Source organism: Bartonella sp. W8167, assembly GCF_016100335.1.
GTDB classification, from domain to species: domain Bacteria; phylum Pseudomonadota; class Alphaproteobacteria; order Rhizobiales; family Rhizobiaceae; genus Bartonella; species Bartonella apis.
The window spans coordinates 115344-230686 of record NZ_JACFSQ010000003.1; the positions used below are offsets into that span (position 1 = coordinate 115344).

Consider the following 115343-nt stretch of genomic DNA (forward strand, 5'->3'; position numbering starts at 1 on the left):
ATCGTGGGAACTTTTTTACAAATTTGGTTCATGGCTCTCCCGCACTATCAAAGAGTTTTCAGGATTGAATGAGAAAATCAGGATCACAAAAAGAAGAAAACGCCTGATTTAAAAGTGTGCACTTTACAAGCGCAACGATATCTCGGTGGAGATAGCGCCAAAAACCTACGAAACCATTGAATCAACAGCACCTTTCCCGATGAACATGGTCTGGCAAGTCTGCCTTAAGATGCGGGCATTATAATATTGTTCATTCTCCCGATTACATGCATTTTCAACTTTAACTTTTCATTTCAAGAGAAGAATTCTTAAACAGGATGAGGGGCGGATTTCATCATTTTTGTGGTGTGGCGTTTTGTGGCGTTGTTTGAGTGTGCTGATGCTTTTCGCGCATGAAAGTTAACAGGCTTGAAGCCATGATAAGGATAATGCCAATGATCATAGGAAGATCAAGATGGTCGTTGAAAATGAAGTAGCCGAATAATATCGCCCAGATCATCTGGCTATATTGAGGGGTGGCAATAGCAATGGCGGGAACACGACGAGCCGCAGCCATAAGGAAAAGCGCGCCAAGAGCGGCAAATAATCCATAACCGGCAAGGTAAATCCATTCGAAGTTATGAGGTTCGATATAACCGGGGAGGCTCAATAAACCACAGATGACAATCGAACCGATAATTCCGCTGGAATAGAGAGTGATGCGTTTTTCACGTCCCCCCATATGGCGGACAATAATAATGGAAATAGCACCGCTCAAACCGGCAAAGACAGCTCCCACATGTCCGATAGTGAGTTCACGAAAGCCCGGTCGCAAAACGACAAGCACACCGATAAAGCCGATGATGATAGCCGACCAACGCCGCCACCCGATGGCTTCTTTTAAAAATATCATGGAAAGAATGCTGACGAAGAGGGGTTGCAAAAATATAAGTGTAAATGCCTCAGCCATTGATAAATGTGTAAAAGCTGTAACACTGCCAATAACGCCGAATGCACCCGAGATTGTTCGCAAAAACCACATTGGCCAGTTTTGTGAACGCACAATGTCTATCCATTTATTATCCCGATTTTTTAAAAATGGAATAACAATGATACCAATGAGCGCGCCATAAAAGGCTGTTTCATAGGGCGGAAGTGCACCATCAATAAATTTGACGCAGGCGTCGCTCATTGCATAGGCGGCATAAGATGCAAAGGAAAGAAAAACTCCATAAAACATGCTTGATCCTTCCTTCGGCTTTTACCTGTTTTGCCTGCTTGTTCGCATTCGCCTACTTCTACCCGTATCCGACTGAGTCTGACTTGATTTCCCTTAATCGAATTCACTTGTTAAAAAATGATTGGCACATCCAGATTATCAGAACCTATTTATGAGTTTTAATTCAGTGGTTTTCGCGAAGTTGCGGGTCTGTCGGTTCAAAAATATCAATATGATAAAAGATGAGAAAAAGAAAAGGGGCAGAAAAACAGTTTGTTCGTGAAATGTATTTATAAATCTTCAGGATAAAAGATTACGAATAGCGCCGGTATTTTATGTGCATTATTATTTTATTTATTTAAATCCGGAAGGCTTTCATCCGAAATGATTTTTTCGGAATATTTCTCCATCAAAAAATTATTTTCATTAAGTTTGATAGATCGAATCTTTATCAAATATGCAAGTCCCTTGAAGGACTATAAAATTTGATTCCGATGACAGGAAAATGTTTTTATCGAAAGAAGAATGATTGTGATTGATCACCGTTGTTTTCTATTCGGGGATTGATTGCAGTTTCGATTTGAAAATCAGATTCTTGGACGCAAGGACAGCGCCGCCGGTAATCAATAGACATGCCGCTAATAAACGCCATGATGGCTCTGCAAGTCCCGTCGCCACCATGATAAGTGTCGAAAGCAAAGGTGCGCTATAACTTGCGACGCCTAAAAGCTGGATATTGCCCTTTTTGACACCAAAATCCCAACAGTAAAAAGCAAGCCCGACAGGGAAGAGTCCTAACAACAAAACGGACAGCCATTGTCCGCCGGTTTCAGGCAGAATGAACGGTTCTGAAAAAATGAAGTGGCAAAAGAATGCCAAAATAGATGTTACAAGGCAAAAGGCTGCGACAACAGTTGTGGGAACTTTTGACAATCGACGGGAAAGAAGCGAATAGGCCGCCCATGCAAAAGCGCTTCCCAATGCAACGAGATAGCCAAAGATGTTTTTTTCATCAATAACAAACCCGCCTTTTCCGGCGATGACCAGTACCATTCCGGAAAACCCCAATAATGCACCGAGAACATGGAACCAGCGCAGTTTTTCCCCCGGCATAAGTGCAGAACCAAGCACAATCAACAACGGCCATAAATAATTGATCAATGCTGCGTCAACAGGTGGTGCATTTCTTAACGCTGTAAAATAAAGGAAGTGGTAGCCGAATAGGCCACCAATGCCCACGACCCAGACGATGAAGGGTTGTTTCAGATCTTTTAGTGTTTGAGGATGTTTGATCCAGATTACCACCCCCGGTATTGTGCCGATAAGAAATGTCATGGAAGTCAACAGGAGAGAAGGAAGCTTTCCGGAAAATGCCGTTAACGTCGCCAAAAGCGACCACATGAGGATTGCCAGAAAACCAATTCCTGTTGCTTTATTCATAAACGATACCGCGCCGACGCCGTTTTTCAGAAATAATTAAAAATATAGATGCTGCAAATACACCGGCAGCCAAAGTAAACCAAGTAATAGCGTAGCTCAAGTGATTATTAGGAAAGCTGACAATAGTTAAACCACCAATCGGCAAACCGCCTGTATTTGGTGTTTTATCGGCATCTATAAAATATGGGGCAACGTTATCCAAGCCGACTTCCTTTGCCATAGCAGGCAATTGCCTCGTATACCACAAATTACTGTCCGGATTATTTTTACGCGGGAAAAAACCGCTACCTTCGCTCATACGCAAAAGACCGGTAACTGTCGTTTTACCTTCGACAAGTCCGGCTGCCCGTGTTTTCTGGTCGCGCTTATCCATGGGGACAAATCCCCGATTGATGAATGTGATTGACCCATCTTCTGTTTCCATTGGTGTCAGCACCCAATAACCTGTGTCTTCATCGGCAACAGCCGTTACCAGAACTTCTTTGTCATTCAAAAAACGGCCGGTCAGCGTGACAGGGCGATACTCGTCACTATCATATGTTACCTTTCCCCATTCACTTCTTGTTGGTGCAGCAATTGGCGCAAGGTGGATGCGTTCGTTGGCATTTTTAATCAGATTTTCTTTCCAGCCAAGCCTTTCGACTTGCCAGACTCCCAATGCCGAAAAGGCACAAAAAAAGAAAAGACACAGGAAGCCGAAAATGCCCAAAAATATCGGGGAACGGCCGCGAGAACGGGGTGTATCTGTTTTCATATCACTCATCATGGCAATTCTTTTATCATATCCTTGTCAAAAAAACAGATTTGTTACGTTTTAACCTTCATCTATCACATGAAAACCCTTGACCTTTTCGTCTAGGCCCCCTATAGAAACGCAACTTACCAATTTTTGGGAAGCCAATCTATGCGCGTGTTCATTTGAAATTTAACATGCCTGTCGGTTGCTTCTATTAGAATTTAAAGGTGAAACCTATGTCCCGCGCCTGCGAATTGACTGGAAAAACAGTCCAATATGGCAACAATGTCAGCCACGCAAATAACAAATCGCGTCGCCGTTTTTTGCCAAATCTCTGCAATGTTACATTGATCTCGGATGCTCTCGAGCAAAGCTATCGTTTGCGCATTTCAGCAAATGCTTTGCGTTCGGTTGAACATCGCGGTGGTCTTGATGCTTTTCTTTTGAAGTCTGGTGACAAGGAATTGTCGCAACGGGCCCGCTTGTTGAAGCGTCAGATTGAAAAGAAGCTCGCTGAAGCAGCAGCCTGATTTTTTTCAATATACGATTCGTCTTGAGGGCCGATTTTCGGCCCTTTTTTCTGGTTCCATCACCCAGGTTAAAAAAATGAAACAGACCCGACATCTTATTTTTGCGGTTTTTGCAATGTGCGTCGCGGTGACGGCATCCAATGTTCTGGTGCAATATCCGTTTCACTGGTTCGGATTGGAACATCTTCTGACCTACGGTGCATTTACCTATCCGTTTGCTTTTCTCATCAACGATCTGACAAATCGTCGCTACGGCCCCCACGCTGCACGACGTATCGTTTATGCTGGTTTTATTGCCGGTCTTCTTGTTTCCTGGATTCTTGCAAGCCCCCGATTGGCAATTGCCTCGGGAACAGCTTTTCTTTTTGCGCAGTTGTTGGATATTCTGGTGTTCAATCCCTTGCGACGCAAAACCTGGTGGATCGCGCCGCTTGCGGCTGCAATTACCGGTTCGGCACTTGATACCGTGTGGTTTTTCGCTGTAGCCTTTTCCAGCCATTTTTCGTTTATCGACAAACTCACCGGTTATAGCGATAGCTCCATTCCTACCATGACAAATCTGATGGGGCTTGAGGTGCCGGTCTGGCTCTCATTATCTTGCGGCGATTTTGGCGTAAAACTATTCATGGGGCTATTTATGCTTTTGCCTTATGGAGCCATTCTGGCCATTTTCATGCCGGATATTTATCACGGAAAAATTCACGAAAATGGCGATCAAGCCATTTGACCAAGAATGGTTCGGGCAGCTTCGCGAATCATTGCTTTGTCGTTGCTTAATGTCATGAACTGGTAACCGAGTGACTGATAACGTTTGGCAAATGTGCTATTCGGGCAATAAACGCCGGCAATCAAATGCGCATCACGGGCTTTTTCGAATACCCGGCGCGCTCCAAATCTGTCAACGAGAAGTCTACGAGGTAATTGTAAAATCGCATATAAGCCTATAAAGACGCGGAAAGCAGCCATCTCATTTCGGTCAGTGACAAGCCGAGGTACTGTCGGATCAATGTGTTACTTATTGAAAGCGTCGAACGGTCGAAATAGTTGATGGTTCCGATCAAAACCAGCAATAGAAGCGTTGTATTTTAACTTTAGCGGGCTTTAGGTTGGCACGTAATTCCGTCAACGTTCTCCTCCTCCATCGTTCTTCTTCCCCTCGAAAAACTTCCCCGATAAAACCGGATTGATTGATAAATGAAAGACAGATATTCAAGATAGAAATTGGTCAGATATTGATATATCTGATGTAAAACCCAATAAAATTATTTGGCGGGAACGGGGCAGATAAGACGTTTTTTAGATCGTAAGAAAACTATCTGTTGAGAATTTTTTGAGTAATGGCGCAATTTGTGCCGAAAAACCGGTGATAACCATATTTCGGAAGGGTTTGATTTTCTGGGGCAGGACGTGCGTAAGTGCTGCGGCAAAATGCTGATAAAGCCTGTTGCCAAGGGATTGCGTAACCGCCTCCAGAAAGTCCGGCTGATAGTGAAACGTATGCGGCGTCAAAACAGGGTGACCTGATAAGACAACTTAATCCAGTATCGTGGGGTTGGGCAAATTATCATCGTCATATTGTTGCCAAAGGGACGTTTGGCTATATCGACTATCGCGTCAGGAAGTTGCTCTGGCGCTGGCCGTGCCGACGGCACGGTAATCGCAACAAATACTGGGTTGAGCATAAGTATTTTTACTCGATAGGTGGCGAGAACTGGGTATTCCAGAGTGTCAATGCGGAAAACGGCCTGCAAAGGTTGGTATCCTGCAAAGATATTCCTATCAAACATCACATTAAAATCAGGTCTGAGGCTAATTCATATGATCCGGTTGATGAGTTGTACTTCGAACAGCGGCAGGTTAAGCGCTGGAAAGAAGGTAAAATGCAGCGAGGAAAACTGAGATTAATTTGGGAGCCGCAGGTCTATCAATGTCCGATCTGCCACTAGGGTCTTCAGAGATAATGATGATTGGGATGTCCATCTCATTATCAGACGAGTAGAAAGAGGTGGTGATGAAATCGATAATTTATTGATACTGCATCCTAACTGCCATCGGTTGATCCATAACCATGAAATGGATAAGGTACGACATGTGGTGTTTATACATAAAATAAATATCAATATGTTGACATTAAAATGAATGTCATGGTAATTTATACAGTATATAAAAACCGGAAGGAGCTCACCCATGGCAGGTAAAAATCAGCACGTAGTTAAAAGAAATGACGGTTGGGCTGTGCTTGGTGAAAAGAACTCCAGAGATACTTCACATCATCGCACGCAGCAGGAAGCTTTCGAAGCTGCGCGTGATATAGCAAAGAATCAGAGAAGTGAGGTTTTTATTCATGGTGAAAATGGGAAAATCCGTGAGCGGAATAGTTACGGTAATGATCCTTGTCCACCAAAAGGCTAACCCAACAGTTAAAATGTTGCTGGCCCAAACAGTAGTGCTGGCTTATAAAGGCTTGAGCTGTACACGGGGAGACTTGCATGTACGGTTCTTAGGGGACGGCACAGTAATGTGCTGCTGTTAAGCGGCATAGAACGGATTTTCAGTTTTTAAAGAATGCCGATTTGATGATTGCATCACCGGTTAAGTATCGGAAAAGCTCACAGGCTAAAGCAATTTATCTGAAAAAGCATTGTCGAGTTTCACTGCGGGATCGGCACGCTAATGCGGTGGTTCGGGCGCAAAAAGAATCGTCAGGATAAAGCCTTCAGAATATTTCGTCGCTTAAGCCTGAGAAATGTCATGTCCGGATAGAGCGGCAGTGCAAATTCCGATGTTACTTTTGTTTCGATAAATTTTTGAGGTAATGAGCGGAAACAGGATTGAAAGTTTTCGGTCTTTCTGCGGTTAACCGATTGTTTTTCAAAAGCCAAAAAATAAAGAAAAATGAACCGGATCATTGGAACAAAGCAGTTTTGGAAAAAGTCGAATGAACGCAAATTTCCGAAAACGCATTAACGTTTAAACAAAGATATTGGAAAACGTTGTGATAGCGTGATTATTTGTCATGAAATTCTGATTGAAAAATGAAAATCGAAAAACTACAGCGTGTAAAAGATAGCACCTGTTAGCGAGTTTTACGGGATTCATCTTCGTCAAACAGACTTGCAAGTTGTTCCGTCATGGCGCCTGCAAGTTCTTCTGCATCGACAATTGTCACAGCGCGCTGATAATAGCGGGTGACATCGTGACCGATACCGATTGCTATGAGTTCAACCGGAGAATGTGTCTCGATTTCGTCAATGACAGCGCGCAGATGTTTTTCAAGATAATTACCGGGATTGACGGAAAGTGTGGAATCATCAACCGGAGCACCGTCAGAAATCATCATCAGAATGCGCCGGTATTCACGCCGGCCAAGTAACCGCTGATGAGCCCATATCAAAGCTTCTCCGTCGATATTTTCTTTAAGGAGCCCTTCGCGCATCATCAGTCCGAGATTGCGTTTTGCACGCCGCCAAGGCGTATCGGCACTTTTATAAATAATGTGGCGTAAATCGTTAAGCCGTCCGGGATTGGCCGGTTTGCCGTTGGCAAGCCATTTTTCGCGTGATTGGCCACCTTTCCATGCTTTTGTGGTAAAGCCCAGAATTTCAACCTTCACGCCGCAGCGTTCGAGCGTCCTTGCCAGAATATCGACGCAGGTTGCAGCAACAGTAATGGGGCGCCCTCTCATAGAGCCGGAATTATCAATAACCAGCGAGACGACGGTATCACGAAAATCGGTATCGCGTTCCTGTTTGAAAGAAAGTGGTTGCGTCGGGTCGATCACGACGCGCGGCAATCTTGCCGAATCGAGATAACCTTCTTCAAGGTCAAAATTCCATGATCTGTTCTGTTGAGCCATCAAGCGCCGTTGCAAGCGGTTGGCGAGCTTGCCAACAGCGCCTTGCAAATTGGTAAGCTGCTTATCAAGAAAGGCACGTAATTTCGTGAGTTCTTCAATGTCGCAAAGTTCGGAAGCTTCGACTTCCTCGTCAAATTCGCGCGTATAGACTTTATAATCGCCAAGCTCGTCCATATCGGAAAATGGTGGTTGCGGGCGCTTTGTTTGTCCGGGAGTCTCCTCGGTGTCTATCTCTTCTGAATCGCTACCATCTTCTTCCGAAGAATCGGACGCTTCCATATCGCCGTCTTCGGCATCTTCATCAACATCATCAGAAGGTTCGCTTTCCGTCTTGTCGGAGCCTTCCTGTTCTTTCGAATCGCCGTCCTCGTTTTCCTGAGGCTCGTTGTTTTCATCCTCGTTTTCGCCATCGCTATCAGTCTCGTTCTCTTCGAGACTTTCAGCAAGTTGCATGGATGCCAACATATTACGCACAATGCGGGCAAATTTGTCCTGATCATTGATATTTTTTGCCAGATTATCGAGGTCTTTTCCGGCTTTTTCTTCAATCCACTCACGCCATAGATCGACGACCGGCCCAGCTTCTTCGGGTGGTTTACGTCCGGTAATCTTCTCGCGCACCATCAGCGCAAGTGCTTCTTCAAGGGGAGCTTCTTCCTTTGTGGTGATTGCCTGATAGTTTGCCCTTTTATATTTGTCGGCAAGCATTGCATCAAGGTTTTCTGCCATGCCTTCCATAGCGAGTGTGCCGATTGCTTCAACACGTGCCTGCTCGACAGCATCATAAACAGCACGTGCTTCGGGGACCTGCGGAGCGAGATTGGAATGGATTTCACTATCATGCCATGCTTGACGCAAAGCCATTGAATCGGCAAGTCCGCGCGTAACAGCATAATCATTATATGTCGGGTGGCGGGGAATATCGGGAAGCCGTGCGTGTCCCGCCACTATAGCGGGGCGGTCTTCACCGAAAACTACATCAAGCTCATGATCGCCAGAGACCGCACGCATGCAAACAGTTGTCGCCCGTTTGAAAGGTTCACTGTCAATCAGTCCCGAAGGACGTTCTCGCGTGTTGTCTCCTGCTTGTGCGGTCATAAATGTTTTCCTTACGACAGAACCGCATGGGCCAGTGATTCAGGCAATTCCTTACCAAAAGCCCGTTGATAGAATTCAGCAACGGTCGGGCGTTCCAGTTCGTCGCACTTGTTTAAAAATGTAAGGCGGAATGCAAATCCCAGATCTTTGAAAATCTCGGTATTTTCAGCCCATGTAATGACAGTACGCGGGCTCATAACAGTTGATAGATCACCATTGATAAAAGCTTGTCTGGTCATGTCGGCAACATGAACCATTTGTGAAACAGTCTCGCGGCCTTCCTTGGTACGGAAACTCTTGGCTTTGGCAAGGACAATATTGACTTCGTTGTCATGCGGCAAATAGTTCAAAGTCGTCACAATCGACCAGCGGTCCATTTGCGCCTGATTGATCTGCTGTGTGCCATGATAAAGTCCGGTTGTATCACCAAGACCGATTGTGTTTGCCGTGGCAAACAGGCGAAAGGCAGGATGTGGCGCAATAACACGGCTCTGATCAAGCAAGGTCAAACGTCCGGATGATTCCAGTACGCGCTGGATGACAAACATCACATCAGGACGACCGGCATCATATTCGTCAAAAACCAGGGCAACATTTCTTTGATAAGCCCAAGGCAGGATGCCATCCTGAAATTCGGTCACCTGCATGCCGTCTTTAATAACAATCGCATCCTTTCCGACAAGGTCGATACGACTGACATGACTATCAAGATTGACGCGGATACAAGGCCAGTTCAAACGCGCCGCAATCTGCTCGATATGGGTGGATTTTCCGGTGCCATGATAGCCTGAAACCATCACACGGCGATTATAAGCAAAACCGGCAAGGATTGCCAAAGTCGTTTCCCGATCGAACAGATAATCCGGATCAAGCTCGGGCACATTGGGATCTGTTTCGCTGAACGCTGGAACCTGCATATCGGTATCAATACCGAAAAGTTCGCGTGCCGATACTGTTATGTCAGGCACATTATCAATACCCAGATCGTCCTTTGTCATCATGCCTCCATACGGATAAACCCGCTGTCCGAATTAACTGTGAACACACCATATAGCTATAATGTGTTTTAAATTGAAGAGCTACAAGCTCTCGAGCTGTTATCAAACTATCGGACAAGAATTTCAATGTTCCATCGAAAAGAATTGTCTTTTCTTCGTCTTCAGTCCTGTGTCAGCAAAAACCGGCATTTTTCAACAGGTTGTATGCCTGTAATACTTCACGCAAGCGATCTTCGGAAGACCTGTCACCACCATTTGCATCAGGATGGTGAAGTTTCACCAAAGCTTTGTATTTGGCTTTGATATCGCGGCTTGTGGCATTGGCTTCAAGCCCCAATGTCATGAAAGCCCGCGCTTCCAGTGTTTTCAATTTCCGCGGTGCGTTGGTTGAACGGCTTTGCTGGCTGAACATATGAAGAGGGTCATTCACCCTGTTTTGATAGGCAGCAGAACCGGAACGGATTCTGGAAAAATCGGCAGCAGGTTTGGCTGCGGCATTAACACCCGATTTCCACGTCGGGCGGTGACCTGTCAGGGCGTCTTTCTGGAATTTGGCGATTTCTTCGTCTTTCAGCCCTGAAAAATAATTGAAATTCTTGTTATATTCGCGCACATGCTCGAGGCAAAAATGAAGATATTCACCCTCATGATCGCGCCCGGCTGGTGCCCGATGTGTACCAGGTTTGGTGCATCCCTCCCATTGACATTGGGGAGCCTGTGGCTCCGCCTTCTTTTTTCTGTTGGAACTGATGCGGATTGAATCAAATAATTTCGATGTGGTCGTCATGTTTCCGGCTTAATGCAAAACATATGCGTTTGACAAGAATTGACTTTAGGGATTTTTGTTCCCACATGTCTGTCACCGATTTTTATCAAGCAAGAATCGGGTCAAACTTACCGCTCAGATATGGGGTTAAAAGAAGAAAATGTCCAGCACAGTTGCAGAAACTATCAAGAAAAAGCTACAAGCTGCCTTTTCTCCATCTGCTATTGAAATTATTGATGAAAGTCACCTTCACGCCGGTCACCAGCATGAGGATGGTCAAACCTTTGATGGCAAAGGTGAAACGCATTTTCGCGTCAAAATTACCGCGAAGGCTTTTAAAGGCATGAAACGGGTGGATATTCATCGCGCAATAAACCACGTGCTCAAGCATGAACTTGAAAGTGGTATCCATGCCTTGGCCATTGAAGCCAAGGCTGAATGACCGGAGATAAGATTATCCGGTTTTGTTTTACAAAATAATAAAACTCTTAAAATCATACCGGATCAATCTTTTTCCTCTGGATGATTGTTGAACAAAATCCGGAATTACAAATATTTCCGAATTTTAAATGATAAAGTCAATGACCGTTTATTAACGGTAATTCGGCAAGCATGCTTTTAAGATGGAGTGCATCCCACGGGAGATGTTCGGCAATTCCGACGCCAACGATAGTGGTTATTTCATTGACGTCTTTTATCAGCTTTACAACATTATCCATCGTCAGACGACCTTCGGCAATGCCCGCATATTTATCGGCACTGACACCGGGTTCGGCCATCAATAACGCGTGAAAGAGCTGAAAAATCAAGGACATCAAGGTCGATATGGATAGCCAGATATTTGATATTCTGATTTTTTATCCATTGTAAGACCGGTTGATCGGATGTTTTCAATTGTTCCGGTGAAATCATAGCAATATCATGATCTTTCAGGAACTTTTTTTCATAATCTGTCGGATGGTGAATACCTGCAATCATCACCTTTCTTGCGGGCACCCGTGTTTTGACATCTTTAAAAAGGTCAGGATCGCCATTTCCCATAAGTGCTCCCAAAAGTTGGGCGTGGGAATGGGCAAATTGTTTCGGCGTCATAACGTCGGGATGGGCATCAATCCACAATATACCGAACGATTGACCATAAACCGTGCTCAGATATGAAAATGGCGCCAGATCGACCAGACAATCGCCGCCGAACATAACAATCTTGTCAGGCTTTTCTCTGTTGATAATCGCATATGCACTTTGAAGCTGTTTGACGATTTCTCCTCTTCCTATGATGCCGTTTTCATTTTTGAGAGGCATGCCCGGTTTTGTAACAGGAACAGTAAAGGATGGTGTGTTTGTGCTTGGAGCAAGATAATCCAACAATTCTGCACCAAGGTGATAAAGCGGATTATCTCCACCTTGCCATTGCGGCATAACAAGACGGATCGTTTTTGATTGGGTCATACCATCCTCCAACATGGTTTGGAGCCCGATATTCGTTTTGAAGTCGGGTTTTCTTTTTATAATTTTATCTGGTGTTTTTATATCATTAAAAAGGCTGTATCAGTAATTGACCGGCCTGATGGTTTTTTAACAGTAGGAGGCGATTCTCAACGTGGATGGGCTTTTTTATAAACTTCCATTAAACGGTCCGTATCAACACCGGTATAGATTTGCGTGGTTGAAAGGCTTGCGTGACCGAGCAATTCCTGAATGGTGCGAAGATCCCCGCCACGCGATAAAAGATGCGTTGCAAAAGAATGCCTGAGCGCATGCGGTGTGACACTATCAGGAAGGCCGAGACTCGCTCGTAATTGTTGAACAGCGCGCTCGACGATTGCCCTTTGTAATTTTCCGCCACGCACACCGCGGAACAAAGGTTGATCGGGCGGAAGAATGAATGGGCAGCAGGACAGATAATCGTCTATTGCTTCATGGACAGCTGGAATAACGGGGACGAGACGGGTTTTCCCTCCCTTGCCGGTTACATAAATGCTGGTAGCGTTTTTGTCGCTAAAATCAGCAGGCGTTAGCGACAACGCTTCCGAAATTCTTAAGCCACATCCATAACAGAGAGTGAGAATGGCAGCGTTTCTGGAAGCAACCCAAGGCTCGTCGTCAAGTTGGGTTTTCTTGTCAACGATGTGTAAAGCGTCGGCAATATTAAGCGGTTTTGGTAACGATTTTGGTTGTTTCGGCGTGCGCACAATGCGTGCTGCCGGCACGTCAGCAAGTCCTGCACGTGTCAAAAAGTTGAAAAACGAACGTATGCCGGCAAGACCACGGCCGAGTGAACGCGAACCGACACCCATATTGCGTCTATAGGCAAGAAATGATCTCATATCGGCGACACGAAGTCCGGAAAGATCGGAAATGTCTGGAATATGGCCCAGATGTTGACAAAGAAAGCTCAGAAACTGTCGGCTATCTCTTTCATAGGCTTCGACAGTGAGTTTTGCGACGCGACGTGTTTTTTGAAGCTGCTCGAGCCAGTCTTTGCGCGCAGATAAAAGTTGAGGTGTTGCTTCCAGTAATGGAAGATCGGAGGGCAATATCTCTGTCATGGCATCAATCTACCATGACAGAGTTTAACAGCGGGTTTCTCTGTCAGCTCAACTTTAATTGTTTTTTGTCGAGACAGGTTCTTCGTTTTTTAAAGCCTCGCCGGTTTTATCCGACACCGCTTTCGGTGCATTCAATGCATTTTTTATATGGGCAAGATGGAGCCCCATGAGATTTGGAAGATTATTCATCGACATCAATTCTGCAAAGATCCAGCCAAGAAATCCTTGTTTATGGAGTTTTGCAAGTTGGTCGCTTGAAAGCTTGTTAAATTTCTCGGTGTCGATAATCCAGAAATTTTCGAGTCTTGCGGTTTGCCCGCTTTGCGAGCGTATGTCGATAGACTGTTTTTTGAACAGACCCATTTTGGCAACGGTTTCCAAAAATTTGCTTGTCTGTTCCATGCTGTTTTTGAATGCGTTCAGGAAGTTGATACGATCTTCCATGAAGGGTGAAACGCTGCCATCGCTGTTAAAAAGGTCAATACCTTCAACTTCATTGAACATGCCTGATTCGGAATCGAAGCAAACAGTCAGTTCTTTCTGGTCAGGCGCTCCTGCCAATACAAATGGATAACGGCGGACGAATGCCGGAATATATGTGTCGGGCCGCCACTTTTTATCTTTGTCGAGATAATCGTTTTCCTCATTTGCCAAACCGAGCATGGCAACGGCGGTATAGGTGATTTTACCTTCTTTATCTTCGGCACCCATAAACAATATAGGGTAACTTAATGCAGCCTGATAAAACTCTTCGCCAGCCAAGGGAACCCAATGGGTGTTTGCTGCAAAGTCGAGATTTTTCGGTGCATTGAATTTCAGCTTTTTGTGTGTTTCGCGTGAAATGGGGACAATATTTTTGTAAAAAAGCATAACTGTTGGCATAAGTACCCTCCTGAGTATTTTGTTTATATGGCTACGTTTTGCAAATTTTTGACCCCAAAGCCGCCATTTTCGCTTCTCAATCAGGATTCGACGGTTTGTTTTCTCTCGATCCCTATTGAATATGGTAGATGAACCATATTAAAGCGAACGGCTTGAATTTTGAGCGGGTATTATTAAAAAAGTCTCAAACTTGAAGTAAATTTTTAAGAAAAGCCGATTTTTAAGAGCCGAAAGCCGTAAATTGGAGCAAAAGCAGAATTATATGGAAAAAAGCAAAAATAATTTGGTGCGTCTTGCAACCATTGCGGCAGCCCACGGTATCAAAGGTGATGTAAAGCTTATGGTGTTTACCGCCGATCCTCTCGGACTTTCGTCTTATGGTACGGTATTCGACGAAAATGGCATGTCTTTCAAAATTGAACATATAAGAAAAGCGGGCAACGCCATTATTGTCCATTTTTCAGGCATTGACGATCGCAACAGTGCCGAAACGCTCAATGGAAAAGCCCTTTATGTCGATCGGCAACAATTGCCGGATGATCTCGAAGACGACGAATTTTATCAGACCGATCTTATCGGTTTGCGTGTCAGAGACGAGACCGGCCGAATGATCGGCAAGGTCAATGCATTCTTTGATTTTGGCGGTGGTGATATCCTTGAACTGAAAATTGAAGGTGAGGGGCTCAAACTCATTCCATTTTCAAAGGCTGCGGTTCCTGAAATCAATATCGGACAGGGTTTTATTGCCATTGATCGGCGGGCTGCAGGTCTCGTCGAGGATGATTCCAATCCGGAACGTGAGGAAGGATAATGAGTTTCAAGGCACAAGTACTTACCCTTTATCCGGAAATGTTTCCGGGGTTTCTCGGCCATTCTATGGCTGGTCGTGCACTGGAAAACGGCATTTGGTCGCTTGATAAAGTCCAGATAAGGGATTTTGCGGCTGACCGTCATCATAGTGTGGATGACACACCGGCAGGCGGTGGCGCCGGAATGGTTATGAAGCCCGATGTGCTTGCGAAAGCCATTGACAGTGTTGACAATCGTTATCCCCGTTTATTGATGAGCCCGCGCGGGTGCACTTTTGACCAGAAAATGGCACATGAATTGAAAGATGGCGGGGGTGTCACCCTTATTTGCGGCCGTTTTGAAGGTGTGGACGAAAGGGTGATCGAAGCCAGAAATCTAATTGAGGTTTCGATCGGCGATTACATTTTATCCGGTGGCGAGGGGGCAGCACTCGTTATACTTGATTCGATTGTGCGGCTTTTGCCCGGTGTGATGGGAAACAGTCAATCGGGTGAACAGGAAAGTTTCGAGACAGGGCTTCTTGAATATCCGCAATATACACGCCCGCAAATATTTGAAGGCAGATCAATTCCCGAAGTTTTGACATCAGGAAATCACAAAGCAATAGAAAATTGGCGTAAAACCCGTTCGGAAGAAATAACAAGGTTAAAACGACCGGATCTTTATTCGGTTTACGAGAAAAATAACAGGAAAGCTTGATTCAGTTTTAATGATAGTGTATGGGCAAACCACGTTTTCAGATGGTACGTCATCTGCATCCGGAAATTAATGGATGGTGAACCCGCTCCTGCCGCAAGGCATAGCCGAAGGAACAAGGTTTCGAGGGCAAGAGTCGAGCGCTCTGACTGTTCGAGAAGAACATGAAGGATTGATGAGATGAATATTATACAACAGCTCGACGCCGAGCAGCGCGCAAAAATTGAAGAAAAGCGCAAACTTCCTGCCTTTCAGGCCGGTGATACACTTCGCGTTTCGGTTCGCGTTACTGAAGGAACACGTACCCGTGTTCAAGCTTATGAAGGTGTTTGCATTGCCCGTTCGGGTGGTGGTCTTAACGAGACATTCACCGTTCGTAAAATTTCCTATGGCGAGGGTGTAGAGCGCGTGTTCCCCGTTTATTCACCACTTGTCGAGGGTGTCGAGGTTGTTCGTCGCGGTAATGTACGTCGTGCCAAGCTTTATTATTTGCGTGGCCTTACCGGTAAAGCTGCCCGCATTTCCGAGAAAAGAGACTACCGCAAGAAGTCGGTTGATGTTCCGAGCACTGGTGAAGCCGAAACTGTCACTGTTGAAACAGTTGCTGCACCGCTACCGGAATCTGGTGATAAGTCAGAATAAAAGCCGGTCTGGTTCGATATGAAATAAAAGCGGCTTTAAAGCCGCTTTTTTATTGCATCGGGTTCTTTATGGAATTCGATGCGGGCTTTGCAAAATCGTGTGATCGTTCTTATCTCATATCATGTTCATTGACTTTTGGAACAATCGCCGAATAATGGCCCGTTTGAAAGTTGGAAACGCTTAATTTTTAATATTCAAGGACAAAAAAATGAGTGCCCCGCGTACGCTTTATGACAAGATTTTCGAAGATCATATTGTAGACCGTCAGGAAGACGGAACATGCCTACTCTATATTGATCGCCATCTTGTCCATGAAGTCACCAGTCCTCAGGCTTTCGAGGGCTTGCGCATGGCTCATCGTGCCGTACGGCATCCGGAAAAGACATTGGCGGTTGTCGATCATAATATTCCGACATCTCCCGATCGTGCGAAAGGCATCAAGAACGAGCAAAGCCGCACGCAGGTCGAGGCTTTGGCAAAAAACACGTCCGAATTCGGGATAGAATATTTTAACCAGAACGACAAACGTCAGGGTATTGTCCATATCATAGGACCCGAGCAAGGCTTTACTCTGCCCGGCATGACGATTGTGTGCGGCGATAGCCATACTTCGACACATGGAGCTTTTGGTGCTCTTGCCCATGGCATCGGTACGTCCGAGGTCGAACACGTTCTGGCCACACAGACTTTGATCCAGAAAAAATCCAAAAATATGCTGATACAGGTGAACGGGACCCTCCCGAAAGGCGTAACTGCGAAGGATCTTGTTCTGGCTATTATCGGAAAAATCGGTACGGCAGGCGGCACGGGACATGTTATAGAATTTGCCGGTGAGGCAATACGTGGCCTTTCTATGGAAGGCCGGATGACCGTTTGCAATATGTCGATTGAAGCAGGTGCACGTGCCGGTATGATTGCACCGGATGAAACCACTTTTGATTATATCAAAAGTCGTCCGCGGGCACCGAAGGGTGAAATGCTGGAGAAAGCAATTGCCTATTGGAAAACACTGAAATCGGATGAAGGCGCCCATTACGACACTGTCGTCACACTTGACGCGAGCGAGCTTGTGCCATCGGTTACCTGGGGCTCGTCGCCGGAAGATGTTGTTCCGATTACCGGCGTTGTTCCCGATCCTGAAGAGATTGCCGACGAAACTAAACGTGCTTCCAAAATGCGTGCACTTGAATATATGGGGCTGAAGGCTGGCACGAAAATGACCGACATCAAGATTGATCGGGTCTTCATCGGTTCTTGCACCAATGGACGTATTGAAGATATGCGTGCGGCGGCCGCAATGGTTAAAGGGAAAAAGGTTTCTCCCACCGTTTCGGCAATGGTTGTTCCGGGGTCAGGTCTCGTTAAGGAACAGGCAGAAAAAGAAGGGCTTGATAAAATCTTCAAGGATGCCGGTTTTGACTGGCGGGAGCCCGGTTGTTCCATGTGCCTTGCGATGAATGATGACCGGTTGGAGCCGGGAGAGCGCTGTGCCTCCACGTCGAACCGTAATTTTGAAAGTAGACAAGGTTATAAAGGGCGTACGCATCTGGTTTCTCCAGCGATGGCGGCTGCGGCTGCAATTGCCGGCCATTTTGTCGATGTCAGAGACTGGAAATAGTATTGTAAGAGACCATAGGCTCAAACAACGACCCTTTACGTTTTAACCAAGTCACTTTAAACATAAATGAAGTTAAAACAAACATAAATGAAGTTAAAACGCCACCAAAGGGAGTTCGGGTGTTATGGCAGACAATAACGAAGACCGGCATGATGTCACAATTAACCTGTTACATTTGAATGACGCACGTTTACTTGCTCCTCTTCTTGCAAGTTATACCCAGGCATTGAAGCGTGGCGCACCACGTCGTCCTGATGAGTATTATGCCGAACAGTTATTACAAGACCGGACGGCAGAAGTACTCGGTGCACATGTTGATGGCGAGCTTGTCGGCTTTGTTATTTTTTATGACCATCCCGAGCCTGTTTCGGGCTTGCGGGCAGGACAAGTCGATCACATCCATGTCCATCATGCCTATCAGGGTAAGGGCATTGCCAAAGCCATGATTGATCTGCTTTGCGATAAGGCCGAAGAGCGAGGCTGGACAAAGTTGATTTTGAATGCTCCCCGCGTTCCCGACGATGGACGCAAGCTTTATGATCAGATTGCTGTCAAAGGGGATTGGACAGGCTATATCATCCGTTTCGACTGAGACAGCTAAAGCTCTTTTGCTTCGGTTGCTTTGATTAATCAAAACAAACTTAAGGAAACCGTTTTGTTTGAAAATGCAAAACGGTTTTCTGTTATTCGGGGAATGTTTGTGTAAATGGAACAACAAACGAGAATCAGTTCATGTTTTTAACGCCAAAGCGGGGCTTCCATAAGGTAAAATATGACTATATTTATCATATTTTTAAACGATTAAAACAGGTTTTAAGGTAAAAACTATTCCCAATCCCAATGATTTGATGACAAGAATGTGCTTTAGAGCTTTGACGTGGAGTAAAATCCGCATTAGAAGAGATAACGTTCTATAGTTTCGACTAAAGAACATTCGGTTGTTTTTGGGTGTGACCTTTAATCCGCTAACTGAAATGGCCGGCCTGTAGTATTGGAGGAAAACTATCATTCCAATGCATTGAGAGTTATTTCCAACCTGTTTGCAGTGTTAATGCAATACAGACGGGAGGAATGGCGGGGATGGTTATCCATTTTCGCAGTCAAAACCAGGTCAGGAAAGCCTATGACAGATACGACAACAACAAAAACGCGTCCTCTTTCACCGCATGTCAGCATTTATCGCTGGCCTATTACGATGGCAATGTCTATTGCGCACCGTATTACAGGAGGTGCTCTTTATGTTGGAACTTTGTTCCTTGCAGCATGGTTGATGGCAGCTGCTTCGGGTGAGGGGGCATTTGAAACAGTAAACGGCTTTTTTAACTCGTTTATCGGGCGCTGCATTCTGTTTCTTTACACATTGGCTCTTGTTCATCACCTTGTTGGAGGTGTGCGGCATTTTTTCTGGGATACGAGAACCTATCTTCTTGAAAAGCATTGCGCGACCAAAACAGCTTGGGCAACAGTCTTTATTTCCATTATCGCGACGCTTCTTATCTGGATCGTCGGTTATTGCGTCCGTTAATGGCAGGGAGATATTTATGAAAAAAGATTTCAGAACAGAGCTCGAAAAAGTTCGGGGCTGGGGAGCTGCACATACCGGAACAAGCCATTTTTGGGCACAGCGTATGACTGCTCTTGCCAACGTTCCGCTATTCATTTTTTTTATTGTGCTTGTTGTCTCTCTCGTTGGCAAGGATTACGCAACCGTACACGCAACACTGGAAAATCCGATTGTCGCTGTCGTGATGGCTTTGATGATTCTTTCCGGTATTTATCATATGAAACTGGGTATGCAGGTCATCTTGGAAGATTATCTTCCGAATGAAGCGACGCGTGTTTTGATGTTGGCACTCAATACGTTCTTTTGTTACGTGATTGGTGCCGGTCTGCTTCTTGCCCTTTTGAAAATTTCATTGGGAGGTTGATCTCTATGGTCACCACTTCTTCAAATAGTTCCACAACGAAAAGTGGAAAAGCCTACCATTATGTCGACCATAAATTCGACGTTGTCATTATTGGTGCCGGCGGCTCCGGATTACGTGCAACACTTGGAATGGCCGAGCAGGGGTTGAAAACCGCCTGCATTACCAAGGTTTTTCCGACACGTTCACATACTGTGGCAGCACAAGGCGGCATTGCTGCATCGCTATCCAATATGGGGCCGGATAATTGGCAGTGGCATATGTATGACACGATCAAGGGGTCCGACTGGTTGGGCGATATGGATGCCATGGAATATCTTGTGCGCAATGCACCAGCGGCTGTCTATGAACTTGAACATTATGGTGTGCCGTTCTCACGTACCGAAGATGGTAAAATCTATCAACGGCCGTTCGGCGGACATACAACAGATTTCGGAGCCGGTCCGCCCGTTCAGCGGACTTGCGCAGCTGCCGACCGCACGGGGCACGCTATTTTGCACACGCTTTATGGTCAAAGCTTGAAGCATAATGCGCAATTCTTTGTTGAATATTATGCAATCGACCTCATTATGACCGACGGCGTTTGCACAGGCGTTGTTGCCTGGAATCTTGATGACGGAACAATCCACCGTTTTTCGGCAAAAATGGTTGTTCTGGCAACAGGTGGCTATGGTCGTGCTTATTTCTCGGCAACCTCTGCTCACACTTGCACAGGCGATGGCGGCGGTATGATTGCCCGAGCCGGTCTACCGTTGCAGGATATGGAATTTGTTCAATTCCATCCGACCGGTATCTATGGTTCGGGGTGTCTGATTACCGAAGGTGCCCGCGGTGAAGGTGGCTACCTCATCAATTCGGAAGGCGAGCGTTTCATGGAACGCTATGCTCCTTCGTTCAAGGATCTTGCTTCGCGCGACGTCGTTTCGCGTTGTATGACGATTGAAATAAGGGAAGGACGTGGTGTTGGTCCTAAAAAAGATCACATCTATCTTGTCCTCAGCCACATTGATCCGGCCATTTTGCATGAGCGTCTGCCGGGTATTTCTGAATCAGCCCGCATTTTTGCCGGTGTTGATGTCACGAAAGATCCGATACCGGTCATTCCGACAGTTCACTACAATATGGGCGGCATACCGACCAATTATTTCGGCGAGGTCTTAAACCCGACGGATGATGAGCCGGATCGTGTCCAGCCCGGTTTGATGGCCGTTGGCGAAGCAGGATGTGCATCGGTACACGGTGCTAATCGTCTCGGCTCGAACTCGTTGATCGATCTTGTGGTGTTCGGCCGCGCAGCCGCCATTCGTGCCGGCGAGGTTATTGACCGTAAATCGGAAATTCCGCCGATCAATGAGCAGGCGGTTGAAAAGATCATGGATCGTTTCGATCGGATCCGTTATGCAAATGGAGCAAAACCGACAGCCAAGTTGCGTGAGAAAATGCAACACGCAATGCAGGAAGATGCTGCTGTTTTCCGTACGGAAGAATCGCTTCAGCAAGGTTGCCGACGCATTTCGGAAATCTGGAAAGAATTGCCGGATGTAAAAGTAACCGACCGTTCGCTTATCTGGAATTCCGATCTAATGGAAACATTGGAATTGGAAAACCTGATGGCCAATGCGATTTCGACGGTTTATTCTGCCGAAGCCCGTCATGAAAGCCGTGGTGCTCATGCACGTGAGGACTACCCAGAGCGTGATGACAAGAACTGGCGAAAGCACACGCTTTCGCGCTTGTCTGAAGACGGGAAAGTTACGCTTTCCTATCGCGGTGTCCACCTCAACCCGTTAACCAAAGAGGAAGACGGTGGCATTTCGCTCAAGAAAATTGCGCCTAAGAAGCGCGTTTACTAAGGGGAGATACTGATAATGGTTCATATGGCGCTTCCCAAGAATTCGCAAGTCAAGCCGGGTAAGGTCTGGCCAAAGCCGGCTGATACATCGAAACTGACCGAGTTTCACATTTATCGCTGGTCGCCGGATGACGACCAGAACCCGCGTCTCGACACTTATTATGTCGATCGCAATGCGTGCGGGCCGATGATTCTTGATGGGCTTCTATACATCAAGAACAATGTTGATCCGACATTGACATTGCGTCGCTCCTGCCGTGAAGGCATTTGCGGTTCATGTGCGATGAATATTGACGGGTCAAATACCCTTGCCTGTATTACAGGCATGGATGAGGTCAAGCATCCAATCAAGATTTATCCTTTGCCATCGATGCCGGTGGTAAAGGATCTTGTTCCGGATCTTAACCGTTTCTATGCCCAGCATCGGTCGATCGAGCCGTGGTTGCATACCGTTTCACCGGTGCCCGAGAAAGAATGGCTGCAAAGTCACGAAGACCGTCAGAAACTTGATGGCCTTTACGAATGTATTCTTTGTGCCTGCTGCCAGACATCTTGCCCGAGCTATTGGTGGAATGGTGACCGGTACCTTGGGCCGGCAGTGTTACTGCAAGCCTATCGTTGGATTGCCGATACGCGTGATGAAGCTAAGGGCGAACGTCTGGATAACCTTGAGGATCCGTTCCGGCTTTATCGTTGCCACACCATCATGAATTGCGCGCAAACATGCCCGAAGGGGTTGAACCCTGCCAAGGCTATTGCCGAAATCAAGAAATTGATGATTGAACGGCGCGTATAACGATCAAGCTGCAGAACTTTGTTTTTTTAAAAGCCGTGTAAAAATTTACACGGCTTTTTATTTTACCTCTATTTTCCACATTTTTGGAAAATGAGAATTTTTTAAAAAGCAGCGTCGGCTTAAAGCCAACCTGTGTGCAGGTTATAAAATTAAGGTTGTCACTCCCTTTCATGAAGGGCCGGAGTAACCGGTTACACATATAGATATATTTTTCGAAGTTGTGTCATTTTCCGTATTGCTATGAACATCCGTAACCTCATTTCAGGCATAGATTTAGTTGAGTAATACGCACTTTCACCTGTTGGTTTTGAAGGCCGCCCGGGTCAATTTCTTATGTCTTTAAACATACGCATTGTCTTGAAATGTAATGAATTGAACGGAGGCCTTCCTGAGAAAAGCGATAAGGCATCGGGGAAAATTATCCAACAAAATCGTTATAAACAGGGTCACAACGGAATTACGTTGAAGGGTGGAAAGTGAAAAAACACAATTCAGGAACCGTAAGACGCCGATTGAAAGCTCAACGGATCAGGCGAATCCGGATTCGCCAGCTATTCCGCTTGTAGATTTCGGTTTTGCAACCGGACCCGTTTTCGTAATCAGATCCGATTGTTGTGATGTTCAAACGGTTAAACGGGTCTCAATAACAAAGCCGATCGGCTTTTTACGGCATTTGATAAAAAGGGATGGGGCTCATCTCTAAAGTGCTTCACCTAAAAGAAGTTTGGGAGAACCGTCAGTAATTCCGGCCGCCTCCTGAATGAAATAATTTTTCATTTTCGGCATCCGTTCAACGAGACCAAGACCAACATCGCGCAACAAACGTATTGGCGAAATGTCGTTGGAAAACAGACGGTTCAATACATCCGTTGTTATTCCCATGCGAACTGTCTCGAATCTGCGCCATGCCTGATAACGCTCCAATCCGACACTTGAACCGATATCAAGGCCGAGGCGGGCAGTTTCGACAATAATCTGGGCAAGCGCTGCAACATCGCGAAAACCAAGATTCAATCCCTGCCCGGAAATCGGATGAATGCCATGGGCGGCGTCTCCGGCAAGTGCGAAACGCGGTTTGACGAAGCTTCTTGCCAAAGTGAGACCGAACGGAAAGGCGCGTCTGTCACCAATAAGTTTCAAAGCACCGAGATGATGCCCGAAACGGGCTTCAAGTTCAGCTTCAAAAACAATATCGTCGGCATCCATCAGGCGCTTGGCGTCTTTGTCGCGCTCGTTCCAGACAAGTGAAGAACGATTGCCTTTTAATGGCAGAATAGCAAAAGGTCCCGAGGGCAGAAAATGCTCCTCCGCGCGTCCATTATGTGGCCGCTCATGTTCGACTGTGCAAACAATCCCCATCTGGCCGTAAGGCCAATAGAGAGTTTTGATATCGGCAATGTCACGGAGTTTAGAGCGCACACCATCGGCAGCGACAAGAAGCCGGCTCTGCAACGAACTTCCATCGCTCAAATCAATAAGCATCTCGTTACCATTATTGCTAAAATTGCTGACGCTTACTTCTTCCAAAACCGGTATTTCCAGTTCATTCGCACGGCGATGAAGTGCAGCATTCAAATATTTGTTTTCAACCATATAGGCAAAAGGCTCGCCCGGAGCGACATTGCCCTCAAAGGTGAGGAAAACCGGTCTCACGGGATCACTATTGCGTGAGTCTGTAATGATCATATCGTTGATCGGTTGTGATAATGACTCTATTTCATCCCAGCATTGAAGTTGTCGAAGCATACGAATGGCAGCAGCAGCAATTGCCGAAGCGCGCGGGTCTGTTTTCCAACTATCCCTCGGAGCCGCGTCGATTACAGCTATTTTCAGGGAAGGTACAGCCTGTTTGACAGCAACAGCCAAGGAAAGGCCGACATAGGCACCTCCTGCAATGACGAGATCCAGAACTTTTTCAGTAGGGGTTGCAGAAGAAGACATAGGGCTTCCTTTCGTAAGTTTTTATCAGCTTGACGGTTGTTGACAATCATCTGCTTTCCTGTTTCACCTATCCGGTTACGTGTAATCGTTTAAGTGAATATGGCTCATGACCGATCGACTTCAACATCTTTTATCCATACTGGATTTAGAAAAAATTGACCAGAATTTGTTTCGCGGTCAAAGCGGAAATTCGCGTTGGCAGCGTGTTTTTGGTGGCCATGTTATCGCGCAAGCGCTGGTTGCTGCCCATCGCAGTGTAGCTCCTGACAGATTCATCCATTCGCTTCATGCCTATTTTATTCGCCCGGGTGATCCGGACCGTCCAATTATTTACGAGGTTGAGCCACTTCGCGACGGAAGAAGTTTTTCTGTCCGGCGTGTGGTTGCCAAGCAGAATGGCGTTGCCATTCTTTCTTTTTCATCATCCTTTCAAGTCGATGAGCCGGGGCTTGATTATCAACGCCCGATGCCGAAAAATTTGCCGCAACCCGAAACATTGAGTGGCGAACATGCGATCGATCAAGCTATTCTTGAATCGGCACCGGAAAATATCCGCAACTACTGGAACGAGCAGCGTCCATTTTTAATTCGTCCGATTGATCTTGAAGATTATCTCACGCGCGACAAACATCAGCCGGTTCAACGCTGCTGGTTCAAACTTAATGGAAAAGTCGCCAGTACGAGAAGTCTCAATTCCGCTCTGCTTGCTTATCTTTCCGACATGACGTTGCTTGATACCTCACTGATTGTTCATGGATTATCCATCTTCACGCCCGGTCTTATTCCGGCAAGTCTCGACCATTCCATGTGGTTTCATCGTCCGTTCAGTCTTGATGACTGGATGCTTTATGATATTGAAAGCCCGAATACACATGGAGCACGCGGTTTAAGTGAAGGATATATTTACACCCGCGACGGAAAATTGATTGCAAGTGTAGCACAGGAAGGGCTTATCCGCCTTGTGGAGCCAAAATCATAACAGATCAAAAATTGAATGCGGCAGAAGTGGAATTTTCGCTCATTATGCCGCGTTCATCCTTATCTCTTGGCTTGGTGCAGCTATCAGGTATTTTAGCTCACTAGAAACGATATCTTGTTTTGACGTATAAGGCCTTATCCATTTTTGCTATTCGGTTACAAATATCGCTGACTAACGGCTTTTTTCCGGTTCTATATCATTATCATTTTATGAAATATTTATATTGAGTATTTTTCCAGCCATTATAGCGGTTTTGAAGATGCGGTTTCGCAATATCTATTTTCTCGAAAATTCGATATTTCTTCAGCTCGAAGTATACAATTCTCTTTCGCAATTTTCCTGAAACATAATCCGTTCAATTGCAGCTTGTTACGTGCGTAAAGCGAAAAATAGCGACTATTATATTTTGATAAATCAAAAGAGTTATCGCTCTCTTTTCCATATCCTCTTGGTGTCGGGAAAAACGTTATTTTCAAAATTCTTTTGTGTCCGATCTTCAATTGGCATGAACCTTGAATAGCTAATCCTGTGGTTGAAAATTTTCAGATTATTTTTGGTCGAACCAGTTCGAGGAGAAGACAAGCTATGAAATTCATTTCTGCAATTATAAAGCCATTCAAACTTGATGAAGTGAAAGACGCTCTTTTAGGTATGGGGATCGATGGGCTCACCATTACCGAGGTTAAAGGGTACGGGCGCCAGAAAGGACACACCGAAATCTATCGCGGTGCCGAATATGCAATCAGTTTCTTGCCCAAAATTAAAATAGAAGTTGTTGTTCCTAGCGACCAGCTTGATCGGGTACTTGAAGTTATTACCGAGGCAGCCCGAACCGGACAAATTGGCGACGGTAAAATATTTGTCTGGTCTCTTGATAGAACTTTGCGCATACGTACCGGCGAAACCGATGAAAATGCTCTCTAAAGGAAAGCTTTTCAAAAGCACAATGCCTAAAAAATAGGCATAAAAGATAAATGATCAACAGCTAGGCGTGTTTGTGCAGGGAAAACGGCAAGGAAAAGCAGTTGGCATGAAACTTGTTACAGATTGAAATGAGTGAACGTAGCGAAGAGTGAAGGTGGTGCACGTTCTTTTCCGAATGGAGAGATTTTATGAAGAGTTTTCAAAAATGGGCGCCGGTAGTGGCGGGTGCGTTTGCGTTAATCGGAGCGAATGCGGGCTATGCGCAGGAAGTTGAAACGGTAACCGAAGTTGTAACCGAAATTCCGGCAAAGCTCGATTCGGGTGATACAGCATGGATGCTTGTTTCGACGGCATTTGTTTTGCTCATGACAATTCCGGGGCTTGCCCTTTTTTACGGCGGCATGGTGCGTAAGAAAAATGTTCTGGCAACAATGATGCAGAGCTTTGCAATATGTTGTCTGATCAGCGTGATCTGGTTTGTTGCGGGCTATTCTTTCGCTTTTTCCGGAAAAAATCCCTATTACGGTGATTTTTCTCTAATGTTCCTGAAAGGCATTTCTATTGATGACCTTAACGGAACATTTCCGACCTATCTTTGGGTCGCTTTCCAGATGGCCTTTGCCATTATCACACCGGCATTGATTACCGGTGCATTCGCTGAAAGAATGAAGTTTTCGGCAATGCTGTGGTTCATGGGGCTATGGTCGCTTCTGGTTTATGCACCGATCTGCCATTGGGTCTGGGGTGGCGGGTTCCTCGGAAAAGACGGGGTACTCGATTTTGCCGGTGGTACGGTTATTCACGTCAATGCCGGTGTTGCCGGTTTGATTACCGCAATTGTTCTTGGCAAGCGTCAGGGATATCGGACAGTCAATATGGCACCCCATAATCTGTCACTTTCGATGATTGGTGCTTCGCTTTTATGGATTGGCTGGTTCGGGTTCAATGCAGGGTCTGCGGGTGCTGCCAACAAAGTTGCAGCCATTGCAATGTTGAATACGCAAATTGCAACAGCTGCTGGGGCCTTGTGCTGGATGATTGCCGAATGGGCCGTATCCAAAAAGCCTTCGGTTTTGGGAATTATTTCCGGTGCAGTTGCCGGACTTGTTGCCATTACTCCGGCTGCAGGTTTCGTTGAACCGGGTGGCGCTATTATCATTGGCATTGTTGCGGGACCGGTGTGCTATTTTGCTGCAGTCTTTGTGAAGCGTGCATTGGGATATGACGATTCGCTCGATGCTTTCGGAGTTCACGGTGTGGGAGGTGTTATCGGCGCACTTTTAACGGGATATTTTGCTTCCGATATTTTCTTCACTGATCAGGAAGCCTATACGAAAGTTTCTGTGCTCAATCAGGGGTTTGGTCTTCTCGTGGCCATTATCTATACTGCCATTGTAACCACCATTATTCTATATGTCGTTAAGGCCGTAATCGGATTGCGTCCGACCAAACAACAGGAAATCGAGGGGCTGGACATTTCCCTTCACGGTGAAACAATCCAGTAAAATCTTTTTAAAAAGAAGTAAAATTCCAAGCCCGCTTTTAAAGCGGGCTTTTTATTTTGCCTGTCGTTTTTTCGATTGGTTAATAGCCCGTTAACTCTCTCGTTTTATAGTCGCTCCTAAAAATTGTCTTTCGATTATTTTTGGGTTTTTCAGGTTAGGTTATGCATCAGGATTCATCCCCCTTTGATTTGACAACAGATGGAGCTTACCAAAGCCCGCATCTGGTGGAGATGTTTTCCCGACAGATCGGCTCGTTTATCGGCATCGGTATTTTGGTGTTGATCGGGCTTGCTGCGGCCGCTCTCGCAACATGGAATGTTGCAGATCCCTGCCTGAGCTATGCCAATGATAATCCGGTTACAAATGTCATGGGGTGGCCGGGTGCTGTTTTCGCCGATATCGCTATGCAATTTTTCGGGCTTGCAAGCGTTGCAGCCCTTCTTCCGCCATTTTTTTGGGCAGTTCTTCTTATTGCCCAGAAAGACATAGGAAGGCTCGCACACCGGATTTTCTTCTGGCTGATTTCAGCATTCTGTTTTTCCGGTGTTATCGCGCTGGTGCCGCCTTTTGCGCATTGGCCAATGCCTATCGGGCTTGGTGGAGTTTTTGGCGACAAAATTCTGAATTTCGCCTATCTGTTTCTCGGTTCACTTCCCGCGGTTGTTTCGACGTCGATCATTGCTGCAATTTTCGGCCCCTTGGCATTCTGGACAGCTGCCATTGCCGGTGGTGTCGTCGGTCGTCGTAGCCTCAAGAAAAAAGCAAAATCCAGAAGACGCAGGTCGGACACGTGCATGGTGATGGATGATGATGACGAGCCGGCACGAGCCTCTCTGATAGTGACTGTTCTTGGCGGAACGATGCATCTTTTCTATTTGTTGCGAGCAGAAATCGGCCGGATTTTCCATCGCAGGGAACCTATGTTCCCGCCAGTGCCGGATGTTCGTGTAAGCGGTTATTCCGGTCGGGGACGTGTTGAACCGGATTTTTCGGCACCTTCTGACGAGAAAGGTGAAATGCCGTTTGTTGAAGAGGAAGAGATTCCTCAAAATGAGCCGCAACGCAAAGCCAGCCCTAGACAAACCGACGGATTTGAATTGCCGAGCGTCGACTTTTTGGCCGAACCCGAACCGGTAGACAAGAGCGATGTTCTCACACCCGAAGCGTTGAAGGACAGAGCAGGTCAGCTTGAAAGTGTGTTGGAAGATTTCGGTGTCAAAGGACAGATTATTAACGCACGTTCAGGACCGGTCGTAACACTTTTTGAATTCGAACCGGCTCCAGGTATCAAATCGTCACGCGTTATCGGCTTATCCGACGATATAGCCCGTTCAATGAGTGCCATTTCGGCTCGCGTTGCAGTTGTTCCGGGGCGCAATGTTATTGGCATCGAGCTTCCCAATCCGAAACGCCAGATTGTTTATTTACGTGAAATCATTGCAACACAAGATTTCTACCAGAATAAAGCCAAGCTTGGACTTGCTTTGGGCAAGACAATAGGCGGTGAAGCCGTTATAGCCGATCTTGCCAAGATGCCACATCTTTTGGTTGCCGGCACGACCGGCTCAGGTAAATCGGTTGCAATCAATACGATGATTCTTTCGCTTCTTTACCGGATGACGCCGGAGCAGTGCCGGATGATTATGGTTGACCCGAAAATGCTGGAATTATCCGTTTATGACGGAATTCCGCATCTTTTGACGCCGGTTGTTACCGATCCGAAAAAAGCCGTTGTTGCTTTGAAATGGGCGGTGCGCGAAATGGAAGAACGCTATCGCAAGATGGCGAAAGTCGGTGTCAGGAATATTGACGGCTTCAATGAACGGGTAAAGGAAGCCGAACGCAAGGGCGAACAACTTTCACGCACAGTTCAAACCGGTTTTGACCATGAAACTGGCGAACCGATTTACGAGACCGAAACTCTCGATCTTACAACTATGCCCTATATTGTTGTCATCATTGATGAAATGGCAGATTTGATGCTGGTCGCCGGCAAGGAAATCGAGGGTGCTATCCAACGCTTGGCACAAATGGCCCGTGCTGCCGGTATCCATGTGATTATGGCAACGCAACGTCCATCTGTCGATGTTATCACCGGTACAATCAAGGCGAATTTCCCGACGCGTATTTCATTTCAGGTTACGTCCAAGATTGATAGTCGCACCATTCTTGGTGAACAGGGCGCAGAACATCTGTTAGGGCAGGGAGACATGCTTTTCATGATGGGCGGCGGCCGTATCCAGCGTGTGCACGGACCGTTTGTCGGGGATGAAGAGGTTGAACAGATTGTCCAGCATTTGAAGACCCAAGGCGTCCCCGATTACCTTGAAGCAGTGACCGAAGAAAGTGACGATGACAACGCTGATGACGTTTCCGGTGGGACGAGCCATTTTGAAGATTCGCAGGATCCCTACGATCAGGCAGTTGCTGTTGTTCTAAGAGATCGCCGTGTTTCAACTTCCTATATCCAGCGCCGTCTCGGGATCGGTTATAATCGTGCTGCAACAATCGTCGAACGGATGGAAGCAGAGGGATTGATAAGCCCTGCCAACCATGCCGGAAAACGCGAAATTCTGGTTCCCGAAGAGGGCGAAAATTTCTAAAATTTTACTTCTGATAGCAGCTGACAAGCCGTCTGTCATAGTGATGCCACAGGTTACTGCAAAGATGAATGCAGGAGATAATGAATGACAAAAAAATGTGCTTCCGTTTTCAAAGGTCTTTTCGTTGCTGCTGCTCTTGCAACAGCTGGGATCGCAACATCGGCCACAGCGATGCCGGCAGCGTTCGCCCAGAATACGAATTTGGCGGCGCATGCACAGGATATTGCCAATCATTTTGCTGCAATACAGACAATGACGGGTGATTTTGTCCAATTCAGTCCGAAAGGTGAAATGACCGAAGGGACGTTTTATCTCGAAAGACCGGGAAAAATCCGTTTCAGTTATAAAAATTCACCGGTGCGTGTCATTACCGACGGCAAGTCTGTCGCGATCAACAATCGAAAACTTGACACTTGGGATCTATACCAATTGTCACAAACGCCGATGAAAATGTTGCTTGATACGAAGATTGATCTTTCGGACGGCAAACTTCTAAACGTCAGTCAGGATCAGGGGTCAACCACAATTGTTCTCGCCGATAAAACATTGGGCAAAGGCCAAATCCGTATGATCTTTGACTCCAAGACTTATGAACTTTTGCAATGGACCATTGTCGATAAACAAAATCTCGAGACAACTGTTCAGATTACCAATGTTCGCACCGGTGTGCGGTTTGCCAAAGGGATGTTCGATATTCCCTATCAACGCATTTCTATGAAAAGAAACGGAAATTAATTGTGATAATTTAAATTCGAAATCAGTCAAAATACATAACTTTTTTATATAAAATTTATCATGATTTTTGTATAATTGTTTTTATCTATTTAAATAGAAATATTTTTAATTTAAATATTAAATTAATTTTTTATTTTAATTTTTCTGTTTTAATATTTTAATTTAATGAATATAAATTTTTAGACAGATTCGTTATATTGATTTATTAAAAGTTATATTTGTTTGGCAAAGTGCCTCATTGTCGGGGAAATAATTTTCCGAAATTGGCGGAATTCATAGCCTGCTTCCGGTCAAGAAAATTCAGGAAACAATGCCGACTTGGCTAAAACTGGATTTTGTCTCCTTTTGCGCTTAAAGAACTCACAACTGCTAAATTTCAATCAAGGTATGAGTTTGATGAGTTTTTCAATTGCTACATGGAATATCAATTCGGTTCGTTTGCGTTTGCCGCTTGTTCTGCAAATTTTGCAGCAAGAAAAACCGGATATTTTGTGTTTGCAGGAAACCAAATGTCCGGATGATAAATTTCCCTATAAAGCTTTTCGTGCGGCCGGATATGAACACATAGCTGTTCATGGACAAAAAGGTTACCACGGTGTTGCAACTCTATCGTTGCGGCCATTCGAGGAGGTCGAAAAAAAAGAATTCTGCAACAAGCATGATTGCCGGCATGTTGCGGTTGTCATAAAGGCGGGTAACAAACATATCCGCATACATAATTTCTATGTTCCCGCGGGTGGAGATGAACCGGACCCCGAGATCAATCCGAAATTTCGTCATAAGCTCGATTTTTTGGAAGAAATGAAAGCTATCAAAGCCGATATGGGCGACGGGCTTTCAAGCATTCTCGTCGGAGACCTCAATATTGCACCTTATGAAAATGATGTCTGGTCGCATAAACAACTCTTGAAAATTGTCAGCCATACGCCGATAGAAACCAGAACATTGATTGAACTTTGTTCTCAAGGCGGGTGGGTCGACCTTATGCGCAAGAAAATTCCCGAACCGCAAAAGATTTTCACATGGTGGAGCTATCGGGCCAAAGATTGGGCCTCGTCCAATCGCGGGCGCAGGCTGGATCATATCTGGTCATCTCCCGATCTTGTACCACATATGCAAGAAATGGACATATTGACTGAGGCAAGAGGAATGGAAAAACCGTCCGATCATGTGCCGGTTATCATGCATTTCGACCTTTCATGAAAAAGCCGTCATTGTTTCTTCTCGCTTGTTGAATTTGATTGAACATGAACAAAATTTCACGGGATTTTCATTGCAGTTTATGGAATAAGAAGCGCGATAAAACGTTTGTCTGGCTATATGGCTTTTCGATCGGAGCAGGAAAATAATGCAGAAACGCCGTTTGCAAACTGTCGGCCGATCAACTCTTTCTTTGGCTGTGCTTACGGGCTTTTTTTTGCTTTCGGGCTGCCTTGTCGGACCTGACTATCAAAAGCCGGTTTTCAAGCTTCATTCCAGGTGGAGTGCCGATTCACGTGAAACGCCTTCAGCACCGCCGGAACTTGCCGACTGGTGGCAGCGGTTCAATGATCCGTTGCTTGATAAGCTCGTGTCTGATGCGATTGCTGGTAACAATGATGTCCAGTCGGCAAAAGCAAGGGTGCGTGAAGCAAGAGCAACTTTGTGGCAGACAACCGGAACATTATTGCCAAGCATAGACGGCTCTGCTTCGGCCAACCGGAATAAATCGGCAGGGGGACCGGAACGAAGCCAGTATCGTGGTGGGCTTGATTCAAGTTGGGAGATTGATCTTTTCGGCGCCAACCGGCGGGCAGTCGAGGCGGCAAAATACGGGCTTGATGGCGCCAAAGAAGATATGCGCGCAACAATGCTTACCCTCATTGGAGATGTTGCAACCAATTACGCGGAAATACGCGGGCTACAACAACAGATAGCACTTGCCCAACGCACCGCGATTGCCCAACGGCGTACGGCACAATTGACCAAAGATAAATTTGCCGCCGGCGCGGTTTCCCAGCTTGATGTATCCAATGCCGAAGGACAGGCTGCCACTACCGAAGCCGGTATTCCGCAGATGCAAGCCAATCTGGCAATCACGATCCATCGTTTGTCTGTTTTAACAGGTCAAAGCCCGATAGCTCTTGATGATATAATGGCAAAGACGGGTAAAATTCCTGAACCGAAATGGCCGATACCGGCGGGCGTTCCTGCCGATATTCTGCTGACACGTCCGGATGTTCGGCTGGCTGAACGCCAATATGCGCAGGCAACAGCTCGCGTCGGCCAGAAGGAGGCCGACCGTTATCCGTCTTTGACGTTGACCGGCAATATTTCAACCTCTGCCACCCAACCGGGAGAGCTTGGGAAAAGTTCTTCAATCAGCTGGTCGGCGGGACCGGGCTTGAGTATACCGATTTTTGAAGGTGGGCAGAGAATTGCAGCTGTCGAGGTTGCCCGTGCCCAGCGTGACCAATCTTTTATCAATTATCGAAGCAGCGTGTTGACGGCATTGGAAGATGTCGAGAATGCACTTGTGTCGATGAGCAAAGAAAGACAGCGCTCGGCAAAACTTGCCATTGCCGCCAATTCTTACGCCAAGGCACTAAGCTTGTCCCGTTCGCTTTACCAAAGCGGCAATACCAGTTTTCTTGAACTGTTGAATGCCGAGCGGTCGCAGTATTCATCCGAACAGTCGCTTATTGAAAGTCGGGTATTGATTACCAAGGACTATATTTCACTCATGAAAGCTTTAGGTGGTGGATGGGATGGCGCGGTAGACGATACGAAGCCGGAAATTGTCGACGGTTATACAGGGCCGCACATCAGAAAAGTTGAAACAGAGAGCAAAACGCGATGAAAGCAAAAAAAACAGTCACCATTATTATTGCTGTGATTGCACTGATCGTGCTTTTGATATTTATTCACTCGGCGTTTTTTTCGACGACTGCGCCAACCTATATGACGTCGAAGGTCAAAAAAGGAGATATCGAGGTCAGCGTTCTTGCCAACGGTACAATCAAGCCGCACCGGCTGGTTGCTGTTGGTGCACGCGCAACAGGTCGTATTGTTTCGATGAAAGTAAAGCCCGGAAGCATTGTCAAACAGGGTGATTTACTTGCCGAAATCGATCCGACAACCCAGACAAACGATTTGAAAAGCAAGGAAGCAGCTCTCGCCAATTACCGCGGAAAACTCGCCGAGCAGGAAGCGCAACTTGTTCTTGCCAAACAAAATATGAACCGCCAGCAAAACATGATCTCTTCGCATGCGGTTTCCAAAGCCGATTTCGATGATGCCGATGCGCAAGTCAAAATCCGTGCCGCACAGATCGACCAGTTGAAAGCCCAGATTGTACAGGCGGAAGTTGATGTCGAGACAGCCAAAGTCAATCTCGGTTATACGCGTGTAACGGCACCTTCCGATGGTACAGTTCTTGCCACCGTCGTTCAGGAAGGCCAGAACGTCAACGCGGTACAATCGGCACCGACAATTGTTATTCTTGGTGATTTGTCGGTCATGACTGTTCGTGCCGAAATATCCGAAGCCGATGTTATCAATGTCAAACCCGGTCAGGACCTTTATTTCAATGTTTTAGGCAATCGTACGCGGCGCTATGAAAGCCGGTTGGAAAAAATCGAACCGGCACCGGAATCCATCCGTAATGATATCAGCTTCAATTCATCCTCGACGGCTTCTTCAAGCTCGTCGACTTCACAGGCCATTTATTATAATGGCACATTCAATGTTCCGAATGATGATGGAGTTTTGCGCACTTATATGACAGCGGAAGTCCATATTATTCTGGGGCGCGCCGAAAAAGTGCTGCTTATACCGAGTGATGCATTGAATGATGTTTCGGGCAAAAAAGCGGTGGTCAATGTTCTTGACAAAAACGGCAAGCTTGAAGCCCGCAACATTGAAACCGGACTGAATAATAAAGTGATGGTCGAGGTTATATCAGGACTGGAAGAAGGCGAAACGGTTGTAACCGGCGTCAGCAACGGCACCATGCCTTCTGCATCCGGAAGCCGTCACCGGATGGGGCCGTTCTGATCAATGGAAAACACTCACAAAGATGCGGTCATTGTTTTGAAAGATGTCGTACGCGAATTTCCCGCGGGCGAAACCAGTGTGCGTGTCCTGAAAGGCCTTAATCTCACTATCTATCGCGGCGAGATGGTGGCAATTGTCGGCGCATCGGGTTCGGGCAAATCGACCTTGATGAATATTCTAGGCTGTCTTGATCGGCCAAGTTCGGGAAGTTACAAAATTTCAGGTAAAGAAACCTCGCAACTTTCCGCTGATGAACTTTCTGCTCTTCGTCGTGATCATTTCGGTTTTATTTTCCAGCGTTATCATTTGCTTGGTGAATTGACAGCGCTTGATAATGTCGAAATTCCGGCCATTTATGCCGGACGTTCTCCCCATGAAAGGGAAAGGCGTGCGACTGCCCTGTTACAACGTCTCGGTATGGGCGAACGCATCACCCATCGGCCGGGGCAACTTTCCGGTGGTCAACAGCAACGTGTTTCGATTGCCCGCGCATTGATGAATAATGGCGAGGTTATCCTTGCCGACGAACCGACGGGAGCACTTGATAGCCATAGCGGTGAAGAAGTCTTGCGCATTCTGGAGGAAATCCACGCAGAAGGGCGCACAATCATCATTGTGACGCATGATATGTCGGTGGCCAAAAAAGCAGAACGGATTATTGAAATCAGCGACGGGGAGATTTTGTCGGATAACCCTAACCGCCCGACAGAAGTAGCCACCGGCCATGCCGACGAAGTTGCAACCGAAGTTGTCAGCAACAAAAAAATCGGAATGTTGAGATCCTTTCTTGACCGCTTTCATGAAGCTTTCCGTATGGCTTTGTTGTCAATGAATGCGCATCGTATGCGCACATTTTTAACGATGCTCGGGGTGATTATCGGTATAGCAGCGGTTGTTTCCATGGTTGCTTTGGGAAATGGTACGCAAAAACAGATTCTTGAAAACATCAATAGCCTGGGAAGCAATACATTGAATATCTTTGCCGGAAAGAGCTTTGCCGATATGCGATCGGGCAAAGTCACAACATTGGTCGATTCCGATGCAACAGCACTTTCCGAACAACCTTATGCCGATGCAGTCACTCCGAGTGTTACAACATCTTCCACTGTCCGCTATGGTTCGATCGAATCCAATGTGACCGTTTATGGCGTGAGCGACCAATATTTCAAAGCACAAGGGGCAAAACTCGTTGAAGGGCGCCTATTCGATTCCGAAAGTGTGGCTTCACGTGCCACCGATCTGGTGGTTGAAAAGCAGGCTGTGCCAACACTTTTTCCCGATAGCCACGAAAGTCCGATCGGACAGGTCGTTCTGGTCGGCAAAGTTCCTACCCGTATTGTCGGCGTAATCGAATTGCAGCAAATGGGGCCGCCTTCCGACACTTTGCAACTTTATTTGCCTTATACCACTGTGCAGACACGTTTTCTTGGCAATAAGACCGTTCGTTCGATTACCCTTAAAGTTGCCGATAATGTTGATTCACGTTTGGCGGAGGCCGCGGTTAAACGCTTTCTCATTATGCGGCATGGCACAGAAGATTTTTTCATTCGCAATTCCGAAGAATTTCGTGAACAGGTTATTGCAAGTACACAGGTTTTGACTTTGCTGGTTGCATCCATTGCGTTGATTTCACTTCTGGTCGGCGGCATCGGTGTAATGAATATCATGCTTGTAACAGTCTCGGAGCGTATCAATGAAATTGGTGTGCGTATGGCTGTGGGAGCACGACAGAGTGATATTCTCCAGCAATTTCTGATAGAATCTGTCCTTGTTTGTCTGATTGGTGGTGCCTTGGGGATTTTGCTTGGTCTTTCGGTCGGGTGGATTTTTGCAGTAAGCGGCGCACCGTTTAAACTTGTTTACTCGACAGGTTCGATTATTATAGCTTTTGTTTTTTCCACACTTATCGGCATCGGCTTCGGTTTTCTGCCTGCACGCAATGCCTCTAAACTTGACCCCGTTGCCGCTTTATCGCGCGACTAGTTTGTCTTGATCGAATGGATGCTTTGATAAAAATAGAATTAGAAGGAAGTCTAAAGTGTCAAAAACCACTCCGGCAACAGCCTTTCTGGATCATAATCAAATCGAATACGAGTTTATCACTTATCAATATGATCCGCATGCCGATCGTGTGGGAATGCAAGCGGCAGAAGCTGTCGGGGCTGATCCGGAAACCGTTTTCAAAACACTGATGGTCAGCGTTGACGGTAAGCCCCATGTTGCAGTTTTGCCATCCGATCAGGAAGCCAATATGAAAAAACTTGCCGCCGCCTTTGGTGGAAAACATGCCGAAATGTTGAGCGTCGAGGAAGCCGAAAAACTCACCGGCTACAAGGTTGGCGGTATCTCGCCTTTCGGGCAAAGGCGGCATTTACCGACGGTTTTCGAGAAAACGGCCGAATTGTTTGATAAAATTTATATCAATGGTGGTGGCCGCGGTTTTCAGGTGAAAATGCGTCCCAAGGATGCAATTGATGTCATTTCGGCAAAAGTTGCCGATTTCAAGCGCTGAATGACAATAGTCTGTGGCCATTAAATCCTGAAGCTTTTTCAACTTGCATGAAAGGTATGCCCGAAGGGGAAATTGCTTCGGACTATCATAGATAGGCGCGCAGTTCGGCGCCGATGAATTTGATATATTCGCTTGCAAGCAGTCGTAATTCGCCCAATTGCCTAAGCAGACTTTGTTCGCCGGCTCCTTCGCTGATTGGATAGGCGATAAAGTTGATATCCGGCATCAACCGGTTCAGTTCACGCAAAGATCGTGGCATGTGATAGTCGTTGGTGACGACATAAACCTTTTGATAATGGTTTTTTTTAATCCAGTCTGTGGCTTCTTCCGCATTGCCGATTGTATTGATTGCTTCACGGCCGAGATCGACACAACATTCAAAAAGTTGCGGATCACTATGGGTGACGCGGATCAAAGCCTGCTTATTGGTCGACGGATTGACACCGCTGATCAATAACCGTTTACCCAATCCCTTGGCAAGCAGGCCAACACCTGCCTCTACCCGCCGTTCGCCACCAGTTAATACAATAATTCCATCCGCTTCAACTAACGGATCGGGTGGAACAAGGCGATATACTTTTTCGCTGAAATAGAAAAAACCGGCACCGAACAGGATAATACAAACGAGTATAAAGATACTGACCGGAGGAAGATGTTTGAAAAAACGCCTTTTCCAACGCAGCAATCTGATCTGGCGAAGCTTTTTTTGCTTCTGCTCGGGATCAGCCAATTGTGCATATAAGGTGTATTCGCTCATCGTCAGAACAGATCACTTTCCCTGCGGTCGATGGATTTTAATTGGCTCAAAATTGTCAGGCGGCTCGTTATCATGGTTAAAAGTGCTACGAAACCGATCAATATGAAAATTTTGATATCACTTGCAAGGCCGAGACTGAAACGGCCGAATAGTGCAGAAGCCTGATCGCTTCCCGCAGTGCCCGCGGTAAAACGCGTCCACAACGAAAACGCAAGGAAAACGATAACACCTGACACCCCCCCCAGAAGAGCACCTTTGAAACCGGTTTTGAAAAAATGAAAGTCGAACTGGCGGGCAATGAAACCTGATTCGGCGCCGATAAAGTGCAACACTTCGACAATGTGCTGATTGGCTGAAAGGGCACTGCGTGTTGCAAATATGATTGTGAGTGTCAAGGCAGAAATGACGAGTGCCAATATGACGAGACCGATAATAATTGTTGCATTTGCCATTGTGACAAGCCGGTTAATCGCGTTGCGGTGGTCATCAAAACTGCCACCGGGTACTTGTGTCGCAATGGCATCGCTGATCATGCCGAAATCGGCGGTATTGGTATCATCAAGCGTCACGACAATAAGACGGGGAACGGGAAGTTCTTTCAATTCCAGTCCCGTCCCGATCCAGGGTTCGAGTAGCCGTTCGGTTTGAGTACGGTCGATGATTTTCGCCGACTTCACCCCTTGAAACCCTTTCACAAGTTCGACAGCATAATTCAGTGTTTTTTCGATATCGAGACCGTCAGTCGGCCGGACTTGAATTGTTGCTTCGCGTGATATCTGGCTTTCCCAATTATGTGCGGAATAGGCAATGAGATCGACACCGCCAATTGCAAGAGAGGCAAGGAATGTCATTATCGCAATGACAACAACAAGTGCTTGCCCGGCAACGTCGGAAGCAGGTACGATCGAAGTTTGTGCAGGAGCATTTTTCTTTGGCCAGAACCTTGTCGGGTTTTGCGGTGATGAAAGCTCAGTCATAAAGTTCAAGCCTTCCATCATTTAATACCATGCGACGCGCATCAACCTGTTCCATCAGATTGACGTCGTGGGTTGCAATAATCACAGCTGTGCCCGAACGGTTAAGCTCGATAAAAAGCCGCAACAATCTGCGAGCAAGGACAGGGTCGACATTACCTGTCGGTTCATCGGCAAGCAATATTTCCGGCTGGTCAATCAATGCGCGGGCTATTGCCACACGCTGTTTTTCACCGCCGGAAAGAACCGGCGGCAATACATCCATACGCTCACCCAACCCCACCCATTGAAGAAGCTCTTCGACCTCGGCCCGATAGGTTGCTTCCTCACGGCCTCTTACACGTAAGGGAAGTGAAACATTTTCATAGGTTGTCATATGGTCAAGCAGCCGGAAGTCCTGAAAAACAATACCAATCCTCTGGCGTAATTTTGGCATATCCTGTCGTTTTAAAAGTGCAGTATCGTGACCGAATATGTTGATAAGACCGCGCGTCGGCTTTAATGCCAGAAACATCAAACGCAGCAGGGTGGTTTTGCCGGCCCCCGATGGCCCGGTCAAAAACTGGAATGATCCGTGCGGAATATAAAAGCTTATATCACGGAGGACTTCCGGCCCCATGCCATAACGCAAGCCTACATTTTCGAAACGAATCACTCTTAAATTACCTGTTCTTCCCGCACGAATGTTAATCCGGCATGGCCTTGTCGGCCGCCATTTCCTTTAAAGACAACTTTTCCGATCATATAAAGGCACCTTGGAAACCTTGACCGGATAACCTTATTTTTCCTATCCTTAACGAATATGGTTAAGTCGCGGTTAAAATTTATTGTCGTCAAAAGCTTTCTTAGCGCGAATGTCTGTGTTAGGCCGCAACCATAAATTTTTATATGGATCATAAAATGCCTGTTATTGATGGAAAGTCGATTGAAGTTCTTTTTTCTGAAGAGGATATTGCAAAACGCAACCGTGTCATAGCAAGCGAAATTGCAGCTAAGAGGCCGCAAAATCTGTTGGTGCTGCCGGTTTTAAAAGGCTCGTTTATTTTTGCCGCTGACCTTATAAGGGAGCTTCACCGCGTTGGTGTAAGCTCGTCAGTCGAATTTATCACAATTTCAAGCTATGGCGCCGGTCAGGAAAGTGGAGAAATCAAACTTCTTCATGATTTTGATAGCGATATTACAGGGCGTGATATTTTGTTGATTGACGATATTCTGGAATCAGGAAAAACACTCAAATTTGTGCGCGATCTTTTGAGAAATCGCGGGGCGGGGCGCATTTTCATTGCAGCCCTCCTTGATAAAGCAATGCGCCGCAAAGCCGATATCGAGGCCGATTTTGTAGGCTTTTCCTGTCCGGATCAGTTCGTTGTCGGTTATGGAATGGATGCCGGACACGCATTTCGGCAATTACCTTTTGTCGGTGTGATCGAAAAATGAATGGCGAAAAAATTTAATTTATAAAATAAGAGATAGCTTAAAAATCATTTCCGGATTGTTTAATTGATACAATTTCAAGTTATTATCTCAAAATAACAAATAAAATATTGATGTTAAATAATATTTTAAATATTGTATGATATTATCATAATTAAAAGAAATATTTTTAACAAATTTAAGGTAAAATTAATCATTTTAATATTGTTCAGGTAGAAAATATCTTCGTGTGAAGCTATCGAATGGGTTTGTGAACAGTGCGACAGTTTACTGCTAATTGTCTGTTTGAAAGATCGTTTGGCGGGGAAAATCCATTGCGGGCAATTGACTGTAAAGATCAAATACAAAGACAGTCATTCTGAAATAATGTTCCCCGTTTCAATAAACGGCAACCCGATTGTGAGATGCCTATAAAATTCCAAAAACATCATGATTTAAAAATAGGCTGTACGAATATCTTTCTTTCATTGATCAGGGAAATTCTGAACGGTTTTGGGAGCAAAAAGTTCGAACGAAAAGCCGTCCGGATCGTAATTCAAATCGGCATGACCGTTAAATCGTGCAGGTAGGAGGCGTTTAATCAGCTTGCTACCAAAACTGAGTTTTGTGGGTTCATGAACCACTGGGCCACCTTTTTCGCGCCACGAAAAATGGAATTCGTTTTTTTCGATTGTCCAATTGATTTCCACGACGCCGGTTTTTGTAGAAAGTGCCCCATATTTAACTGCATTGGTGCTCAATTCGTGTAACGCCAAAGCCATGGAAAGAGCTGTTTGCGGCGATAGGGAAACCTGCGGGCCCGAAACGATAAATCTTTTTCCGGTTTTGTCATGGATATCAAGGCTGCTTTCGACAATCTGTTGGAGATCGGCACTGTTGGCTGCCCCTTGCGTTAAAATATCCTGCGCATGGGCAAGTGCGTTAAGACGCACAGAAAAATTCTGTAGCGCTTTTGTCATCGACGTTTCTTCAGTCAGTGTCTGATTGGCTATACTTTGAACAATGGCCAGAATGTTTTTCACACGGTGGGCAAGCTCGCCGGAAAGAATGGCTTGTTTTTCCTGCGCCTCGCGTCTCTCCGTCACATCTTGCAAAACGCCTAAGATGCGGTGCTTCATTGAATTGCCGACATCTTTCGGAGCAGCTTCGGCCCAATAGCCGATCCAGCGTAATTGATCGGTATCTTTACGCTTGACCTGAAATTCGAGATGCGTGATCAAACTTTCATCTTGCCTCGTTTGCAACATCTGTTTTGCAATGTCGCGCGGATTGTCAATGATAACCGAATAAAAGTCACTTAACGGAAGCTCGGGACTTTCCTTAAAACCTAACAATTTCAAAAATTGTGGTGTCGCTTCGATCATGCTGCGATCGCGATCAATTTCAAAAGCTCCGATACCCGCTGCCTGTTGGGCGAGCCGCAGCCGCTCTTCGCTTAATCGTAATGATTCCGAATGGCGTTGTTCATCAGTCCGGTCACGAACAATTTTTAAAAATCCTTGTTGTTTGCCGTCATCACTATAAAGAGCCTGAAGGTCGCCCGATGCCCAGAATGTGCTTCCGTCTTTTCTTTGATGAAAACGTTCAACGGCATCAATGCGATGAAGGCTGGCCATTTGTTGACGTGTTTCGGGAAGTTTATTCATCCGGTCTTCTTCGGTGAAGAGAATATCAAGAGGTTGCCCGATAGCCTCTTCGGGCTTCCAACCGAAAAGTTTTTCCGCCCCCGGACTCCAGCTCATGATGAGCCCGTTCATGTCTGCCGTTAATATTGCATAGTCCAACGCATTATCGAGAATAAGCTGGTTACGCCAACCCTGTTTTTCAACACGCTTCATCATGGTTATCCAGACTCCGTTTTAATAACCTATGAATACTGTCATGTACAAACAGGTGTTTAACGTCATCCCGCTGTTCCCGTTAAGTTTTATACCATACAGTCAAAGCTTTGTTAACTGTCTAACCAAGAAGTTTATTGTAAAAAAATGAATCAAAAACAGGAAGTTTTACATTTTAAAAATTTATCATCCCCCTCAAAAAGCGGATGACTGCCAGTTCTAATTCCAATGAAGCATAGACAAATTTAAAAAACATTTTTCCATAAATAACATGATAATTGATATAATTTTTTAAATTTATATTCTTATAAAAACAAAACTTCTATTATCATGAGTGTTATTACTAAAAATTTTTGTATATAAAATTCGGGTAAAACATATTGATACATACAGAATTTCGTAACGTGCATCAGTATTATTGATTTTTATCAGTTCATAAAAACTCAGTAAGAGTATTATATTGTAAAAATTAATTTTTATTTTCAATAGAAAAGTATTCAAGAATCATTATTGGAATCGACATGAAAAGTTTGATGAGCTTTACATATTTATGTTCGGTGATTCGTTCAAAAGAAGATAAATAGATTTTTTCGTGCCATTACATTCGGTCGTGAGACTTTTGTGGGGTCTGAAGGCATTTCCGAAAAAATAATAGCTTTGTTATTAAAACATATATTTTTTGAATCTATGAAGGCTTTTGAATAATGATATCTTTTAATCACCGGTTCGGTTTTTATAACGCTTTGGCATTCCTCATTTGAATGTTAATGTTTAGCGAAAATCAACATAAAAATAGCTATCGCCGAAGTAATAATCGGGGTCTTTCAGTTTAAAATCTGCGCCAGAACTAGATATTTTTATGAAAGGTTTAGCGTTGATAAAATAATGCTATTTTATTTGACACAAAAACCTGGTCATGTTTCTCTCGGAATTAATTAAAATAACATGAAAAGAATTCGGGTTAATCTGGTTTGCTGATGAAACGGCTGTAAAATACCGGTTTTGAAAACCGACTTTTAAAGTGAGGGATATAATTATGGTGTCGAAAAAACATGGACGTTATGATTCCTATCTTGAACAGGCACGTAACCTTCCTCCGATCAAAACAGGTGTTGTTCACCCCTGTTCAAAAGAAGCCATGCTTGCCGCTATTGAGGCCTGGCAGGAAAAATTTCTGGAGCCGGTTCTGATAGGGCCTGAGCAAAAAATACGCAATGCAGCCAAAGCCGCCGGTGTCAAAATCGATGGTCTGGAACTGGTGCCAACCGAGCATAGCCATGCTGCCGCGCAAAAAGCCGTAGAATTGGCAGCCAGCGGAAAAGTTCAGGCACTTATGAAAGGTTCACTCCATACAGACGAATTGTTGAGTGCGGTGGTCAGTGCCCAATCAGGGTTGCGAACAGAACGGCGCATCAGTCATGTTTATGCGATGGATATACCGGCCTATTCCAAGCCGCTCCTTATCACCGATGCGGCAATCAATATCCGGCCCGATCTTGATGATAAACGCGACATTGTCCAGAATGCGGTTGATCTTATGCGCATTCTAGGGCTCGAAAAACCACTTGTTGCGGTTCTTGCGGCAGTTGAAACAGTCAATTCGAAAATGCCGGCGACGCTTGATGCAGCAGCCTTGACCGTTATGTCGATGCGTGGGCAAATTACCGGTGCAGTCGTGGATGGGCCGTTGGCGTTCGATAATGCGATCAATTTGAAGGCGGCAGAAATAAAAGGCATTGTTTCACCGGTAGCCGGAAAAGCCGATATCCTTTTGGTGCCGGATCTCGAGGCTGGCAATATGCTTGCCAAACAATTGATGTATTTTGCCGACGCCGGTGCCGCCGGACTGGTTCTCGGGGCACGTGTTCCAATCATTCTTACCAGCCGATCGGACAAAGTGGAAGTGCGCCTTGCTTCTGCAGCTCTTGCAAAAATAATGGTCGAGCGACGTTTCAAACTGGAGCACGCACACCATGAATAACCGGATTGTAACATTCAATTCCGGTTCTTCGTCGTTAAAGATCGGACTTTACGAAAATAATGGTGGCCGTGCAGAACGTCTTGGTAAAGGGTCGATTGATCTCAGGCGTAATTGTTTTTCATTCCGTATTGAAAAGACCGGCGACCAGATAGCGGCTGCACCGCTGCCGGAAAACGCCGATGACAAAGAAATGCTCAAGCAGGTGTTCGGCTGGCTTACTCAAAGAATGGAAATTGGAGATATCAAAGCTGTTGGTCACAGGATCGTTCATGGTGCCGATATCTTCAGGAGTGCCTGCGTCGTCAATGATAAGACATTGGATTATATGGAGTCGCTTATTCCGCTTGCTCCGCTGCATCAGCCTGCCAATCTCAGATTGATTTATCTTGTTAAAAAACTTTATCCTTCGCTTATGCAGACGGCATCTTTCGATACGGCTTTTCATCAAGGCCAAAGCGACAGGGTAAGGCGCTTTGCTATTCCCCGGATTTTGCATAATCGCGGTATCAAAAAATATGGCTTTCACGGCCTTTCTTATCAATATATTGCCGAACAGCTCCCGAAATTACCAAAAGATGTCAGAACGCAAAACGTTGTCGTTGCCCATCTTGGAAGTGGTGCCAGTCTCTGTGCATTGAAAAATCATCAAAGTGCAGAAACGACAATGAGTTTTACGACGCTTGATGGCGTGCCAATGGCAACGCGTTGCGGGGCGCTTGATGCGGGAGTGCTCATACATCTATTGCGTAACAATCGCCATAGTGTCAGCGACATGGAATATATGCTTTACCACTCCAGCGGCCTGCTTGGCATGTCCGGCATCAGCGCCGATTGCAGAGATCTGGTAAGTTCCGAGTTGAAGCAGGCAAAACAGGCGCTTGATGTTTTCAACTTGCGCATTGCTCAGGAAATTGCACGTTTGGCTGTCATGTTGCAAGGGCTCGACACCATCATTTTTACTGCCGGAATCGGTGAACACCAACCGGAGGTTCGTGAGGCTGTATTGGAGCAGTTGCGGTGGATGGGCATCGAAATCGATTATAAAGCCAATAATGCCAATCAATCCCGGTTGACGACATTCAACAGTCCGATTGCAGCATTTATTATTCCGACAGATGAAGAACAACGCATCGCCGATGATGCTGCCCGTCTGATTGACGAAAACGAAAAAACGCCGAACTGATTTTTCCTCTCCGCTGGAATATGTAACCGGAATAAATTGCGATCCGCTTTTACGCTGGAATATTTTTAAAAAATAAAAGCAAAAGCCTGTCCAATAGTGTGAGAGATTGAAAATCCCTGTTTCGGAACAAAGTTTGGCTACGTGCCTGTTTGTTCATCACGTAGTCGGTTAATCCGCTGAACGGTTTTGATAAAATCGCCGGATTATCCGAAGGAGTTCCAGGACTTTATTTTTTTAATCCGTCAGCGCAATTTAATGGCTATTTTATTAGGCGAAGCGGCTTCCGTTATTTGTAAAAAATCGATGGACCTCCGAATTCCGGATCAAACGGTTGAAGAACTATTTTCAAAACCCGTTATTGCCTTTGTTTGTTCTTTCAAGAATCATTGTTGTTACCGATGGGCATAGGCTATCCTTTATCCAAACGGTACTGAATATGCTTGCGCGTTTGAAGTTAATGGAAGCAAATCAATGGAAGTTCGTGCTATCACCGGATAGTTCCGGTGATAGCGTTTTTTACTCAATGTTTGTTCAAACGGTTGGCAATGAGGTCTTCGACCACCTGTGGTTCGGCAAGTGTTGAAATGTCGCCCAGATTTTCGAATTCATCTTCGGCAATTTTTCTAAGAATTCGCCGCATGATTTTGCCTGAACGCGTTTTTGGCAAACTTGGTGAAAACTGGATTTTATCCGGTGTGGCAATCGGTCCGATCTCGTTTCTCACATGTTTGATAAGATGTTGGCGTAATTCTTCGCTTGGTTCAACACCTTCCATGAGTGTCACATAACAATAGATTCCTTGCCCTTTGATCGGATGCGGATAACCGACAACCGCCGATTCCGAAACGTTATGATCGGAAACAAGCGCCGATTCAACTTCCGCTGTTCCAAGGCGATGGCCTGAAACATTCAAGACATCATCGACGCGGCCGGTAATCCAGTAATACCCGTCATGGTCACGCCGGCAGCCATCACCGGTAAAATATTTGCCTTTATAGGTAGAAAAATAGGTTTCGACAAAACGGTTATGGTCCCCATAAATCGTCCGCATTTGTCCAGGCCAGGAATCGATAATGCATAAATTACCGTCGTTTTCGCCCTCAAGCACTTCTCCTTCGGTGTCTACAAGTTCGGGTTTGATACCAAAAAAGGGAAGTGTTGCCGATCCGGGTTTCAAATCGGTTGCACCGGGTAAAGGCGTAATCATATGGCCACCGGTTTCGGTTTGCCACCACGTATCGACGATTGGGCAGCGGTCATCACCGACTTTATGATAAAACCAGTTCCATGCTTCCGGATTGATTGGCTCGCCAACTGATCCGAGAATGCGCAGCGACGTCCGTTTTGACCGTTCGACATATTCGTCACCCGCTCCCATCAGTGCCCGAATGGCTGTCGGTGCGGTATAAAGAATATTGACCTTATGTTTGTCGACAACTTCCCAAAAGCGCGCCTGATCGGGGAAGTTCGGAACACCTTCGAACATAAGAGTTGTGGCACCGTTGCATAAGGGGCCGTAAACGAGATAGGAATGCCCGGTCACCCAGCCGACATCGGCTGTGCACCAATAAACATCGCCGACATGATAATCGAACACATATTCATGTGTCATGGAAGCATAAACGAGATAGCCACCTGTTGTATGCAGGACACCTTTCGGCTTTCCGGTCGAACCCGATGTATAAAGGATAAAAAGCGGATCTTCCGCTTTCATGCGCGCTGGTGGGCACTCGGTTTTCGCATTGGCCATTTCCTCATGATACCAGAAATCACGGCCCGGAGCCCAACCGATTTTTCCGCCGGTTCTGCGCACCACCATCACCTGATTGACCAGCACATATTGGCGTGCGGCTATGTCAATTGCATGGTCAACATTTTCTTTCAGCGGAATAGGTTTGCCGCCACGTACGCCTTGGTCGGCCGTAATGATAAAGGTTGATTCACAGTCAACAATACGTCCGGCAAGTGCTTCCGGCGAAAATCCGGCAAACACAACCGAATGTACTGCACCGATACGCGCGCAGGCAAGCATCGCATAGGCTGCTTCAAGGATCATCGGCAAATAGATTGTTACGCGATCGCCTTTTTTAACGCCCCTTTTTTTTAAAATATTGGCAAACCGGCAGACGTTTTCGTAAAGTTCTTTATAGGTGACTTTTTTATCAATATAGGGGTTGTCACCTTCCCAGATCATGGCGACCTGATCGCCACGACTTTTCAAATGTCTGTCGATGCAATTATAACTGACATTGGTAATACCGTCTTCATACCATTTTATTGATACTCTTCCGCGAAAACTGGTATTTTTCACTTTTGTAAAAGGTTTGAACCAATCAATACGACGGCCATGTTTCGACCAGAATGCATCGGGATCTTTTATGCTTTCATCATACCATTGAAGATATGTTTCACGATCAATTAGGGCATTTTTCTTGATATTATTAGATACGGAATAGACATTATCCGACATTTTCTCCTCCTTTTCATGTTGCAATTCTCCTCGCGCAACATGTTGTTTATAAAACTTTCATCGGGAATGAATGTTTTATACTTACAGTAAATGTTATCTTCGTTTTTATTGAAAGTTTTTAATTGATGTTTTTAAAAAACTTATTGTGAAGATTTTGGGATAGGAAAATAGAAGAATTATAAATTATCAATTTTTGTCTGTTTTTTACTGAAAAAATCCTTCAAGGCATCGATTTTCTGAAGCCGGGCAGTAGTTAAAATAATGAAGCAATAGAACTTCTAATTGTGCTCGGTAATTGAAAGGAAAAAATTATGTTGGATGAAAAATTGATACTTTCGCGTGAAGAGGCGCTTGAAAGTGGAACGGGTCGTGAAGGCAAGCGAATAGCGACGAAATCTGCGTCAAAGGCTTCGCTCGAAAACCCGCTTGACGCTTATCCCCGCCCACCTTATTCGACAGAAAAACAACAAGCTCCGGGACTTGCATCAAAGTTGACGCCAAAGGCCGATCACGGAGAAAAAAGTTACAAAGGCTCCGGTAAACTTCTAGGCCGGAAAGCCTTGATTACCGGCGGTGACAGCGGCATCGGAAGAGCTGTAGCAATAGCATTTGCTCGTGAAGGTGCCGATGTTGCTATCAATTATCTGAAGGAAGAGGAGTCAGACGCACAAGAAGTCATCAAGCTTATCGAAGAGGCAGGACGCAAAGGATTTGCAATTCCCGGTGATTTGACCGATCGGCATTTTTGCGAAAAATTGGTCGAGGAAGCAGTCCAAAAACTGGGCGGACTGGATATTCTGGTGAATAATGCCGGCCGCCAACAGGCGGTGGAAGCTTTGGCCGATCTCACAGACGAATCTTTTGACAAAACGATGAAAACCAACATTTATGCACCTTTCCGCGTAACAAAAGCTGCATTGCCACACATTCCCGCTGGTGGTTCCATCATCATTACGTCTTCCGTACAGGCATTTGACCCGTCTGCAACCTTGTTCGACTATTCACAAACCAAGGCTGCCAATGTTGCTTTTGCCAAATCGCTGGCAAAACAGCTCGCTCCGAAAGGTATTCGCGTCAATGCCGTTGCCCCCGGTCCATTCTGGACACCGCTACAACCGGCAGGTGGACAGCTTATGAAAGCCATGCCGCAATTTGGTTCAGAAACACCTATGAAGCGTGCAGGCCAGCCGGTTGAAATTGCGCCCCTTTATGTTTTGCTTGCATCCGAGGAAGCAAGCTATTGTTCAGGCCAGGTCTTCGGCGCTGCCGGTGGCAGTGGCATGGATAGCTGATTATTGGTGAACAATCGGCGGACGATGACCGAATATTGCCGAACCGACGCGCACACTTGTGGCACCAAACGCAACGGCCGTTTCATAGTCCGCCGACATTCCCATTGATAATTTTTTCACTCCCGCTTCGTTCGCCAATTTTGCAAGAAGGGCAAAATAGGGGCCGGGATTTTCACCAACCGGTGGAATACACATCAATCCGATAACATCAAGATGATGGTCGTTCTTGCAGTGTTTGACAAACTCGACTGCCGCGTTCGGCGCGATACCGGCTTTTTGCGGCTCTTCCCCGATATTGACCTGCACATAACAAGGAAGCCTGCGGTTTTGTTTTGACATTTCTTCTTGAAGAAATTTTGCAATTTTTTCTCTGTCAACTGTTTCGATCACGTCAAAAAGTTGCACTGCTTCTTCCGTTTTATTCGATTGTAACGGCCCGATAAGATGAAGTTTGAGATCAGGAAATTCTTCGCGCAATTGCGGCCATTTGCTTTTGGCTTCCTGAACACGGTTTTCGCCGAAAACACGTTGTCCTGCTTCAAGAAGTGGGTGGATTTCTTCAATTCCGAAAGTTTTTGACACTGCAATGAGCTGAACATCCTCTGGTGCGCGCCTGGAATCAATGCACGCTTTGGCGATGTTCTCTTTGACTTTTTGCCATTGGGCAATAACCCTTTCCATAGTCATTTTCCCTTCTTCATCGATTTAAAATGAATAAAAGCGCATAGAAATGGTTGACGCTTTCCTTAATCCGTGGTGAAGCACGTATTGAGTTTTTTGACTACATTTTGCAAGAGTATAATTGTAATGGCAACCGAACGCTACAATCCACGCGCGACAGAACAGAAATGGCAATCAATCTGGGTTAAAAAAGAAGTTTTCAAAACCGACAATGACGACCCGCGCGAGAAGTATTATGTGTTGGAAATGTTTCCCTATCCATCGGGACGCATTCACATGGGGCATGTACGCAATTATGCAATGGGGGATGTGGTTGCCCGTTATAAACGCGCCCGCGGATTTAATGTTTTGCATCCGATGGGGTGGGATGCTTTCGGCATGCCGGCGGAAAATGCCGCTATGCAACATAAAGTTCACCCGAAAGACTGGACCTATCAGAATATTGCTTCCATGAAAAAGCAGCTGAAGTCCATGGGGCTTTCTCTCGACTGGTCGCGCGAATTCGCAACCTGCGATGTCGAATATTATCATCGCCAGCAGATGCTTTTTCTCGATATGTATGAAAAAGGCCTTGTTGACCGCAAAACGTCCAAGGTCAACTGGGATCCGGTCGATCATACAGTGCTTGCAAACGAGCAGGTCATTGACGGGCGCGGTTGGCGTTCGGGTGCATTGGTTGAACAGCGCGAACTTACGCAATGGTTTTTCAAAATCACCAAATTCAGTCAGGAACTTCTGGATGGTTTGAATGGTCTTGATGAATGGCCGGAAAAAGTTCGCGTTATGCAACGCAACTGGATCGGCAAGTCCGAAGGAGCGCTGCTGCGCTGGAAAATTGCCGGCGGCACACAGGTTGACGGATTTAACGAGATCGAGTGTTTTTCAACCCGTCCCGATACAATATTCGGTGCGTCGTTTATTGCTATTGCCGCCGATCATCCGATTGCCCGCAAACTTGCCGAAAAAAATGCGAAACTCAAAGATTTTATCGACGAGTGTCACCGCAAAGGAACTTCGACAGCGGAGATAGAAACCGCCGAGAAAAAAGGCTTTGATACCGGCTTGAAAGTCGTCCATCCCTTTGATGATAAATGGGAAATACCTGTTTATGTGGCTAACTTTGTATTGATGGAATATGGTACAGGTGCAGTTTTCGGTTGTCCTGCCCATGATCAGCGCGATCTTGATTTTGCCAATAAATATGAATTGCCTGTGCGTCCGGTTGTTTTGCCTGAAGGTGCGGATCCTGATAGTTTTGTTGTAACGGAAGAAGCCCATACCGAAGACGGTATTATGATCAATTCTAGCTTTCTCGACGGATTAAAGCCGAAGGCTGCCTTCGAGGAAGTGCTCAAACGTTTGTCAGGACAGATGTTGAATGGTCGACCGCAAGCCGAGCGCAAAGTTCAATTCCGTTTGCGTGACTGGGGTATTTCGCGGCAACGTTATTGGGGATGCCCCATTCCGATTATCCATTGTGATGATTGCGGGGATGTGCCGGTTCCACGTGCCGATTTGCCGGTAAAATTGCCTGAGGATGTCACATTTGATAAACCGGGTAATCCGCTTGATCGCCATCCGACATGGAAATTCGTTAAATGTCCACGTTGTGGCAAACCCGCACGGCGGGAAACCGATACGATGGATACATTTGTTGATTCCTCGTGGTATTATGCCCGCTTTACCGCTCCGTGGGAAAATGAGCCGACGAACAAGGAAGCGATAAAGAAATGGTTGCCGGTCGATCAATATATCGGTGGTATTGAACACGCCATTCTCCACTTGTTGTATTCGCGCTTTTTTATGCGGGCGATGAAGATGACCGGACACGTCAATATTGACGAGCCGTTCAAGGGGCTCTTTACACAAGGCATGGTTGTTCATGAAACCTATCACAACAAGGACGGGTGGGTAGCGCCTGCCGATATCCGGATAGAAGAGAAAGATGGCGTACGTCGTGCAACACTTTTATCCGATGGTAGTCCGGTTGAAATCGGTTCGATCGAAAAAATGTCGAAGTCGAAGAAAAATGTCGTCGACCCGGACGATATTATTTCCTCCTATGGTGCTGATACTGCACGGCTTTTCATGCTTTCCGATTCACCGCCCGAACGCGATGTTATCTGGACCGAAGCAGGTGCGGAAGGTGCCCACCGTTTTGTGCAACGTGTCTGGCGGTTGATTTCGTCAAGTGCCGAAATATTGGCACATGTCAAACCGCAAGCCGGAACAAAAGGGGCAGCACTTGATATTTCCAAAGCGGCTCACCGCACACTTGCGAAAGTGGCAGATGATATTGAAAAGCTTGCTTTCAATCGTGCAGTGGCACGCCTTTATGAACTCGTCAACAAGCTCGCTCCCGAGTTGCAAAATCTGGAACAGGCCGATGACGAAATGAAGGCTGCCTTAAGACAAGCACTGGATTTCTTCATCATCATGATTTCGCCAATGACTCCACATCTGGCGGAAGAATGTCATGCAGCTTTGGGAGAGAAAAATCTGGTTGCCCAAATGCCGTGGCCACACTACGATCCTGCTTTAATTGTGGATAACGAGATAACTATCCCGATCCAGATTAACGGGAAAAAGCGTGGTGATTTGACAATTGCACGCAATGCGGATCAATCTACCATCGAAAAGGCTGTTCTTGCGCTCGATTTTGTGCAATCAAATCTGGCAGGCAAGAAGCCGAAGAAAATTATCGTAGTTCCACAGAGGATCGTCAATGTTGTTGCCTGACCATATTCTGAATAGCATCAGACCCATAACAACTGCTGTACTATTGGGGACAACGCTCGCCATATCGGCCTGCACTGTTCAGCCTCTCTATCACGGGGACTCGAACGGGGCGGCGCAAATGAATGTTTCACCGTCCATCCGCTCCAAATTGTCAGGTGTTGTGATTGACGCGCCGACCGACCGGTTTAACCAATTGGTTCGTAACCGGTTGATTTTCTTGTTGAATGGTGGTGCAGGAGAGCCTTCTGCTCCAACCTATCAGCTCTCGCTCGGCACAAGTTTCAGTATTCGTACTGCAGTCCAGATGGATATTGGCGATACGACCGATCGTACGGGGCGTGCATCTGCCGGTGCTGTCGATGGTCGTTCGACTTATGTCTTGAAAGATATGAAAAATAATCCTCTCGCACGGCGGACACGGACTGTCAGTGCGTCGTTCGATCGGCCTCGTCAGGAATATGCAAACTTGCAAGCAGAAGAGGATGCCAAGAAACGTGCAGCGGAAGAGCTCGCCGAGCAAATCTTCTTGTCTTTGGCTCAGGATATGTCGAAGTTGAAATGATTCGTTATTCCGGCAGATGAAAAACACTGCCGGAATTTTTTTAAAAAATTTTACAACCAGGTTTTTTTAACCTTTCTGTCGCGTGAAGTTACCCTGTTTTTATGCGGCAGTGAGAAATAAAGCTATTTTATCCCATTCAGTCCGGTAGCTTCCGGTCTCTTTCCGATCCTTGCGCTTTACCTCTAAATCTTTCCGTTAAAAGCCGTTGAGAAAATTCGCAAACTTGGTTTTGCTTGCTCCTGCAATTCAAGAATTGGCTGCATCAATTGTGCGAACGTGGCGTCTCTGTCAAAACGCCGTTGTTTATTGCAAACAATATCCGTTGCTAAAAAGAGTGATCAAACAAAGCGGTATAAAGTCAATGATATTCGTTCTGGAATTGGCTATGTGACATGGAATGATTTTCGGCACATCTGTATCCATTATTTTGTGCGCGGCATAACGAAATTTATCGGATAACCAACCTGAATCTGTAAGTTGTTTTAAATATGCGGTTACAGCTTAGTTCGAGTGGATGTCTGTTTTTGGAAAGTAAATTAACAACGAACATTATTTTAATTGAAAAAAGCAATTCGGTTGAACGTGAGGTCAACTAATAAATTATAACGCTTAGTAAAATAGGAATTTTAGAGTTATGAAAAATATTTCATAAATAATTCAATTATGAAAACGTAAAAACAAAAGTGGTAAAAGAATTTATTTTCTATTTACCACTCTCATTGATAGCCAATTGAATTCAACTGTTATCTGTTTTTATTGCAATAATATTCATCCGATAGTCTGGCCGGTTTTTTCCCAGTCTTTCATGAAAATTTCAAGACCTTTGTCCGTAAGCGGGTGTTTTATCAGCAATTTCATGATTGAAGGCGGGATTGTTGCGACATCGGCGCCGATAAGGGCAGCTTCCTTGACATGATTGACTGTACGGATAGAGGCAGCAAGAATTTGTGTCTTGAAGTCATAATTGTCAAAAATTGTCCGGATTTCACCAATGAGATCCATGCCATTCAATCCGATATCATCAAGCCGTCCGATGAAGGGGGAAACGAATGTTGCACCGGCTTTTGCCGCAAGCAATGCCTGATTGGCGGAAAAACACAAGGTCATATTGGTTTTCAAGCCCTTGGCGGAAAGAGCTTTACAAGCTTTCAATCCGTCAAATGTCAGGGGAAGTTTGATGCAAATATTGTTGGCAATTTTTGCCAATATTTGCGCCTGTTTCATCATTCCGTCAAAATCGGCAGCGGTAACTTCCGCAGATACTGGGCCGTCAACGAGCGCACAAATTTCTTTCGTTACCTCGATAATATCACGTCCGGATTTCAAAATAAGTGATGGGTTGGTTGTTACACCGTCGACAAGCCCCAGATTGTTAAGTTCCGAAATTTCCTCAATAATGGCAGTATCAACAAAAAATTTCATGGGTTAGCTCCTGAGCTTTCTTATGCAGCCTGATATTTGGCGATTTGCTGTGATTTTCTCGTTATGATCCATTGTTTTATGCAAAAGCAAGTCCAACATGACGCTAGCGATGACAAAAACCGAATCAAAGACACCAAAAACCGTTTCAGTGTTGGTACCGATGCCGGCAGAAACAGCCTATAGTTATTCGGTGCCGGATAATATGGAAGTCCAAGTGGGTTCAATCGTGCGTGTGCCTTTGGGACCCAGACAAGTTGCCGGTCTTGTTACCAACGAGGCCAACAGCAATGACAAAGTGTCGGTTAAAAAATTGCGGCCGATTTCCGAATTGTTCGATTGTCCGCCACTGCCGGCTGACATGATGCGTTTTATCCATTTCGTTTCCGACTATACTCTGTCGCCTCCCGGAATGGTGGCACGCATGGCTTTGCGCGTTCCTGCGGCATTCGATCCGGAACCGGCCATTTCAGGATTGCGCTATTGTGGTGGTAAAGTCGAAAAAATGACGGCTGCACGCAAACGCGTTCTTGAACTCGCACAAAATGGTCTGGCCTGGACAAAATCAGGGCTTGCCCACGCGGCGGGAACGTCGACAAGTGTTGTAGAAGGGTTAAAAAACTCCGGTGTATTCGAAGAGATAGAAATGCCGCCACCTCCTGTTGTGGCGCTCCCCGATCCGGACTATTCAAGTCCGATACTCGAGAAAGCACAAAAGCTTGCCGCCGATACACTGATAGAAGCTGTTGACGGAGATCGTTTTAAAGTTTTGTTGCTTGATGGCGTTACCGGTTCGGGCAAGACGGAAGTCTATTTTGAAGCTGTCGCGCAAGCCCTTAAAAAAGGTAAACAAGTCCTCATTCTCTTACCCGAAATAGCGTTGACGCAGCAGTTTCTGGATAGATTTGAAAGCCGCTTTGGTGCGCCGCCTGCCGAATGGCATTCCGATCTTACGCCTAAACAGCGCGAACATGTCTGGCGACAGGTCATTGAAAAGCGCGTGCAGGTTGTTGCAGGAGCGCGGTCTGCCCTGTTTCTTCCCTTTGAAAATCTGGGACTGATTATTGTCGATGAAGAACATGATACTGCCTATAAACAGGAGGACCGTGTTTTTTATAATGCGCGTGATATGGCCGTGGCACGTGGCTCGTTTGGTGGTTTTCCGGTTGTTTTATCTTCTGCAACCCCTTCTGTAGAAAGCAAAGTCAATGCTCTTCAAGGGCGCTATCAGGCGGTTCATCTGCCTTCCCGTTTCAGAAAAGCGGCTATGCCGGATTTGCGCGCTATCGACATGCGTAAAAACGCTCCTCCCTCGGGCAGATTTTTGTCACCACCACTTGAAGTTGCCATGCGTCAGGTGCTTGATCGCAAAGAACAGGCGCTGATATTTCTTAATCGCCGCGGCTACGCCCCTTTGACTTTATGCCGCGTTTGCGGACACCGTTTCCAATGTCCGAACTGCTCAAGCTGGCTGGTGGAACACCGTTTTCGCGGCCAGCTTATGTGTCACCATTGCGGCTATCATGAACCGATACCTGAAGCTTGTCCCGAATGCGGGACACTTGATCATCTGGTTGCCTGTGGTCCGGGGGTTGAAAGAATTGCCGAAGAAACATTGAAGCTATTTCCCGAGGCACGCATTCTGGTCTTGTCGACCGATCTGGTTGGCGGCGTCAAAAGATTAAGGCTCGAGCTTGAAGCAATTTCAAAAGGCGAGGTGGATATTGTTATCGGAACACAACTCGTTGCCAAAGGCCACCATTTTCCGGGTATTTCACTCGTCGGTGTTGTTGACGCGGATTTGGGACTTTCAAATGGCGACCCGCGCGCGGCCGAACGTACATTCCAGTTGTTGTCCCAGGTTACCGGTCGCGCTGGTCGCACAGGGCTGAAAAGCCAAGGATTGATACAAACTTATCAGCCCTATCACCCCGTTATGCAAGCCATTATTTCGGGGGATAGCGAAGCTTTTTATAAAAGAGAAATTGACGAGCGGGCACGCCATAATCTTCCGCCTTTTGGACGTCTTGCAGCCCTTATTGTTTCATCGGAAAGCCGCAGTGACGCTGAAGCCCATGCACGTGCATTGCGTCAGGCTGCGCCATCAGCCGGTGAAATATCTGTTCTGGGACCGGCTGAAGCGCCCTTGGCATTGGTTCGTGGAAGATACCGTTTCAGACTGCTTTTGCAAGGAAGCCGCCGCGCCGATATGCAATCTTTTATTCGTGCGATGCTTGCCCGCGGTCCAAAAATTCGTGGTACAATACGAGTGCAGGTTGACATTGATCCGCAAAGTTTCATTTAATGCTCTTGCTTTTGACTTGAAGTAACGAAATGGTATCGGTTGGAAAAATTTTAAGCTGATGCGTTGGCAAATCGTATCCAGAGGATCGTAACGATGCGTTTTTTATTGGTGTTATCGGCGTTATTGTTTTCGATAAGTCCGGTTTTTTCTCAATCCGTTTCCGAAGTTATCGGCCACGACAGCCAGAACAATAAAAAAAGTGCCGATGTTACAGTTTTTGTCTTTGCCTATAGTATGCTCAAAGAATCGGACAAAGTGTTTATGCCGATGATTGAGGAACCGGCTAACAGCATGATGAAAGTCTGTAAAAAACCGACAAACAAAGCCAAACAATGGGTCTATATGAATATTGTCCAGCAATATGATCATATTTTGAAAGAGGTTTATCAGCTTGAGAAGGGATTGAGTATCAACGGAAAAGCTGAACCGGGCCCGGCTGCGAGTCGCATGACAACAACTTTGAGCCAACGCCGTGATATGATGGAAACGGCCCGTGCACTTGATCTTTCTGCCGAAGTGGTGGAGGTGCGCATGGAAGCCAATGACGCCATGATGGATAAGGCATTGATCGAAACCGGAGATACTGTCGCTTCTTCGGCATTTGATACTTTCAAGGAAACCAATACTGCAAAAATAAAATCCGTGCCTCAGGATATCGAGAAAATGTTGCAAGACAACTGCCTGAAAGATCCGGGGGGAGAAGAAAATTTTATAACCTCTCCTGCCCAATAATATCCGTTCCTATTTTCTTTTGCAGGAAAGCATGCATATAGAATTATCATATATGCTTTTTTTAAACGTGTGCGAAATTCGGCCTTTAGAGGATCTGATGGTGGGTAATCATGATTGAACTTTACTTTCCCCAAAGTTGCGGAGAATGGCTTGCATGGCTCGTGGCATGGGGGTTCGTGTTTATCGGCATATTCTATTTTTTCTGGCCGAAAGTCGCTATGCGTATGTTCTGGACCTATCCTCAACAAGAATCAGCATCATTGCTTGCAGCCGTACGGGGAAATATGGGGGGTGTTCCGCTCGGAATAGGAATCGGTTATTTATTGTTTGCACAACCTTTTTTAGCCGTCGCGCTATTTTTGGCAGCATTTTTCGCTCTCGTCGGACGGCTTGCCTCATTTATAATTGACAAAAGCTTTTCTGGCTTTAATGTCATTGCGCTATCAATCGAAATAGTGTTTTCAATAGCTAGTTTTGTTTATGCTTTCGGTTTTGTAGCTTAAATATTAAAAAAATAAGGCGTAGTTTTAAAAAGCAGCCTGTTGCGGTGTTGCGAGTCGCAATTGTGTATGCTAGATGCCTATCAACTTTTAATATTTGAATAGCGGTTATATACCGGCAACGTAAAAAGTTATCTGGCATTACCGGGTTGGCGGGTTTTCAAGTCAACTCTCTGCTAAGGGGAAAGACAGGATAGAGTGTCAAAATCGTCTTCGCTAACATCTGCAGTAGCCGAGCGTTATGCTACATCACTTTTTGATCTGGCACATGAATCCAAGTGTGTCGATGCAGTAGAAAAAGAACTGTCTTCATGTCTTTCATCGATCGAATCAAATAGCGATTTGAAACGTCTGGTTTTTAGCCCCGTTTTTTCGTCAGTCGAACAGGAAAAAGCGGTAGCTGCTTTATGTAAAGAAGCAGGAATGGGCAAAAATACCGCCAGTCGTTACGTCGCCAATTTTTTATGTGTTGTTGCATCGAATAGGCGGCTTTTTTTATTGCCGGCCATTGTTTCTGCCTTTCGTGGTCTTGCCGCAAAATTCCGCGGGGAAATATCGGCGGAAGTTGTTTCGGCACAGAAATTGACTTCAGCTCAGGAAAAAGAGCTGAAAGCAACATTGAAAGCAGTGGCAGGCAAAGATGTCAGCCTGCGTACAACTGTTAATCCGGATATATTGGGTGGCCTTATCGTCCGACTCGGTTCGCGTCAGATCGATACGTCACTGTCATCGAAATTGTCTTCGCTTAAGCTTGCACTGAAAGAGGTCGGCTGATGGATATTAAACCGTCGGAAATATCTAAAATCCTGAAGAGTCAAATCGAAAATTTCGGTAAAGAGGCCGAAGTTTCCGAAGTTGGCCAGGTTCTGTCTGTGGGTGACGGTATCGCCCGTGTTTATGGCTTGGATAATGTTCAGGCCGGTGAAATGGTCGAATTTCCCGGTGGTGTGCGTGGCATGGCGCTCAACCTCGAGAGAGATAATGTCGGTGTTGTTATTTTCGGCTCCGATCGTGATATTTGTGAAGGCGATACAGTCAAGCGTACGAAAACAATTGTTGATGTTCCCGTTGGTCCGGAACTTCTCGGTCGTGTTGTCGATGCTTTGGGCAATCCGATTGATGGCAAGGGTCCGATCAATGCCAAAGAACGTCGCCGTGTCGATGTAAAGGCGCCGGGCATTATTCCACGTAAATCGGTTCACGAACCGATGTCGACAGGTCTTAAGGCTATCGACGCTCTCATTCCTATCGGGCGCGGACAGCGTGAATTGGTGATCGGTGACCGTCAGACGGGTAAGACTGCTATTCTGCTTGATACATTTCTCAACCAGAAGCCCGCACATGACCAGAATATTGAAAAAGACAAACTTTATTGCGTTTATGTCGCCGTCGGACAGAAACGTTCGACTGTTGCCCGCTTTGTAAAAGCGTTGGAAGAACGCGGTGCACTTGATTATTCGATCATTGTTGCTGCGACTGCTTCCGAACCGGCTCCGATGCAATTTATTGCACCATTTGCCGGTTGTGCAATCGGTGAATATTTCCGTGACAACGGTATGCATGCTTTGATCGGTTATGACGACCTGTCGAAACAGGCGGTTGCCTATCGTCAAATGTCATTGTTGCTTCGCCGTCCGCCGGGGCGTGAAGCTTATCCGGGCGATGTCTTCTATCTGCACTCCCGTTTGCTTGAACGCGCAGCCAAGATGAACGATGCCCACGGTGCCGGATCGTTGACAGCACTTCCTGTCATTGAAACACAGGCCAATGATGTTTCTGCCTATATTCCGACCAACGTTATTTCTATTACAGATGGTCAGATATTTCTTGAAACAAATCTGTTCTATCAAGGTATCCGCCCGGCAGTGAACGTCGGTTTGTCGGTTTCGCGTGTTGGCTCTGCAGCCCAGATTAAGGCAATGAAGCAGGTAGCAGGTTCGATCAAGGGCGAACTCGCACAATATCGCGAAATGGCGGCGTTTGCCCAGTTCGGTTCCGATCTTGATGCTTCAACGCAGCGTTTGCTCAATCGTGGTGCACGATTGACCGAACTGTTGAAACAACCGCAATTCTCGCCATTGAAGACAGAAGAACAGGTTGCTGTTATTTTTGCCGGTGTGAATGGTTATCTCGACAAGCTGGCGGTCAATCAGGTCAGCAAGTTCGAACAGGGACTTTTGGCGCTGATGCGGACCGACCACAAGGATGTTCTAGACGGTATTCGTAAAGAGCAAAAATTGACCGACGAGCTTAAAAATAAGCTGACAAGCATTTTGCAAGCTTATTCCAAGAATTTTTCTTGACCTAATGATGGGACGGTTTAATGGCTTCGCTAAAAGATCTTAGAGATCGTATTGCCTCGGTTAAGGCGACGCAGAAAATTACCCGTGCGATGCAAATGGTCGCTGCGGCAAAGCTGCGTCGCGCCGAAGAGGCAGCAGAAGCAGCGCGTCCGTATGCGCAACGTATGGCCGCGGTGCTTGCCGATCTCGCTTCACATATTGGAGCAGAAGATGCACCCAAACTAATGGTTGGGACCGGCAAAGACGACGTTCACCTTCTTATCGTTTGCACCGCAGAACGCGGTCTTTGTGGCGGGTTCAATTCCCAGATTGCCCGTCATGCGATAGAACATATCAAGCTGCTTCAGGTTCAGGGCAAAACTGTAAAAATTCTGACTGTGGGAAAAAAAGGTTTCGATATTTTGCACCGCGATTATGGTCGCTTTATTGTTGACCATGTGAGCTTGCGCGAAGCAAAGCACCTCAAATATTCGCACGCCAAGAATGTTGCTGATAAAGTTATCGAAATGTTCAAAAAAGGCGAATTTGACGTCTGCACTTTGTTCTATTCCGAGTTTGTGTCGGTTATCAATCAACAACCGACCTCCCAACAGCTCATTCCGGCTCCGAAAGACGAAGAGGATGAAGACATCCAGAACCAGAAAGTTGTTCCTGCGGTCTATGCTTATGAACCGGATGCGGCAACAATTCTGACCACGCTTATCCCCCGTAACATCGGAGTGCAAATTTTTCGGGCTCTGTTAGAAAACGGAGCAGGTGAGATGGGCGCCAAGATGAGCGCGATGGATAATGCAACGCGCAACGCCGGTGAGATGATCAATAAACTGTCGGTCACATATAACCGTCAACGTCAGGCTCAGATCACGACAGAACTGATAGAAATTATTGCGGGCGCAGAAGCGCTCTAATATGGAAGGTAAGGATCGATGGCAAAAGCGGCGACCTCAAAGACGGCAGCCACAAAGGCTGCGGAAAAGAAAGTAACAGCAAAAGCTGCTGCCAAACCGGCAGCCTCGAAAGCTTCAGCCAAAACGGCATCTCCGCACGCGGATACGAAGTCGGCATCTGCTGGTGAAAATAAAGGTACCTATAAGCTTGATACAACAAAAGGCGTTGTCGGGCATATCACGCAGATTATCGGTGCTGTTGTCGATGTCCAGTTCGATGGTCATTTGCCGAAGATTTTGAATGCTTTGGAAACAGCCAATCTCGGTCATCGGCTGGTTCTTGAAGTTGCCCAACACCTTGGCGAGAATACAGTTCGCACAATTGCGATGGATACAACCGACGGTCTGGTTCGCGGACAAGAAGTCGTTGATACCGGCGCTCCTATTTCGGTTCCGGTCGGCGAAGCAACGCTCGGCCGCATCATGAATGTTATCGGTGAACCGGTTGACGAAGTCGGACCGATTAAATCCGACAAAATCCGTGCGATTCACCAACCGGCTCCCGCTTATGTTGATCAGTCGACAGAATCGGAAATTCTGGTTACCGGAATCAAGGTGGTTGATCTTCTCGCACCTTATTCAAAAGGCGGTAAGGTCGGTTTGTTCGGTGGTGCCGGTGTTGGTAAAACAGTTCTTATTATGGAGCTCATCAACAACATCGCCAAAGCACATGGCGGTTATTCGGTTTTTGCCGGTGTCGGTGAACGTACCCGTGAAGGCAATGACCTTTACCACGAAATGATCGAGAGCCACGTGAATGTTGATCCGAAAGAACATGGTGGATCTGCAAAAGGCTCAAAATGTGCTCTGGTCTATGGACAGATGAACGAATCACCGGGAGCTCGTGCTCGTGTTGCACTTTCCGGCTTGACGGTTGCCGAAAGCTTCCGCGATGACGGTCAGGATGTTCTGTTCTTCGTGGATAATATTTTCCGTTTTACTCAGGCAGGTTCGGAAGTTTCTGCTCTGCTCGGCCGCATTCCTTCGGCCGTGGGCTATCAGCCGACTTTGGCTACCGATATGGGTGCTTTACAGGAACGTATTACAACGACCAACAAGGGGTCTATTACGTCTGTTCAGGCAATTTATGTTCCTGCCGACGATTTGACCGATCCGGCTCCGGCAACATCATTTGCCCACTTGGATGCAACAACTGTTTTGTCGCGCTCCATTGCTGAAAAAGGCATTTATCCTGCTGTCGACCCGTTGGATTCCTCGTCTCGTATGCTTGATCCACTGGTTGTCGGTGAAGAACACTATAATGTTGCTCGCCAGGTGCAGACGATTTTGCAGCGCTACAAATCGTTGCAGGATATTATCGCCATTCTCGGTATGGACGAGCTCTCGGAAGAAGATAAGCTTGTTGTCGCACGTGCCCGCAAGATTGAACGTTTCCTGTCTCAGCCATTCCATGTTGCAGAAGTGTTCACAGGTGCTCCGGGCAAGCTTGTTCCTCTTGAAGATACGATCAAGGGCTTCAAAGGCCTTTGTGCTGGCGAATATGATTATCTTCCGGAATCAGCCTTCTATATGGTTGGCTCGATTGAAGAGGCTGTTGAAAAAGCACAGCGTCTTGCCGAGCAAGTTTCGTAATAAAAATTGGTTCTGTCGCCTTTTATATTGGCGGCAGAACCGTTTGCAGTGCTTTGCCCGCGTGGGAAAATATGTTTTTGCACTGCAAATAGTTTGAAATCTTCCGGTCTTTAAGGACTTTGCGGATTTTACTGTTTGTCGTTAGGGTAAGGTGACGAAAGATATGGCTAAATCATTTTTATTTGAGCTGGTTTCTCCAGAACAATTGCTGCTTTCGGAACAAGCACAGGAAGTTGTTTTGCCGGGCAGTGAAGGTTATATGACCATTCTTCCGGATCATTCACCTGTTATGACTTCGGTAACTCCGGGGGTCATCACGGTAAAAACGGCAACCGGTCAAATGTCTTTTGTTGTCTATGGCGGTTTTGCCGATATTAACAGGCATGGTTGTTCGTTACTCGCCGAGTCCGCTGTTTCACTTGAAAAATTCGATGAACAAGACTTGGAACGTCGTATCAATGAAGCGCGAGATGTCTTTAACGAGGCAGAAAACGACGAAGCGCGCAATAAAGCAGAAGACTTCCTCCATCAATTGACATCTGTCGAAAACGTTATATCGACGATCTGATCATTCGGCGCTATTTAACAATTGTCATTTTACTTTTTTCCGGCATTGTCCGATTGCGCCCCTTTGCGCATCATACGTTCACGATTTTTCTAAGACGCTAATATTTCCGGAATCAAATTCTATCTCCGAACCTATCTCTCTTTTTGCTATGTCAGCTTACAAATAGCCGGATATCTACGCGGAACATTCTGATTTGTTTGGCATCATTTCTCCGCTTTCAAAACTTCCTTGATTCTTTTTTGAGGGCGGAAGGGTAATGTGAATAGCGAAGAAGAAAACCGTCAATCGACAAATTGCTATTGTGATATAAACTGTTATTGACAACCTCACGCATCAGCGGCTTTCGACGAACGAAAAGCGCGAATTCAGTTGCATTCAACAAAATAATTTGCCCTCGGTGAAGACAGTGCATTCTCGGAAAAATTGTAGCCGGCGGAGTTTATCATCAACATGATGTTCGTTTTTCTTAAAAAAGAATTCCTCTTGATATATTTTTGTACATTGAAGCAAAATCGAATCTCGAATTGGAGAAATCGGATTTTTGTCATAGTTTTTCAACAGCCGCTTGAGATTGTCGGTTGCACATTGAAATAAGCAGAAACCTGATGTTGCGCCTTGACCTCCTGCTGGTAATTCAAGCAGAACTTCATCAACGAATTGGGGAAATGCCATTTCAAGATGTGCTGTCACCTGAATTGCAAGAGCAGGCGACATGGTATTCGATTCATTGATGCGGCTGAATTCTGCAGACGATTGTCTATTTGTTCAACCGATGTTGCGGAAAGGCGAGGCACTTTATTCCGCGTTGTGAAAACAGCAGAATATTATGTGACAGAAACGACGTAGGATTATTTATTTTTCCTTTTTCAATTATTGACCAACAAATGCCACAATCAGTGCTTGAATAACGAGAGCCGGTTTCCGGCATCGAACAAATAAAAATCCCTAACCGATGAATGAGAACAACTGCGTTCCATGTGAATGGCGGTTGCAATCAGCTTTCAAAAACCGGTTCAACCCTTTGTGAGCAATAAGGAAGTGAATTGCGAATGTTATTTTAGACTTATATATGTCGCATCATAATCATTAGCATCCTACCTAAATTCTCCGGAAAAGATAATGAAAAACGCCACTCAATCAGTGCTGTTTATCGATTTGCTATTCAAAGTGAGCCGAAAATTGAGAAATCTGCTGGATACGCGCATTCGTGATCACGGTTTGACTTTGGCACGTGCATTGACCTTGTCAGCATTGAAAGATCAGGACGATTTTTTTCAAAAAAACCTGGCTGAAGAATTGGGCATAGAACATGCGACATTGGTCCGACTTATCGATGCATTGGAAGAGCAGGGCTTGGTCATAAGAAATGTTGCTGAAGATGACCGGCGTGCCAAACGGGTTACCTTGACGCCAAAGGGAAGAAAACTTGTCGAGGGGATAGAAGCTTATGCAGCCGAACTCAGTGAAACAGTGATGTCGGATATTCGGGAAACGAGTGTCAAAGAGGCGATGGATGTTCTTGAGCACATAGCCGACGCTGTCGGGAAAGAAGGACGCATATGAGTACGGGCGTTCTGCCACTTCCCGATGACGAACGGGAACCGCCGTTTCCGAAGCCTGGCAAAATTTTCGCTGGTCCTATCCACCGGTGTCTGATTTATATTTTTGCGGCAAGTCTTCTGCAATGGGTATATGGACTTGGCGCCAATATGGTGCAATCCAATATTACCCAGTTGACAGGATTTTTCCACGCCACCGTCGAAGAAACGACATGGCTTGTCGGCGCCTATATGGCTCCCAATGTCAGTCTTGCTATTTTTCTTATCAAAATTCGTAACCAGTACGGCTTGCGGCTTTTTGCCGAGTTGTCGATTATCGGCTTTTTATTAACCTGTATATTGCATTTGTTTGTAACAAGCCTGCAATCAGCCATTATTATCCGTTTCTTTGCTGGTATCGCGGCGGCACCAATGTCGTCGCTCGCTTTTTTCTATATGATCGAAGCATTTGCTCCGGCCAAGAAGCGCACAGTCGGCTTGAGCCTCAATTTGATGAATATTGCCCTTGCCGTACCACTATCGAGACTGGTTTCGCCGGCATTGATTGATCACGCAGGCTTCCATGCATTATTTGCTTTGGAAATGGGGCTCGCTCTCATCGGTTTCGGATGCATTTTCTATTTGCCGCTAACGCCGATCAAGAGAGCCAAAGTCATCGAAAAAATAGATTATTTGAGCTTCGGCTTGATTGCCATAGGTCTCGGTATCAATGCAGCCATTATGCCGGTCGGTAAATTATACTGGTGGCGCGATGTTTCTTGGATGGGCTGGTGGTTGGCGATTGCGGTTTTCTGCCTTATGGCGGCGGCCGTTATCGAGCTCAATCGCAAAAATCCGTTGATTGATTTGCGTTGGCTATTCAGCAAGGAAATGTTGCACATTGCAATCGTTCTCCTGATGTTCAGGATTCTGCTTTCGGAACAAGCAACATTGGCATCGAACTTTTTCAATTTGTTCGGCCTTCTCAACCGCGAAATGGAAGTGATGCACGCAGGAGTCGTTGTCGGAACCGTTCTCGGGGGACTTGCCTGCGCAATATTTTTCAAGCCGGGTCGAGAGGACCTGTTTCACGTCATCGCGCTTATTCTGCTTGCCGCCGGTTCGTTTATGGATAGTCATGCAACCAATCTTACGAGGCCCGACCAGATGATTTTAAGTCAGGGCATGATCGGTGTGGGCTATGCATTATTTTTGCCTCCGTCAATGTCGAAGGGGTTGGCAACAGCAATTGCCAGAGGTCCCCAATATATTTTGAGTTTTATTGCGGTATTCCTGTTTACCCAAAATACGGGCGGGCTAATGAGCTCGGCCTTTTTTGGCAGCTTGCAAATCGTATTCGAAAAATACCATTCCAATATTCTGACCCAGCAAATTGTTATGAGCAATCCGATTGTGGCAGCTAATGTTGATAAGCTTTCTCAAGCTTACGGACACGTTATCAATGATCCGGTTCTGTTACATGGTGAAGGCTTGGCCGAACTGGCAAGAAGATCGACACTCGAGGCCAATGTGTTGGCTTATAATGATGTGTTCCGCCTTTATTCCTGCATCGCTCTCGTTGTTCTGGTGATGTTGCTGATCAGAATGGCGTTGCGGGGATTTAAAACAATGCGTGACAAAAAGGCCCAATTATCGACACAACCAGCCTGATAAAGCTCAGGCACGAAAATGCGGATGAATTAGAATGATACGATATTTACGTTCCAAAGCGACGGCTGTTTCCATTATTGCCGGTATTTGCGGGATATTGTTGATATTATGGGCATGGCAATTGCCGCCTTTTATCAGCAGTATCGAAACCACAGATAATGCCTACGTCAAAGGTTTCGTAACGATGATCAGCCCGCAAGTAGCCGGCAATATATCAAGCGTGAAAATCAAAGATTACGAGCGTGTCAAAGAAGGTGAGCTTCTTATCGAAATAGAAGATCGTATTTTTAAACAAAGGGTCGAACAGGCGGTAGCAGTACTCGATTCCAAAAAGGCAGCGCTTGCAAGCTCCTACCAACAGGAGGAATCGGCAAAGGCCGATATACGTTCGGCAGAAGCAGCCTTCACCAAATCGGAACTCAATTGGAAACGCGTCGAACCATTAACGCAACGAGGTGTGTCATCGCAAAGCAGCGAAGATTCTGCCCGTGCCGACCGTGACCAGAAAAGTGCGGAACTGGAAGTCAGAGTGCAAGCTTTGAAAAAAATCCTTGTTGATCGGGAAGGTTTGAAAGCCGATGTTGAAAGCGCCGAAGCGGCGGTCGAACTTGCAAAAATAGATCTTGATCATACCAAAATCTATTCTCCACGCGATGGACGGGTTGGTGAAGTGGGTGCCAAACTTGGCCAATATGTCACAGCCGGAACCCAGCTTCTGGCCGTCGTCCCCGATGATGTCTGGATTGTCGCCAATTACAAGGAAACGCAATGCGCCAATATGAAAATCGGCCAACCTGTGGTGTTTTCGGTTGACGCTTTGGACGGATACAAAATGAAGGGGCATGTTGTCCGTTTTTCACCGGCTGCCGGTTCGGAATTTGCGGTTTTGAAACCGGATAATGCTACAGGAAATTTCACCAAGGTTGCCCAGCGTATTCCTGTCCGCATCGAGGTTGATCCCGACCAGAAATATATCGACCGGCTGATCCCCGGCATGTCGGTTATTCCTCACGTCGATACATCTTTCGATCCGGTAAAAGATAAGAAATAATATGCCACATTGAAGCACATTCCATAGATTCATTGATTGAAAACTTTAGAAAAATTAAAAAATGCTATGAAAGCGCGCACGATTGCGTTAATTCGTATTCCTGCCATTTGCTTTCAGCTTGACAGTTGGTATTGTGAAATCCGAAAAATAACATAGGGGACACACACTCAATGGATTATTTTTTTCAGCAACTGATAAACGGAGTTGCTCTGGGAGCTATTTATGGGCTGATCGCTATTGGCTACACCATGGTTTATGGCATTTTGGGCATGATCAATTTTGCTCATGGTGATGTTTTCATGATCGGCGCCTTTATTGCAATGATCGTTTTCATGATGTTGCTGACATTGCCTGCGGCGGTACCTATTGCCTTGGCACTGCTTATCATGCTGATTGTTTCAATGGTTTTCACATCTGTCTGGGCTTGGGTCATTGAACGGGTTGCCTATCGGCCGTTGCGCGGCTCTTTTCGTCTTGCACCATTGATCACAGCTATCGGAATGTCTTTTGTTTTGCGTAATTTTGTTCAGGTCGAGCAGGGCCCACGTAACAAGCCTATTCCTGAAATGATCAGTGGCGGTTTTGTAATCCCCGGAACAGATATTTTTGTTTTGAACAAGCAGATTCTTGTTGTTGTGGTGACCGCAGTTCTGCTTTTCATTTTTTCGCATATTGTCAGCAAAACACCTCTCGGACGTGCCCAACGCGCGGTCGAGCAGGATGGTAAAATGGCGGCTCTTTTGGGAATCAACGTGGATCGGATTATTTCGGTGACCTTCATTATGGGGGCAGCCCTTGCAGCAATTGCAGGCACACTTTATCTGATGAATTACGGCCAGATCCATTTTGCAGACGGTTTTATTCCCGGCATCAAGGCCTTTACTGCAGCAGTTCTTGGTGGAATTGGTTCTTTGCCCGGTGCTGTTTTAGGCGGTCTCCTTATCGGTTTGACCGAAGCCTTATGGCAAACCTATTTTCCTCCTGAATATAAAGACGTCGCAGTCTTTCTCATTCTTGCAATCGTTCTTGTGTTTATGCCATCCGGTATTCTTGGACGGCCCGAAGTTGAAAAGGTCTAGACTGCGGCTATGAACCAGATAAATTCCTTGCCAAACGCCGGAAGAGTTGACATCAAACGCGCTTGTCGCGAAGGTGTCGTCACGGCTTTCATCGCGTTTTTGCTCTTCGCCTTTATCGTCGGTTTCAGGGCTGATCTCAATTTAAGAAACGAGATGACGCTGACTCCACAAATCGGTTATCTCATCAATTATGTAATCATTGCCGGTGTCGGGCGTTTTACATGGTGCCTTTTCGGTGGTGGTACAAAAGGGGCGGTTTTTGCGCTTGTCCCTTCTGTCATATTGTTTATTGCCTATCGTGCATGGCTTTATTACGAAGAAGCCACGGCGCAATCGACCTATAATTTGTCGGCCCAAGCCCATCAGCTATTGATTGCCGGAATTGTTGTTGTTGTTTTTGTACTGCTTGCCATTGTTTTTCTTTATGCCAAAGGTCTCCAGCAAGCGATCAGAATAACGGTAAAGGAAGTAACGCCGGGTTTTCAGAAATATGCTCCTGGGTGCATTCTCGCCTTGTTGCTTGTATATCCGTTTTTTGTCACGACCTTTCTCGTTGATAATCTCGCCCAGTCACAAAAATGGATCGACAATTATGCGATCCAGATATTGATTTACGTCATGCTCGCTTGGGGACTCAATATCGTTGTCGGTCTTGCCGGCTTGCTTGATTTGGGATACGTCGCTTTTTATGCAGTGGGTGCCTATACGGTTGCACTTCTCGGCAATCATTTCGGGTTTTCATTCTGGTTGTGTTTGCCTCTGGCCGGTATTTTTGCAGCTCTTTGGGGAATGATGCTCGGCTTTCCTGTATTAAGACTGCGTGGTGATTATCTTGCGATCGTCACTTTGGCTTTCGGTGAAATCATCCGCACAATCTTGCAAAACTGGACACCGGTTACCGGCGGCGCTGCAGGCCTGTCGGTTCAAAAGGCAACCTTTTTCGGCATTCCCTTCACAAGGGGCGAAGGTGGATTTGCCGCACTCTTCGGATTAAATTTCCAGGCCGCCCATTATAAAATATTCCTTTATTACGTCATTCTTGTCATGGTTGTAATAACCGCCTGGGTCGTTATGCGGTTGCGCCGTCTGCCTATCGGGCGTGCATGGGAAGCCCTGCGGGAAGATGAAATTGCCTGTCGGTCACTCGGTATCAATACTGTCACAACGAAATTGACAGCATTTTCTATCGGCGCCATGTTCGGCGGATTTGCAGGAGCATTTTTTGCGGCAAGACAGGGGCGCGCCGATTATACCAGTTTCATTTTTGATGAATCGGCCATTATTCTGGCAATTGTTGTACTGGGTGGCATGGGGTCACTCGGCGGGATCGCTGTTGCTGCTGCTGTCATGATTGGTGGTACGGAACTTCTTCGCGATGTTCCGGCTTTGCAAATGATATTTGGTCCTGATTTCGACCCACCACAATATCGCATGTTATGGTTCGGTCTTGCTATGGTGTTTGTTATGGTCTGGAAGCCGCGCGGCTTTGTCGGAAAACGTGAGCCGAGTGCTTTTCTGAAAGTGAAGAAAGCTGTTTCAGGCGATTTTACCAAAGAAGGAAACGGCTGATGGCTGACGATAATACCCTTCTCCAAATCGAGCACCTCAGGATGCAATTTGGTGGCCTCGTCGCCGTTGATGATTTGAGCTTTAATGTCGAGCGGGGAAAAATTACGGCTTTGATCGGACCGAACGGTGCAGGTAAAACAACTGTTTTTAACTGTATTACCGGTTTTTATCGGCCGACCGGAGGGATGCTTTCTCTTCACGCAAAGGGGGGAAAAACCTTTTTGTTGGAACGGCTTGCCGATTACGAAATCACCAAGAAAGCAAAAGTTGCACGTACTTTCCAGAATATACGTTTGTTCACCGGTTTGACCGTTCTCGAAAATCTGCTTGTTGCCCAGCATAATGAATTGATGCGCGCTTCCGGAATGACTGTGCTTGGTCTATTCGGTCTTCCGTCTTATAAGCGGGCTGCCAAAGAGGCGATCAAAAAGGCCGAAACCTGGCTTGAAAAAATAAATCTTGTCCATCGCGCCGATGATCCGGCCGGAGATCTTCCTTATGGTGATCAAAGACGTCTCGAGATTGCGCGCGCAATGTGTACAGATCCGCAACTTTTATGTCTTGATGAACCGGCTGCCGGCCTCAACCCGAAAGAATCGCTTGAACTTAACGATCTTCTTTTGAATATACGGGATGTGGAGCATACGTCCGTGTTGCTTATCGAGCATGATATGTCGGTGGTGATGGAAATATCCGATCATGTTGTTGTTCTCGAATACGGATCGAAAATTGCTGACGGAACGCCCGAAATGGTCAAGAACGATCCGAAGGTGATTGCAGCCTATCTCGGCGTTGACGAGGATGACGAAACCTCGGAAGCGGGTCTTCCGGACGATGTTGTTTCAAGTTCGGTCGAAATATCCGAAACGGAAATCATTACTGCCGACTCGAAAGAACAAGAGGGAAAGCGTTCATGAGTAGCGAAGCACCAGCACTTCTTAAAGTCGAAAATATTGAAACTTATTACGGTGCTATTCAAGCTCTCCGCGGCGTCAGTGTCGAAGTCCGGCAAGGCGAGATTGTCACTCTTATTGGTGCCAATGGTGCCGGTAAATCGACATTGATGATGACCATATTCGGCAAACCGCGCGTAAGGTCAGGTCGTATATTCTTTGATGGTCATGACATTACCTATATGGAAACGCACGAAATTGCGCGATTACGTATTGCCCAGTCACCGGAAGGGCGGCGAATTTTTCCGCGTATGACCGTCCTTGAAAACCTGCAAATGGGTGCAAGCATTGATAACCTCAAATATTTTGATGAGGATGTCGAGAAAATGTTTACGCTATTCCCGCGCCTGAAAGAACGTTTGCAGCAACGTGGCGGTACATTGTCCGGTGGCGAACAGCAAATGCTTGCTATAGCGCGCGCCCTGATGTCGCGTCCGCGGCTATTGTTACTTGATGAACCCTCGCTGGGCTTGGCACCTTTGATCGTCAAACAGATATTCGATGCTATCAAAGTCCTGAACGAGGAAACCGGTTTGACCGTTTTTCTGGTTGAACAAAACGCTTTTGGGGCATTGAAACTTGCCCATCGCGGCTATGTTCTTGTGAACGGTGTTGTTACAATGAGCGGAACCGGTGCAGAACTTCTGGCCAATCCGAAAGTTAGGGCAGCCTATCTTGAAGGTGGTCGACATTAATCAGGATCTTCAAAACTGTTGTGGGTGTTTGAAGCTTTAGGGAGAAAAAATGCAAGGTATCCTTTATGAAGAGTCTTCACTTTTTGTCTTTGTTCTGGTGACTTTAATCCTCGGTGGCTGGGCAGCGTGGATGACGGGGCGTGCTTGCGCGCTGACGTGGCACGGATTGAAAGTCGCTCTGATTTCAATGGTTCCGCTTGCCGCAGCTATCCGTTTTATCCATTATATTCCGCCCTTTAACGGCACATTATTGTCGCTCCACTATTATCTTGTCGATCTTGTCGTTTTGTTGATTTTCGCAAGCCTCGGTTTCCAGTTTACGAGGACGAACCAGATGGTTCGCCAATATAGTTGGCTTTACAAGAAATCTTCACCTTTTACCTGGCACAAGAAATAACAATTTCTTCTATGTTGTCTGGAAAAAATACTTTAGATGTTTTACAACTGGTGAAGAAAAAAGAGGAGAACGAATATGAAGAAGGCATTATTGGCAACAGTTGCAGCAATTGGTCTTGGCGCATTCATGAATAGTGCCTGGGCTGATATCAAAATCGGCGTTGCAATTCCGGCTACCGGACCGAGTGCAGCAATCGGGGCGCAGATTCAACATGGCGCCGAGATGGCCGTCAAAAATATCAATGACAAGGGCGGAATCAAGGGAGAAAAACTGGTCATTGAAATTGTCGATGATGCGTCAGACCCCAAACAAGCTGTTTCGGGTGCCAACAAGCTTGCCGGTGATGGCGTGCAATTTGTTGTAGCCCACTATAATTCGGGTGCTGCTCTTCCGGCTGCAACGGTTTACGATGAAAACGGCATGCTGGCAATTTCAGCCGGTGTTACCAATCCTAAATTGACTGAATCGGGATATCCGATGCAGTTTCGCGTTTGCGGACGCGATGACCAGCAAGGTTCATTTGCCGGTGAATTCATAAAGAAACATGTCCCTGATCCGAAAGTCATGATTATCCATGATAAAACCGCTTATGGCATAGGAATTGCCGAAGAGGTTAAAAAGACGCTGAACAAGCTTGGCGTTACCGAATTGAGCTTTGACGGCGTTAATGTGGAGGACAAAGATTTTTCGGCCATTATTGCAAAAATGAAACAAAGTGGCGCAAATGTTGTCTATTTTGGCGGGCTTTATACGCCAGCCGGATTGATGTTGCGCCAAATGGCGGAACAGAAAGTTAAACCTGTCTATATCGGTGGGGATGCCTTTGCCAGCAACGAACTTGCGGCAACGGCGCAAGATGCCGTTATCGGCGTCATGAATACGTTTAACGCCGATCCGCGTGGTAATAAGGACAATGAGGAATTGGTAAAATCTTTCCGGGCGAACGGATTTGAACCGGAAGCATTCACACTTTATTCCTATGCAGTTGTGCAGCTTATGGCCGAAGGCATTACTGCCGAAGGACAAAATCCGCAAAAAGTGGCTCAATACCTGAAAACAAAAGGGCCGTTCAAAACCGTTCTCGGACCTTTGGACTTCACCGAGAAGGGAGATCCGAAGGAAGGCGGTTTCGTTATGAACCGCTGGTACAAGGCTCCGGACGGAAGCTATAATTATTCGGAAGTCAAAGACTGAAAAAGAGGGTGACCGGGCAAATAAAAGGCTCATTCCGGTTTTGAAGGAAAATGAAAAGCGCGTCTGACGCGCTTTTTATTTTTATCAGTCAATCAATTTCTAACTCTATTGCAATTTTCAATTCTATTGATTGACCGGATATTTGCAAAACGATGTGAAACCTCATTTTGCGGATTTTAAAAAACTTGCGTTCAGCGGTTTTTTCCGCGTGAATGCATATTGGAAGCTTTTAAAACTGGTCCGTTATTTGCGGCGTAACAAAAAATAAGCTGCCAGTCCCAAAACGCCAACCACGGCCAATGCGGTCTTCGGATAGTTCTTTGTCTGCCGTGTAATGTAGTGAGCTTGCTCACCGACAACATCAAATGCCTGACGGCCTTTGTCTTTTATGGTTTCGGCAATTTCACCGGTATTTTCAAGGAAACCGTCGCCTTTTGTAAGTGATTGGGTAAGCGATTGGATTTCACTTTTAAGATCCTGAATGCGTTTTTCAATTTTTTCTTTTGCGTCGCCGTTGTTGAGAAAATTAAACATTGTTTTTTCCTTGCGCTAGAAGCCCCGTATAAGTCGAACACAAGGCTGTAACTACACCATATAGTAGAATAGATAATGCGCAGAAAAATTCCTTCCAGTACCAAAGATGTTTTGTCAGCTGACGATTTTTAGGTGAAACAGGTTTTTAATTCGCGGCAAAAGATTGATTGTCAGACAGTTTATAGAAATATCGGGTGGAGGTTTAATTCTTTTGTTGTTCTGTTTTAACGTCGATCATACGATCGAATCTTGATTGCGCGCCTGCGTTGCGAGCCTGAATTGTGAACATGGATTGTCGACTCGAAAAAGTGAAAAGCTTTTTTAATTTCCGGTTGGGAAAATATCATTATAATAGTTATAACGATTGATGCGTTTATGTCGATCAGACAATAAAAGAGACACTATCCGAAAATGACAAAGCACGAATATTTTTCCAAACCGTTTCCTCGCCGCAAGTCTGTTGCCGTCAATGTTGGCGGTGTCATGGTGGGGGGGGATAATCCGGTTGTCGTGCAATCAATGACCAATACGGATACGGCAGATGTTGATGCAACAGTTGCGCAGGTTGCAGCGCTTGCCAAGGCAGGTTCGGAGCTCGTACGCATTACTGTCGATCGTGATGAATCGGCAGCCGCCGTGCCAAGAATAAGGGAGCGGCTCGACAATCTTGGTATTACAGTTCCGCTCATTGGCGATTTTCATTATATCGGCCATAAATTATTGGCCGAATTTCCCGACTGTGCGAAAGCCTTGGCAAAATACCGCATCAATCCGGGCAATGTCGGGTTTCGCGAAAAACGTGACAAACAATTCAGTGAAATTATCGAATTTGCAATTCGCTATGACAAGCCGGTCCGGATCGGCGTAAACTGGGGTTCGCTTGATCAGGAATTGCTTACGCGTCTGATGGATGAGAATGCTGAAAAAGGGGGGCCGCTTTCAACCGACGAAGTCATGCATGAAGCGGTGGTGCAGTCTGCACTTATTTCTGCGCATCTTGCTGAAGAAATCGGCCTTGGACGGGATAAAATTATTCTGTCGGCAAAAGTCAGTCAGGTACAGGATCTCGTTGCGGTCTATACCATGTTGGCCGAGCGCTGCGATTATGCTCTTCATCTGGGGCTCACCGAAGCCGGTATGGGAACGAAGGGCATTGTTGCATCGTCGGCAGCTCTTGGCATTTTGCTTGAACAGGGGATTGGCGATACTATTCGCATTTCTTTGACACCCGAACCGGGTGGCGATCGCCGCCGCGAAGTGCAGGTTGCAGAAGAACTTTTGCAGGTCATGGGATTCAGGCAATTTATACCCACTGTTGCTGCTTGTCCCGGTTGCGGGCGCACCACTTCTACGGTGTTTCAGGAACTTGCACAGAAAATTCAGGGTGATATTCGCAAAAACATGCCTGTCTGGCGGAAAAAATATCCTGGTGTAGAAGCACTCAATGTTGCGGTCATGGGCTGTATTGTTAATGGACCGGGGGAATCGAAACATGCCGATATCGGTATTTCACTTCCAGGTACTGGCGAGATGCCGGCTGCACCGGTTTTCATTGAGGGCAAAAAGGTCAAGACATTGCGTGGCGCGAATATTGCGGCTGAATTCGAGCAGATGGTAGCCGAATATATAGAAGAGCGTTTCAAATAGGTTTGTCTTCGATAATTTAAAAACCAAAGCGATGAAATTGGCTCTTGAAATAAGCCTGCAGCTTTGAATGGCGCGTTTTGCTCTCGCGGTTTCACACAAGTAATGTGTATCTGTGCTTTTCAGTTGCCACCGGAAAACTTTAAAAACTTCGTGTAGCCTTACGGCAGGATTGCGAAAGCTTTGAAGTGTTTAAAGATTTAACCCGTGTTAAAAGTGTTGTTTCACTTCAGAGGATATTTTTTCTCATAAAACAGAAATAAAACAGATCAGGGGCAGATTGCAGAACAACCGGAACGGTTGTCCTTCAAGCGGAAGTAATCATTTTTCAAAGTGTTTTCTGATAGGTTTTTCTTCGATTGAGTGAAACCGGACAAAAGGTTGAAGCCACATTGGCGGAAATCTTGTCTTCGGCAAAAGCTTCTATAAAGATTTGTCTGAGCAGGAGTTTTCTCACTCAATCAGAATTTTTCCGCTGCTCAGGTCTTTTATCCGGTCAATAAAGTTTTGTCGTTCAGCTTTTGGCAAACGGAGTGTTAGTCTACATCCTGAATCGTCAAAATGCCGGTTTTCAATTTGCGCAAGGAAATTTTGAACTTCGTTTTCGATAATGGGCAAAAGATTGAAGGGGCAGTGAAAAGTCAAAATCTGCCAATCAACAAGTTCGACAAGTTCGGCCTTTTGGAGCGCTCTTGCTGCACCGCCCCCATAAGCACGAACAAGGCCACCAGTGCCAAGTTTTACCCCTCCGAACCAGCGCGTAACAATAACGAGAACACAATCGCAGTCTCTGCCTTCAATGGCATTAAGTATCGGTTTACCGGCAGTCCCTGTCGGTTCACCATCATCATTGAAGCGGTAATTTAAATGGAATTTCCACGCATAGCAGTGATGTGTCGCTTCTTCTTTGCGGATCGTTTCAATTATTGCTTCGGCTTCGGTTACGGAATTGATCGGAAAAGCACGCGTTAAAAAACGGCTTTTTTTAATTTCTTCCATAAGCTCGGTTGCAGAAGCAATGGTAAAGGCCATGAGTATTTTCCAAAGACGCTAGTCTTGACGAAGTGGGTATATCGACAAATTTGGCGTTTTCAAAACGTTGGGCTTTTTAGTGTTTAAAATGACAAATCGTTTGCGAAAGACGAATGTCGTTCTGGCAAATGTTTCGTTGTCAATAGCTTCCTTTCAGGCCACTTTTCCCGTCCCGTCAGTTTTTCCCCTTGTCAATTCTTTTGTTCACCTTTCAATTCTTCCGTTCTATGACAAATCTTGCTGTCGCCCTTAAGATATCGGCCTTGTTTCCGAATGGTTCAAGCAGGCTATCAGCCTGTTCCATCAGGCCTTCCAGTTGGTGTTTTGCCCAATCGACACCGTGCAGGGCTACCAAAGTTGCTTTATTGGCTGCAATATCTTTGCCGGCCGTCTTGCCGAGTGCGTTGGTATCGGAAGTTACGTCAAGGACATCGTCGGCAAGCTGGAAAGCAAGGCCGATTGCCGCGCCGAATTCGGAAAGTCTTTCGCGATCTTCTCGGGTTGCATTGGAAAGAATAGCACCGGCTTCACAGGCATAGCGGATAAGTGCACCGGTTTTCATCGCTTCCAATGTGATAATGCCGCTTTCATCAGGTTTTTTCGTCTCCGCTTCGAGGTCGAGAACTTGCCCGCCAACCATGCCACCAAGACCGGCACTGCGGGCAAGACCGTTTATCAGTTGAAGTCGGATTTTTGCATCAAGCTCGAGTTTTTCGTCGGAAAGAAAATCAAAAGCAATTGTCAATAATGCGTCACCGGCAAGTATCGCTGTCGCTTCGTCAAATGCTTTGTGGACAGTGGGCTTGCCACGTCGCAAATCATCATTATCCATGGCCGGTAAATCATCGTGTATCAATGAATAGCAATGGATTGCTTCAAGTGCTGCGCCAACGCATCGTGCCGCTTCGATATTGGCATCAAAAAGTCGCGCTGTCTCGATAACAAGAAAAGGCCGCAATCTCTTGCCACCATTCAAAACACCATGCCGCATTGCAGCGAGAAGACGTGGTGGGCGAGCAATTTCTCCGGACTCGATATGATTAGAGAGTTTTGCATCCAGCATTTCACCAATCTGGCGGGCATTTTTGGCAAGTAAATTGGTAAAATCTTCCATTGAGAATTCCTCTGATCTTTGCAAGATGGAAATGAAACATTCCAACGTCGCCGTCAACGCTTATGAGTTTGACACTATTGATATAAACGAAGGTTGTTTATTAAACGAGGCATAATTGTTGATTGAAAGCGAAAATCGGCAAATCCGCTCTGATAAAATGCGTTCAGGAAAACTGCGCTTGACGCTTTACATATTGGTGTTTTTGCTAGCTTTGCCGTTTTTAATGATGCTTCTTTATAAGCTGCCTTTTATTCACCCGCTTTCGACCTTGATGTTGCGTGATAAAATCACTCAGACACCTTATGAACGTCAGTGGACGCCTATCGAAGATATTTCCCCCCATCTTGTTAATGCGGTGATTATGTCGGAGGACGGGCAATTTTGTTTTCATAATGGCGTCGACTGGGGTGCTTTAAAAACAGTTATAACGCGCGATGGCGGGCCAAAAAGAGGTGCGTCGACTGTTACTATGCAAATGGTGAAGAATTTGTTTTTGTGGCATGGTCGGTCTTACCTTCGAAAAGGTCTTGAGATTCCTTATGCCACAGTCGCCGATGCTTTTTTGTCAAAACGGCGGATTATGGAAATTTATCTCAATATTGCAGAATGGGGTCCCGGTATTTATGGTGCAGAAGCTGCTTCCCGACATTTTTTTAAACGTTCGGCAAAAAATCTCACGCAAAGGCAGGCCATCTACCTTGCAGTAACATTGCCCAATCCGAAATTGCGTAACCCTGCACGCCCTTCGATGAATATGACAAGACTTGGACGGTTGATCGAAAAACGCTTGCAGCAAGCGGGTACTTACACGCAATGTTTGCATGAATAAAGGCAGGGTTTGCATGAATAAAGGCAGGTTTTGTAAAAATTAAAGGGAAGTTTGCTTAAAAACAAAAAGCCGGATGGTGCTTTGAGTCGGTGCGATCAGTCGTGTCGTTTTCACGTGGCAGAGTGGCATTTATAATTTTTAAAAAAATTATGACTGAACCGTTTATTTTAAAATTTTTCCGCTCATAATGGGCACAATATCGGCCTATTTCATAAAAAATGCTGATTTCAGTCTGGTCAAAGCCTGATAATCAGTGTATAGGCACGCCAAACCTTCTATTATTTTGTCTGCCGATATAGCTTCGGGTTATGGTGGCAGATACGTTTTAAGCAAATTTGGAGTATATTTCCATGGCTGTACCTAAACGAAAAACGACCCCGTCAAAGCGCGGTATGCGTCGTTCTGCCGATGCCCTCAAGGCTCCGACCTATGTTGAAGACAAAACTTCCGGTGAGCTTCGCCGCCCGCATCATATCGATCTTAAAACCGGTATGTATCGTGGCCGTCAGGTTTTGACACCGAAAGACTGAAGTCTTTTTTGAATTTAAAGAAAAACCGGTCTATTGGCCGGTTTTTTTGTGTCCGGATTATGCAAAAATTTTTACGATTGCGGTGAGCCGGTTTTGTGAAAATTTCTGTAACCGGTTTTTGTGAAGCTTTATTATTCGAGTGGCTTCAAATGTTATTGATAGCGTCGCCAAGTCATGGCTATCCGGATTAATCATAAAGGCTTTCCGGTAAAAATCGTCCGGTAGCCGGTGTTCGTCTTATGTTATTTTATTTCAGTTTTGACTGAAGTTAATTTCTTCAATGACCCGAATGATTTTCCTTGATAGGCTTTTTCTGTTTTCAAGCTTTTTAAGCTGACCAATCTTCAAAACTTCGACGCCGGTTATCGTTGGGTTCTCATCTCCCAAACACCTTGTTTTTAAAACCTGTCACAAAACTTTATTGCCCATATCGGAATATATTGCCAAAAACCATTTGCCGGCGACAAGCGCGGTTAGAGACACTGTAAGCGGGAGACAATTGAGCGGAGACACTTTACACTCGTGACATTCTAATCCGGCGTGCCAAAAAATCTATGGGTAGCTCGAATGGCCAACTTGCGATTCATCCAATATTACCGGTCTCGAACGGATATTGTGTGCCATTAAAGGAAACCTTTGGTGATTATAAGATATTTTTGGGCTTGATAGAATTATGACTGTTGAAGCTTCGTTGTGTTGCCGGATTATGGTTAATCGGAATGGCCCCGTTTTTCCGATTTAATCTTGACCTTATTGCTATATTTTGTTTTCTCATCTTGTAAGAACACAGTATCTGGTTAGAACATATCAAGAACATGATAATGTCAGCGATTCGTCGCTGATTCGTTCCGGTACTGTTCCAAAGGTTAAGAATTATGGTTAATGTTTTGTAAATGACGAAGCTTGCTTGTCGTTCGATAAGGCGTTAAGGCGTATTTTGGCGGCTATGTCCGGCAAAATTTGATAATTTGGAGTAGACGATGGCTAAAGCCCCTCTCATCCTTTCGGGGCGTGATGTAACAGCTGTTCTGGGGCCGACAAATACTGGCAAAACCCATTTGGCAATCGAGCGTATGCTTGCCCATGACAGCGGAATGATCGGGCTACCGTTACGGCTTCTTGCACGGGAAGTTTATAATCGTATCAGCGAAAAAATTGGCCCCGACCGGGTTTCTCTCATTACGGGGGAAGAAAAGATTATCCCTCTTGGTGCCCCATATTCTGTTTGCACTGTCGAAGCTTTGCCACGTGAAACCAAAGCATCTTTTGTTGCCATAGATGAAGTGCAGCTTGCCGGTGATCTGGCGCGTGGCCATATTTTTACCGATCGGATTTTGCATTTACGTGGCACTCAGGAAACAATGCTGCTGGGTGCTTCGACGATGCAAGGGATTTTGCAAAAACTTTTGCCCGGTCTTAATGTCATCAGTCGTCCGCGGTTTTCCCAATTGCTCTATGCCGGATCGAAAAAGTTGACCCGCTTGCCAAGCCGCACGGCAATAGTCGCTTTTTCGGCCGATGATGTCTATTCCATTGCCGAGCTCATCAAACGGCAGCGCGGCGGAGCAGCCGTGGTTATGGGCGCACTTTCGCCACGTACAAGAAATGCGCAAGTTGCCCTTTATCAATCGGGCGACGTGGATTTTCTTGTCGCGACCGATGCAATCGGCATGGGGCTCAATCTCGATGTCGACCATGTGGCTTTTGCCCAGACAAGAAAATTCGATGGCTACCAGTTTCGCGATTTGACAGCAGCAGAAATGGCACAAATTGCCGGACGCGCCGGTCGTCACATGCGTGACGGTACTTTCGGCGTTACCGGTCGGGTAGCCGATCTCGACAAGGATCTTGTCGAGCGGATCGAATCACATCACTTCGATCCTGTAAAAGTTTTGCAATGGCGCAGCGAAGACCTCGATTTTACAACGCTTGACAGTTTAAGAAAATCACTGGAAGCGGCTGCCCCTGTAGAAGGGCTTGCCCGTGCTTTACCGGCTGTGGATGCACAAGCTCTGGATAATCTCTCACATGATTATGATATCGCCCGTCTTGCTGACCGACCCGAACGCGTCGCATTGCTTTGGGAAGCATGTGCACTTCCCGATTATCGCAAAATTGCACCGGCACAACACGCAGAAATTATTGCCAATATCTATCGTGATCTTGTAAAACGTGGCAGCGTCAATGAAAACTATTTGGCCGAGCAGGTATCCCAAGCCGATCGAGTCGATGGCAATATTGACACTTTATCGCACCGGATTGCCCAGATAAGAACCTGGACATTCGTGTCACATCGACCCGGATGGCTTACCAATCCGCAACACTGGCAAGAAAAGACGCGAGAAATTGAAGATAGATTGTCGGATGCGCTACATGAGAGGTTGACGAAACGATTTGTAGACCGCAGAACAAGCGTACTTATGAGGCGGCTTAGAGAGAATGTGATGATGGATGCCGAAATAGTTCAAACTGGCGATGTTCTTGTTGAAGGACATCATGTTGGAAAACTTGATGGGTTTCGTTTTATTGCCGATGTCAATGGCGAGGGTGCCGATGCAAAAGCTCTAAGGGCTGCTGCAGATAAAATATTGGCCGGTGAATTCGAAAAAAAGGCAGATCGTCTGGCCGCTTCGGCCAATGGCGATTTTGCGATCGGGTCGGATGGTGTGGTTCGCTGGATTGGCCAACCTTTGGCAAGTCTTGCTGCAACCGACGACATTTTAAAACCGCGGGCAGTGCTACTTGCTGATGAACAGTTGACCGGGCAGGCGCGTGAAAAAGTTGCCGAGCGGGTCGACCGTTTTGTGAGCTTCCATTTTGAAACAGCATTGAAGCCGCTTTTTGATCTCATCAATGCCGATGCGCTTGTGGGGATGACACGAGGACTTGCGTTCCGTCTGGTTGAGCATCTCGGCGTTCTGCCGCGCCGCGATGTCGCCGAAGAAGTCAAAAGCCTTGACCAGATTTCACGTGCAGCCTTGAGAAGGCTTGGTACGCGTTTTGGTGCTTTCCATATTTTTCTGCCGATGATGTTAAAACCGGCACCGGCACAAGCCATTACACTTCTATGGGCTTTGAAAAACCATGCGCGGGATTTGCCGGGCTATGGCGATGTTCTGCAAGTATTGGCAGCCGGTCGCACGTCGGTTGTTGTCGATCCACTTTTCAACCCGACCTTTTATCAACTTGCCGGTTATCGTATTCTTGGTCGCCGTGCTGTTCGGGTTGATATTCTTGAACGTCTGGCAGACCTTATTCGCAACGCAGTGAACTGGAAGCCCGGTAGCGGGCCGCGTCCGGACGGTGCTTATGACGGGCGTCATTTTCTGGTTACTCCGGCGATGATGTCGATTCTTGGTGCAACAGCCGAAGATATGGAAGAAATTCTGAAAAGCCTGGGCTACCGTTTTGATAAAAAAGACAAAGCGGAAATTTCAGCCAAACTGCAGGAACTTGATGCAACAACGGATGAAGCAAAGCCTGCTGCAGTCGTCGAACGTCCGGCCGAACCGGTAGGTGATTTTGCAACTACGTCGGTGGTTGAAGAAGCCGCGGCAACGGAAGAAGTAAAAACACCGGATGCAGAACCGGTCGGGCCTCATTTTACCAAAAAGACGACGGAAGAAGAGGAAAAACCCGTTTTGCTTTGGCATTATCAGGGGCGTCACGATTACCGTCAGTCAAAGTTGAATGGTGACAGGAAGAAGCGTTCCGCACAGCGGTTTGAAAAATCAGGTGAACGAACTGATAAATCGGGCGAACCACGGCGAGACAAGCAGCGTCCGCGTAAAAATTCGTCTTTCAACAATCCGAAAGCGGATGCGTCTTACAGACAGCATAAATCGAAGTCGCAACCGAAGCCGATTGATCCTGATTCGCCTTTTGCAAAGCTCGCTGCTTTGCGCGACCAATTGAAAAAATGAACGAAGAGACCGTTTCGAGACAGCGTCTGGACAAGTGGCTGTTTTTTTCGCGAACGGTCAAAACGCGTAGCCTTGCTACCAAACTCGTCGAGGGCAGCAAGGTCAGAGTTAATCGTGTGAAGATTGACAAGTCGAGCTATCCGATAAAAGTCGGAGATGTTCTGACTATCCGGCTGGAACGGTCAGTCGTTGTTTATAAGGTAGCTGGATTTGGCGTGCGTCGGGGGCCGGCAGCTGAAGCCCGATTGCTTTATGAAGATTTGACTCCGGCCGAAGTTGTAACAGACAGGAAGAATATCATTTCATCGGGACCCCGACCGACAAAACGCGACAGACGGCAATTAATGCATTTTTTAAAACAGGAAATGTGAACAAATTGGTTCAAATGCGGGGTTGAAACCGCCCGTCAAAAACGTTAACTCATTGCTGCTATCGTTTCATTTCCGTTTAAAAGTGTGACAGGCTTTTGTCGGAATGCGCTTGACGTGAACACTGGAGATTGAACAATGACCTATGTTGTGACCGACAATTGCATTCGCTGCAAATACACTGACTGCGTTGAAGTTTGCCCGGTTGACTGTTTCTATGAGGGGGAGAACATGCTTGTTATCCACCCCGATGAATGCATTGATTGTGGTGTCTGTGAGCCGGAATGTCCGGCTGAAGCAATTAAGCCTGATACTGAACCCGGACTTGAAAAGTGGCTTGAACTTAACATGGAATATTCGGCCAAATGGCCAAATATAACGGTCAAGAAGGATCAGCTTCCCGAAGCAACCGAGATGGATGGCGTGACGGGAAAACTTGAGAAATACTTTTCTCCCAAGCCGGGAACCGGTGACTAGCCATATAAACAGTTGAACTTGACTGGCCAATGATTGATTTCGTTGGTTTTTTGTGTTATGGTTTTTTCGTTAAACCGATAACCGGATGTCATTGGCGTTTCTTTTTCTCATCGAAAGGTGTCTTAATCTGACGTAATTCGTGTCGAATAGTGGACGGCTTTATTGCGTCCAATTGAATTATGTCGAGGTTTGCGGATTTATTATCGCATTTGCTTTGCATTTGCGGATAGGTGAAGTCCTCTTCTGCACCTTGAATCAAAAGTAACGTCCATTCTTCCGGAAATCGGATAAGGCTCTCTGTTTGCAGAGCTTTCAACCTGTGTTTGTCGGCAACAGTGCCGAGCACAAATGGAGTTGGTTAAGAATATGTCATCCCCCAAGAAAAAATCCCCGGCTCGGCAGGGGTTCAAGGCTCAAGAATACATCGTTTATCCCGCTCACGGTGTTGGCCAGATTGTTGCTATTGAAGAACAGGAAGTGGCCGGCGTAAAACTCGAGCTGTTTGTTATCCATTTTGAAAAAGACAAGATGCACGTCAAAGTGCCGGTTGCCAAGGCTATTTCTATTGGTATGCGCAAATTGTCAGAGACAGATTTTGTCGAACGTGCCTTGAAAGTTCTACAAGGCCGCGCCCGTATCAAGCGGACAATGTGGTCGCGTCGGGCTCAGGAATATGATGCAAAAATCAATTCGGGCGATTTGATTTCTATTGCAGAAGTTGTTCGTGATCTTTTCCGTGCTGAAAATCAGCCGGAGCAATCTTATTCGGAACGTCAGCTTTATGAGGCTGCGCTTGACCGGATGGCACGTGAAATTGCTGTTGTTAATAAAATTTCGGAAACCGAGGCTGTCCGTGCGATCGAGATCAATCTTGCCAAAAGCCCCAAGCGGAGCGTTAAAAGTGATGCTGAAGCGGATAGCGAAATCGAAAGTGATGTTGATGGCGAAGACAGCGAAAACGTTGCTGCTTGATTAAAGTAAACAAACCGGATTTTATTTGTTAATCCCTTTTTTCAAAAGCCCGCTTTTATAGCGGGTTTTTGTTTTTTGACACTATACATTTATCAATCAGGTCAAAAATGGTCGTTAAAAAATATATCAAAAGTTGAAAAAATAAAACTTTTAGTTGTTTTTTTACGGAACCAACCTTCGCGATGTGCGTTTCCCAATCTGAAAGCAACATAGGTGTTGCTCTTTAAGATTAACGAGTTTCTCATCGAGGGGGCAGATCATGGCCAGCATACCGACGTCAACGCAGTTAACGACAAATTTCAATGCCGGCACGGACAACACACTTGGCCGTAATATGATGCGTTCAGCGATGAAGGCACCCTATCTCGAGCGCAATGACGAACACGATCTGGCACTGCGCTGGAGAGACAAAAAAGATAGTGTGGCAATGCATCAGATTGCAGTTGCACACATGCGGCTGGTCATTTCAATCGCGGGGCGATTCAAACATTTCAAACTACCGCTGAGCGATCTTGTTCAGGAAGGCTATGTCGGACTCCTAGAAGCGGCAGCACGCTTTGATCCCGAGCGCGAGGTGCGTTTTTCTACCTATGCCACATGGTGGATCAGGGCTTCCATACAGGACTATATTTTGCGCAACTGGTCAATCGTACGTGGTGGTACCAGTTCGGCACAGAAAGCGCTTTTCTTCAATTTGAGACGGTTGCGTGCAAAGCTTGCCAGCGAAGACAGAAATATGAGCAAGCAGGATATATTCCGCAGCATTTCGGAAAAACTTGGTGTCTCTGTTTCTGATGTCGAAACAATGGATTTCCGCTTTTCGACGAGTGATAATTCTTTGAGCGCGCCGATGATTGCCGATGACGAGAGCTCGGGCAGTAAAATGGATACGCTGGTCGATGATCATCCGTTGCAAGACACACTTGTCGAAGATGAAATCGACGGAAATCGCCGTTCGAAGTGGTTGCATGATGCGCTTCAAATATTGAACGACAGAGAGCTCCAAATTATTCGTTGCCGTCGTTTGAACGATGACGGGGCTACTCTTGAAGCATTGGGAGAAAAAATGGGAATTTCCAAGGAACGTGTACGCCAGATCGAAGCACGCGCCATGGAAAAATTGCGAAATTATCTTCTTTCTGTTAATAGTGTCGATGCTTATCAGGTTTAATCGCCAAGGGAATATGTGACGATTGCGTTTCGTTTTTTCGGGCGGTCGTGCCGGTAGCTAAAACCAATACCTAAAAGGCTTGCCCCGAAAAATTGGCCACGAGAACTGGCTTGGAGAAGTTGTTTGTCACCGTTTGATAGAAACGCACATATCGAACAAAAAATACTTGCATATTCAATTCTGGCTACAATCGTTCTGGCTGTTGCAGGTATTACTACCGGAATTCTGACAGGTGCATCATCTATTATTTTCGACGGAATGTATTCATCGATTGATTGTGTCTTCAGCATTGCAGCGCTTCTTGTTGTTCGACTGATCGAAATCGACGTCAACCGGCGAAGCCGCAAAGCACCGAAATTTGTCGAGCGTTTTCAATACGGTTTCTGGCATCTCGAACCGATGCTTTTGGCAATCAACGGGTTATCCCTGATGATTGCCGTTATCTATGCGCTGTTCGAGGCTGTAGGAAAAATTTTGAACGGCGGCAAACTTCCGCATTTTGATGCTGCAATCTGGTTTTCGGTTTTCGCAGTCATCCTGTGTTTCGGGATGGCGTTTTACGAGCATTATTTCAATCGCCGTATAAAATCGGCCTTTATTACCATTGATGCGAAAAGCTGGATCGTATCGGGCGGAATAGGATTGGCTCTCTTATGCGCTTTCAGTTTTGCCACCCTCATTGAAGGTACAATTTATGAATGGGTTTTGCCTTATATCGATCCGGTTGTTTTGGCTTTTATTGCGATAATCATGTTGCCAATGCCGGTAAAAACGGTTCTGCATGCCATGCGGGATATTCTTATGATAACGCCCGTTGATTTGGACGAACATGTCAATGGTGTAGTTGACGAAATTGTCGAAAAATACGGCTTTGTCGGTTCCCAAAACTATCTTGCAAGGGTCGGCCGCTCCACAATGATTGAAATTCATCTCATTTTGCCGGAACATTACAAAATTGCCGAGGTCGAGGAGCTTGATAAAATCCGCACCGAAATTGGTGACCGAATAGGCCACGCAGGGCCGGATCGGTGGCTCACTGTTTCTTTCACATCAAGTCCGCATTGGGCGTTTTAATCGACCTCATTACGTTATCCCGATCAGGCTATTCCGAGATAATCTTGATTCTGTCACCTGCCGATAAATTTGCGGTTGGTGGCAAGGCATTGATGATACGCAACAGTTTTTCTTTTGCGTTGGTGCCTTGCATGCGTAGAGCAAGTGATGCGACAGTATCGCCCGAGCGAACATTGACAACGCGAATGCGCAAAGGTTTGAGAGAAGAAATCTCGCGCGACGATAATGTTTTGAATGACGAGGTTGTTGCAGTCGACACAGCATCAAGTTCGTTCGAATTTTTGGGGGCTGCTGTTAAAAATCTGAAGACACGGTCTTTAACAAAAATAACCACAACATCGAATTGCCAACGATCATTGGCAGCATGGGCACGTGCAGCTTGAAGGCCGTTGATAGTGACAGGCACAATCGAAGTTTGGTCAAGTCCACTTACCCAGCCGCTTTTGATGTAGTCGACCGGAGTTAATCCGCGGGGAAGTGCCACACCGTCGAAGCGCACAGCAATGTCATTATTGCCGCTTGCAATAACAGCATTTGACGAATTATCGATTGTGAAATTCTGCGGAACAGAAAAAGTAATCCCGAGTTTTGGGTGAATGAACTGGTTACCACGAATGTAACCTTCGTCGGCTGTATCACCAAAAATCATTCCGTCAATACCGTTGAGAAAATCATCGCGGTCGGTCTTTCCTACACCCGGAGCTCCCACTTTACGTGCCTGATCGGTTGCGAGCTGGATCCGCTGCGGTGTCGAAGGATGGCTGGCCAGAAAGTCCAGGGTTGCATCGGTTGCTCCTGAAACATTGCGATAGGACGCATAAGCTTCCATTGATTGTAAAAAGCGTGGCGAGGCGAACGGGTCATACCCCGCCTGTCCTAACATTTTTATGCCGATTGCATCCGCCTGCAATTCCTGATTGCGCGAAAATTGGGCAAGGCGCAGTTTACCGCGAATAGCTGTTTCCCGCTCGGCCGAATGGTCTTCCAGAACTTCGCTAACAACCTGATTTGTAAGTTCTACCTCGGCCTCTTTCTGTTGACGCAAAATACCGTGATTGGCTGTGACGTGTGCCATTTCATGAGCAAGAACAGCCGCCACTTCGGACGAATCATTGGCGAGCGCAAGAAGCCCGCGCGTTACATAAACGTAGCCACCGGGAAGTGCGAAAGCGTTTACATTGGGCGAGTTTAAAATCGTAATCCTATAGGTCTGGGCGGGGTTATCGGAAACCGCTGTGAGCCTTCCGACAATTTTGGCAACCATGCGTTCAAGCTTCGGATCACTATATTCGCCGCCATAGGTTTGTAAAATTCGCGGATGCTGGGACGCACCCAATTGTGCAAGAGAATCCCCTTTGCTCACCTTGTCGACAGTGACCGGTGCGCCGGAAGGCATAAGGCCTCCATCGGGCTTATTATAATCGACAAGTTGGCAAGCTGTTAAGCCGGAAAAAATAAAGCTTAAAAAAATGGTAAAACCCGTCGTTTTGACCACACGCTTGGAAACATGTGGCACTGAATGCAGGTCTGAAATGGCCATTTTTTTGCATTTACTCATCGCGACCGATGTTTGATCCTCATTGCGGCAAAATATAATCCCGTACTATAAGGCTGAAAAACTTTGAAAATAACAAGCTTTTTCAAAATTTCCCCTATAATAGAACGAATAGAAGCGAGTTGTTGTGACATATCAATGATCACAGAACAATCAAATAGATACCGATTAAAAATTAAAATGGGCTATTTACGTAAAAAAGCAAATTCGGGGTGGTCATGAAAACCTACACTATTCTTCTTGACGGTGATCTTCAGGTAACCCCGCGGCTTTTGGCAGAGATAAGAAAAAGCAATGTCATTGTTGCTGATGGTGCGATACGTTATGTCGGGCCCCTTGGTGTAACACCCGAATTATGGGTCGGGGATTTTGATTCGGCCGATCCGGCGCTGATGGTAAAATATCAGAATATTGAGCGGCGGTCTTTTCCTGTTGCCAAAGATAAAACCGACGGTGAACTTGCAATCGACTTCGCTTTGGAAAGAGGGGCAAACCGTATTATTTTATGCGGCGCATTGGGGGGAAAACGGTCCGATCATGCATTTTTCCATTTCGTACACGCTTTGGCGATGAAACAGAACGACATTGATGTGCTACTCACAAGTGGTAACGAGGAAGGATATGCTATTCTTCCGGGCCACCATTCATTCGATTTTCCTGCAGGCACAATTTTCAGTATCATCGGTTTCGATGACCTTGGCGGCTTGACAATCGAAGGGGCAAAGTGGCCACTTTGTCGCAAAAACGTGCCCTTCGGCTCTTCATTGACACTTTCCAATGAAGTCGTTGGTCAATTGCATTTAACTCTTTCCTCGGGGCGAGCAATTCTCGTTGCTCAATTCAATGCTCATTGACGGGCTTTAGAAGACATTCAAGGGTAGCTTTGTGAAAATAATTTTCTATATCCATATGTAATAGTAAGGATGGGGTCGAGTGTCGGTTTCCGCCTTATCTTGGTTTCGCCTTATTATTACGACACAGTACCGGGAAAATCATAAGAGAAAGAGTGAGGACATGTTTAAACGAATTTCTGTAATTGCCATGGTTTCGGCTTTGGGTTTGGCGACCGTTGCCTGTTCGCCGAATGAACAGCGTACTGCCGGATATGGCGTTGGTGGTGCAGCCTTGGGTGCACTTGCAGGCGGTGCTATCAAGGGGAATGGCAAGGGTGCTTTGAGGGGGGCTGCAATCGGTGCAGCTGCAGGGACACTCGTCGGCGTTGCAACAAAACGCAATGGCGTCCAGTATTGTAATTATCGCGATGCTTATGGTCAGATGTATCAGGCACCTTGCAATCAATACCAATAAGGTTTTAAAGACCTGAAAAATGAAGGGGTCGGTTCTGCTGGCCCTTTTTTATTTTTATGTGTTTTAAAGTTATATTTTGCTATTAAACCGATCAATAGCTACATGGAATCATAATGGCGCCTCCTCTTTTACGTCTTGATCATATTTCACTCACCTTTGGTGGTACACCATTGCTCACCGACGCCGCACTATCCGTGTCGAATGGCGATCGTATTGCGCTTGTTGGTCGTAATGGTTCGGGTAAATCAACACTTCTTAAAATTGCAGCCGGACTTGTCGAACCGACAGATGGCGAGATTTTCCGGCATCCCTCGGCAACAATCCGTTATTTGCCGCAAACACCCGATCTTGAGGGTTTTAAAAATGTGCGTGCCTATGTCGAAGCGGGCCTCGGGCCTTTGGATGATGTCCACCGTGTGAGCTATATGCTTGATCATCTGGGTTTGACGGGAGAAGAAAAGCCCGACCAGCTTTCCGGTGGTGAAGCGCGCCGCGCCGCATTGGCGCGCGTTATTGCACCCGCTCCCGACATTCTGCTTCTTGACGAACCCACCAACCACCTTGATCTCACGACAATCGAATGGCTCGAAGGTGAACTCAAAACAATACGTTCAAGCATCGTGTTGATTTCGCATGATCGTCGTTTTCTGGAAAACGTCTCGCAATCGACAATCTGGCTTGATCGGGGGGAAACAAAGCGTCTTGGTAAAGGATTTGCTTTTTTCGAGGAATGGCGTGACAAACTTCTTGAAGAAGAAGAAATGGAGCAACAAAAACTCGGCCGCCAGATTGTGCGTGAAGAGCATTGGTTGCGTTATGGCGTGACAGCACGGCGCAAACGCAATGTGCGTCGTCTTGATGAATTGCAGAAATTGCGGCAGAAATACAAGAGTTATCGCGGGCCGCAAGGCAATGCTGTCATGGAGTTAAGCGATTCACAGGAATCCGGAAAACTGGTGATCGAAGCCAAAAATATCAGCAAAGCTTATGGCGAACATGTGCTTGTCGATCATTTTTCAACCCGTATCCATCGTGGTGATCGGGTGGGACTGGTTGGTCCCAATGGCATTGGCAAGACGACATTGTTATCCATGTTGAGCGGGGTTTTGACACCCGATAGTGGAACAGTGAAACTTGGCGTCAATCTCGAAATCGCCACGCTTGATCAAAAACGTTCGCTTGATGAAAGTGAAACGCTTGCCCATTATTTGACTGATGGGCGAGGCGACAGTGTTATCGTCAATGGCGAACAACGTCATGTTATTTCTTATATGAAGGATTTTCTGTTTTCGCCTGAACAAGCGCGCACACCGATTAAAGAATTGTCGGGTGGTGAACGTGCGCGGTTGATGCTGGCGCGCGTATTATCGCGTCCTGCAAACCTGTTGATACTCGACGAGCCTACAAATGATCTTGATATGGAAACGCTTGATCTTTTGCAGGAACTTGTAAGCAATTTTCCGGGAACTGTTTTGCTTGTCAGCCATGATCGTGATTTTCTTGATCGTACGGTTACCAGTATTATCGCTCCTGAAGGTAATGGTCGTTGGCTCGAATATGCCGGTGGTTATAGCGATATGATTGCACAACGAAAAGGTCGGGAAATCGAACAGAAAAAACTTGTGAAATCGTCTTCGCCGCAAACATCAGGCACAGCTGAACGGGGCAAACGGGAAACAAAACAAAAGCTATCCTATAAACAGAAATATGCTTTGGAAAAATTGCCATCGGAAATTGATGCGCTGCATCAGGAGATTGCAAAGATGGAACACGAATTTTCCGATCCTGATCTTTATTCCAAGGATGCCAAAAGGTTCGATGAACTTTCGCGCCTTCTCGAACAAAAACGCAAAGACCTTGAAACAAAGGAAAACGAGTGGCTGGAGCTTGAAATGCTGAAAGAAGAACTCGAAAAATAGCTTTATTTTTTAAAGCTATAGGGTGAGCTTCAACGCGAATTATTTGGCATTGATAAATGGGTTGAACGGTAAAATACAGATAGTGGTTTTAAGTGCCATATAATACCGGTAATCAGCAATAGATAACAAAAAGCCTTCCGGAAATGGAAGGCTTTCGAGTTTTTGGAAATTTAGAAATCAGCTCATGCCAAGCGCATCTTTATAGAGCTGGATCATGGCCTCTTCTTCCTGACGCTCATGGTCTTCCTTTTTACGCAAACGGATAATCGTGCGTACGGCCTTGCTGTCGAAGCCACTTCCTTTAAGCTCGGCATAAACCTCTTTGATGTCGTCGGAAATTGTTTTCTTTTCTTCTTCAAGGCGTTCAATACGCTCGATGAAAGAACGCAACTGGCCAACAGCCACTGCTTGTTTTTCGTCTGTCACTTCACTCATGGAAATGGCCTCCAGATAAATCGTGTTCGAACGAGTCGTTTAGTCGATCGTCCAGTTTCCTGTTGATGTCCGAGTCCTGCCCTCGGAGTCAAGATGGCAGCTTTAATTTTTCGCATCCGTCTTGCAGCGTCAATATCGCGCTTTAAGTGTGATGAAGTAAAATTACTTGTCCGCACGCGAGGGAAAAACCTGTTTCATGTGAATCATCGGCGCTGCATTTATTTTACGAAACAGGGGTTCCAGATAGTCAGCCCATTCGGTCACACCTTTTTCATTCCCGATCAAATCCTGCCTGACTTCAATCAGAATATGCGCAATGCCTTTTTTTGTACAATGGCGATACATTGTATCGCCTTTCAGCGCACCATCATAAGGTTCATTATCACCGACCTTGATATGTCCAATCCTGTTCAATCCTTCAAAAAGCGGATCGAATACGCGTCTGTCGCTATCCCATAAAAGGCCGATATGCCATGGGCGGGCTTTGCCGCGCCAAACCGGTGTGAAAGAATGGACAGAAACCACAAAAGGGCTTTTTCCGCTTGCTTGCCCGACATTGGCAATGAGCTTGCCGATTGCCGTGTCATAGGGCTTGTAATAATTGTCAATGCGGCGTTGTCTTTCATTTTCGCTCATCGGATAATTTTGTGCAATCACCGCGCCGTCGGATAATTGCATGATAAGTGTCGGGTCATCTTCACCCCTGTTAGGGTCAATCAAAAGTCGTGAAAAATGGCTGATAACTGCCGGTGCATCAAGGCGTCTTGCCAATTCACGGGTAAGTAGCTCCGCACCTATATCATAAGCGATGTGGCGTTTGAACTCGGCCGGGTCGAGCCCGAGTGAACCGTATTCAGCCGGCAGAAAATTGCTTGCGTGATCACAGATTAATGCAAGATCCGTCTCCATATTGCCGGGGATTTCTTCAAAAGAATAGAAATTTTCTTTCTGTTTCATTTTTCTATCATCACTTTATAATATGAGCTGATTTGAAAGTCTCTGACATTGACAAAATTTACGAAACTAAACAAAACACAATTCAAGTGCAAAAGATGAACGGTCGCAACGAAATAAACCGAAGGTGCCAGAAATGTTGTTGAAAAAGATTCTGATTGTTCTCTTCGGTGGTATGTTTGCGTTCACCTTTCAAAACGCAACGAAAGCGGATTTTCGTGTCTGCAACACAACTCAGGAAGTTATTGGTGTGTCTATCGGATACCGTGCGAAAACCGGCTGGGTTTCCGAAGGCTGGTGGGTCGTCGGTCCCACGCGTTGCAAGACGATTATTGATGGGGCTCTGGCATCGCGCTTTTATTATCTTCATGCGGAAGATGCCAAAAATCACGGGCGTTGGGATGGGCCTATCAATATGTGTGTGAAAGATTCCGAATTTACGATTAATGGCGTGAACGACTGTTTTGCACGCGGCTTTCAAAAAGCCGGTTTTCAAGAAATCGATACAGGTACCCAGACAAGCTGGATGGTGCAGCTTACGGAACCGGTATCCAATAATCCGGCGTTGAATACGCCGCTTGTTACAGGAGCTCCTACAAAATGAAACGTAACCGTAAAGTAAAGATTGTTGCTACGCTCGGGCCTGCTTCGTCTGACGAAAAAATGATCGAAAAACTTTTTCTAGCGGGCGTCGACGTTTTTCGCATCAATATGAGCCATGCCGACCATGACACGATGCGTAATCTCGTAAAAATTATTCGTAATATCGAAAAAAAGCAGGGGCGGCCGATCGGTATTCTTGCCGATTTGCAGGGACCGAAGTTACGTGTAGGGGAATTTGCAAATGGTAAAGTCGATCTTGTAGCTGGTCAGACTTTTACGCTCGACAATAAAGATGTTCCGGGCGACAATACGCGTGTTTACTTGCCGCATAAGGAAATTTTCGATGCGGTCAAGCCGGGAGAACGGCTGCTCATTGATGATGGCAAATTGGAGCTTCTGGCACAGAAATGCTCGCATACCGCTATTGAATGCAAGGTTGTTGCGGGAACGCACATTTCCGATCGTAAGGGCGTAAGCCTGCCCGACACGCTGCTTGGGGTCGGTGCAATGACAGAAAAAGATCACAAAGACCTGCTCGCCGTTCTTGAACAGCCGATTGACTGGATTGCGCTTTCCTTTATCCAGCGTCCTGAAGATATTGCCGAAGCCCGCAAAATCGCCAAGGGTAAAGTGGCGATCCTTTCAAAAATTGAAAAGCCGCAAGCGGTTCGCAGAATTAACGAAATTGTTGATTTATCCGACGCTGTTATGGTGGCACGTGGTGATCTTGGTGTCGAGATGCCGTTGGAAACAGTGCCCGGTATCCAGATGGATATTATCAAATTGTGTCGGCGTGCAGGAAAGCCGGTTGTTGTCGCAACCCAGATGCTTGAATCTATGATCTCGTCGCCGGTTCCTACCCGTGCAGAGGTTTCCGATGTTGCAACAGCAGTTTATGAAGGGGCTGATGCCATTATGCTTTCGGCTGAATCGGCTGCCGGCGCCTATCCGGAAGAAGCAGTGCGCACGATGGATAAAATTGCTTGCAAGATCGAACGGGATTCCAATTATGAACCGATGATTGATGCCCAACATCCGGATCCCGAACCAACCGGTGCCGATGCAATTTCACTTGCAGCAAGGCAGATTGCCGAAACGCTCAATCTTTCTGCCATTGTTGCTTATACGGCCTCTGGCGCAACGGGTATTCGTGCATCTCGTGAGCGGCCGATGCCATCAATTATTGCGCTTTCTCCGATTACCGAAACAGCACGGCGCCTTGCCCTTGTCTGGGGACTTCATTGTGTTGTCACAGACGACGCTCACAATCTTGACGATATGGTCGAAAGAGCCGCAGCCATTGCACTGCGCGAAGGCTATAGCGTTCCCGGAGACAGAATTATCGTAACGGCCGGTGTGCCGCTTGGAACACCTGGTGCAACCAATATGTTGCGCATTGCCTATGTGGAAAAGGAAGACGGCAAGCGCAGATAATAGGCGTTGAACCGGATCATTCCAGTTTTAAAAATAATGGTTCAACGGCGGAACAGATTCATCATGTTCCGCCGGAACATGCCTTGAACCGCTTTGCATTCAAGAAAAACGTTTCAAATATTTTTGAACCTGTCTGAAAGGCCGGCGGTCAAGCGCTGGTTCCTTGATGCATTTTTTGCCCCATGTAACACCGGCCAAATATATGGGCCGAAACACTCGATAAATGTCAAAACAGTTACTATAAGTCGCAACATTCGGGACAATAGCAGATTGCCGCATGTTGTTTTGCCAATAAAGTGATTTCTGCTCGCAGCCCGCATGAAAAAGCCATGTTTATTGATCCCGAGAGTTAGATAAATTTCATTGACACCTTGAATTCCGGTGACCTCTCAAGGAAAACGTGTTTTACTTTTATATACGGATTTGAAACCCGCTAGATTTATGAAGTTCACAAATTTTGAACGCTTCTGATTGTAAAAACAATCGACAAACGTGTTTCTCCGGATAAGCGGTTTTTAGCCAAATTGATACCGTTACTGGTTTTTTACGAGTTGGCGGGCAAGCGCATCAATATGACTGGCTGCACGATCAATCGCTTTGGCAGCAACGGTTTCATAGCGTTCGCAAGCATCTGTCAATTGTGCATTTTCCTGCTCTAAAGCTTCATTCTCCTGCTTCAGGCTTTTTAGCTGACGCCGCGCTTCGTCAAGCTCGTCCATAACCATGATGCCTGCCATAACAGAAAGACGATGATCACCGATCTCGCCGAAATTCGATTTCAAATGGCTGATGTATTGGTCAAGCTGATGGGCAAGACCGGCAAGATGGTCTTCTTCGCCTTCATCGCAGGCCATGCGGTAGGTTTTTCCATCGATCGTGACTGATACAGTTGCCATATTATTTGCCCTTTACCGGTCAACCACTGTTCGTATCGTTTCCATTGCAGTGATAAGGCGGCGAGATACTTCCTTATTGGCTTGTTCAAGACGTTCAGCGCGCGATTCAGATGTATCAAGTGCTTGTGCCAGACGGCTGCGATCTGCATTCATGCGCTGGATTTCTTCCTCGAGTTCGCTGGTGTCGTATGAATCTTTATTGTCATTGACAACAGCATTTTCAAGCGTTTTAAGAGCGTTTTCCAGACGATTGATCGCTTGATCGAGAATTGATGTATCTTGTGGCATCGAGTTCCAGATCCTTTTATAAAAGATAAATTCAAAAACGAATCATTCCGGCAAATTTTATCCTGTATTTGTCATTCTTAAATGTCTTCCGGCCTTGTGGCAAGAAATCCACCGTATCAAAGCTGGTGACAGTGGGATTTTATTGACTCGCACAGTTTAAGTGATATTTGTCAAAAGAAGCATTAGACCGAATTTTTTACCGATCAAAGAGTAGCCAATTCTCATGAAAAATACCGACAAGCAAAACCAGATGGCCAATGCTATCCGTTTTCTTTCCATTGATGCAATCGAGAAAGCAAATTCCGGTCATCCCGGTCTTCCGATGGGTGCTGCCGACATTGCAACAGTTCTTTATACCAAATTTCTCGCCCATGATCCGAAGAAGCCGAATTGGCCCAATCGGGACCGGTTTGTTCTTTCGGCAGGCCATGGTTCCATGCTGCTTTATTCGGCCATGTATCTTTCCGGATATGAGGATGTCACAATCGACGAGATAAAGAACTTTCGTCAGCTCGGTGCGAAAACAGCCGGTCATCCGGAATACCGGCATATCAATGGTGTAGAAACAACAACGGGTCCGCTGGGACAGGGCATAGCCAATGCCGTCGGAATGGCACTTGGCGAACGGATCATGAATGCGCGCTGGGGCGATCTGGTCGACCATTATACTTATGCACTTGTCGGCGACGGTTGTCTGATGGAAGGTATCTCTCAGGAAGCAATCGCTTTTGCCGGCCATATGAAACTCAACAAACTTATTGTCTTCTGGGATAATAACCATATCTCGATAGACGGTGCGATTACGATATCCGACAATACCGACCAATGCGCACGCTTTGAAGCGTGTCAGTGGAACACAATCAAAGTGGACGGTCACGATCAGGACGCAATTGCCAAGGCAATCGAAAAAGCAAAAACTTCTGATAAACCGACGCTTATTTCCTGCCGGACTACGATCGGCTTCGGTTCACCTCATAAAGCCGGTACCAACAAGGCTCACGGTTCACCTCTTGGCAAGGAGGAAGTTGCCGAGACACGTAAAGCACTCGGGTGGGAAAGCGAGCCTTTTGTTGTTCCTGCCGAAATTCTTGATAACTGGCGTCTTGCCGGCCTTAATGCTGCAAAAAAACGTCAGGAATGGGATAAAAAATTCGAAGCCCTTGATCCGCAGAAACGTGCCGAATTCGAGCGTTTGATGCGTGGCGACCTGCCGGGAAATTTTGATAGTGTTATCAGCGATTACAAAAAGAAGCTTGCTGCCGATCAACCGAAAGTGGCAACGCGTGTCGCTTCCCAAATGGCACTTGAAGTGATCAATGGTGCTGTCAATGAAACAATTGGCGGTTCCGCCGATTTGACAGGTTCGAATAACACCAGAACCAGCCAGACCAATGATATTACGCCGGATGACTTTTCCGGCCGCTATATCCATTACGGAATTCGCGAACATGCCATGGGCGCCATTATGAACGGTTTGTCGCTTTATGGCGGCATTATTCCTTATTCGGGAACGTTCTTGTGCTTTTCCGACTACGCCCGTCCGGCAATGCGGCTTTCCTCATTGATGGGCATCCGTGTCATCTATGTCATGACACATGACTCAATCGGATTGGGTGAAGACGGTCCGACCCACCAGCCGGTGGAACATCTGGCAAGTTTAAGGGCAATTCCCAATCATCTTGTTTTTCGTCCCGCCGATGTCGTTGAAACAGCCGAATGCTGGCAGTTGGCGCTAAAATCCAAAACAACACCATCGACTTTGGCTCTGACCCGCCAAGGGTTACCGACCTTGCGTAAAAATTATGAAGAAGATAATCTTTGTGCATTGGGTGCTTATGAGTTGATGACAGCCAGTGACGAAGCGAAAGTCACGATCTTTGCTTCGGGTTCGGAAGTTGAAATTGCTGTAAAAGCTCGTGAAACGCTTGAAAATAAAGGCATTCCGACAAGAGTTGTATCGGTCCCTTGTTTTGAACTGTTCGAGCGCCAAGTAGAGTCCTATAGAACGGCATTGATAGGAACTGCGCCGGTAAAAATTGCTATTGAAGCAGCTATTCGTCAAGGATGGGATCGTTTTATCGGATCAGATGGCCTATTTATAGGTATGCATGGTTTTGGTGCGAGTGGTCCTATCGGCGCACTTTACCAACATTTCGGGATTACAGCCGAAGCCGTCGTTGCAGCGGCGGAAGCAAAGCTTTAATATTCAAATATCTCAATTAAAGGGAGAGATAATATGGCAGTACGTGTAGCAATCAACGGATTTGGACGTATTGGGCGTAATGTTGTGCGCGCAATCATTGAAAGCGGTCGCAAAGATATTGACATCGTTGCAGTTAACGATTTGGGGCCTGTTGAAACAAATGCCCATCTGTTGCGCTATGATTCAGTCCATGGACGTTTCCCTCATGAAGTAAAGGTATCGGGTGATACCATTGATGCCGGCCGCGGGCCGATCAAAGTTACGGCTGCTCGCAACCCGGAAGAATTGCCATGGAAAGAACTTGGCATTGATATTGCGATGGAATGCACCGGCATTTTTACAGCCCGCGAAAAAGCTGCTGCCCATCTTGATGCAGGTGCCAAGCGTGTTATCGTTTCCGCACCGTCAAAAGGCGCTGACCTGACGGTTGTCTATGGCGTCAATCATGACAAGTTGACCAAAGAGCACAAGGTCATTTCGAACGGATCTTGCACCACCAATTGCCTTGCCCCGGTTGCCCATGTCCTCAACAAAACTGTTGGCATTGAAAAAGGCTTCATGACAACCATTCACTCTTATACCGGCGATCAACCGACATTGGATAAATTGCACAAAGACCTCTACCGAGCACGCGCTGCAGCTTTGTCGATGATTCCGACATCGACCGGTGCTGCCAAGGCTGTTGGTCTGGTCCTGCCGGAACTTGCCGGCAAGCTTGATGGCGTTGCTATCCGCGTTCCCACCCCGAATGTTTCGGTCGTCGACTTTACCTTTATTGCAAAGCGTCCGGTTACGCCGGAAGAAATCAATGAAGAAATCCGTGCTGCTGCAAATGGCCCCATGAAGGGCATCCTCGGCTATACCGATGAAAAGCTTGTCAGCCATGATTTCAACCATGACCCGCACTCTTCGATTTTCCATACCGAGCAAACAAGGGTTATGGATGGAACCTTCGTTCGCATTCTTTCATGGTATGACAACGAATGGGGTTTCTCCAATCGTATGGCTGATGTAGCTGTCGCATTCGCAAAGACCATCTGATGAAAGCAATTCGGGGGCGTGAAGCCCCCGAATTCGTTTGAAATGCGAGGCTTTGCCGAGCACTTGTTTTTAGCCTTGCTATGAAAAGTAAATGAGCGGACTGTTTGTGAAGAAGAACGGTCGTTTCTTGGAAAAATCTGGAGAAAAATATGGCTTTTCGCACCCTTGATGATGTTGATGTAAAATCGAAACGCGTTCTCTTGCGGGTCGATCTCAATGTGCCGGTCGCGGACGGAAAAGTAACCGATACCACCCGTATCGAACGGGTAAGACCAACCATCACTGAATTGAGTAGAAAAGGTGCTAAAGTTATTTTGCTTGCCCATTTCGGACGTCCGAAGGGCAAGATTGTTGCCGAATTTTCATTGAAGCAGATTGTGCCGACTGTGGAAAAGGTATTGGGCAAACCGGTTGCTTTTGCTGAAGATTGTATCGGCGAAAAGGCCAAGGCTGCTGTTGATGCCCTGAAAGATGGCGATATTGTTCTTTTGGAAAATACGCGCTTTCATGAAGGCGAAGAAAAGAACGATCCGGCATTTGTCAAAGCATTGGCTGAAAATGGCGATATTTACGTTAATGATGCATTTTCGGCTGCCCACCGTGCCCATGCGTCGACCGAGGGGCTTGCCCATGTTTTGCCAGCCTATGCCGGTCGTTCAATGCAGATGGAACTCGAGGCACTGGAAAAAGGCCTTGGTCATCCTGCTCATCCGGTTGTCGCCATTGTTGGTGGCGCCAAAGTTTCGACGAAAATCGATCTTCTGAACAATCTGATCGAAAAAGTAGATGCACTGATTATCGGTGGCGGTATGGCCAATACATTTCTTGCAGCCAAAGGAACAGGCGTTGGCAAATCGCTTTGTGAACATGAACTTGGTGAAACTGCCCGTTCTATTCTAACCAAAGCAAAAACCGAAAACTGTTCAATCATTTTGCCGGTTGATGCCATTGTTGCCGAAAGTTTTGAAGCAAATTCTCCCAACCATTCTTATGGCGTTGATTCAATTCCCGCCGATGGAATGATTCTTGATATTGGAGAAAAGTCTATCGAACGCATCAATGCAGCCATCGACGATGCTGCAACACTGGTCTGGAATGGACCACTCGGAGCTTTCGAACTGCATCCTTTTGATGCCGGTACCGTCGCTGTTGCCAAGCGTGTTGCTGCACGCACAAAACAAAAGAAGCTCATTTCTATTGCCGGTGGTGGTGATACTGTTTCAGCTCTTCATCACGCCGGTGTTGCTTCCGATTTTACCTATATTTCGACGGCAGGTGGTGCCTTCCTCGAATGGATGGAAGGCAAGCCATTGCCCGGAATTGTCGCACTGGAAAAATAGGTCGAGAGAGCGGGGGTTCTTTTCATAAGGAATTTTCCGCCTGCACACCAGAATATTTGAAACGGGGGTCACCGTTTCACTTTGCATGTAATGTTATTATTGTCTGGCTATTAAAAAAGAGGAGCCACCCCAATGAGTGAACGTATTGAGGATATTGCAATTGCTATGACGGCAGGAGGAAAAGGTCTGCTTGCTGCTGATGAAAGCACCAGTACTATTAAAAAACGCTTTGACACGATCAAACTGGAATCGACCGAAGAAAACCGTCGCGATTATCGCGAAATGCTGTTTACGACCAAAGAAGCCATGGAAAAATATATTTCCGGCGTCATTCTTTTTGACGAGACAATCCGCCAGAAGGCCTCTGATGGCCGCATGTTGACCGATATCATCAAAGCTGCCGGCTCAATTCCCGGTATCAAGGTTGACGAGGGAGCAAAGCCGCTTGCAGGCTTCCCCGACGAGACGATTACGGAAGGGCTTGATGGCTTACGCGGGCGTTTGAAAGAATATTATGAATTGGGTGCCCGTTTTGCAAAATGGCGCGGTGTCATTTCTATTGATAAGAGCAAATTGCCGAGCTGGGGTGCGGTTCGTCAGAACGCCCAAGCTTTGGCTCGCTATGCTGCACTTTGTCAGGAAGCACAGATTGTGCCGATCGTCGAACCGGAAATCCTTATGGATGGCAAGCCCGGCGACCATTCTATCGATCGCTGTTATGAAGTGACAGAACATGTCTTGAGGACAGTTTTTGATGAGCTGTTTGCCGCCCGCGTCAAGATGGAAGGCATGATTTTGAAACCCAATATGGTGATTGATGGCAAAAAAGCCCGTAAAGCTTCGGTTGAAGAAGTGGCGGAAAAAACCGTTCGGGTTTTGAAAACGACAGTTCCTGCTTCGGTTCCCGGAATTGCATTCCTTTCTGGAGGCCAGTCGGACGAAGAAGCAACAGCCCATCTTTCGGCAATCAACGCAATCGGCAATCTTCCTTGGAAAGTTACATTCTCTTACGGGCGCGCTCTTCAGGCAGCAGCGATCGAGGCCTGGGGCGGCAAAAAGCAGAATGTTGCAGCCGGTCAACGTGCTTTTGCCCATCGTGCAAAGATGAATTATCTGGCAGCACTCGGGAAATGGACACCAAAAGACGAAAAGGCTGCCTGATTTTCTTAAAACCTTATTTTAAAGCGTTCGATAAAAGCCCGAAGCTACGGTTTCGGGCTTTTATCAGATTAAGTGTATCATATTTGTTACAGATTGTTTTTTAAAAAGCCGATACAACTCATATGACGATTAAAAACTTGAATAACTTATTCAAGTTTGTATAGATGCACAACGTTATAGATTTGCCCGTTGCAATTTGCATGGACATGACGGGCGAGGGAACAGAAATGTCCATATCAATCAGTGGATCCACGATGGATCGCAGTCGATAAGCAAATTTTCGGGGCAGTTATGAAAAAAATTTTTCAAGTGTTACTGGTAACATCAGCAACTATCGGAATTGAAACAACATTGGCAAAGGCAGCAGATGTCGCCTTACCTGAAGCAGAGCCGGTTGAATATGTTCGTGTTTGTGATGCTTACGGAGAAGGATATTTCTATATCCCCGGAACAGATACATGTTTGAAACTTGGTGGTTTTGTCTATGCGCAGGCAAAAGGCGGAGATGATGTTTATGCCCGCTCGCGCAAAGATCGCGATATGAAAACATGGCGTGATGAAGTGCGTGCCCATTTGCTGGTTGCAACAGCATCCGAAACCGAGCTTGGAACCTTGAAAACTCATATCGAATTGCGTTCGGATTTTGATGATGGGTCGGATGCATCCTCTTCCGAATTGCGTTTCGGTTATATTGATCTTGGCGGTTTGCATATCGGTGTTGATGAATCGGCATTGAATACGTTCTTCGATTATTATGGCAACTTCATCAATGATGATGTTGTTCTGGGCGGTGCCTATCGTACCAATATGATCCAATATCAACATTCATTTGCCAACGGTTTGACTGCGTTGGTTTCGATTGAACAGGGCGGCGATGAGGATACCGACTTTAATGGAACGATAAAGGATTATACGCCGGACGTTATTGCCGGTTTGAAGTTCGAACAAGGTTGGGGATCAATCACCGGTGCCGGTGCCTACGATGCGGTCAATGAAGCCTGGATTGGCAAGGCCAAAGTCAATTTGAAGATTACCGATGCATTCAATCTATGGGTGATGGGTGCATATAAGGACCTCAAAGACACCTACTATGACGATATCGAAGATAAGGATTCAATCATCCGTGATGGTCATCGTGGTATTCGTGCGGTTGACAGTTTCTATGGTACATGGGGCGGAAAATGGGTTGGTTGGCTCGGCGCGTCTTATAAATTCACGCCGAAAACAACAGGTAACTTACAGTTGACTTATGAAGGCGTAGGCAACACCTACACGGCTGCCAATGTTGCTTATGAAATGCTTCCCGGTCTTACTGTTATGCCTGAAGTCAACTATCGTAAATGGAACGATGTCCATTCCGATTTGCATGATCAGGATGCTATTGGTGGAGCTATCCGGATCCAGCGTGATTTCTGATTATTCGAAACGTTTTGATAAAAGCCCCGAAAGGGGCTTTTTTATTTAAGATGAATGATTTTGCTTGATGCCCAGATATCAGGCGACAGGTATGACGGGCGAAGACCAATGCAGCCGGTATTTCAACCTTGGCATTCTGTTCCGCTGGTTTGTTTTATCCGGATTGTTATTTTCATAAAAAGAGCTAGAGGAGAAAGTAGAGTTTGACAACTGTTAGCAGCAATAACCGAAGGTAACATATGTGGTTATACGTGTTTGTTATAAAATGACGATCGAATATCAATAAGCTCAACGCAAATACGATTGACGATCAATATTATAGTTTAAACCGACAAGGTCTTCGGGAATAATGGTTTTCACAACAAAAGAGCTGTCATTTGTTTTTAAACGCGCTCATCAAGAATTTTCAAAATAACGGCATTCGTTCAAAAGCGATTGGAACGAAAATGTCTTTGGAATATTTGCCTATCCCGATATTTGAATCGAGCGAGCAACAAAATTTCCAGCGGATAAGCTAGTTTGTTGAATGTTCCGATTTGAACAGAATTTCAAGTGCAAATTGCCGACTGTAGAACGATTATTCACAATAATGGCGGACAAAATGAAATAACGCCTTTGTTGCCGGTTTGAAGAACTCATAGTTCAATTTTTTAACGATCTTGCACCGCAAGACATTAACCTTCGGAGAAATATTGGCATTCGGGAGAGGTGTAAAGGGGCGCATGAGTGTGGACCTGTTTTCATGAAAGAGCCTTAACCGCATGAACCTAATTTTTAGGGAACATAAAAAACGTCGGTCAGAGTAGGGAAACTCACGCCGATGAATGTCTAATAAAAACTGATACCAAACCGAATTCAGTAATTCAGGATTTCAATGCGGATCAATGCCGAACCATTTTTTATAAATCGTCGCATAGGTGCCATTGTCTTTCAGATGTTTAAGTGAAAGATTGTAACGTTCAAGCAGTTGACTTCCTTGGGGGAAAGCCGCTCCATACGTTTGTTCTTCAATATCTGTGCCAACGGTTTTTACTTTGCCTTTGCCCGTGGTCGCGGCATAATGCAATACAGCCGGCGTATCAAATAACACAGCATCGACATTGCCTTCGGCAAGATCTTCATATGCTCCGTCTATTTCAGGAAACAACCGGCGTTGGGTGTTTGGCAAATGCTCGATCGCATAAGGAAAAGCGCTTGTCCCCATTTTTATGGCAAGGGTCTTTCCTTTCAAATCTTCAATAGATTTGATATTGCTGTCATCGCGAACCAATAACATCAGGCCGCCTTCATAATATGGTTTGGAAAAATCGACAACGTTCGAGCGTGTTCTGGTAATAGTAAGCCCTGCCATGGCGACATCAATCTGCCCGATGTGCACATCCGACATAATTGTCGAGAAATCCATAGGCGTAATTTTGTATTTGACACCCATGTCATTCGCTATAGCTTGCCAGAGTTCAACATCGAAACCTACAAGTTTTCCATCTTGCATAAAGCTGAAAGGAATATGATTATTATCAGTTGCAAATCGGATTTCCTGAGCTTGCGCAAGCCTCACAAAGCTTAAAGTTGCCAATAAAATGACAACTTTAAACATAAATTTGATAATCATTAGTCACCCCCTCATTCACGAATCTATCTAAAGTGTTCGAAAAGTACGCCTTTGCTTCTAAAGAATTTTTCAACATTAGAGTTTCACAGTATAGAAACGGAAACGAACAAAACTCTACATCAACAAACATTAAGATTATACTTATGCCCTAAAAAAACTAACACTTTAAAACGCCTTGCTCGCATCCTGAAACCGGTTCAATGTCCTTATCACACGCTAAATGTTATGTCCCGATTAAAATTATTTGTCCATTGTGGTGTTTTCCCAACTTTCGATAAACTCGTCCGGTATGCGAGTCGGCCGACCTTCGGAATTGACCAAAGCCAATTGAACATCTGCAGAGACAAGTAATAGGTCGTTGCGAATAATTTCCTGCGCCATGACAATTCGTGCGCCTGTCACTTTTGTTATCTTCGTCCGTATATCAAGTATATCGTCAAAGCGGGCAGATTTATGGTAGTTGACGGCTATTTTATGTACAACCCAACCTAATTTTTCGTTTTCTTCGGTGTCGTGCGGTTGTTGGTGTTGAGCCCTGCTCAATCTTATAAATTCCGATCTTCCACGTTCAAAAAATTCCAGATAACGGGCATGGTAGACGACACCGGTAAAATCGGTATCAGCATAATAAACACGGGCGAAAAGATGGTGTACATTACCGATAAATTCGCCACAAAAAGGAACATTCTCAATCATCAGATTCGCCAAAAAGGTTTGCTTGCATTTGGTCTGCAGACTTCGGAGGATTTAACCCCATATGCGTCCACGCTTTTGCTGTCATTATTCTTCCCCTCGGTGTTCGTTGAATAAAACCTTGCTGGATCAGATAAGGTTCAATGATATCTTCGATCGCATCACGAGGTTCGGATAAGCCGGCAGCTATTGTTTCAATTCCGACCGGTCCGCCGCCGAAATTTTCGGCAATCATGCCAAGATAGCGCCTGTCGAGCTGGTCGAGGCCGAGCTGGTCGACTTCCAGACGCAACAAAGCCTTGTTGGCAATGTCTCTGTCTATTGTGCTTGCTCCCGCAACGGAGGCAAAATCCCTGACGCGACGCAAAAGACGGCCGGCAATACGCGGTGTTCCGCGTGCACGACGTGCAATTTCTCTTGCGCCATCTTCGGCAATCGGCATTTGCAAAATATGGGCGTTGCGTTTGACAATATGTTCAAGCTCTTCGACCGTGTAAAAATTGAGTCTGATCGGAATACCAAAACGGTCACGCAAGGGTGTTGTCAGCAATCCAAGTCTCGTCGTTGCTGCAACAAGGGTAAATTTTGAAAGATCAATTTTGACAGAACGTGCGGCAGGCCCTTCACCGATAATAAGATCAAGCTGGAAATCTTCCATGGCAGGATAGAGGATTTCTTCAACGGCGGGGCTTAACCGATGAATTTCATCGATAAAAAGAACATCGCGTTCCTCAAGATTTGTCAAAAGCGCGGCAAGGTCGCCAGCCTTGGCAATAACCGGCCCAGAAGTCGAATGGAAATTGACACCAAGTTCTTTGGCCATAATTTGCGCAAGCGTTGTTTTCCCGAGGCCGGGGGGGCCGACGAACAGAACGTGATCCAAAGCTTCATTACGACTTTTTGCTGCTTCGATAAAGACTTTCAGATTTGCCCGTGCAACTTCCTGACCGACAAAATCATCAAGACATTGCGGGCGTAGCGAAACATCACCATCTTCATCGCGTTTATCCGCCGTAATCAGGCGTTCGTTGTTTTCCATTCCGCCAGTTTACCTTGAAAGTTCTTTTAAACCAAGCCGTATCAGTTTGGCTGAATCGGCATCGTTGCCAGCCTCACGTAACGCGCTCGCAATTGCATTTGCAGCCTGATCGCGCGAATAGCCAAGATTTTCCAATGCCGACACCGCATCCGATATTGCTTGAGAGGCGCTTCCTTCGCCAATTTCCTGTTTCAATGCTATGTTCTTGTCATTGCCGCTGAATTCGGGAACTTTGTTCTTAAGTTCACTGACAATACGTTCGGCAACTTTCTTACCAATCCCCGGTGCGCGGCAGATCATTGCAATGTCTTTGAGCGCAATTGCATTGCCGATTTCAGCCGGTGACAATGTACCAACCAGTGCAAGCGCGACCTTTGCACCAACACCCTGAACTGTTTGTAAAAGTCCGAACCATTGTTTTTCGGCTTTTGTTGTAAAGCCGAAAAGCTTGATGGCATCTTCCCGCACTTGTGTTTCAATGAAGAGTGTCACGGGCTCGCCAATTTTAGGCAGATTTCCCAGAACGCGGGGACTTGCGAAGACAATATAGCCGACGCCATTCACATCGACGATCAGATGATCAGTGTTGATTTCGTCAACTAAACCTTTCAGTTTTCCAATCATGCCAAGGCTTTCAAACGGTTTTCAAGGCTGTTGCGATTATGGGCGTGGCAAATTGCAATAGCGAGAGCGTCAGCTGCGTCACTTGAATCGAAATTGGCTCGCGGCATCAAAACTTTTACCATCATATGGATTTGCTGTTTTTCGCCGTGCCCCACACCGATAACCGCTTTTTTTATCGAATTCGGCGCATATTCGGCAACCGGCAAACCAGCCTGTGCCGGCGCCAATAATGCAATGCCGCGGGCTTGCCCGAGTTTCAATGTGGCCGTCGCGTCCTTGTTGACAAAAGTTTGCTCGACAGCTGCTTCTTCGGGCATATAGGAATGGATAATTTCCGAGAGCCCGTCATAAAGCGTCGATAATCTTGCTGCCAAACTTAACCGGTCATCCGACCGGATTGTGCCGGATGTGATAAACTTCAGACTGTTTCCCGCAGTTTCTATGACGCCATATCCTGTCCGTCTTAGACCGGGATCTATACCAATAATGCGAATCGCTTCTGCCATAACCAATGCATAAAAGTTTTCACTTCGTTTTTGTAGCAGAATGTGAACAAAAAGGAAACAAAATGAAAAGCTGGTTAATTATGCTGAAAGGCCGCTTTGATCCGGTCGATCTGTTTGCTCACCGGATTGGTGGAACCATTCTGTCCGCTCATAACGCCTTCAACATCGTGGTCCATATGGCGCACACGTTCTTCTATGCGTAGTGACAGTTCTACCAGGTTTTTGAATTTTTCCGGAAGTTCTTGAAAATGTGCATTTTCTCCGATCAGCGAAGGAGTGTCGAGACAGACTTTTGCTTTTTCCTGTGCAATCTGTTCTTTGGACATTTCTTTTTCGCGTGCTGCCCGAAACAATAACAACCAGGAAGCCACCTGCATAAGGCGTGTGCTCATGCGCATGGCTTCGGCTGCATAAAGTGATGAAGCCTCGCCTGAGAGAGTGCGTGAAGCGATTTTACCTTCGCCGTCGATATAGGCAGCTGTTTGTTCGATTAATGACATTCCCTCATCATAAAGGTGGGAAAATGCATTATCGAATGCTCCATGCTCGAACATGACAATCATGTTGTCGTTATGAGAATTTTGCGGTTGCAACCCACTTACTCCGACTTTTCTTAATCAATGGATACAATAGCAGATTAAAGATCTTTTCAGCCCATTGTTCCATCCGGTTTTTGCAGCAACGGAAAATTGCACTTTTATTGGCGTTTTCGCAACGAAATCCTTAATGCAAGGTTAACAACCACAAAGCTATAGTTAAGACGGATGTTTGAAAGATTTATCCGAACCAGGTCGGGCTCTTGGGTATCTATCGGCTTAAATGACCGCCACCCAAGTTTATTTTGTGGGTGTTCGGTCACCCATTACCCGTTATTCTATCCGGCACATTTTTGAAGGGCAATTTTTACCCGCATTGTTTTAGCAAAATCATCTTGCTCAGGAAAATATTCGGGCAATTATTTTCAAGCTTTTTGCCAATCGTTTCCGGTGATGTTCGCGTTTATAAGATTTGCGGGCTCGGCTATGCCAGGTGCTTTCACGCCAGCGGGAGTGGAAGAAACGACTTCGAGCCGCTTTGTCGCAAATTTTATCCATTCGAAATAATAGGCAACTGCGAACTGGATAACAATGCCGGTGGTCAACAACAGTGTGTCATAGAAAAGGCCGCCAGGATTGACGACTTTCAAAACCTGACCGGCCATTGCAAGAACTGTACCGGTTACAAAAACCGCAAGGCTATGTTTGCCGAGTATGGCAAGCGGATGGTTGGCATCCACTTTTGCTATCCAGTTCAACGGATAAATGGCAACAATAAGATAGGCGAGAGCGAGAATATGAAAAAGACGAGGTAGAGAAAGAAAAGTTTTATTGAATCCGGTAAGCGTTGAGGGAAGTCCTATTGTCGGATTAATCCACCACCAGCCAAGGCGCACCCATAGACATGAAATGACAAGATAAGCAGCTGCAATTATTAAAAACAAAGGGTGCCGGGGCAAATATCCGCCCCTTTTGACATAAAGCGTCACCGAAAAACCGAGAACAAATAATAATTGCCACGAAAGCGGGTTCAAAAACCATACACCTTTTGTCGGGTAATTATGTGGTGCAATGCCGTAAACGCCTGCAATAATATAGATTGCAACAGACAAAATTATCAATGATTTGAGTGATTTATTGGCAAGATAGAGTATGAAAGGTGTCGCGAGAATTAAAACCAGATAGAGCGACAGAATATTATTATAACCTAGTTGGTGACCAAGTGTTACGAGCCCCAGCAATGACTGTGCAGGATCTTTCAACAAGGATGGTATATTGTTGACATTCAAAAATTCCGGCCGGTGAAAAAATGTAGCCGCACTGACAAAAATGGACAGACTGACCAGAGTTGTCAGAATATGGGCGGAATAAAGGGTTACCGAACGGCGCAAGAGTTTCAATGAAATAAGTAGGCGATTTTGGCCAAAAAATTTACTGCCATAGGCCAGAGCAACCGAAATTCCCGAAATCAGGACAAAGGCTTCAGCAGAATCGGAAAAGCCGAAATGTTTATGGGTGAGCCATTCATAGATCGTACCAGGCACATGATTTATAAAAATCGTTAACAACGCCAATGCGCGAAACACATCAATACGGGTGTCTCTTTTAGACGTTGTCATTTGCGCCATGGAATTGAAATCCCTATTTACTGCTATTAATCAGATAAAAAACGTTTCTGCGTCATTATCCGATTTGTAGCCAAATTGGAGTCGAAATTGAGGAAAGCACAATCACATTTCTTTCCAGACTGAAATTATTGTAAGAAATGGTTAGGGGGAAAATGCTACAATCGCCCTAATTCGTCCTTTTTATAGACCTAAACAATATTGCTATGAGTAAAGATACAAATCGCCTATTTCCTAGACTTGTGATGACGCTTGATATACGCCGCAATATAAAAGCGGATTTTCTCATGGATGTTCTGGATAATGGCGATTTTGCCAGTCTCATTGTTTATGATTCGCAAAATGACCCTACATTTTTGCAACAACAGGCAGAATTGCTTGTTGATAGGATCGAAGCAAAATCTGTCGCTTTTCTTGTCGCCAATGATAGCCGGATTGCTGGACGTATTCATGCTGATGGTATCCATCTTGAAGGCAAGGTTGAAGAACTCCGCTCGCTCCTTGATCGCCGTCATGATTCGATGATTGTCGGCTTTGGAAATTTGCGCGACAAGCACACAGCAATGACAAGCGGTGAATGCGAGCCTGATTATCTGATGTTCGGCAAACTCGGTGCCGATAAAAAACCGGCGCCCCATCCGCGTAACATCACACTTTCATCCTGGTGGGCGGAAGTTATGGAAATTCCGGCTATTGTCCAGGCCGGTTCCGACATTGCCACTTTTCCTGAAGTTCTTGCAACGAAAGCAGAATTTATTGCGGTAGAAGAGATGATTTTCGGACATGACAACCCACAACATATCTTACGCGAGATTACCCGCCTGATCGAAGAAAGTGGCGGCTTCGACGGGGAGCTTGTTGAATGAAGTTATTCGCAAGTAAACTGTTGGGGCTTGTTTTATTGGCGTCTTTGGCCGGTTTTCAATTGGCTGAAGCTCAGGAAGCACGTTCCGAAAAGGGAGCGAAACCCGTTTTACCCAAACAGACAGGTGAAGATTATCTTAAAGCCGGCCAATATGACAGTGCTTATGATAATTATATGGCGGGAAATTATAAAACAGCATTTCTGGAAGCCTTGAAAAGGGGTGAAGAAGGCGATGCTACCGCTCAAACCCTTCTGGGGCGGATGTATATGGAAGGTTATGCCGTTGCAATTGACGGGGCACGGGCGGCATTATGGTTTGGAAGAGCTGCCAAACAGGGCGACCCGCAGGCAGAATTGCGTTACGGGCTTTTGCTTATTAACGGAACTTATGTTCCGAAAGACCCGTCAACAGGCGAAGAATATATCAAACGCGCGGTTGATGCCGGTGTACCGGAATCCTATTTTTATTACGGCCAATTATTGTTGAACAAATCCCAAGACGATGATGCTCTGGAAACAAGCCTCGGTTATTTCCTGAAAGGGGCTTCACGCGGTGATCCGGATTCTGCGTTCGCAGCGAGCCAGATTCTCGCACGAGGTACACCGAAACGCCCGCGTGATGATAATAGTGCGCGCAAATTGCTGGAAACAGCTTCGGCAAAGGATCATGTTCCCGCACAAATTACATTGGCCAAATGGATGGTTGAAGGACGCGGTGGTCCGCAAGATTATGAGGGTGCATTCAACTTGTTGCTGATGGACGCAAGCAGGATGATTGCGCCGGCCCAGATCAATCTTGCAAGGCTCTATCGCGACGGGATCGGAACCGAAGGGGATATTGTAAAAGCCGCAGCTTGGTATATGGTAGCCAAACAGGCTAAAATGGAAGCCCCCGATCTCGAAACTATGTTGGAAGGCATGTCAGATGAGCAATTGGCAACAGCCCGCCAAAAAGCTGAACAGCTTATGCCGACACTTTAAATTTCAGGCATGTCCTTAAATTTGAAGCCGCCCCTTGCTTAAAGCCTTTTTTTATGGTCTTGAACACGTTAATTGAGGGCATTTTCAAATGTCCTTATTCCACAATAATCTAATGTCGGATGAAAAATATGAAGATTAATGGCAATGAAATTCGCCCGGGCAATGTGATTGAACATAATGGCAGCCTCTGGGTTGCAGTCAAATGCAATGCAGTCAAACCGGGAAAAGGTGGTGCATTCAATCAGGTCGAATTGAAGAACCTGCTTGATGGAACAAAATTGAATGAGCGTTTCCGCGCAGCTGAAACTGTTGAAAAAGTAAGACTCGAACAGAAGGACTATACTTTCCTTTACGAGCAGGGTGACGCACTTGTTTTCATGGATTCAGAAACTTTCGAGCAACTTGAATTGCAGAAAGATTTTGTTGGCGAGCGTGCAGCGTTCCTTCAGGATGGCATGAAGGTCACGGTTGAACTTTATGAAGAAAAGCCGATCGGCATTGATTTGCCCGATCAGGTTACATTGACGATTACCGACGCCGATCCGGTCGTTAAGGGGCAGACAGCTGCTTCTTCCTATAAGCCGGCGGTTCTCGAAAATGGCATCCGTATTCTTGTTCCTCCGTTTATTTCGGCTGGCGAGAAGGTGGTTGTCGATACAAACGAGCTTAGTTATCTGCGTCGTGCAGATTAAGGATTGGTCTGATGGCGCGTTCAGCGATAATGAATGTCATGGTACAAGCGGCAATGAAAGCGGGGCGGTCGCTTGCCCGTGACTATGGTGAGGTACAAAATCTTCAGGTGTCTTTGAAAGGCCCGGCCGATTATGTGAGCCAGGCCGACCGGCGCGCCGAAGATATTGTCAGGACAGAGCTTTTGAAAGCGCGTCCGGATTATTGTTTTCTTATGGAAGAATCGGGCGAGATTAACGGTAGCGACTCCCAACATCGTTTTATTGTCGATCCGCTTGACGGAACAACCAATTTTCTTCACGGTATTCCTTTCTTTGGCGTTTCGATTGCATTGGAGCGTCAGGGGCAGATTGTTGCCGGTGTGATTTATAATCCGGCATTGGACGAACTTTTCACTGCCGAACGCGGTGGTGGCGTGTTTTTAAATGACAGACGCATGCGTGTTGCCAATCGTCGCAAGCTTGAGGATTGTGTTATCGGAACAGGTATTCCCCATCTTGGTCGTGGCCACCACGGTGAATACCTTGTCGAATTACGCAATGTGATGGCCGAAGTGGCAGGTATCCGGCGCATGGGTGCAGCTGCAGTCGATCTTGCCTATGTCGCAGCCGGTCGTCTTGACGGTTTTTGGGAAGATAACCTCCAGCCATGGGATATGGCGGCTGGCCTTTTGATGGTTCGGGAAGCCGGTGGCTTTGTCAGTGACAAGGATGGCGGGCAGAATATCTTCGGGAAAAAGAATATCGTTGCCGGAAACGAGCTTATTCATAAAGCACTGATGAAGACGATCAAAAAACCGATTTGAACCGGTAGGGATTGTTAAAAAATTCTATCAACTTCTATTCCCGCTTTTTTGAAAGCGGGAATTTTTTTAAGCTAAATCCTGCACATACTTGTTTCGCTTGAGATGTTCTCACTTCATAAATCACCGCCGGCAGCGGCCTGTTCTTTTTTCAAACGGTATCGGGCAACAAGCGAACGTATCGGATCGGGCACAATAAAGCTCGGATGACTGTTCTCGCGGATGAAGCGGATTTCTTCATTATCATCACCAGAAATAAAGTCCGCCGCGCAAACACCGAGATATGTACCTTTTGCCACGCCAACGCCGTTACAACCATTCAAAATCATGATGTTTTCGGCAGGTTTATGGAAAACATAATTCTGGTTAAGCGTAACGGCAATCATTCCGCCCCATGTGTATTCAAACGGAATATGGGTTAGCGCGGGAAAACGGCTCTCGAACGAATGCCTGTGGTGGGGCAAGGCGGAGTTGAGATCATCTTTTGAAGTCGTCAATGTCGGGGCAAAACGCAATATATTACGAATAAAAATGCGGTGGTCGGGAGTATAGCGCACTGTTGTACCTGCCGGATGAGCCGAGGTAATGCCCCACGGTTTTACATTGGAAAAATGCTGTTCCAAATCGTTGGCAGAAAGCGGTTTTGTCAGGCTGGCATAAGTATAAACGGGCGCAAGACGGTGCTTTTCATAGCCGAATTCACTGTTGAAAATATTGCCTGCCTCAAAGATAAATTTTGCCGTAATAGGCCCGCGGGTGGTTCTAATCACATGCTTGGAACCATAAGTGATTTCTGTAACGGGCGTTTGTTCATAAAGGCTGACAGAAGGTGGCAAGGCTTTGGCAATACCGCGGACAAGTGCGGCAGGATTAACAAGAACATTGCCCGGTGTATAGATTGCCCGTTGATAATAGGTAGTTCCCAATCGTTTCGCCAAATCGTCTCCGGCAATATCTTGATAGTCGAACCCGTCATTTTTGAGTTGGTTTTCAAAATGGTCAAGATTGCCGAGGTTGCTTGTTTCATGGGCGGCCATATATTTACCGCTCTCTTGCCAATCACAGGAAATGGCATAATGGTCTTTAAAATCACGCAAA

104 protein-coding genes and 1 pseudogene (1 of these 105 only partly in view) are annotated in these 115343 nt (G+C 46.1%); 69 read left to right on the forward strand and 36 right to left on the reverse strand.

All coding sequences use genetic code 11. The annotated features are described in order from the left end of the window. Positions 1 to 334: 334 nt before the first annotated feature. The 3 genes from H3V12_RS09225 to H3V12_RS09235 form a co-directional block, all read right to left on the reverse strand. The gene (locus H3V12_RS09225) at positions 335 to 1219 is read right to left on the reverse strand and encodes a DMT family transporter (RefSeq protein WP_198214441.1); all 885 of its coding nucleotides are present in this window, start codon (positions 1217 to 1219) and stop codon (positions 335 to 337) included. A 531-nt stretch (positions 1220 to 1750) separates the two neighbouring features. Next, the gene (locus H3V12_RS09230) at positions 1751 to 2638 is read right to left on the reverse strand and encodes an EamA family transporter (protein WP_198214442.1); all 888 of its coding nucleotides are present in this window, start codon (positions 2636 to 2638) and stop codon (positions 1751 to 1753) included. After that, the gene (locus H3V12_RS09235; protein WP_198214549.1) at positions 2631 to 3401 is read right to left on the reverse strand and encodes an SURF1 family protein; all 771 of its coding nucleotides are present in this window, start codon (positions 3399 to 3401) and stop codon (positions 2631 to 2633) included. The genes H3V12_RS09230 and H3V12_RS09235 overlap by 8 nt, the downstream gene beginning before the upstream one ends. Before the next feature lie 209 nt (positions 3402 to 3610). On the opposite strand from H3V12_RS09235, the gene rpmB reads away from it, so the two are divergent. Together rpmB and H3V12_RS09245 are read left to right on the forward strand one after the other, a co-directional pair. Beyond that, on the forward strand, positions 3611 to 3904 hold the full coding sequence (gene rpmB / locus H3V12_RS09240) for a 50S ribosomal protein L28 (protein WP_075869408.1): 294 nt from the start codon (positions 3611 to 3613) through the stop codon (positions 3902 to 3904). 76 nt (positions 3905 to 3980) lie between these two features. Then, the gene (locus tag H3V12_RS09245) at positions 3981 to 4631 is read left to right on the forward strand and encodes a queuosine precursor transporter (protein WP_198214443.1); all 651 of its coding nucleotides are present in this window, start codon (positions 3981 to 3983) and stop codon (positions 4629 to 4631) included. Here H3V12_RS09245 and H3V12_RS09250 read toward each other — a convergent pair. Next, positions 4619 to 4870, reverse strand: a complete 252-nt coding sequence (locus H3V12_RS09250) for a hypothetical protein (protein WP_198214444.1) — start codon at positions 4868 to 4870, stop codon at positions 4619 to 4621. The two genes, H3V12_RS09245 and H3V12_RS09250, sit on opposite strands and share 13 nt — an antisense overlap. A gap of 1221 nt (positions 4871 to 6091) precedes the next feature. Here H3V12_RS09250 and H3V12_RS09265 point away from each other — a divergent pair. Beyond that, on the forward strand, positions 6092 to 6316 hold the full coding sequence (locus H3V12_RS09265; protein ID WP_198214445.1) for a DUF2188 domain-containing protein: 225 nt from the start codon (positions 6092 to 6094) through the stop codon (positions 6314 to 6316). Between the two features lie 664 nt (positions 6317 to 6980). Here H3V12_RS09265 and cobT read toward each other — a convergent pair. The 3 genes from cobT to H3V12_RS09280 form a co-directional block, all read right to left on the reverse strand. Beyond that, positions 6981 to 8858, reverse strand: a complete 1878-nt coding sequence (gene cobT, locus H3V12_RS09270) for a cobaltochelatase subunit CobT (protein WP_198214446.1) — start codon at positions 8856 to 8858, stop codon at positions 6981 to 6983. 11 nt (positions 8859 to 8869) lie between these two features. Then, the gene (gene cobS / locus H3V12_RS09275; protein WP_075869903.1) at positions 8870 to 9856 is read right to left on the reverse strand and encodes a cobaltochelatase subunit CobS; all 987 of its coding nucleotides are present in this window, start codon (positions 9854 to 9856) and stop codon (positions 8870 to 8872) included. 172 nt (positions 9857 to 10028) lie between these two features. Further along, positions 10029 to 10643, reverse strand: coding sequence for a J domain-containing protein (locus H3V12_RS09280; RefSeq protein WP_075869404.1), 615 nt, complete (start codon positions 10641 to 10643; stop codon positions 10029 to 10031). A 139-nt stretch (positions 10644 to 10782) separates the two neighbouring features. On the opposite strand from H3V12_RS09280, the gene H3V12_RS09285 reads away from it, so the two are divergent. Beyond that, entirely contained in the window at positions 10783 to 11064 is a 282-nt protein-coding gene (locus H3V12_RS09285; RefSeq protein WP_198214447.1) for a BolA family protein, read from the forward strand. A gap of 136 nt (positions 11065 to 11200) precedes the next feature. On the opposite strand, the gene H3V12_RS09290 is transcribed toward H3V12_RS09285, so the two are convergent. From H3V12_RS09290 to H3V12_RS09305, 4 genes are all read right to left on the reverse strand, one after another. Then, positions 11201 to 11401 carry a hypothetical protein gene (locus H3V12_RS09290; protein WP_198214448.1) on the reverse strand — a complete coding sequence of 67 codons (201 nt, stop codon included), beginning with the start codon at positions 11399 to 11401 and terminating at the stop codon, positions 11201 to 11203. After that, positions 11373 to 12071: an arginase family protein gene (locus H3V12_RS09295; protein WP_198214449.1), complete on the reverse strand. Its 699-nt coding sequence runs from the start codon at positions 12069 to 12071 to the stop codon at positions 11373 to 11375. Before H3V12_RS09295 ends, H3V12_RS09290 begins: the two co-directional genes overlap by 29 nt. Before the next feature lie 146 nt (positions 12072 to 12217). Then, a complete protein-coding gene (locus tag H3V12_RS09300) occupies positions 12218 to 13171 on the reverse strand; it encodes a tyrosine recombinase XerC (RefSeq protein ID WP_198214450.1) in 954 nt (317 codons plus the stop codon). 54 nt (positions 13172 to 13225) lie between these two features. After that, positions 13226 to 14053, reverse strand: a complete 828-nt coding sequence (locus tag H3V12_RS09305) for a SapC family protein (RefSeq protein WP_198214451.1) — start codon at positions 14051 to 14053, stop codon at positions 13226 to 13228. Between the two features lie 262 nt (positions 14054 to 14315). Between H3V12_RS09305 and rimM the strand changes: the two genes are divergently transcribed. From rimM to H3V12_RS09350, 9 genes are all read left to right on the forward strand, one after another. Continuing rightward, on the forward strand, positions 14316 to 14864 hold the full coding sequence (rimM, locus tag H3V12_RS09310) for a ribosome maturation factor RimM (RefSeq protein ID WP_198214452.1): 549 nt from the start codon (positions 14316 to 14318) through the stop codon (positions 14862 to 14864). Then, positions 14864 to 15562, forward strand: a complete 699-nt coding sequence (trmD, locus tag H3V12_RS09315) for a tRNA (guanosine(37)-N1)-methyltransferase TrmD (RefSeq protein ID WP_075869400.1) — start codon at positions 14864 to 14866, stop codon at positions 15560 to 15562. The genes rimM and trmD overlap by 1 nt, the downstream gene beginning before the upstream one ends. Before the next feature lie 177 nt (positions 15563 to 15739). Further along, on the forward strand, positions 15740 to 16201 hold the full coding sequence (rplS, locus tag H3V12_RS09320; RefSeq protein ID WP_075869399.1) for a 50S ribosomal protein L19: 462 nt from the start codon (positions 15740 to 15742) through the stop codon (positions 16199 to 16201). Between the two features lie 208 nt (positions 16202 to 16409). After that, positions 16410 to 17819: a 3-isopropylmalate dehydratase large subunit gene (leuC, locus tag H3V12_RS09325; protein ID WP_198214453.1), complete on the forward strand. Its 1410-nt coding sequence runs from the start codon at positions 16410 to 16412 to the stop codon at positions 17817 to 17819. 124 nt (positions 17820 to 17943) lie between these two features. After that, positions 17944 to 18411 carry a GNAT family N-acetyltransferase gene (locus tag H3V12_RS09330; RefSeq protein ID WP_198214454.1) on the forward strand — a complete coding sequence of 156 codons (468 nt, stop codon included), beginning with the start codon at positions 17944 to 17946 and terminating at the stop codon, positions 18409 to 18411. 531 nt (positions 18412 to 18942) lie between these two features. Further along, positions 18943 to 19344, forward strand: a complete 402-nt coding sequence (sdhC, locus tag H3V12_RS09335) for a succinate dehydrogenase, cytochrome b556 subunit (protein WP_075869396.1) — start codon at positions 18943 to 18945, stop codon at positions 19342 to 19344. A 16-nt stretch (positions 19345 to 19360) separates the two neighbouring features. Beyond that, positions 19361 to 19747, forward strand: coding sequence for a succinate dehydrogenase, hydrophobic membrane anchor protein (gene sdhD, locus H3V12_RS09340; protein ID WP_198214455.1), 387 nt, complete (start codon positions 19361 to 19363; stop codon positions 19745 to 19747). Positions 19748 to 19752: 5 nt separating this feature from the next. After that, positions 19753 to 21597, forward strand: a complete 1845-nt coding sequence (sdhA, locus tag H3V12_RS09345; protein ID WP_075869394.1) for a succinate dehydrogenase flavoprotein subunit — start codon at positions 19753 to 19755, stop codon at positions 21595 to 21597. A 15-nt stretch (positions 21598 to 21612) separates the two neighbouring features. Beyond that, positions 21613 to 22392, forward strand: coding sequence for a succinate dehydrogenase iron-sulfur subunit (locus H3V12_RS09350; RefSeq protein ID WP_075869393.1), 780 nt, complete (start codon positions 21613 to 21615; stop codon positions 22390 to 22392). A gap of 699 nt (positions 22393 to 23091) precedes the next feature. Here the strand turns inward: H3V12_RS09350 and H3V12_RS09355 are convergent. Then, positions 23092 to 24333, reverse strand: coding sequence for a ubiquinone biosynthesis hydroxylase (locus H3V12_RS09355; RefSeq protein WP_198214456.1), 1242 nt, complete (start codon positions 24331 to 24333; stop codon positions 23092 to 23094). A 106-nt stretch (positions 24334 to 24439) separates the two neighbouring features. On the opposite strand from H3V12_RS09355, the gene H3V12_RS09360 reads away from it, so the two are divergent. The 10 genes from H3V12_RS09360 (at position 24440) to ybaK (ending at position 37626) form a co-directional block, all read left to right on the forward strand. Continuing rightward, positions 24440 to 25312, forward strand: coding sequence for an acyl-CoA thioesterase II (locus H3V12_RS09360; protein WP_075869390.1), 873 nt, complete (start codon positions 24440 to 24442; stop codon positions 25310 to 25312). A gap of 585 nt (positions 25313 to 25897) precedes the next feature. Beyond that, positions 25898 to 26236 carry a P-II family nitrogen regulator gene (locus H3V12_RS09365; RefSeq protein WP_075869389.1) on the forward strand — a complete coding sequence of 113 codons (339 nt, stop codon included), beginning with the start codon at positions 25898 to 25900 and terminating at the stop codon, positions 26234 to 26236. 335 nt (positions 26237 to 26571) lie between these two features. Next, entirely contained in the window at positions 26572 to 27741 is a 1170-nt protein-coding gene (locus H3V12_RS09370) for an ammonium transporter (protein WP_246787553.1), read from the forward strand. 161 nt (positions 27742 to 27902) lie between these two features. Next, a complete protein-coding gene (locus tag H3V12_RS09375; RefSeq protein ID WP_198214458.1) occupies positions 27903 to 30344 on the forward strand; it encodes a DNA translocase FtsK in 2442 nt (813 codons plus the stop codon). An 84-nt stretch (positions 30345 to 30428) separates the two neighbouring features. Further along, on the forward strand, positions 30429 to 31079 hold the full coding sequence (locus H3V12_RS09380; RefSeq protein ID WP_198214459.1) for an outer-membrane lipoprotein carrier protein LolA: 651 nt from the start codon (positions 30429 to 30431) through the stop codon (positions 31077 to 31079). A gap of 396 nt (positions 31080 to 31475) precedes the next feature. Next, positions 31476 to 32282, forward strand: a complete 807-nt coding sequence (locus H3V12_RS09385; protein WP_198214460.1) for an exodeoxyribonuclease III — start codon at positions 31476 to 31478, stop codon at positions 32280 to 32282. Between the two features lie 145 nt (positions 32283 to 32427). Continuing rightward, positions 32428 to 33918, forward strand: a complete 1491-nt coding sequence (locus tag H3V12_RS09390) for an efflux transporter outer membrane subunit (protein ID WP_198214461.1) — start codon at positions 32428 to 32430, stop codon at positions 33916 to 33918. After that, positions 33915 to 35114, forward strand: coding sequence for an efflux RND transporter periplasmic adaptor subunit (locus H3V12_RS09395; RefSeq protein ID WP_198214462.1), 1200 nt, complete (start codon positions 33915 to 33917; stop codon positions 35112 to 35114). The genes H3V12_RS09390 and H3V12_RS09395 overlap by 4 nt, the downstream gene beginning before the upstream one ends. Positions 35115 to 35117: 3 nt before the next feature. After that, a complete protein-coding gene (locus H3V12_RS09400) occupies positions 35118 to 37097 on the forward strand; it encodes a MacB family efflux pump subunit (protein ID WP_198214463.1) in 1980 nt (659 codons plus the stop codon). A gap of 55 nt (positions 37098 to 37152) precedes the next feature. After that, positions 37153 to 37626, forward strand: a complete 474-nt coding sequence (ybaK, locus tag H3V12_RS09405; protein WP_198214464.1) for a Cys-tRNA(Pro) deacylase — start codon at positions 37153 to 37155, stop codon at positions 37624 to 37626. An 85-nt stretch (positions 37627 to 37711) separates the two neighbouring features. Here ybaK and H3V12_RS09410 read toward each other — a convergent pair whose 3' ends face one another. The 3 genes from H3V12_RS09410 to ftsE are packed head-to-tail and all read right to left on the reverse strand — an operon-like array spanning position 37712 to position 40012. Beyond that, positions 37712 to 38383, reverse strand: a complete 672-nt coding sequence (locus H3V12_RS09410) for a YdcF family protein (RefSeq protein WP_198214465.1) — start codon at positions 38381 to 38383, stop codon at positions 37712 to 37714. A 2-nt stretch (positions 38384 to 38385) separates the two neighbouring features. Then, positions 38386 to 39360 carry an ABC transporter permease gene (locus tag H3V12_RS09415; protein WP_210326425.1) on the reverse strand — a complete coding sequence of 325 codons (975 nt, stop codon included), beginning with the start codon at positions 39358 to 39360 and terminating at the stop codon, positions 38386 to 38388. Then, on the reverse strand, positions 39353 to 40012 hold the full coding sequence (ftsE, locus tag H3V12_RS09420; protein WP_075869379.1) for a cell division ATP-binding protein FtsE: 660 nt from the start codon (positions 40010 to 40012) through the stop codon (positions 39353 to 39355). The genes H3V12_RS09415 and ftsE overlap by 8 nt, the downstream gene beginning before the upstream one ends. A gap of 245 nt (positions 40013 to 40257) precedes the next feature. On the opposite strand from ftsE, the gene hpt reads away from it, so the two are divergent. Further along, entirely contained in the window at positions 40258 to 40794 is a 537-nt protein-coding gene (hpt, locus tag H3V12_RS09425; RefSeq protein ID WP_075869899.1) for a hypoxanthine phosphoribosyltransferase, read from the forward strand. 461 nt (positions 40795 to 41255) lie between these two features. On the opposite strand, the gene H3V12_RS09430 is transcribed toward hpt, so the two are convergent. Continuing rightward, a complete protein-coding gene (locus H3V12_RS09430) occupies positions 41256 to 42632 on the reverse strand; it encodes a PAS domain S-box protein (protein ID WP_246787544.1) in 1377 nt (458 codons plus the stop codon). Positions 42633 to 43665: 1033 nt separating this feature from the next. Here H3V12_RS09430 and H3V12_RS09435 point away from each other — a divergent pair. Further along, positions 43666 to 44610 carry a bifunctional enoyl-CoA hydratase/phosphate acetyltransferase gene (locus H3V12_RS09435; RefSeq protein WP_198214466.1) on the forward strand — a complete coding sequence of 315 codons (945 nt, stop codon included), beginning with the start codon at positions 43666 to 43668 and terminating at the stop codon, positions 44608 to 44610. Then, positions 44603 to 45793 carry an acetate/propionate family kinase gene (locus H3V12_RS09440; protein WP_198214467.1) on the forward strand — a complete coding sequence of 397 codons (1191 nt, stop codon included), beginning with the start codon at positions 44603 to 44605 and terminating at the stop codon, positions 45791 to 45793. Before H3V12_RS09435 ends, H3V12_RS09440 begins: the two co-directional genes overlap by 8 nt. 520 nt (positions 45794 to 46313) lie before the next feature. Here H3V12_RS09440 and acs read toward each other — a convergent pair. Then, positions 46314 to 48263, reverse strand: a complete 1950-nt coding sequence (acs, locus tag H3V12_RS09445; RefSeq protein ID WP_198214468.1) for an acetate--CoA ligase — start codon at positions 48261 to 48263, stop codon at positions 46314 to 46316. Between the two features lie 311 nt (positions 48264 to 48574). On the opposite strand from acs, the gene H3V12_RS09450 reads away from it, so the two are divergent. Further along, positions 48575 to 49555 carry an SDR family oxidoreductase gene (locus H3V12_RS09450; protein ID WP_198214469.1) on the forward strand — a complete coding sequence of 327 codons (981 nt, stop codon included), beginning with the start codon at positions 48575 to 48577 and terminating at the stop codon, positions 49553 to 49555. Here the strand turns inward: H3V12_RS09450 and H3V12_RS09455 are convergent, their stop codons facing one another. Beyond that, positions 49556 to 50236: a YggS family pyridoxal phosphate-dependent enzyme gene (locus H3V12_RS09455; RefSeq protein WP_198214554.1), complete on the reverse strand. Its 681-nt coding sequence runs from the start codon at positions 50234 to 50236 to the stop codon at positions 49556 to 49558. Between the two features lie 126 nt (positions 50237 to 50362). On the opposite strand from H3V12_RS09455, the gene leuS reads away from it, so the two are divergent. After that, positions 50363 to 52975 (forward strand): leucine--tRNA ligase, encoded by a 2613-nt coding sequence (leuS, locus tag H3V12_RS09460; RefSeq protein WP_198214470.1) that lies wholly within the window; start codon positions 50363 to 50365, stop codon positions 52973 to 52975. Further along, the gene (gene lptE / locus H3V12_RS09465; RefSeq protein ID WP_075869372.1) at positions 52962 to 53537 is read left to right on the forward strand and encodes an LPS assembly lipoprotein LptE; all 576 of its coding nucleotides are present in this window, start codon (positions 52962 to 52964) and stop codon (positions 53535 to 53537) included. The genes leuS and lptE overlap by 14 nt, the downstream gene beginning before the upstream one ends. 768 nt (positions 53538 to 54305) lie before the next feature. Here the strand turns inward: lptE and fsa are convergent. Next, entirely contained in the window at positions 54306 to 54959 is a 654-nt protein-coding gene (fsa, locus tag H3V12_RS09470) for a fructose-6-phosphate aldolase (protein WP_075869370.1), read from the reverse strand. Between the two features lie 109 nt (positions 54960 to 55068). Here fsa and H3V12_RS09475 point away from each other — a divergent pair, with 109 nt between their 5' ends. From H3V12_RS09475 to H3V12_RS09510, 8 genes are all read left to right on the forward strand, one after another. Further along, positions 55069 to 57261 carry a primosomal protein N' gene (locus H3V12_RS09475; RefSeq protein ID WP_198214471.1) on the forward strand — a complete coding sequence of 731 codons (2193 nt, stop codon included), beginning with the start codon at positions 55069 to 55071 and terminating at the stop codon, positions 57259 to 57261. Between the two features lie 93 nt (positions 57262 to 57354). Next, positions 57355 to 57993: a hypothetical protein gene (locus H3V12_RS09480; protein ID WP_198214472.1), complete on the forward strand. Its 639-nt coding sequence runs from the start codon at positions 57355 to 57357 to the stop codon at positions 57991 to 57993. A gap of 110 nt (positions 57994 to 58103) precedes the next feature. Beyond that, a complete protein-coding gene (locus tag H3V12_RS09485; protein WP_075869367.1) occupies positions 58104 to 58496 on the forward strand; it encodes a DUF4345 family protein in 393 nt (130 codons plus the stop codon). A 195-nt stretch (positions 58497 to 58691) separates the two neighbouring features. Then, positions 58692 to 59267: a F0F1 ATP synthase subunit delta gene (locus H3V12_RS09490; RefSeq protein ID WP_075869366.1), complete on the forward strand. Its 576-nt coding sequence runs from the start codon at positions 58692 to 58694 to the stop codon at positions 59265 to 59267. Beyond that, entirely contained in the window at positions 59267 to 60796 is a 1530-nt protein-coding gene (atpA, locus tag H3V12_RS09495; protein WP_075913856.1) for a F0F1 ATP synthase subunit alpha, read from the forward strand. The genes H3V12_RS09490 and atpA overlap by 1 nt, the downstream gene beginning before the upstream one ends. A gap of 20 nt (positions 60797 to 60816) precedes the next feature. After that, complete coding sequence (locus H3V12_RS09500) at positions 60817 to 61704, forward strand: F0F1 ATP synthase subunit gamma (RefSeq protein WP_075869364.1); 888 nt, start codon at positions 60817 to 60819, stop codon at positions 61702 to 61704. An 18-nt stretch (positions 61705 to 61722) separates the two neighbouring features. Further along, positions 61723 to 63336 (forward strand): F0F1 ATP synthase subunit beta, encoded by a 1614-nt coding sequence (atpD, locus tag H3V12_RS09505; RefSeq protein WP_198214473.1) that lies wholly within the window; start codon positions 61723 to 61725, stop codon positions 63334 to 63336. Between the two features lie 163 nt (positions 63337 to 63499). Then, positions 63500 to 63904, forward strand: a complete 405-nt coding sequence (locus H3V12_RS09510) for a F0F1 ATP synthase subunit epsilon (protein ID WP_075869362.1) — start codon at positions 63500 to 63502, stop codon at positions 63902 to 63904. Positions 63905 to 64279: 375 nt separating this feature from the next. Here the strand turns inward: H3V12_RS09510 and H3V12_RS09515 are convergent, their stop codons facing one another. After that, complete coding sequence (locus H3V12_RS09515; RefSeq protein ID WP_198214474.1) at positions 64280 to 64618, reverse strand: hypothetical protein; 339 nt, start codon at positions 64616 to 64618, stop codon at positions 64280 to 64282. Positions 64619 to 65023: 405 nt separating this feature from the next. Here H3V12_RS09515 and H3V12_RS09520 point away from each other — a divergent pair, with 405 nt between their 5' ends. The 9 genes and pseudogenes from H3V12_RS09520 (at position 65024) to H3V12_RS09560 (ending at position 74051) form a co-directional block, all read left to right on the forward strand. Beyond that, complete coding sequence (locus H3V12_RS09520) at positions 65024 to 65467, forward strand: MarR family transcriptional regulator (protein WP_198214475.1); 444 nt, start codon at positions 65024 to 65026, stop codon at positions 65465 to 65467. Further along, positions 65464 to 67113: an MFS transporter gene (locus H3V12_RS09525; RefSeq protein WP_075869358.1), complete on the forward strand. Its 1650-nt coding sequence runs from the start codon at positions 65464 to 65466 to the stop codon at positions 67111 to 67113. The genes H3V12_RS09520 and H3V12_RS09525 overlap by 4 nt, the downstream gene beginning before the upstream one ends. 34 nt (positions 67114 to 67147) lie before the next feature. After that, positions 67148 to 68164 carry an HlyD family secretion protein gene (locus H3V12_RS09530; protein WP_198214476.1) on the forward strand — a complete coding sequence of 339 codons (1017 nt, stop codon included), beginning with the start codon at positions 67148 to 67150 and terminating at the stop codon, positions 68162 to 68164. Between the two features lie 170 nt (positions 68165 to 68334). Next, on the forward strand, positions 68335 to 69243 hold the full coding sequence (locus tag H3V12_RS09535) for a branched-chain amino acid ABC transporter permease LivH (RefSeq protein ID WP_198214477.1): 909 nt from the start codon (positions 68335 to 68337) through the stop codon (positions 69241 to 69243). A gap of 9 nt (positions 69244 to 69252) precedes the next feature. Next, positions 69253 to 70812: a high-affinity branched-chain amino acid ABC transporter permease LivM gene (gene livM / locus H3V12_RS09540; RefSeq protein ID WP_246787545.1), complete on the forward strand. Its 1560-nt coding sequence runs from the start codon at positions 69253 to 69255 to the stop codon at positions 70810 to 70812. Continuing rightward, a pseudogene (locus H3V12_RS09545) lies at positions 70812 to 71630 on the forward strand (ABC transporter ATP-binding protein); the annotation flags it as partial. The gene livM and the pseudogene H3V12_RS09545, both read left to right, overlap by 1 nt. A gap of 95 nt (positions 71631 to 71725) precedes the next feature. Next, a complete protein-coding gene (locus H3V12_RS09550) occupies positions 71726 to 72460 on the forward strand; it encodes an ABC transporter ATP-binding protein (RefSeq protein WP_075869354.1) in 735 nt (244 codons plus the stop codon). A gap of 49 nt (positions 72461 to 72509) precedes the next feature. Beyond that, the gene (locus H3V12_RS09555) at positions 72510 to 72857 is read left to right on the forward strand and encodes a DUF6867 family protein (protein WP_075869353.1); all 348 of its coding nucleotides are present in this window, start codon (positions 72510 to 72512) and stop codon (positions 72855 to 72857) included. A 75-nt stretch (positions 72858 to 72932) separates the two neighbouring features. Continuing rightward, positions 72933 to 74051 carry a branched-chain amino acid ABC transporter substrate-binding protein gene (locus tag H3V12_RS09560; RefSeq protein WP_075869352.1) on the forward strand — a complete coding sequence of 373 codons (1119 nt, stop codon included), beginning with the start codon at positions 72933 to 72935 and terminating at the stop codon, positions 74049 to 74051. A 243-nt stretch (positions 74052 to 74294) separates the two neighbouring features. Here the strand turns inward: H3V12_RS09560 and H3V12_RS09565 are convergent, their stop codons facing one another. Further along, on the reverse strand, positions 74295 to 74585 hold the full coding sequence (locus tag H3V12_RS09565; RefSeq protein ID WP_198214479.1) for a hypothetical protein: 291 nt from the start codon (positions 74583 to 74585) through the stop codon (positions 74295 to 74297). A gap of 411 nt (positions 74586 to 74996) precedes the next feature. Between H3V12_RS09565 and ispG the strand changes: the two genes are divergently transcribed. After that, positions 74997 to 76232, forward strand: a complete 1236-nt coding sequence (gene ispG / locus H3V12_RS09570) for a flavodoxin-dependent (E)-4-hydroxy-3-methylbut-2-enyl-diphosphate synthase (protein ID WP_198214480.1) — start codon at positions 74997 to 74999, stop codon at positions 76230 to 76232. 450 nt (positions 76233 to 76682) lie between these two features. Here the strand turns inward: ispG and H3V12_RS09575 are convergent, their stop codons facing one another. After that, positions 76683 to 77261: a YigZ family protein gene (locus H3V12_RS09575; RefSeq protein ID WP_198214481.1), complete on the reverse strand. Its 579-nt coding sequence runs from the start codon at positions 77259 to 77261 to the stop codon at positions 76683 to 76685. A gap of 211 nt (positions 77262 to 77472) precedes the next feature. Next, positions 77473 to 78375: a polyprenyl synthetase family protein gene (locus H3V12_RS09580; RefSeq protein WP_198214482.1), complete on the reverse strand. Its 903-nt coding sequence runs from the start codon at positions 78373 to 78375 to the stop codon at positions 77473 to 77475. A gap of 157 nt (positions 78376 to 78532) precedes the next feature. Here H3V12_RS09580 and mtgA point away from each other — a divergent pair, with 157 nt between their 5' ends. From mtgA to H3V12_RS09620, 8 genes are all read left to right on the forward strand, one after another. Continuing rightward, a complete protein-coding gene (mtgA, locus tag H3V12_RS09585) occupies positions 78533 to 79204 on the forward strand; it encodes a monofunctional biosynthetic peptidoglycan transglycosylase (RefSeq protein ID WP_198214556.1) in 672 nt (223 codons plus the stop codon). A gap of 350 nt (positions 79205 to 79554) precedes the next feature. Continuing rightward, positions 79555 to 79734, forward strand: a complete 180-nt coding sequence (gene rpmF / locus H3V12_RS09590) for a 50S ribosomal protein L32 (protein WP_075869347.1) — start codon at positions 79555 to 79557, stop codon at positions 79732 to 79734. Positions 79735 to 80714: 980 nt separating this feature from the next. Continuing rightward, positions 80715 to 83657, forward strand: coding sequence for a DEAD/DEAH box helicase (locus H3V12_RS09595; RefSeq protein ID WP_198214483.1), 2943 nt, complete (start codon positions 80715 to 80717; stop codon positions 83655 to 83657). Continuing rightward, positions 83654 to 84028: an RNA-binding S4 domain-containing protein gene (locus H3V12_RS09600; RefSeq protein ID WP_198214484.1), complete on the forward strand. Its 375-nt coding sequence runs from the start codon at positions 83654 to 83656 to the stop codon at positions 84026 to 84028. The genes H3V12_RS09595 and H3V12_RS09600 overlap by 4 nt, the downstream gene beginning before the upstream one ends. Positions 84029 to 84163: 135 nt before the next feature. Next, positions 84164 to 84502, forward strand: coding sequence for a ferredoxin FdxA (gene fdxA, locus H3V12_RS09605; RefSeq protein WP_075869344.1), 339 nt, complete (start codon positions 84164 to 84166; stop codon positions 84500 to 84502). A gap of 366 nt (positions 84503 to 84868) precedes the next feature. Next, complete coding sequence (locus tag H3V12_RS09610; RefSeq protein WP_198214485.1) at positions 84869 to 85474, forward strand: CarD family transcriptional regulator; 606 nt, start codon at positions 84869 to 84871, stop codon at positions 85472 to 85474. Between the two features lie 259 nt (positions 85475 to 85733). Continuing rightward, positions 85734 to 86645, forward strand: a complete 912-nt coding sequence (locus tag H3V12_RS09615; protein ID WP_075869342.1) for an RNA polymerase factor sigma-32 — start codon at positions 85734 to 85736, stop codon at positions 86643 to 86645. 123 nt (positions 86646 to 86768) lie between these two features. Beyond that, on the forward strand, positions 86769 to 87719 hold the full coding sequence (locus H3V12_RS09620; RefSeq protein WP_198214486.1) for a cation transporter: 951 nt from the start codon (positions 86769 to 86771) through the stop codon (positions 87717 to 87719). Positions 87720 to 87747: 28 nt separating this feature from the next. Here the strand turns inward: H3V12_RS09620 and H3V12_RS09625 are convergent, their stop codons facing one another. Then, complete coding sequence (locus tag H3V12_RS09625; protein ID WP_198214487.1) at positions 87748 to 89259, reverse strand: M48 family metalloprotease; 1512 nt, start codon at positions 89257 to 89259, stop codon at positions 87748 to 87750. Positions 89260 to 89492: 233 nt separating this feature from the next. Here H3V12_RS09625 and H3V12_RS09630 point away from each other — a divergent pair, with 233 nt between their 5' ends. The 3 genes from H3V12_RS09630 (at position 89493) to H3V12_RS09640 (ending at position 92501) form a co-directional block, all read left to right on the forward strand. Continuing rightward, a complete protein-coding gene (locus tag H3V12_RS09630) occupies positions 89493 to 90128 on the forward strand; it encodes a thiamine diphosphokinase (RefSeq protein ID WP_198214488.1) in 636 nt (211 codons plus the stop codon). Between the two features lie 160 nt (positions 90129 to 90288). Then, on the forward strand, positions 90289 to 90582 hold the full coding sequence (locus H3V12_RS09635; RefSeq protein WP_075869339.1) for a glycine zipper 2TM domain-containing protein: 294 nt from the start codon (positions 90289 to 90291) through the stop codon (positions 90580 to 90582). Positions 90583 to 90695: 113 nt separating this feature from the next. Beyond that, complete coding sequence (locus H3V12_RS09640; protein ID WP_198214489.1) at positions 90696 to 92501, forward strand: ATP-binding cassette domain-containing protein; 1806 nt, start codon at positions 90696 to 90698, stop codon at positions 92499 to 92501. Between the two features lie 177 nt (positions 92502 to 92678). Here H3V12_RS09640 and H3V12_RS09645 read toward each other — a convergent pair whose 3' ends face one another. Together H3V12_RS09645 and H3V12_RS09650 are read right to left on the reverse strand one after the other, a co-directional pair. Then, positions 92679 to 92936 carry a DUF2312 domain-containing protein gene (locus tag H3V12_RS09645; RefSeq protein ID WP_075869337.1) on the reverse strand — a complete coding sequence of 86 codons (258 nt, stop codon included), beginning with the start codon at positions 92934 to 92936 and terminating at the stop codon, positions 92679 to 92681. Positions 92937 to 93098: 162 nt separating this feature from the next. Beyond that, positions 93099 to 93893, reverse strand: a complete 795-nt coding sequence (locus H3V12_RS09650; protein WP_198214490.1) for an N-formylglutamate amidohydrolase — start codon at positions 93891 to 93893, stop codon at positions 93099 to 93101. Positions 93894 to 94065: 172 nt separating this feature from the next. On the opposite strand from H3V12_RS09650, the gene H3V12_RS09655 reads away from it, so the two are divergent. Both H3V12_RS09655 and pyk read left to right on the forward strand, forming a co-directional pair. After that, positions 94066 to 94494 (forward strand): DUF1036 domain-containing protein, encoded by a 429-nt coding sequence (locus H3V12_RS09655; RefSeq protein ID WP_225867792.1) that lies wholly within the window; start codon positions 94066 to 94068, stop codon positions 94492 to 94494. Beyond that, on the forward strand, positions 94491 to 95927 hold the full coding sequence (gene pyk / locus H3V12_RS09660) for a pyruvate kinase (RefSeq protein WP_075869334.1): 1437 nt from the start codon (positions 94491 to 94493) through the stop codon (positions 95925 to 95927). The genes H3V12_RS09655 and pyk overlap by 4 nt, the downstream gene beginning before the upstream one ends. A 533-nt stretch (positions 95928 to 96460) precedes the next feature. On the opposite strand, the gene H3V12_RS09665 is transcribed toward pyk, so the two are convergent. Beyond that, positions 96461 to 96823 carry a cell division protein ZapA gene (locus H3V12_RS09665; protein ID WP_075869332.1) on the reverse strand — a complete coding sequence of 121 codons (363 nt, stop codon included), beginning with the start codon at positions 96821 to 96823 and terminating at the stop codon, positions 96461 to 96463. Positions 96824 to 96835: 12 nt separating this feature from the next. Further along, a complete protein-coding gene (locus H3V12_RS09670; protein ID WP_075869331.1) occupies positions 96836 to 97111 on the reverse strand; it encodes a DUF4164 domain-containing protein in 276 nt (91 codons plus the stop codon). Positions 97112 to 97334: 223 nt separating this feature from the next. Here H3V12_RS09670 and tkt point away from each other — a divergent pair, with 223 nt between their 5' ends. The 5 genes from tkt (at position 97335) to H3V12_RS09695 (ending at position 104272) form a co-directional block, all read left to right on the forward strand. Continuing rightward, positions 97335 to 99314 (forward strand): transketolase, encoded by a 1980-nt coding sequence (gene tkt, locus H3V12_RS09675; RefSeq protein ID WP_198214491.1) that lies wholly within the window; start codon positions 97335 to 97337, stop codon positions 99312 to 99314. Positions 99315 to 99347: 33 nt separating this feature from the next. Further along, complete coding sequence (gap, locus tag H3V12_RS09680) at positions 99348 to 100355, forward strand: type I glyceraldehyde-3-phosphate dehydrogenase (RefSeq protein ID WP_198214492.1); 1008 nt, start codon at positions 99348 to 99350, stop codon at positions 100353 to 100355. A 149-nt stretch (positions 100356 to 100504) separates the two neighbouring features. Continuing rightward, positions 100505 to 101695: a phosphoglycerate kinase gene (locus tag H3V12_RS09685; RefSeq protein WP_075869328.1), complete on the forward strand. Its 1191-nt coding sequence runs from the start codon at positions 100505 to 100507 to the stop codon at positions 101693 to 101695. A gap of 132 nt (positions 101696 to 101827) precedes the next feature. Beyond that, entirely contained in the window at positions 101828 to 102856 is a 1029-nt protein-coding gene (locus tag H3V12_RS09690; protein ID WP_075869327.1) for a class I fructose-bisphosphate aldolase, read from the forward strand. Between the two features lie 291 nt (positions 102857 to 103147). Continuing rightward, on the forward strand, positions 103148 to 104272 hold the full coding sequence (locus H3V12_RS09695) for a porin (RefSeq protein WP_198214493.1): 1125 nt from the start codon (positions 103148 to 103150) through the stop codon (positions 104270 to 104272). Positions 104273 to 105143: 871 nt separating this feature from the next. On the opposite strand, the gene H3V12_RS09700 is transcribed toward H3V12_RS09695, so the two are convergent. From H3V12_RS09700 to opgC, 7 genes are all read right to left on the reverse strand, one after another. Continuing rightward, a complete protein-coding gene (locus H3V12_RS09700) occupies positions 105144 to 105884 on the reverse strand; it encodes a transporter substrate-binding domain-containing protein (protein WP_198214494.1) in 741 nt (246 codons plus the stop codon). Positions 105885 to 106124: 240 nt separating this feature from the next. Continuing rightward, a complete protein-coding gene (ybgC, locus tag H3V12_RS09705; protein WP_198214495.1) occupies positions 106125 to 106580 on the reverse strand; it encodes a tol-pal system-associated acyl-CoA thioesterase in 456 nt (151 codons plus the stop codon). Next, positions 106573 to 107616 (reverse strand): Holliday junction branch migration DNA helicase RuvB, encoded by a 1044-nt coding sequence (gene ruvB, locus H3V12_RS09710; protein WP_075913880.1) that lies wholly within the window; start codon positions 107614 to 107616, stop codon positions 106573 to 106575. Before ruvB ends, ybgC begins: the two co-directional genes overlap by 8 nt. 9 nt (positions 107617 to 107625) lie before the next feature. Further along, positions 107626 to 108240: a Holliday junction branch migration protein RuvA gene (gene ruvA, locus H3V12_RS09715; RefSeq protein ID WP_198214496.1), complete on the reverse strand. Its 615-nt coding sequence runs from the start codon at positions 108238 to 108240 to the stop codon at positions 107626 to 107628. Beyond that, positions 108237 to 108746 (reverse strand): crossover junction endodeoxyribonuclease RuvC, encoded by a 510-nt coding sequence (ruvC, locus tag H3V12_RS09720; RefSeq protein ID WP_075869322.1) that lies wholly within the window; start codon positions 108744 to 108746, stop codon positions 108237 to 108239. The genes ruvA and ruvC overlap by 4 nt, the downstream gene beginning before the upstream one ends. Positions 108747 to 108820: 74 nt before the next feature. After that, positions 108821 to 109309 carry a DUF1465 family protein gene (locus tag H3V12_RS09725; protein ID WP_198214557.1) on the reverse strand — a complete coding sequence of 163 codons (489 nt, stop codon included), beginning with the start codon at positions 109307 to 109309 and terminating at the stop codon, positions 108821 to 108823. 398 nt (positions 109310 to 109707) lie between these two features. Further along, a complete protein-coding gene (opgC, locus tag H3V12_RS09730; RefSeq protein WP_198214497.1) occupies positions 109708 to 110910 on the reverse strand; it encodes an OpgC domain-containing protein in 1203 nt (400 codons plus the stop codon). A gap of 203 nt (positions 110911 to 111113) precedes the next feature. On the opposite strand from opgC, the gene H3V12_RS09735 reads away from it, so the two are divergent. From H3V12_RS09735 to H3V12_RS09750, 4 genes are all read left to right on the forward strand, one after another. Beyond that, positions 111114 to 111773: a thiamine phosphate synthase gene (locus H3V12_RS09735; protein ID WP_198214498.1), complete on the forward strand. Its 660-nt coding sequence runs from the start codon at positions 111114 to 111116 to the stop codon at positions 111771 to 111773. Beyond that, the gene (locus H3V12_RS09740; RefSeq protein WP_198214499.1) at positions 111770 to 112753 is read left to right on the forward strand and encodes a tetratricopeptide repeat protein; all 984 of its coding nucleotides are present in this window, start codon (positions 111770 to 111772) and stop codon (positions 112751 to 112753) included. Before H3V12_RS09735 ends, H3V12_RS09740 begins: the two co-directional genes overlap by 4 nt. A gap of 128 nt (positions 112754 to 112881) precedes the next feature. Beyond that, on the forward strand, positions 112882 to 113445 hold the full coding sequence (efp, locus tag H3V12_RS09745; RefSeq protein WP_075869891.1) for an elongation factor P: 564 nt from the start codon (positions 112882 to 112884) through the stop codon (positions 113443 to 113445). An 11-nt stretch (positions 113446 to 113456) separates the two neighbouring features. Further along, entirely contained in the window at positions 113457 to 114248 is a 792-nt protein-coding gene (locus H3V12_RS09750; RefSeq protein ID WP_075915444.1) for an inositol monophosphatase family protein, read from the forward strand. 113 nt (positions 114249 to 114361) lie between these two features. On the opposite strand, the gene H3V12_RS09755 is transcribed toward H3V12_RS09750, so the two are convergent. Then, positions 114362 to 115343 carry the 3' portion of an FAD-binding oxidoreductase gene (locus H3V12_RS09755; RefSeq protein WP_246787546.1) on the reverse strand. It continues 455 nt past the right edge of the window, so 982 of the gene's 1437 nt are visible here — the last part of the coding sequence; its start codon lies off the right edge, out of view; its stop codon occupies positions 114362 to 114364.

Bases quoted from the DNA above. Each gene is read 5' to 3' on its own strand.
- H3V12_RS09575 (WP_198214481.1), bottom strand. From the start codon at position 77,261: ATGGCCTTTACCATTGCTTCTGCAACCGAGCTTATGGAAGAAATTAAA.
- atpA (WP_075913856.1), top strand. From the start codon at position 59,267: ATGGATATTAAACCGTCGGAAATATCTAAAATCCTGAAGAGTCAAATC.
- H3V12_RS09735 (WP_198214498.1), top strand. From the start codon at position 111,114: ATGAGTAAAGATACAAATCGCCTATTTCCTAGACTTGTGATGACGCTT.
- ruvB (WP_075913880.1), bottom strand. From the start codon at position 107,616: ATGGAAAACAACGAACGCCTGATTACGGCGGATAAACGCGATGAAGAT.
- H3V12_RS09295 (WP_198214449.1), bottom strand. From the start codon at position 12,071: ATGACCCAATCAAAAACGATCCGTCTTGTTATGCCGCAATGGCAAGGT.
- H3V12_RS09685 (WP_075869328.1), top strand. From the start codon at position 100,505: ATGGCTTTTCGCACCCTTGATGATGTTGATGTAAAATCGAAACGCGTT.
- H3V12_RS09520 (WP_198214475.1), top strand. From the start codon at position 65,024: ATGAAAAACGCCACTCAATCAGTGCTGTTTATCGATTTGCTATTCAAA.
- H3V12_RS09560 (WP_075869352.1), top strand. From the start codon at position 72,933: ATGAAGAAGGCATTATTGGCAACAGTTGCAGCAATTGGTCTTGGCGCA.
- fdxA (WP_075869344.1), top strand. From the start codon at position 84,164: ATGACCTATGTTGTGACCGACAATTGCATTCGCTGCAAATACACTGAC.
- H3V12_RS09630 (WP_198214488.1), top strand. From the start codon at position 89,493: ATGAAAACCTACACTATTCTTCTTGACGGTGATCTTCAGGTAACCCCG.
- H3V12_RS09750 (WP_075915444.1), top strand. From the start codon at position 113,457: ATGGCGCGTTCAGCGATAATGAATGTCATGGTACAAGCGGCAATGAAA.
- H3V12_RS09650 (WP_198214490.1), bottom strand. From the start codon at position 93,893: ATGAAACAGAAAGAAAATTTCTATTCTTTTGAAGAAATCCCCGGCAAT.
- leuS (WP_198214470.1), top strand. From the start codon at position 50,363: ATGGCAACCGAACGCTACAATCCACGCGCGACAGAACAGAAATGGCAA.
- H3V12_RS09610 (WP_198214485.1), top strand. From the start codon at position 84,869: ATGTCATCCCCCAAGAAAAAATCCCCGGCTCGGCAGGGGTTCAAGGCT.
- H3V12_RS09665 (WP_075869332.1), bottom strand. From the start codon at position 96,823: ATGGCAACTGTATCAGTCACGATCGATGGAAAAACCTACCGCATGGCC.
- H3V12_RS09430 (WP_246787544.1), bottom strand. From the start codon at position 42,632: ATGATGAAGCGTGTTGAAAAACAGGGTTGGCGTAACCAGCTTATTCTC.
- H3V12_RS09365 (WP_075869389.1), top strand. From the start codon at position 25,898: ATGAAATTCATTTCTGCAATTATAAAGCCATTCAAACTTGATGAAGTG.
- H3V12_RS09450 (WP_198214469.1), top strand. From the start codon at position 48,575: ATGTTGGATGAAAAATTGATACTTTCGCGTGAAGAGGCGCTTGAAAGT.
- H3V12_RS09265 (WP_198214445.1), top strand. From the start codon at position 6,092: ATGGCAGGTAAAAATCAGCACGTAGTTAAAAGAAATGACGGTTGGGCT.
- H3V12_RS09285 (WP_198214447.1), top strand. From the start codon at position 10,783: ATGTCCAGCACAGTTGCAGAAACTATCAAGAAAAAGCTACAAGCTGCC.
- H3V12_RS09375 (WP_198214458.1), top strand. From the start codon at position 27,903: ATGCATCAGGATTCATCCCCCTTTGATTTGACAACAGATGGAGCTTAC.
- H3V12_RS09740 (WP_198214499.1), top strand. From the start codon at position 111,770: ATGAAGTTATTCGCAAGTAAACTGTTGGGGCTTGTTTTATTGGCGTCT.
- sdhA (WP_075869394.1), top strand. From the start codon at position 19,753: ATGGTCACCACTTCTTCAAATAGTTCCACAACGAAAAGTGGAAAAGCC.
- H3V12_RS09695 (WP_198214493.1), top strand. From the start codon at position 103,148: ATGAAAAAAATTTTTCAAGTGTTACTGGTAACATCAGCAACTATCGGA.
- H3V12_RS09455 (WP_198214554.1), bottom strand. From the start codon at position 50,236: ATGGAAAGGGTTATTGCCCAATGGCAAAAAGTCAAAGAGAACATCGCC.
- H3V12_RS09415 (WP_210326425.1), bottom strand. From the start codon at position 39,360: ATGACTGAGCTTTCATCACCGCAAAACCCGACAAGGTTCTGGCCAAAG.
- trmD (WP_075869400.1), top strand. From the start codon at position 14,864: ATGAGTTTCAAGGCACAAGTACTTACCCTTTATCCGGAAATGTTTCCG.
- acs (WP_198214468.1), bottom strand. From the start codon at position 48,263: ATGTCGGATAATGTCTATTCCGTATCTAATAATATCAAGAAAAATGCC.
- rpmB (WP_075869408.1), top strand. From the start codon at position 3,611: ATGTCCCGCGCCTGCGAATTGACTGGAAAAACAGTCCAATATGGCAAC.
- H3V12_RS09535 (WP_198214477.1), top strand. From the start codon at position 68,335: ATGGATTATTTTTTTCAGCAACTGATAAACGGAGTTGCTCTGGGAGCT.
- H3V12_RS09360 (WP_075869390.1), top strand. From the start codon at position 24,440: ATGACCGATCGACTTCAACATCTTTTATCCATACTGGATTTAGAAAAA.
- opgC (WP_198214497.1), bottom strand. From the start codon at position 110,910: ATGGCGCAAATGACAACGTCTAAAAGAGACACCCGTATTGATGTGTTT.
- H3V12_RS09370 (WP_246787553.1), top strand. From the start codon at position 26,572: ATGCTTGTTTCGACGGCATTTGTTTTGCTCATGACAATTCCGGGGCTT.
- leuC (WP_198214453.1), top strand. From the start codon at position 16,410: ATGAGTGCCCCGCGTACGCTTTATGACAAGATTTTCGAAGATCATATT.
- rpmF (WP_075869347.1), top strand. From the start codon at position 79,555: ATGGCTGTACCTAAACGAAAAACGACCCCGTCAAAGCGCGGTATGCGT.
- H3V12_RS09330 (WP_198214454.1), top strand. From the start codon at position 17,944: ATGGCAGACAATAACGAAGACCGGCATGATGTCACAATTAACCTGTTA.
- hpt (WP_075869899.1), top strand. From the start codon at position 40,258: ATGCCTGTTATTGATGGAAAGTCGATTGAAGTTCTTTTTTCTGAAGAG.
- cobT (WP_198214446.1), bottom strand. From the start codon at position 8,858: ATGACCGCACAAGCAGGAGACAACACGCGAGAACGTCCTTCGGGACTG.
- H3V12_RS09625 (WP_198214487.1), bottom strand. From the start codon at position 89,259: ATGGCCATTTCAGACCTGCATTCAGTGCCACATGTTTCCAAGCGTGTG.
- H3V12_RS09485 (WP_075869367.1), top strand. From the start codon at position 58,104: ATGATTGAACTTTACTTTCCCCAAAGTTGCGGAGAATGGCTTGCATGG.
- H3V12_RS09385 (WP_198214460.1), top strand. From the start codon at position 31,476: ATGAGTTTTTCAATTGCTACATGGAATATCAATTCGGTTCGTTTGCGT.
- H3V12_RS09565 (WP_198214479.1), bottom strand. From the start codon at position 74,585: ATGTTTAATTTTCTCAACAACGGCGACGCAAAAGAAAAAATTGAAAAA.
- sdhC (WP_075869396.1), top strand. From the start codon at position 18,943: ATGACAGATACGACAACAACAAAAACGCGTCCTCTTTCACCGCATGTC.
- H3V12_RS09300 (WP_198214450.1), bottom strand. From the start codon at position 13,171: ATGACAGAGATATTGCCCTCCGATCTTCCATTACTGGAAGCAACACCT.
- ruvC (WP_075869322.1), bottom strand. From the start codon at position 108,746: ATGGCAGAAGCGATTCGCATTATTGGTATAGATCCCGGTCTAAGACGG.
- H3V12_RS09475 (WP_198214471.1), top strand. From the start codon at position 55,069: ATGACAAAAACCGAATCAAAGACACCAAAAACCGTTTCAGTGTTGGTA.
- H3V12_RS09555 (WP_075869353.1), top strand. From the start codon at position 72,510: ATGCAAGGTATCCTTTATGAAGAGTCTTCACTTTTTGTCTTTGTTCTG.
- H3V12_RS09550 (WP_075869354.1), top strand. From the start codon at position 71,726: ATGAGTAGCGAAGCACCAGCACTTCTTAAAGTCGAAAATATTGAAACT.
- H3V12_RS09480 (WP_198214472.1), top strand. From the start codon at position 57,355: ATGCGTTTTTTATTGGTGTTATCGGCGTTATTGTTTTCGATAAGTCCG.
- H3V12_RS09355 (WP_198214456.1), bottom strand. From the start codon at position 24,333: ATGTCTTCTTCTGCAACCCCTACTGAAAAAGTTCTGGATCTCGTCATT.
- gap (WP_198214492.1), top strand. From the start codon at position 99,348: ATGGCAGTACGTGTAGCAATCAACGGATTTGGACGTATTGGGCGTAAT.
- ispG (WP_198214480.1), top strand. From the start codon at position 74,997: ATGACAAAGCACGAATATTTTTCCAAACCGTTTCCTCGCCGCAAGTCT.
- H3V12_RS09250 (WP_198214444.1), bottom strand. From the start codon at position 4,870: ATGGCTGCTTTCCGCGTCTTTATAGGCTTATATGCGATTTTACAATTA.
- H3V12_RS09290 (WP_198214448.1), bottom strand. From the start codon at position 11,401: ATGGCCGAACCCGGTGTCAGTGCCGATAAATATGCGGGCATTGCCGAA.
- fsa (WP_075869370.1), bottom strand. From the start codon at position 54,959: ATGAAATTTTTTGTTGATACTGCCATTATTGAGGAAATTTCGGAACTT.
- rimM (WP_198214452.1), top strand. From the start codon at position 14,316: ATGGAAAAAAGCAAAAATAATTTGGTGCGTCTTGCAACCATTGCGGCA.
- H3V12_RS09600 (WP_198214484.1), top strand. From the start codon at position 83,654: ATGAACGAAGAGACCGTTTCGAGACAGCGTCTGGACAAGTGGCTGTTT.
- H3V12_RS09280 (WP_075869404.1), bottom strand. From the start codon at position 10,643: ATGACGACCACATCGAAATTATTTGATTCAATCCGCATCAGTTCCAAC.
- H3V12_RS09655 (WP_225867792.1), top strand. From the start codon at position 94,066: ATGTTTGCGTTCACCTTTCAAAACGCAACGAAAGCGGATTTTCGTGTC.
- H3V12_RS09615 (WP_075869342.1), top strand. From the start codon at position 85,734: ATGGCCAGCATACCGACGTCAACGCAGTTAACGACAAATTTCAATGCC.
- H3V12_RS09440 (WP_198214467.1), top strand. From the start codon at position 44,603: ATGAATAACCGGATTGTAACATTCAATTCCGGTTCTTCGTCGTTAAAG.
- H3V12_RS09525 (WP_075869358.1), top strand. From the start codon at position 65,464: ATGAGTACGGGCGTTCTGCCACTTCCCGATGACGAACGGGAACCGCCG.
- rplS (WP_075869399.1), top strand. From the start codon at position 15,740: ATGAATATTATACAACAGCTCGACGCCGAGCAGCGCGCAAAAATTGAA.
- H3V12_RS09645 (WP_075869337.1), bottom strand. From the start codon at position 92,936: ATGAGTGAAGTGACAGACGAAAAACAAGCAGTGGCTGTTGGCCAGTTG.
- sdhD (WP_198214455.1), top strand. From the start codon at position 19,361: ATGAAAAAAGATTTCAGAACAGAGCTCGAAAAAGTTCGGGGCTGGGGA.
- lptE (WP_075869372.1), top strand. From the start codon at position 52,962: ATGTTGTTGCCTGACCATATTCTGAATAGCATCAGACCCATAACAACT.
- tkt (WP_198214491.1), top strand. From the start codon at position 97,335: ATGAAAAATACCGACAAGCAAAACCAGATGGCCAATGCTATCCGTTTT.
- H3V12_RS09635 (WP_075869339.1), top strand. From the start codon at position 90,289: ATGTTTAAACGAATTTCTGTAATTGCCATGGTTTCGGCTTTGGGTTTG.
- H3V12_RS09510 (WP_075869362.1), top strand. From the start codon at position 63,500: ATGGCTAAATCATTTTTATTTGAGCTGGTTTCTCCAGAACAATTGCTG.
- H3V12_RS09670 (WP_075869331.1), bottom strand. From the start codon at position 97,111: ATGCCACAAGATACATCAATTCTCGATCAAGCGATCAATCGTCTGGAA.
- H3V12_RS09400 (WP_198214463.1), top strand. From the start codon at position 35,118: ATGGAAAACACTCACAAAGATGCGGTCATTGTTTTGAAAGATGTCGTA.
- H3V12_RS09235 (WP_198214549.1), bottom strand. From the start codon at position 3,401: ATGAGTGATATGAAAACAGATACACCCCGTTCTCGCGGCCGTTCCCCG.
- efp (WP_075869891.1), top strand. From the start codon at position 112,882: ATGAAGATTAATGGCAATGAAATTCGCCCGGGCAATGTGATTGAACAT.
- livM (WP_246787545.1), top strand. From the start codon at position 69,253: ATGAACCAGATAAATTCCTTGCCAAACGCCGGAAGAGTTGACATCAAA.
- H3V12_RS09390 (WP_198214461.1), top strand. From the start codon at position 32,428: ATGCAGAAACGCCGTTTGCAAACTGTCGGCCGATCAACTCTTTCTTTG.
- pyk (WP_075869334.1), top strand. From the start codon at position 94,491: ATGAAACGTAACCGTAAAGTAAAGATTGTTGCTACGCTCGGGCCTGCT.
- mtgA (WP_198214556.1), top strand. From the start codon at position 78,533: ATGCGTTCAGGAAAACTGCGCTTGACGCTTTACATATTGGTGTTTTTG.
- H3V12_RS09230 (WP_198214442.1), bottom strand. From the start codon at position 2,638: ATGAATAAAGCAACAGGAATTGGTTTTCTGGCAATCCTCATGTGGTCG.
- H3V12_RS09435 (WP_198214466.1), top strand. From the start codon at position 43,666: ATGGTGTCGAAAAAACATGGACGTTATGATTCCTATCTTGAACAGGCA.
- H3V12_RS09410 (WP_198214465.1), bottom strand. From the start codon at position 38,383: ATGAGCGAATACACCTTATATGCACAATTGGCTGATCCCGAGCAGAAG.
- ybgC (WP_198214495.1), bottom strand. From the start codon at position 106,580: ATGATTGAGAATGTTCCTTTTTGTGGCGAATTTATCGGTAATGTACAC.
- H3V12_RS09515 (WP_198214474.1), bottom strand. From the start codon at position 64,618: ATGTCGCCTGCTCTTGCAATTCAGGTGACAGCACATCTTGAAATGGCA.
- H3V12_RS09530 (WP_198214476.1), top strand. From the start codon at position 67,148: ATGATACGATATTTACGTTCCAAAGCGACGGCTGTTTCCATTATTGCC.
- H3V12_RS09395 (WP_198214462.1), top strand. From the start codon at position 33,915: ATGAAAGCAAAAAAAACAGTCACCATTATTATTGCTGTGATTGCACTG.
- H3V12_RS09350 (WP_075869393.1), top strand. From the start codon at position 21,613: ATGGTTCATATGGCGCTTCCCAAGAATTCGCAAGTCAAGCCGGGTAAG.
- H3V12_RS09725 (WP_198214557.1), bottom strand. From the start codon at position 109,309: ATGATTGTCATGTTCGAGCATGGAGCATTCGATAATGCATTTTCCCAC.
- atpD (WP_198214473.1), top strand. From the start codon at position 61,723: ATGGCAAAAGCGGCGACCTCAAAGACGGCAGCCACAAAGGCTGCGGAA.
- H3V12_RS09305 (WP_198214451.1), bottom strand. From the start codon at position 14,053: ATGCCAACAGTTATGCTTTTTTACAAAAATATTGTCCCCATTTCACGC.
- H3V12_RS09245 (WP_198214443.1), top strand. From the start codon at position 3,981: ATGAAACAGACCCGACATCTTATTTTTGCGGTTTTTGCAATGTGCGTC.
- cobS (WP_075869903.1), bottom strand. From the start codon at position 9,856: ATGACAAAGGACGATCTGGGTATTGATAATGTGCCTGACATAACAGTA.
- H3V12_RS09700 (WP_198214494.1), bottom strand. From the start codon at position 105,884: ATGATTATCAAATTTATGTTTAAAGTTGTCATTTTATTGGCAACTTTA.
- H3V12_RS09690 (WP_075869327.1), top strand. From the start codon at position 101,828: ATGAGTGAACGTATTGAGGATATTGCAATTGCTATGACGGCAGGAGGA.
- H3V12_RS09595 (WP_198214483.1), top strand. From the start codon at position 80,715: ATGGCTAAAGCCCCTCTCATCCTTTCGGGGCGTGATGTAACAGCTGTT.
- H3V12_RS09640 (WP_198214489.1), top strand. From the start codon at position 90,696: ATGGCGCCTCCTCTTTTACGTCTTGATCATATTTCACTCACCTTTGGT.
- H3V12_RS09500 (WP_075869364.1), top strand. From the start codon at position 60,817: ATGGCTTCGCTAAAAGATCTTAGAGATCGTATTGCCTCGGTTAAGGCG.
- H3V12_RS09225 (WP_198214441.1), bottom strand. From the start codon at position 1,219: ATGTTTTATGGAGTTTTTCTTTCCTTTGCATCTTATGCCGCCTATGCA.
- H3V12_RS09380 (WP_198214459.1), top strand. From the start codon at position 30,429: ATGACAAAAAAATGTGCTTCCGTTTTCAAAGGTCTTTTCGTTGCTGCT.
- ruvA (WP_198214496.1), bottom strand. From the start codon at position 108,240: ATGATTGGAAAACTGAAAGGTTTAGTTGACGAAATCAACACTGATCAT.
- H3V12_RS09580 (WP_198214482.1), bottom strand. From the start codon at position 78,375: ATGGAAGATTTTACCAATTTACTTGCCAAAAATGCCCGCCAGATTGGT.